General features: G+C 65.6%; 100 protein-coding genes (2 of these 100 running past the window's edge). 65 read left to right on the top strand and 35 right to left on the bottom strand.

Annotated elements, in window-relative coordinates:
• Positions 1-878, top strand: the 3' portion of a protein-coding gene (locus ACEN9O_RS06305) for an enoyl-CoA hydratase/isomerase family protein (protein ID WP_495616772.1). It extends 208 nt beyond the left edge of the window; only the last 878 of its 1,086 coding nucleotides appear in the window; its start codon lies off the left edge, out of view; the stop codon is at positions 876-878.
• On the opposite strand, the gene rapZ is transcribed toward ACEN9O_RS06305, so the two are convergent.
• From rapZ to ilvA, 5 genes are all read right to left on the bottom strand, one after another.
• Positions 875-1,738 carry an RNase adapter RapZ gene (gene rapZ / locus ACEN9O_RS06300; RefSeq protein ID WP_495616771.1) on the bottom strand — a complete coding sequence of 288 codons (864 nt, stop codon included), beginning with the start codon at positions 1,736-1,738 and terminating at the stop codon, positions 875-877. The two genes, ACEN9O_RS06305 and rapZ, sit on opposite strands and share 4 nt — an antisense overlap.
• Before the next feature lie 189 nt (positions 1,739-1,927).
• On the bottom strand, positions 1,928-2,863 hold the full coding sequence (gene hprK, locus ACEN9O_RS06295; protein WP_008444515.1) for an HPr(Ser) kinase/phosphatase: 936 nt from the start codon (positions 2,861-2,863) through the stop codon (positions 1,928-1,930).
• 65 nt (positions 2,864-2,928) lie between these two features.
• On the bottom strand, positions 2,929-3,411 hold the full coding sequence (locus tag ACEN9O_RS06290; RefSeq protein WP_495616770.1) for a PTS sugar transporter subunit IIA: 483 nt from the start codon (positions 3,409-3,411) through the stop codon (positions 2,929-2,931).
• A 340-nt stretch (positions 3,412-3,751) separates the two neighbouring features.
• Complete coding sequence (gene queF / locus ACEN9O_RS06285) at positions 3,752-4,585, bottom strand: NADPH-dependent 7-cyano-7-deazaguanine reductase QueF (protein ID WP_495616769.1); 834 nt, start codon at positions 4,583-4,585, stop codon at positions 3,752-3,754.
• A gap of 129 nt (positions 4,586-4,714) precedes the next feature.
• A complete protein-coding gene (gene ilvA, locus ACEN9O_RS06280) occupies positions 4,715-6,250 on the bottom strand; it encodes a threonine ammonia-lyase, biosynthetic (RefSeq protein ID WP_495616768.1) in 1,536 nt (511 codons plus the stop codon).
• Positions 6,251-6,514: 264 nt separating this feature from the next.
• On the opposite strand from ilvA, the gene ACEN9O_RS06275 reads away from it, so the two are divergent.
• From ACEN9O_RS06275 to ACEN9O_RS06260, 4 genes are all read left to right on the top strand, one after another.
• On the top strand, positions 6,515-7,006 hold the full coding sequence (locus tag ACEN9O_RS06275; RefSeq protein WP_495616767.1) for a YqaA family protein: 492 nt from the start codon (positions 6,515-6,517) through the stop codon (positions 7,004-7,006).
• A gap of 224 nt (positions 7,007-7,230) precedes the next feature.
• Positions 7,231-11,238, top strand: a complete 4,008-nt coding sequence (locus ACEN9O_RS06270; RefSeq protein ID WP_495616766.1) for a DUF3683 domain-containing protein — start codon at positions 7,231-7,233, stop codon at positions 11,236-11,238.
• On the top strand, positions 11,238-11,669 hold the full coding sequence (locus tag ACEN9O_RS06265) for an HIT family protein (RefSeq protein ID WP_495616765.1): 432 nt from the start codon (positions 11,238-11,240) through the stop codon (positions 11,667-11,669). The genes ACEN9O_RS06270 and ACEN9O_RS06265 overlap by 1 nt, the downstream gene beginning before the upstream one ends.
• Before the next feature lie 3 nt (positions 11,670-11,672).
• Complete coding sequence (locus tag ACEN9O_RS06260; protein WP_495616764.1) at positions 11,673-12,098, top strand: gamma-butyrobetaine hydroxylase family protein; 426 nt, start codon at positions 11,673-11,675, stop codon at positions 12,096-12,098.
• 5 nt (positions 12,099-12,103) lie between these two features.
• On the opposite strand, the gene ACEN9O_RS06255 is transcribed toward ACEN9O_RS06260, so the two are convergent.
• The 3 genes from ACEN9O_RS06255 to ACEN9O_RS06245 all read right to left on the bottom strand — a co-directional run bounded on the left by ACEN9O_RS06255 (position 12,104) and on the right by ACEN9O_RS06245 (position 13,389).
• Positions 12,104-12,394, bottom strand: coding sequence for a hypothetical protein (locus ACEN9O_RS06255; protein WP_495616763.1), 291 nt, complete (start codon positions 12,392-12,394; stop codon positions 12,104-12,106).
• Positions 12,381-12,683, bottom strand: coding sequence for a PIN domain-containing protein (locus ACEN9O_RS06250; RefSeq protein ID WP_495616762.1), 303 nt, complete (start codon positions 12,681-12,683; stop codon positions 12,381-12,383). Before ACEN9O_RS06250 ends, ACEN9O_RS06255 begins: the two co-directional genes overlap by 14 nt.
• Positions 12,684-13,011: 328 nt before the next feature.
• A complete protein-coding gene (locus ACEN9O_RS06245) occupies positions 13,012-13,389 on the bottom strand; it encodes a lysozyme inhibitor LprI family protein (protein ID WP_495616761.1) in 378 nt (125 codons plus the stop codon).
• Positions 13,390-13,494: 105 nt separating this feature from the next.
• Between ACEN9O_RS06245 and ubiE the strand changes: the two genes are divergently transcribed.
• From ubiE to ACEN9O_RS06195, 10 genes are all read left to right on the top strand, one after another.
• Positions 13,495-14,229 (top strand): bifunctional demethylmenaquinone methyltransferase/2-methoxy-6-polyprenyl-1,4-benzoquinol methylase UbiE, encoded by a 735-nt coding sequence (ubiE, locus tag ACEN9O_RS06240; RefSeq protein WP_495616760.1) that lies wholly within the window; start codon positions 13,495-13,497, stop codon positions 14,227-14,229.
• 13 nt (positions 14,230-14,242) lie between these two features.
• Positions 14,243-15,151 (top strand): Tim44 domain-containing protein, encoded by a 909-nt coding sequence (locus ACEN9O_RS06235; protein ID WP_495616759.1) that lies wholly within the window; start codon positions 14,243-14,245, stop codon positions 15,149-15,151.
• 140 nt (positions 15,152-15,291) lie between these two features.
• Complete coding sequence (locus ACEN9O_RS06230; RefSeq protein ID WP_495616758.1) at positions 15,292-15,903, top strand: ubiquinone biosynthesis accessory factor UbiJ; 612 nt, start codon at positions 15,292-15,294, stop codon at positions 15,901-15,903.
• A complete protein-coding gene (ubiB, locus tag ACEN9O_RS06225) occupies positions 15,900-17,468 on the top strand; it encodes a ubiquinone biosynthesis regulatory protein kinase UbiB (protein WP_495616757.1) in 1,569 nt (522 codons plus the stop codon). The genes ACEN9O_RS06230 and ubiB overlap by 4 nt, the downstream gene beginning before the upstream one ends.
• 131 nt (positions 17,469-17,599) lie before the next feature.
• A complete protein-coding gene (locus tag ACEN9O_RS06220; protein WP_495616756.1) occupies positions 17,600-18,214 on the top strand; it encodes a methyltransferase domain-containing protein in 615 nt (204 codons plus the stop codon).
• Between the two features lie 56 nt (positions 18,215-18,270).
• Complete coding sequence (locus tag ACEN9O_RS06215; RefSeq protein WP_495616755.1) at positions 18,271-18,552, top strand: FmdB family zinc ribbon protein; 282 nt, start codon at positions 18,271-18,273, stop codon at positions 18,550-18,552.
• Positions 18,553-18,596: 44 nt separating this feature from the next.
• On the top strand, positions 18,597-19,214 hold the full coding sequence (locus tag ACEN9O_RS06210; RefSeq protein ID WP_495616754.1) for a DUF502 domain-containing protein: 618 nt from the start codon (positions 18,597-18,599) through the stop codon (positions 19,212-19,214).
• Between the two features lie 48 nt (positions 19,215-19,262).
• Positions 19,263-21,062 carry an aspartate--tRNA ligase gene (gene aspS, locus ACEN9O_RS06205; protein ID WP_495618431.1) on the top strand — a complete coding sequence of 600 codons (1,800 nt, stop codon included), beginning with the start codon at positions 19,263-19,265 and terminating at the stop codon, positions 21,060-21,062.
• 48 nt (positions 21,063-21,110) lie between these two features.
• Positions 21,111-21,563, top strand: coding sequence for a dihydroneopterin triphosphate diphosphatase (gene nudB / locus ACEN9O_RS06200; RefSeq protein ID WP_495616753.1), 453 nt, complete (start codon positions 21,111-21,113; stop codon positions 21,561-21,563).
• Between the two features lie 62 nt (positions 21,564-21,625).
• Positions 21,626-22,441 (top strand): endonuclease/exonuclease/phosphatase family protein, encoded by an 816-nt coding sequence (locus tag ACEN9O_RS06195; RefSeq protein WP_495616752.1) that lies wholly within the window; start codon positions 21,626-21,628, stop codon positions 22,439-22,441.
• 15 nt (positions 22,442-22,456) lie between these two features.
• Here the strand turns inward: ACEN9O_RS06195 and ACEN9O_RS06190 are convergent, their stop codons facing one another.
• Positions 22,457-23,254, bottom strand: a complete 798-nt coding sequence (locus ACEN9O_RS06190; RefSeq protein ID WP_495616751.1) for a substrate-binding periplasmic protein — start codon at positions 23,252-23,254, stop codon at positions 22,457-22,459.
• A gap of 87 nt (positions 23,255-23,341) precedes the next feature.
• Here ACEN9O_RS06190 and clsB point away from each other — a divergent pair, with 87 nt between their 5' ends.
• Together clsB and ACEN9O_RS06180 are read left to right on the top strand one after the other, a co-directional pair.
• Entirely contained in the window at positions 23,342-24,505 is a 1,164-nt protein-coding gene (clsB, locus tag ACEN9O_RS06185) for a cardiolipin synthase ClsB (RefSeq protein WP_495616750.1), read from the top strand.
• Positions 24,502-24,885: an RNA-binding S4 domain-containing protein gene (locus tag ACEN9O_RS06180; RefSeq protein WP_495616749.1), complete on the top strand. Its 384-nt coding sequence runs from the start codon at positions 24,502-24,504 to the stop codon at positions 24,883-24,885. Before clsB ends, ACEN9O_RS06180 begins: the two co-directional genes overlap by 4 nt.
• 3 nt (positions 24,886-24,888) lie before the next feature.
• Here the strand turns inward: ACEN9O_RS06180 and ACEN9O_RS06175 are convergent, their stop codons facing one another.
• Positions 24,889-26,214, bottom strand: a complete 1,326-nt coding sequence (locus ACEN9O_RS06175) for an MFS transporter (RefSeq protein ID WP_495616748.1) — start codon at positions 26,212-26,214, stop codon at positions 24,889-24,891.
• 11 nt (positions 26,215-26,225) lie between these two features.
• Positions 26,226-27,245 carry a LacI family DNA-binding transcriptional regulator gene (locus ACEN9O_RS06170; protein WP_495616747.1) on the bottom strand — a complete coding sequence of 340 codons (1,020 nt, stop codon included), beginning with the start codon at positions 27,243-27,245 and terminating at the stop codon, positions 26,226-26,228.
• A gap of 189 nt (positions 27,246-27,434) precedes the next feature.
• Between ACEN9O_RS06170 and ACEN9O_RS06165 the strand changes: the two genes are divergently transcribed.
• From ACEN9O_RS06165 to ACEN9O_RS06090, 16 genes are all read left to right on the top strand, one after another.
• On the top strand, positions 27,435-30,293 hold the full coding sequence (locus ACEN9O_RS06165; RefSeq protein ID WP_495616746.1) for a TonB-dependent receptor: 2,859 nt from the start codon (positions 27,435-27,437) through the stop codon (positions 30,291-30,293).
• Positions 30,280-31,581 (top strand): BNR repeat-containing protein, encoded by a 1,302-nt coding sequence (locus ACEN9O_RS06160; protein WP_495616745.1) that lies wholly within the window; start codon positions 30,280-30,282, stop codon positions 31,579-31,581. Before ACEN9O_RS06165 ends, ACEN9O_RS06160 begins: the two co-directional genes overlap by 14 nt.
• A 108-nt stretch (positions 31,582-31,689) precedes the next feature.
• Complete coding sequence (locus tag ACEN9O_RS06155) at positions 31,690-32,841, top strand: glycoside hydrolase family 88/105 protein (protein WP_495616744.1); 1,152 nt, start codon at positions 31,690-31,692, stop codon at positions 32,839-32,841.
• A gap of 9 nt (positions 32,842-32,850) precedes the next feature.
• Complete coding sequence (locus ACEN9O_RS06150; protein WP_495616743.1) at positions 32,851-34,104, top strand: DUF2264 domain-containing protein; 1,254 nt, start codon at positions 32,851-32,853, stop codon at positions 34,102-34,104.
• Between the two features lies 1 nt (position 34,105).
• Positions 34,106-35,329 (top strand): DUF4861 family protein, encoded by a 1,224-nt coding sequence (locus ACEN9O_RS06145; protein ID WP_495616742.1) that lies wholly within the window; start codon positions 34,106-34,108, stop codon positions 35,327-35,329.
• A 322-nt stretch (positions 35,330-35,651) separates the two neighbouring features.
• On the top strand, positions 35,652-36,272 hold the full coding sequence (locus tag ACEN9O_RS06140) for a TetR/AcrR family transcriptional regulator (RefSeq protein WP_495616741.1): 621 nt from the start codon (positions 35,652-35,654) through the stop codon (positions 36,270-36,272).
• A 55-nt stretch (positions 36,273-36,327) separates the two neighbouring features.
• Positions 36,328-38,118 carry an acyl-CoA dehydrogenase C-terminal domain-containing protein gene (locus ACEN9O_RS06135; RefSeq protein ID WP_495616740.1) on the top strand — a complete coding sequence of 597 codons (1,791 nt, stop codon included), beginning with the start codon at positions 36,328-36,330 and terminating at the stop codon, positions 38,116-38,118.
• Positions 38,119-38,136: 18 nt separating this feature from the next.
• Positions 38,137-40,536, top strand: a complete 2,400-nt coding sequence (locus ACEN9O_RS06130; protein WP_495616739.1) for a 3-hydroxyacyl-CoA dehydrogenase/enoyl-CoA hydratase family protein — start codon at positions 38,137-38,139, stop codon at positions 40,534-40,536.
• A gap of 4 nt (positions 40,537-40,540) precedes the next feature.
• Positions 40,541-41,056 (top strand): PaaI family thioesterase, encoded by a 516-nt coding sequence (locus tag ACEN9O_RS06125; RefSeq protein ID WP_495616738.1) that lies wholly within the window; start codon positions 40,541-40,543, stop codon positions 41,054-41,056.
• Between the two features lie 60 nt (positions 41,057-41,116).
• Complete coding sequence (locus ACEN9O_RS06120; protein ID WP_495616737.1) at positions 41,117-42,313, top strand: acetyl-CoA C-acyltransferase; 1,197 nt, start codon at positions 41,117-41,119, stop codon at positions 42,311-42,313.
• Between the two features lie 129 nt (positions 42,314-42,442).
• On the top strand, positions 42,443-43,222 hold the full coding sequence (locus ACEN9O_RS06115; RefSeq protein ID WP_495616736.1) for an enoyl-CoA hydratase: 780 nt from the start codon (positions 42,443-42,445) through the stop codon (positions 43,220-43,222).
• A gap of 37 nt (positions 43,223-43,259) precedes the next feature.
• On the top strand, positions 43,260-43,982 hold the full coding sequence (locus tag ACEN9O_RS06110) for a substrate-binding periplasmic protein (protein ID WP_495616735.1): 723 nt from the start codon (positions 43,260-43,262) through the stop codon (positions 43,980-43,982).
• Between the two features lie 82 nt (positions 43,983-44,064).
• A complete protein-coding gene (locus ACEN9O_RS06105) occupies positions 44,065-45,135 on the top strand; it encodes an SGNH/GDSL hydrolase family protein (protein ID WP_495616734.1) in 1,071 nt (356 codons plus the stop codon).
• Positions 45,136-45,239: 104 nt separating this feature from the next.
• Positions 45,240-47,609: a beta-L-arabinofuranosidase domain-containing protein gene (locus ACEN9O_RS06100; RefSeq protein ID WP_495616733.1), complete on the top strand. Its 2,370-nt coding sequence runs from the start codon at positions 45,240-45,242 to the stop codon at positions 47,607-47,609.
• Positions 47,610-47,709: 100 nt separating this feature from the next.
• Entirely contained in the window at positions 47,710-48,309 is a 600-nt protein-coding gene (locus ACEN9O_RS06095) for a PEP-CTERM sorting domain-containing protein (protein WP_495616732.1), read from the top strand.
• A 137-nt stretch (positions 48,310-48,446) separates the two neighbouring features.
• Positions 48,447-50,561, top strand: coding sequence for a DUF6600 domain-containing protein (locus ACEN9O_RS06090; protein WP_495616731.1), 2,115 nt, complete (start codon positions 48,447-48,449; stop codon positions 50,559-50,561).
• Positions 50,562-50,577: 16 nt separating this feature from the next.
• Here ACEN9O_RS06090 and ACEN9O_RS06085 read toward each other — a convergent pair whose 3' ends face one another.
• On the bottom strand, positions 50,578-51,348 hold the full coding sequence (locus tag ACEN9O_RS06085; RefSeq protein WP_495616730.1) for a substrate-binding periplasmic protein: 771 nt from the start codon (positions 51,346-51,348) through the stop codon (positions 50,578-50,580).
• A 149-nt stretch (positions 51,349-51,497) separates the two neighbouring features.
• Here ACEN9O_RS06085 and ACEN9O_RS06080 point away from each other — a divergent pair, with 149 nt between their 5' ends.
• The 3 genes from ACEN9O_RS06080 (at position 51,498) to ACEN9O_RS06070 (ending at position 55,738) form a co-directional block, all read left to right on the top strand.
• On the top strand, positions 51,498-53,492 hold the full coding sequence (locus tag ACEN9O_RS06080) for a hybrid sensor histidine kinase/response regulator (RefSeq protein WP_495616729.1): 1,995 nt from the start codon (positions 51,498-51,500) through the stop codon (positions 53,490-53,492).
• Between the two features lie 43 nt (positions 53,493-53,535).
• On the top strand, positions 53,536-54,096 hold the full coding sequence (gene pnuC, locus ACEN9O_RS06075) for a nicotinamide riboside transporter PnuC (RefSeq protein ID WP_495616728.1): 561 nt from the start codon (positions 53,536-53,538) through the stop codon (positions 54,094-54,096).
• A 94-nt stretch (positions 54,097-54,190) separates the two neighbouring features.
• On the top strand, positions 54,191-55,738 hold the full coding sequence (locus tag ACEN9O_RS06070) for a methyl-accepting chemotaxis protein (protein WP_495616727.1): 1,548 nt from the start codon (positions 54,191-54,193) through the stop codon (positions 55,736-55,738).
• A 33-nt stretch (positions 55,739-55,771) separates the two neighbouring features.
• Here the strand turns inward: ACEN9O_RS06070 and ACEN9O_RS06065 are convergent, their stop codons facing one another.
• Complete coding sequence (locus ACEN9O_RS06065) at positions 55,772-56,557, bottom strand: response regulator transcription factor (protein WP_495616726.1); 786 nt, start codon at positions 56,555-56,557, stop codon at positions 55,772-55,774.
• A 297-nt stretch (positions 56,558-56,854) separates the two neighbouring features.
• On the opposite strand from ACEN9O_RS06065, the gene ACEN9O_RS06060 reads away from it, so the two are divergent.
• Complete coding sequence (locus tag ACEN9O_RS06060) at positions 56,855-57,346, top strand: winged helix-turn-helix transcriptional regulator (RefSeq protein ID WP_495616725.1); 492 nt, start codon at positions 56,855-56,857, stop codon at positions 57,344-57,346.
• Positions 57,347-57,353: 7 nt separating this feature from the next.
• Here ACEN9O_RS06060 and ACEN9O_RS06055 read toward each other — a convergent pair whose 3' ends face one another.
• Genes ACEN9O_RS06055 through ACEN9O_RS06045 form a run of 3 tightly spaced genes read right to left on the bottom strand, consistent with a single transcriptional unit; the run spans position 57,354 to position 59,089 of the window.
• Positions 57,354-58,211 carry an anti-sigma factor family protein gene (locus tag ACEN9O_RS06055; RefSeq protein WP_495616724.1) on the bottom strand — a complete coding sequence of 286 codons (858 nt, stop codon included), beginning with the start codon at positions 58,209-58,211 and terminating at the stop codon, positions 57,354-57,356.
• The gene (locus ACEN9O_RS06050; RefSeq protein ID WP_495616723.1) at positions 58,208-58,711 is read right to left on the bottom strand and encodes an RNA polymerase sigma factor; all 504 of its coding nucleotides are present in this window, start codon (positions 58,709-58,711) and stop codon (positions 58,208-58,210) included. The genes ACEN9O_RS06055 and ACEN9O_RS06050 overlap by 4 nt, the downstream gene beginning before the upstream one ends.
• Positions 58,712-58,720: 9 nt before the next feature.
• Positions 58,721-59,089, bottom strand: coding sequence for a COG4315 family predicted lipoprotein (locus tag ACEN9O_RS06045; RefSeq protein ID WP_495616722.1), 369 nt, complete (start codon positions 59,087-59,089; stop codon positions 58,721-58,723).
• Between the two features lie 140 nt (positions 59,090-59,229).
• Between ACEN9O_RS06045 and ACEN9O_RS06040 the strand changes: the two genes are divergently transcribed.
• On the top strand, positions 59,230-59,751 hold the full coding sequence (locus tag ACEN9O_RS06040) for a DUF4142 domain-containing protein (RefSeq protein ID WP_495616721.1): 522 nt from the start codon (positions 59,230-59,232) through the stop codon (positions 59,749-59,751).
• Positions 59,752-59,940: 189 nt separating this feature from the next.
• Complete coding sequence (locus ACEN9O_RS06035; RefSeq protein WP_495616720.1) at positions 59,941-62,793, top strand: GGDEF domain-containing protein; 2,853 nt, start codon at positions 59,941-59,943, stop codon at positions 62,791-62,793.
• Positions 62,794-62,870: 77 nt separating this feature from the next.
• Here the strand turns inward: ACEN9O_RS06035 and ACEN9O_RS06030 are convergent, their stop codons facing one another.
• Positions 62,871-63,329, bottom strand: coding sequence for an OsmC family protein (locus ACEN9O_RS06030; protein WP_495616719.1), 459 nt, complete (start codon positions 63,327-63,329; stop codon positions 62,871-62,873).
• 82 nt (positions 63,330-63,411) lie between these two features.
• Here ACEN9O_RS06030 and ACEN9O_RS06025 point away from each other — a divergent pair, with 82 nt between their 5' ends.
• From ACEN9O_RS06025 to ACEN9O_RS06005, 5 genes are all read left to right on the top strand, one after another.
• Positions 63,412-63,969, top strand: a complete 558-nt coding sequence (locus tag ACEN9O_RS06025) for a DNA-3-methyladenine glycosylase I (protein WP_495616718.1) — start codon at positions 63,412-63,414, stop codon at positions 63,967-63,969.
• Positions 63,969-65,684: an FAD-dependent 5-carboxymethylaminomethyl-2-thiouridine(34) oxidoreductase MnmC1 gene (gene mnmC1, locus ACEN9O_RS06020; protein ID WP_495618430.1), complete on the top strand. Its 1,716-nt coding sequence runs from the start codon at positions 63,969-63,971 to the stop codon at positions 65,682-65,684. The genes ACEN9O_RS06025 and mnmC1 overlap by 1 nt, the downstream gene beginning before the upstream one ends.
• Before the next feature lie 197 nt (positions 65,685-65,881).
• A complete protein-coding gene (locus tag ACEN9O_RS06015; RefSeq protein WP_495616717.1) occupies positions 65,882-66,607 on the top strand; it encodes a sensor histidine kinase in 726 nt (241 codons plus the stop codon).
• Positions 66,604-68,331 carry a tetratricopeptide repeat protein gene (locus tag ACEN9O_RS06010; protein WP_495616716.1) on the top strand — a complete coding sequence of 576 codons (1,728 nt, stop codon included), beginning with the start codon at positions 66,604-66,606 and terminating at the stop codon, positions 68,329-68,331. The genes ACEN9O_RS06015 and ACEN9O_RS06010 overlap by 4 nt, the downstream gene beginning before the upstream one ends.
• 165 nt (positions 68,332-68,496) lie before the next feature.
• Complete coding sequence (locus ACEN9O_RS06005) at positions 68,497-68,679, top strand: hypothetical protein (protein WP_495616715.1); 183 nt, start codon at positions 68,497-68,499, stop codon at positions 68,677-68,679.
• Positions 68,680-68,695: 16 nt separating this feature from the next.
• Here the strand turns inward: ACEN9O_RS06005 and ACEN9O_RS06000 are convergent, their stop codons facing one another.
• The gene (locus ACEN9O_RS06000) at positions 68,696-69,451 is read right to left on the bottom strand and encodes a PhaM family polyhydroxyalkanoate granule multifunctional regulatory protein (protein ID WP_495616714.1); all 756 of its coding nucleotides are present in this window, start codon (positions 69,449-69,451) and stop codon (positions 68,696-68,698) included.
• Positions 69,452-69,567: 116 nt separating this feature from the next.
• Here ACEN9O_RS06000 and ACEN9O_RS05995 point away from each other — a divergent pair, with 116 nt between their 5' ends.
• The 5 genes from ACEN9O_RS05995 (at position 69,568) to ACEN9O_RS05975 (ending at position 76,578) form a co-directional block, all read left to right on the top strand.
• Positions 69,568-70,731 carry a DUF3108 domain-containing protein gene (locus ACEN9O_RS05995; RefSeq protein WP_495616713.1) on the top strand — a complete coding sequence of 388 codons (1,164 nt, stop codon included), beginning with the start codon at positions 69,568-69,570 and terminating at the stop codon, positions 70,729-70,731.
• 1 nt (position 70,732) lies between these two features.
• Positions 70,733-71,512: a DUF3108 domain-containing protein gene (locus ACEN9O_RS05990; protein ID WP_495616712.1), complete on the top strand. Its 780-nt coding sequence runs from the start codon at positions 70,733-70,735 to the stop codon at positions 71,510-71,512.
• A 155-nt stretch (positions 71,513-71,667) separates the two neighbouring features.
• A complete protein-coding gene (locus ACEN9O_RS05985; protein ID WP_495616711.1) occupies positions 71,668-73,023 on the top strand; it encodes a hypothetical protein in 1,356 nt (451 codons plus the stop codon).
• On the top strand, positions 73,016-73,744 hold the full coding sequence (locus tag ACEN9O_RS05980) for a hypothetical protein (protein WP_116992674.1): 729 nt from the start codon (positions 73,016-73,018) through the stop codon (positions 73,742-73,744). Before ACEN9O_RS05985 ends, ACEN9O_RS05980 begins: the two co-directional genes overlap by 8 nt.
• 2 nt (positions 73,745-73,746) lie before the next feature.
• Complete coding sequence (locus tag ACEN9O_RS05975; protein ID WP_495616710.1) at positions 73,747-76,578, top strand: ATP-binding protein; 2,832 nt, start codon at positions 73,747-73,749, stop codon at positions 76,576-76,578.
• Positions 76,579-76,600: 22 nt separating this feature from the next.
• On the opposite strand, the gene ACEN9O_RS05970 is transcribed toward ACEN9O_RS05975, so the two are convergent.
• Both ACEN9O_RS05970 and ACEN9O_RS05965 read right to left on the bottom strand, forming a co-directional pair.
• A complete protein-coding gene (locus ACEN9O_RS05970; RefSeq protein ID WP_495616709.1) occupies positions 76,601-77,164 on the bottom strand; it encodes a hypothetical protein in 564 nt (187 codons plus the stop codon).
• A gap of 222 nt (positions 77,165-77,386) precedes the next feature.
• Positions 77,387-77,920: a CcdC protein domain-containing protein gene (locus ACEN9O_RS05965; RefSeq protein WP_495616708.1), complete on the bottom strand. Its 534-nt coding sequence runs from the start codon at positions 77,918-77,920 to the stop codon at positions 77,387-77,389.
• Positions 77,921-78,085: 165 nt separating this feature from the next.
• Between ACEN9O_RS05965 and ACEN9O_RS05960 the strand changes: the two genes are divergently transcribed.
• Positions 78,086-80,545, top strand: a complete 2,460-nt coding sequence (locus tag ACEN9O_RS05960) for an alpha/beta hydrolase family protein (protein WP_495616707.1) — start codon at positions 78,086-78,088, stop codon at positions 80,543-80,545.
• Between the two features lie 118 nt (positions 80,546-80,663).
• Positions 80,664-80,789 (top strand): hypothetical protein, encoded by a 126-nt coding sequence (locus ACEN9O_RS05955; protein ID WP_495616706.1) that lies wholly within the window; start codon positions 80,664-80,666, stop codon positions 80,787-80,789.
• A 68-nt stretch (positions 80,790-80,857) separates the two neighbouring features.
• Here ACEN9O_RS05955 and ACEN9O_RS05950 read toward each other — a convergent pair whose 3' ends face one another.
• Together ACEN9O_RS05950 and ACEN9O_RS05945 are read right to left on the bottom strand one after the other, a co-directional pair.
• On the bottom strand, positions 80,858-85,381 hold the full coding sequence (locus ACEN9O_RS05950; protein WP_495616705.1) for a translocation/assembly module TamB domain-containing protein: 4,524 nt from the start codon (positions 85,379-85,381) through the stop codon (positions 80,858-80,860).
• A complete protein-coding gene (locus tag ACEN9O_RS05945) occupies positions 85,381-87,243 on the bottom strand; it encodes an autotransporter assembly complex protein TamA (protein ID WP_495616704.1) in 1,863 nt (620 codons plus the stop codon). Before ACEN9O_RS05945 ends, ACEN9O_RS05950 begins: the two co-directional genes overlap by 1 nt.
• 106 nt (positions 87,244-87,349) lie before the next feature.
• Here ACEN9O_RS05945 and queC point away from each other — a divergent pair, with 106 nt between their 5' ends.
• Complete coding sequence (gene queC, locus ACEN9O_RS05940; protein WP_495616703.1) at positions 87,350-88,057, top strand: 7-cyano-7-deazaguanine synthase QueC; 708 nt, start codon at positions 87,350-87,352, stop codon at positions 88,055-88,057.
• Positions 88,058-88,141: 84 nt separating this feature from the next.
• Here queC and ACEN9O_RS05935 read toward each other — a convergent pair whose 3' ends face one another.
• Positions 88,142-88,534: a hypothetical protein gene (locus ACEN9O_RS05935; protein ID WP_495616702.1), complete on the bottom strand. Its 393-nt coding sequence runs from the start codon at positions 88,532-88,534 to the stop codon at positions 88,142-88,144.
• Positions 88,535-88,915: 381 nt separating this feature from the next.
• Positions 88,916-89,125 carry a hypothetical protein gene (locus ACEN9O_RS05930; protein ID WP_495616701.1) on the bottom strand — a complete coding sequence of 70 codons (210 nt, stop codon included), beginning with the start codon at positions 89,123-89,125 and terminating at the stop codon, positions 88,916-88,918.
• Between ACEN9O_RS05930 and ACEN9O_RS05925 the strand changes: the two genes are divergently transcribed.
• From ACEN9O_RS05925 to ACEN9O_RS05915, 3 genes are all read left to right on the top strand, one after another.
• Positions 89,124-89,624 carry a hypothetical protein gene (locus ACEN9O_RS05925; protein ID WP_495616700.1) on the top strand — a complete coding sequence of 167 codons (501 nt, stop codon included), beginning with the start codon at positions 89,124-89,126 and terminating at the stop codon, positions 89,622-89,624. The genes ACEN9O_RS05930 and ACEN9O_RS05925 overlap by 2 nt on opposite strands.
• 140 nt (positions 89,625-89,764) lie before the next feature.
• Positions 89,765-90,307 carry an FxDxF family PEP-CTERM protein gene (locus tag ACEN9O_RS05920; RefSeq protein WP_495616699.1) on the top strand — a complete coding sequence of 181 codons (543 nt, stop codon included), beginning with the start codon at positions 89,765-89,767 and terminating at the stop codon, positions 90,305-90,307.
• Positions 90,308-90,432: 125 nt separating this feature from the next.
• On the top strand, positions 90,433-92,376 hold the full coding sequence (locus ACEN9O_RS05915) for a GAF domain-containing sensor histidine kinase (RefSeq protein ID WP_495616698.1): 1,944 nt from the start codon (positions 90,433-90,435) through the stop codon (positions 92,374-92,376).
• Between the two features lie 104 nt (positions 92,377-92,480).
• On the opposite strand, the gene ACEN9O_RS05910 is transcribed toward ACEN9O_RS05915, so the two are convergent.
• The 4 genes from ACEN9O_RS05910 to ACEN9O_RS05895 all read right to left on the bottom strand — a co-directional run bounded on the left by ACEN9O_RS05910 (position 92,481) and on the right by ACEN9O_RS05895 (position 98,012).
• Positions 92,481-93,398 carry an SAM hydrolase/SAM-dependent halogenase family protein gene (locus tag ACEN9O_RS05910; protein ID WP_495616697.1) on the bottom strand — a complete coding sequence of 306 codons (918 nt, stop codon included), beginning with the start codon at positions 93,396-93,398 and terminating at the stop codon, positions 92,481-92,483.
• 12 nt (positions 93,399-93,410) lie between these two features.
• Positions 93,411-95,921: a TonB-dependent receptor plug domain-containing protein gene (locus ACEN9O_RS05905; protein WP_495616696.1), complete on the bottom strand. Its 2,511-nt coding sequence runs from the start codon at positions 95,919-95,921 to the stop codon at positions 93,411-93,413.
• Between the two features lie 89 nt (positions 95,922-96,010).
• Positions 96,011-96,820, bottom strand: a complete 810-nt coding sequence (locus ACEN9O_RS05900) for a LytR/AlgR family response regulator transcription factor (protein ID WP_495616695.1) — start codon at positions 96,818-96,820, stop codon at positions 96,011-96,013.
• Positions 96,780-98,012 (bottom strand): sensor histidine kinase, encoded by a 1,233-nt coding sequence (locus tag ACEN9O_RS05895; RefSeq protein ID WP_495616694.1) that lies wholly within the window; start codon positions 98,010-98,012, stop codon positions 96,780-96,782. The genes ACEN9O_RS05900 and ACEN9O_RS05895 overlap by 41 nt, the downstream gene beginning before the upstream one ends.
• A 75-nt stretch (positions 98,013-98,087) precedes the next feature.
• On the opposite strand from ACEN9O_RS05895, the gene ACEN9O_RS05890 reads away from it, so the two are divergent.
• Positions 98,088-100,067, top strand: coding sequence for a M13-type metalloendopeptidase (locus tag ACEN9O_RS05890; protein WP_495616693.1), 1,980 nt, complete (start codon positions 98,088-98,090; stop codon positions 100,065-100,067).
• Between the two features lie 17 nt (positions 100,068-100,084).
• On the opposite strand, the gene ACEN9O_RS05885 is transcribed toward ACEN9O_RS05890, so the two are convergent.
• The 4 genes from ACEN9O_RS05885 to ACEN9O_RS05870 all read right to left on the bottom strand — a co-directional run bounded on the left by ACEN9O_RS05885 (position 100,085) and on the right by ACEN9O_RS05870 (position 105,156).
• A complete protein-coding gene (locus ACEN9O_RS05885; protein ID WP_495616692.1) occupies positions 100,085-101,590 on the bottom strand; it encodes a DUF3369 domain-containing protein in 1,506 nt (501 codons plus the stop codon).
• 337 nt (positions 101,591-101,927) lie between these two features.
• Complete coding sequence (locus tag ACEN9O_RS05880) at positions 101,928-102,674, bottom strand: DUF1828 domain-containing protein (protein WP_495616691.1); 747 nt, start codon at positions 102,672-102,674, stop codon at positions 101,928-101,930.
• Positions 102,640-103,113 carry a hypothetical protein gene (locus tag ACEN9O_RS05875; RefSeq protein ID WP_495616690.1) on the bottom strand — a complete coding sequence of 158 codons (474 nt, stop codon included), beginning with the start codon at positions 103,111-103,113 and terminating at the stop codon, positions 102,640-102,642. The genes ACEN9O_RS05880 and ACEN9O_RS05875 overlap by 35 nt, the downstream gene beginning before the upstream one ends.
• 120 nt (positions 103,114-103,233) lie before the next feature.
• Positions 103,234-105,156, bottom strand: a complete 1,923-nt coding sequence (locus ACEN9O_RS05870) for a PhoX family protein (protein ID WP_495616689.1) — start codon at positions 105,154-105,156, stop codon at positions 103,234-103,236.
• A gap of 215 nt (positions 105,157-105,371) precedes the next feature.
• On the opposite strand from ACEN9O_RS05870, the gene ACEN9O_RS05865 reads away from it, so the two are divergent.
• Positions 105,372-105,875: a DUF3016 domain-containing protein gene (locus ACEN9O_RS05865; protein ID WP_495616688.1), complete on the top strand. Its 504-nt coding sequence runs from the start codon at positions 105,372-105,374 to the stop codon at positions 105,873-105,875.
• Between the two features lie 9 nt (positions 105,876-105,884).
• On the opposite strand, the gene ACEN9O_RS05860 is transcribed toward ACEN9O_RS05865, so the two are convergent.
• From ACEN9O_RS05860 to ACEN9O_RS05850, 3 genes are all read right to left on the bottom strand, one after another.
• Positions 105,885-106,328 (bottom strand): thioesterase family protein, encoded by a 444-nt coding sequence (locus ACEN9O_RS05860; protein ID WP_495616687.1) that lies wholly within the window; start codon positions 106,326-106,328, stop codon positions 105,885-105,887.
• Positions 106,328-107,026 (bottom strand): dienelactone hydrolase family protein, encoded by a 699-nt coding sequence (locus tag ACEN9O_RS05855; RefSeq protein ID WP_495616686.1) that lies wholly within the window; start codon positions 107,024-107,026, stop codon positions 106,328-106,330. The genes ACEN9O_RS05860 and ACEN9O_RS05855 overlap by 1 nt, the downstream gene beginning before the upstream one ends.
• Before the next feature lie 76 nt (positions 107,027-107,102).
• Positions 107,103-108,731 carry a M28 family peptidase gene (locus ACEN9O_RS05850; RefSeq protein ID WP_495616685.1) on the bottom strand — a complete coding sequence of 543 codons (1,629 nt, stop codon included), beginning with the start codon at positions 108,729-108,731 and terminating at the stop codon, positions 107,103-107,105.
• Between the two features lie 72 nt (positions 108,732-108,803).
• Here ACEN9O_RS05850 and ACEN9O_RS05845 point away from each other — a divergent pair, with 72 nt between their 5' ends.
• The 8 genes from ACEN9O_RS05845 to ACEN9O_RS05810 all read left to right on the top strand — a co-directional run.
• Positions 108,804-109,610, top strand: a complete 807-nt coding sequence (locus tag ACEN9O_RS05845) for an SDR family oxidoreductase (protein WP_495616684.1) — start codon at positions 108,804-108,806, stop codon at positions 109,608-109,610.
• Between the two features lie 143 nt (positions 109,611-109,753).
• On the top strand, positions 109,754-110,062 hold the full coding sequence (locus tag ACEN9O_RS05840; protein WP_495616683.1) for a hypothetical protein: 309 nt from the start codon (positions 109,754-109,756) through the stop codon (positions 110,060-110,062).
• A 49-nt stretch (positions 110,063-110,111) separates the two neighbouring features.
• On the top strand, positions 110,112-110,357 hold the full coding sequence (locus ACEN9O_RS05835) for a hypothetical protein (RefSeq protein ID WP_495616682.1): 246 nt from the start codon (positions 110,112-110,114) through the stop codon (positions 110,355-110,357).
• A 224-nt stretch (positions 110,358-110,581) separates the two neighbouring features.
• On the top strand, positions 110,582-110,890 hold the full coding sequence (locus tag ACEN9O_RS05830) for a hypothetical protein (protein ID WP_495616681.1): 309 nt from the start codon (positions 110,582-110,584) through the stop codon (positions 110,888-110,890).
• 49 nt (positions 110,891-110,939) lie between these two features.
• Entirely contained in the window at positions 110,940-111,185 is a 246-nt protein-coding gene (locus ACEN9O_RS05825; RefSeq protein WP_495616680.1) for a hypothetical protein, read from the top strand.
• A 224-nt stretch (positions 111,186-111,409) separates the two neighbouring features.
• Entirely contained in the window at positions 111,410-111,718 is a 309-nt protein-coding gene (locus ACEN9O_RS05820) for a hypothetical protein (protein WP_495616679.1), read from the top strand.
• A 49-nt stretch (positions 111,719-111,767) separates the two neighbouring features.
• Positions 111,768-112,013 (top strand): hypothetical protein, encoded by a 246-nt coding sequence (locus tag ACEN9O_RS05815; RefSeq protein WP_495616678.1) that lies wholly within the window; start codon positions 111,768-111,770, stop codon positions 112,011-112,013.
• A gap of 223 nt (positions 112,014-112,236) precedes the next feature.
• Positions 112,237-113,237, top strand: partial view of a DEAD/DEAH box helicase gene (locus tag ACEN9O_RS05810; protein WP_495616677.1) — the 5' portion only. The gene runs 1,258 nt beyond the window's last position; the window shows 1,001 of its 2,259 coding nt (coding positions 1-1,001); its start codon is at positions 112,237-112,239; the stop codon falls past the right edge of the window.

Raw genomic sequence — 113,237 nt, 5'->3', positions numbered from 1 at the left:
TCTACGATGCCGGCCGCGCCACGCCGCAGGGCGGCAGCGCGCTGGTGGAGGATTTCTTCACTGAGGAATACGCGCTCAATCACCTGATCCATTTTTATCCCAAGCCCTACATCGCGTTGATGGATGGCGTCGTCATGGGCGGCGGCATGGGCGTGGCGCAGGGCGGTCCCGACTGCCGCGTGCGCATCGTCACCGGGCGGACCAAGATGGCCATGCCGGAAGTGAACATCGGCCTGTTCCCGGACGTGGGCGGCAGCTATTTCCTGGCGCGCGCGCCGGGCAAGCTGGGCTGCTACCTGGGTGTCACCGGCGTCACCATCGGCGCGGCCGATGCGCTGTACGCCGGGCTGGCCGACCATTACGTGCCGGCCGACGCGATGGCGTTGCTGTCGACGATAGTGGAGTCGACCGCGGGCGGCGAATTGGCCGAGGCCATCGCGGCCTTCGCCGAGCCGTTCAAGGCCGCCGCGGGCGAAAGCAAGCTGGCGGCCGAGCGCGCCGCCATCGACCGCCACTTCGGCGCCGGCTCGGTGCCCGCCATCATCGCCTCGCTGAAAACGGACGACAGCGCCTTTGCGCAAAAGACGCTGCAAGTGATGGCCACCCGCTCGCCGCTGATGATGTGCGTGACGCACGAGCTGGTGAAGCGCGGCGCAACACTGGACGTGGCCGGTTGCCTGCGCATGGAACGCACGCTGGTGCGCCACAACTTCGAAGACGGCGAAGTGATCGAGGGCGTGCGCGCGCTGGTCATCGACAAGGACAACGCGCCGCAATGGAAGCCGGCCACGCTGGACGAGGTCGGCGAGGCCATGGTGCAGCGCTTCTTCCGACCGGTGTGGCCGGACTACGCCCACCCGCTGCGCCACCTGGACTAGGATTGTTCGCGGTGGCGCAGGATGACGCGTTCGGATTGCTGGAAGTAGGCCGCCAGTTGTTCGGCCATGTAGACCGAGCGGTGCTGGCCGCCGGTGCAGCCCACCGCCACCGTCAGGTAGCTGCGGTTGTCGGTCTTGAAGGACGGCAGCCATTTCTCGATGAAGACGCGGATGTCGTTCATCAGGTCCAGCGCGCTCGGCTGGGCGTTGAGGTAGTCGATCACCGGCGCGTCGCGGCCGGTCAATGGGCGCAAGGTCAGGTCGTAGTAGGGATTGGGCAGCGCCCGCACGTCGAACACAAAGTCCGCGTCCAGTGGCACGCCCAGCTTGAAGGCGAACGATTCGAAGAACAGGATCAGCGGCGCCCGCTCGACCGCGATCAGGTCCTTGACCCAGGCGCGCAGCTTGTTGGCGCTCAGTTCCGAGGTGTCGATCACATGGCCCAGCTGTTCGATGGCCGACAGCCGCTCACGCTCTTCCGAAATGCATTCGATCAGCGTGCGGCGCGCCGCCGGGTTCTGGCCCGGCCGCAGCTCGTGCGACAGCGGATGGCTGCGCCGCGTTTCCGAGAAGCGCGCCACCAGCGAGTGCGTGTTCGCGGTCAGGAACATGACCTTGACGTCGTGCCCCTTTTCGCGCAGGTGTTCGACGGCGGCCGGCAGTGTGGCCAGCGATTCGGCGCTGCGCGCATCGACCGCCACGGCCAGCGACTCCAGGCCATCGGCGACCAGGGTGTCCACCAGGCTGGAGAGCAGGGCCGGCGGCAGATTGTCGACGCAATAGTGGCCTGTGTCTTCCAGGACGTTCAGGGCCACGGACTTGCCGGAGCCGGAAATACCGGTGATGAGTACGATGCGCATAGGCCCCGATGATACCGCAGGCCGGACTTACTTGCCCAGAATGACCATGTTTAGTTTTTGCAATGATGCGAAAACGCCAATGGATGCTGTGCCGCCCTGTCATTCCCGCGCAGGCGGGAATCCATACGGAGTGGGCCGGCCGATTGTGCATGGGTTCCCGCCTGCGCGGGAACGACTGCGGTGGAGCGCTCAGTCCCCGCTCATGGCTTGGCGTTGGCGCTCCATGAACTCCTGCAGCGTGTCGATGCCGCGCAGTTGCAGGATGGTGTTGCGCACGGCGGCCTCCAGCAGCACCGCGATGTTGCGGCCGGCCGCCACCGGGATCACCACCTTGCGGATCGGCAGGCCCAGCACGTCCTCGGTCGGGAACTGGAACGGCAGGCGCTCCACCTCCTCGTCGGCCGCGCCGCGCCGCACCAGGTGCACGATCAGCTTGAGGCGCATCTTGCGGCGCACGGCGGTCTCGCCGAAGATGGCCTTGATGTCCAGCAGCCCCAGCCCGCGCACTTCCAGCAGGTTCTGCAGCAGCGCCGGGCAGCGGCCCTCAATCATGTTCGGCGCGATGCGCGAGAACTCCACCGCGTCGTCGGCCACCAGGCCGTGCGAGCGCGAGATCAGTTCCAGGCCCAGCTCGCTCTTGCCGAGGCCGGAGTCGCCGGTGATCAGCACGCCCACGCCCAGCACGTCCATGAACACGCCGTGCATGATGATGCGCTGCGCCAGCTTCTTCGACAGGTAGACGCGCAGGAAGTCGATCACCTGCGCGGCCGGCAGCGGCGTGGAGAACAGCGGGATGTTTTTCTCGTCGCAGATGGCGAGGATGTCGGGCGGCGTTTCCAGCCCCTGGGCGATGATCAGCGCCGGCGGCCCGCCTGCGATCAGCTCGCCGATGACGTGGGCGCGCGTCAGCGATTTCAGGCGCTGGTAGTAATTGATTTCCTGGTGCCCGAAGACCTGGATGCGGCCCGGGTGGATGGTGTTCAGGTGGCCGACCTGGTCGGCGGCCGAGGCGACGTCGCCGGAGATCAGGCGCTCGCCGCCGGGGAAGCCGGCGAACCAGCCTAGCTGCAAACTTTCGCGATTGTCGTCGTAGAGGCGTTGTATCGTCAGCGGAGTTTGCAGCATGGGTCGTCTTTACATAAGGATGAACTGAAGCCTAGTTTAACCTAATGTCCGACGACCAAGAAATCTCACCCCGCAGCCTGCAGACTCGGCATCCAGTTGATGATGCGCGTGTGCACCGATTTCGGGTCCGCATCCGTGCTCAACGCGGTGCGGAAGGCGTCGTCGGAGAACATCTCGGCGATCTCGGACAGGATCTCCAGGTGTTGCTGGGTGACGTGGTCCGGAATCAGCAGGAAGAACAGCAGATTGACCGGCTTGCCGTCGGGCGATTCGAACGGGATGGGCTCGGCCAGGCGCACAAAGGCCGCCAGCGGCGATTTCAGGCTCTTCATGCCCTTGATGCGGCCGTGCGGCACGGCGACGCCATGACCCAGCCCGGTCGACCCCAGGCGCTCGCGCGCGAACAGGTTGTCCGACACGGTGGAGCGGGCGATGCCGCAGTTGTTTTCGAAGATCAGGCCGGCTTGCTCGAAAGCGCGCTTCTTGCTGGACACTTCCAGATCCAGCAGCACATTTTCAAGAGAGAGTATTTTGCTCAGGTTATTCATAACGCGACATAGAATGTTGCAACGCACAAAGGTGGCATGCGAGCAGAATTATAGGCTTGTTTCTGCGCCATGTAACAGGAAATCGCTCGCGCCTACCGTTGCGTTTATGTCGGCCAGCCGGCGCGCGGGCTGGACGGTACGTGCATCAAAGAAAGGAATCGCTATTTCTGAATAGAAATCACGGAAAACGCCGGTTTTTCGCCAGGGTCGGGGGCGGATTTCCGATTATTTGCGCGTTTTCAGGCCGATGTGGCCGTATGTCGCGCGGTGGTCAACAACCGCGCGTCATCTGCATATCATACGCCTGATTTTTCCCGTTTGATTGGAAAAAGCGCCAGATTTATTGACGCGCGCCACGAAGGTTGGGCGGTTTTTGAGCGGTGCTGAAGTTGCTGCGCCAGGGGTTGATGTCCAGCCCGCCGCGACGGGTGTAGCGGGCGTAGACCGCCAGCTGCTGCGGCTGGCACTGGCGCAGGATGTCGGTGAAGATGCGCTCGACGCACTGCTCGTGGAACTCGTTGTGCTCGCGGAAGCCGATCAGGTAGCGCAGCAGGCTTTCCTGGTCGATCTGCGGGCCGGCATAGTGGATTTGCACGCTGGCCCAGTCCGGTTGTCCGGTGACCAGGCAGTTCGACTTGAGCAGGTGCGACACCAGTTTTTCCTCCACCGGCTCCTCGTCCAGCGCCGCCTTGAGCAGCTCAGGGGCCGGGCTGTAGTGGTCGATGTCGATGTCGAGGCGGTCCAGCAGCAGGCCGTCGAGCTCGCCCATCTCCACCATGCCGAATTCCTCCGGCTGGGTCAGCGAGATGTGCACGGTGGCGCCGAAGCCGTTCGACAGGTCCTGCTGCAGCAGGTTCTTCAGCGCGACCAGGCTGTCGAGCCGGGTCTGGTTGAACGAGTTCAGGTACAGCTTGAAGGACTTCGATTCGATGATGTTGGGCGAATCGGCCGGCACGGTGATGCGGGCGATCGCCACCTGCGGCTTGCCGCGCGCGTTGAGCCACGAGATTTCGTAGGCGTTCCAGATGTCGACGCCGAAGAAGGGCAGGGTGCCGGTCAGGCCCAGTTCGTCGCGCTTGCCCTGGCGCGCGATCGGGAACAGCAGTTCCGGCGCGTAATCGGTGCGGTAGGCGGAGGTTTTTCCCAGCGGGGACAAGTCGACGGTGTTGGTCATGGCGGTGTGCGATTCGGGTAAAGGTGAAATGGTAGCGCAGTTTCACCCCCAAAGCGTGGCAGGGTCAGACCCCGTGCGGGGTCTGACCCTTAAGTGGCGGCGCGGGCGTGATCGGCGACGGTCGCGGGTTTAGCCCAGGAACAGCTTGTACACCGGGTTGGCGCTCTCATCCCAGTAGCGGTAGCCCAGCGTGGTCAGGAATTGCGCGAACTGTTCCATTTCCTCGGCCGGCACCTGCAGGCCGACCAGGATGCGGCCGACGTCGCCGCCCTGGCTGCGGTAATGGCACAGCGAGATATTCCAGTTCGGCGCCATCGAATTGAGGAAGCGCATCAGCGCGCCCGGACGCTCGGGGAATTCAAAACGGTACAGCAGCTCGTCCCTGGCCAGCGCGCTCTTGCCGCCGACCAGGTGGCGGATGTGGGTCTTGGCCAGCTCGTCGTAGGTCAGGTCGAGCGTCTTGAACTCGTTCTGCTCGAAGGTGCGCGCCAGCGCGCTCGACTCGCCGCGGTCGGCGATCTGCACGCCGCAGAACACATGGGCCTCGTCCTTGTCGCTGATGCGGTAGTTGAACTCGGTCACATTGCGCGGGCCGACCAGCGCGCAGAAGCGCTTGAAGCTGCCGCGCTGTTCGGGCAGCGTGACGGCGAACACCGCCTCGCGCGCCTCGCCCAGCTCGGCGCGTTCGGCAACGAAGCGCAGGCGGTCGAAGTTCATGTTGGCGCCGCTGGCAACGGTGATCAGCGTCTCGTTCCTGACCGGGTCCTTGCTCAGCGCCGCGCGCTCGACATAGGCCTTGGCGCCGGCGATGGCCAGCGCGCCGGACGGCTCGAGGATGGAGCGGGTGTCGCTGAACACGTCCTTGATGGCCGCACTGATGGCGTCGGTGTCGACCAGGATGATATCGTCCACATACTGCTGCACCAGGCGGAAGGTTTCCTCGCCGGCCAGGCGCACCGCCGTGCCGTCGGCAAACAGGCCGACGTCCGACAGCGTGACGCGCTCGCCGGCCTTGACGCTGCGCGCCATGGCGTCGGAGTCCAGGCTCTGCACGCCGATGATCTTGATGTCCGGGCGGATCTGCTTGACGTAGGCGGCGATGCCGGAGATCAGGCCGCCGCCGCCGATCGGCACGAAGATCGCGTGGATGGGGCCGGAATGCTGGCGCAGGATTTCCATGCCGATGGTGCCCTGGCCGGCGATCACGTCGGGATCGTCGAACGGGTGGACGAAGGTCAGCTTCTGTTCCTGCTCCAGCAGCAGCGCGTGGTTGTAGGCGTCGGTATAGGATTCGCCGTGCAGCACCACCTCGACGTCGGCGCCGCCGCGCGCCTTGACCGCCTCCACCTTCACCTGCGGCGTGGTGGTCGGCATCACGATGACCGCGCGGCAGCCCATGCGCGCCGCCGACAGCGCCACGCCCTGGGCGTGGTTGCCGGCCGAAGCGCAGATCACGCCGCGCTTGCGCTGGGCTTCGCTCAGGTGGGCCATCTTGTTGTAGGCGCCACGAATCTTGAAGCTGAACACGCTCTGCATGTCCTCGCGCTTGAAATAAATTCGGTTCTCGAAGCGCTGCGACAGGGTCGGCGCGAGTTCCAGCGGGGTTTCAGTAGCGACGTCATAGACGCGCGCGGTCAGGATTTTCTTCAGATAGTCGATAGTCATGGTCTGCAAACATAGTGATTCCGGGGTGGGGTCAAGTCTGACATTCGGACACGGGCTCTACCGTAGCGTGCGCTACGGTAGAGCCCGTGTCCGAATGTCAGACTTGACCCCCAAGGGCTTTGCTCATTCAGTGCTAACTATCCGGCGTGTGACCGGGTGAAGCAGGGCGCGGGCCGCGCGCGGATGGGTGCGCGGCCGGACTGTTTAATCATGCGGTGTGCGACTCATTATAATGGACACCTTTCCTTCCGCTCAAAGAAACCGATGATCGACTCTGCAATCGCCTGGCTGCTGCACATACTGGCGGCGCCGGAAGTGGGCCTGACTTCGGTCTTTATCATCAGCCTGATCTCCGCCACCTTGCTGCCGCTGGGCTCGGAACCGGCGGTGTTTGCCGTCGTCAAAGCCAACCCGGCCATGTTCTGGAGCGTGATCGCCGTCGCCACCATCGGCAATACGCTGGGCGGCGCCATCGATTACTGGATGGGCTACCAGGCCAAGCAATCCTTCGCCAGTGAGCGCAAGAGCCGCTGGTTCCACTGGCTGGAGCGTTACGGCGCCAAGACCATGCTGCTGGCCTGGCTGCCCGGCATCGGCGATCCGCTGTGCACCCTGGGCGGCTGGCTCAAGCTGCCTTTCTGGCCCAGCATCGCCTACATGGCGATCGGAAAACTGCTGCGTTACCTGGCCATGACCTCGCTGCTGTTGTACGTGCCGGACGGGGTTTGGCACCGGATCGGCCAAATGCTGGGTTAATTTGGTGCAAGCTATCATATTGCCATAAGCGCTTGATCGTGAATTTCGTTCAGTTTTATACGGAGTATTTATCCGTTATTGCCAATAAAATCCGGAATTTGCAAATTTTTGGCGGGTTGTTGCCAGCCGCATAGTCCCTTGGCCGTCTAAGGCTGTTCCGGCGTGGTGCGCCGCAATACGCTAAAATGACCCTCCCGGGTTCAGTCTACAAGTCCAATCTCACAATGAATGCCCCTGCACAAATCCAAGCTTTGCTGGCGGAAACGCCCCACGGTCCCGAGGCCACGCGCCTTCGTGAAATTCCTTACAACTACACGTCGTTTTCCGATCGCGAGATCGTCATCCGGCTGCTGGGCGAGGAATCGTGGAGCTTGCTGGATGCCCTGCGCGGCGCCCGCCAGACCGGCCGCTCGGCGCGCATGCTGTACGAGGTGCTGGGCGACATCTGGGCCGTCCGCCGCAATCCCTACCTGCAGGACGACATGCTGGACAACCCGAAGCGCCGCCAGGAACTGATCGACGCGCTGCATCACCGCCTGGCCGAGGTGGACAAGCGCCGCCTGACCGTCGACGACACCGGCGACGACGCGGCGCGCGAACGCAGCACCAACGTCGCCAAGCTGCTGCGCGCGGCCGGCAAGGCGGTGGCGGACTTTGGCGAGGAATTCAAGCAGGTCTACGATCTGCGCAAGCGCACCAACAAGGTACTGGGCCGCTACACCGACAAGCACAACATCTGCTTCGACGGCATGAAGCGCATCTCGCACGTGACCGACGCCACCGACTGGCGCGTTGAGTATCCGTTCGTGGTGCTGACCCCGGACACCGAGGAAGAAATGGCCGGCCTGGTCAAGGGCTGCATCGAGCTGGGGCTGACCATCATCCCGCGCGGCGGCGGCACCGGCTACACCGGCGGCGCGATCCCGCTGACGCCGATGTCGGCCGTGATCAACACCGAGAAGCTGCTCAACATGGGCGCGGTGGAAATGAAGGTGCTGCCCGGCCTGGACCGCGAATACGCGACCATCTACACCGGCGCCGGCGTCATCACCAACAAGGTGTCGGAAGCGGCCGAGAAGGCCGGCTTCGTGTTCGCGGTCGATCCGACCTCGGCCCACGCCTCCTGCATCGGCGGCAACATCGCGATGAACGCGGGCGGCAAGAAGGCCGTGCTGTGGGGCACGGCGCTGGACAACCTGGCCTCGTGGCGCATGGTCGACCCGAACGGCGACTGGCTGGAGGTCACCCGCCTCGACCACAACCTGTCGAAGATCCACGACACGCCGCTGGCCCGCTTCAAGCTGGAGTGGACCCATCCGACCGCGCGCGGCGAATCGAAAGGCGAGCCGTTCAAGACCGAGCTGCTGGAAATCGAAGGCCGCAAGTTCCGCAAGGAAGGCCTGGGCAAGGACGTCACCGACAAATTCCTGGCTGGCCTGCCGGGCATCCAGAAAGAGGGCTGCGACGGCCTGATCACCTCCGGCCGCTGGATCCTGCACAAGATGCCGAAGTTCGCCCGCACCGTCTGCCTGGAGTTCTTCGGCCAGGCGCGCGACGCGATCCCGTCGATCGTTGAGATCAAGGATTACCTGGACGGCCTGCCGGCCAAGGGCGAGCAGTTCAGCACGCTGCGCCTGGCCGGCCTGGAGCACCTGGACGAGCGCTACCTGCGCGCGGTCGGCTACGCCACCAAGTCGAAGCGCGGCGTGCTGCCGAAGATGGCGCTGTTCGGCGACATCGTCGGCGACGATGAAAACGCCGTCGCCATGGCCGCCTCCGAAGTGGTGCGCATCGCCAACACCCGCGTGGGTGAGGGCTTCGTGGCCGTCAGCCCGGAAGCGCGCAAGAAATTCTGGCTGGACCGCGCCCGCACCGCCGCCATCGCCAAGCACACCAACGCCTTCAAGATCAACGAAGACGTGGTGATCCCGCTCAACCGCATGGGCGAGTACACCGACGGCATCGAGCGCATCAACATCGAGCTGTCGATCAAGAACAAGCTGCAGCTGGCTGCGGAGCTGCAGCAGTTCTTCGCCGCCGGCAATCTGCCGATCGGCAAGAGCGACGACGCCGACGACGCCGTGGGCGACGAAGAAATGCTGGGCGACCGCGAGCAGCAGGCGCAAGCGCTGCTGACCCAGGTGCAGGCGCGCTGGACCTTCCTGCTGGCCGAGCTGGACAAGCCGCTGACCGCCGTCACCGCGCAACTGGCCGAGCTGGGCCTGGAGCGCCTGCTGCCGGTGTTCGAAGAACGCCTGAAGACCCAGCCGGACGCCACGCTGTTTGACGTGGTGCAGGACCGCACCATCCGCATCACGTGGAAGCAGGAAATCCGCGCCCAGCTGCGCCAGATCTTCAACGGTGCCGCCTACAAGCTGATCCTCGACGAAGCGACCGCCATCCACAAACGCGTGCTGCGCGGCCGCGTGTTCGTGGCGCTGCACATGCACGCCGGCGACGGCAATGTGCACACCAACCTGCCGGTCAACTCCGACCACTACGAGATGCTGCAGCTGGCGCACCAGGCCGTCGCGCGCATCATGACCCTGGCCCGTTCGCTCAACGGCGTGATCTCGGGCGAACACGGCATCGGCATCACCAAGCTGGAGTTCCTGACCGAAGAGGAAATCGGTCCGTTCCGCGACTACAAAATGCGGGTCGACCCGGAAGGCCGCTTCAACAAGGGCAAGCTGCTGAACCTGGCTGGCATGGAAGCGGATTTGTCCAATGCTTATACCCCTTCCTTCGGCCTGATGGGCCACGAATCGCTGATCATGCAGCAAAGCGATATCGGCGAGATCGCCAACAGCGTCAAGGACTGCCTGCGCTGCGGCAAGTGCAAGCCTGTCTGCTCTACGCATGTCCCGCGCGCCAACCTGCTGTACTCGCCGCGCGACAAGATCCTGGCGACCTCGTCGCTGATCGAAGCCTTCCTGTACGAAGAGCAGACCCGGCGCGGCATCTCGATCAAGCACTGGGAAGAATTCGAGGACGTGGCCGACCACTGCACGATCTGCCATAAATGCGTGACGCCATGTCCGGTCAACATCGACTTTGGCGATGTGTCGATGAACATGCGCAACCTGCTGCGCAAGATGGACAAGAAGAGCTTCAATCCCGGCAAATCGGCGGCGATGTTCTTCCTCAACGCCACCGATCCGGCCACCATCAACGCCACCCGCGCGGCGATGGTCGGCATCGGCTACAAGGCCCAGCGCCTGGGCAACGACTTGCTGAAGAAGTTCGCCAAGAAGCAGACCAAGGCGCCGCCTCCAACCGTGGGCAAGCCGAAGGTGCGCGAGCAGGTGATCCACTTCATCAACAAGAAGATGCCGGGCGGCCTGCCGAAGAAAACCGCGCGCGCCTTGCTGGACATCGAGGACGACAAGGTCATCCCTATCATCCGCAATCCCAAGGCCACCAATGCCGATACGGAAGCGGTGTTCTACTTCCCTGGCTGCGGCTCGGAGCGCCTGTTCTCGCAGGTGGGCCTGGCCACGCAGGCCATGCTGTGGGAAGTAGGCGTGCAGACCGTGCTGCCGCCGGGCTACCTGTGCTGCGGTTATCCGCAGCGCGGCTCGGGCGAGTACGACAAGGCCGAGAAAATGATGACCGATAACCGCGTGCTGTTCCACCGCATGGCCAACACGCTCAACTATCTGGACATCAAGACCGTGCTGGTCTCCTGCGGCACCTGCTACGACCAGCTGGCGACCTACGAGTTCGACAAGATCTTCCCGGGTTGCCGCATCATGGACATCCATGAGTATCTGATGGAGAAGCAGGTCAAGCTGGAAGGCGTGACCGGCACGCGCTATATGTACCACGAGCCTTGCCACACGCCGATGAAGCTGCAGGAAGCGACCAAGACCGTCAACACGCTGATCCAGACGCACGACAACGTCAAGATCGAGAAGAACGACCGCTGCTGCGGCGATTCGGGCACGCTGATGATCGCGCGTCCCGACATCTCGACGCAGGTGCGCTTCCGCAAGGAAGAGGAAGTCATCAAGGGCGCGGACAAGCTGCGCGCCGACGGCTTCGACGGCGAAGTGAAGATCCTGACCAGCTGCCCGGCCTGCCTGGGTGGCGTGTCGCGCTACGGCGAGGATGCCGGCACGACGGCCGATTACATCGTGGTCGAGATCGCCAAGCACCTGCTGGGCGAGAACTGGATGGCCGACTACGTCAAGCGCGCCAACGACGGCGGCATCGAGCGGGTGCTGGTGTAATGGCCTGCGACCTGTGCACCTTGCTGGCGGCGCCCGCCGCCGGCGCCGTGGTCTGGAGCGATCGCCAGCTGTCGGTGGTCGCCGTGGACGAGGCCGAGTATCCCGGCTTCACGCGCGTGGTGTGGAATGTGCACGTCAAGGAAATGACGGACCTGTCGCCGGCCGAGCGCAGCCGCGTGATGGACGTGGTGTGGGCGGTCGAGTCCGCACAACGCGCGGTGATGGCGCCGGAAAAAATTAATCTGGCCAGCTTTGGCAATATGACGCCGCACGTGCACTGGCATGTGATTCCGCGTTATGTGGACGATGCGCACTTCCCCAATCCGACCTGGGCTGTTGCGCAGCGTTCGTCGGCGCCGGAGGTGCTGGCCGCGCGCCGCGCGCTGCTGCCGGCCCTGCACGCGGCGATCATCGAACGTTTGAAAGCATAAATCATGAGCAAGCAACCCACCGGCCTGACCGTCCACAACAAATCCAAAGTGCTGGACATCGAATTTGACGACGGTGCCTCGTTCTCGATTCCGTTCGAGCTGCTGCGCGTGTATTCGCCGTCGGCCGAGGTGAAGGGGCACGGGGAAGGGCAGGAGGTTCTGCAAGTGGGCAAGCGCGAGGTGGGCATCGCGGCGATGGACCCGGTGGGCAACTATGCGGTGCAGCCGACCTTCACAGACGGCCACAACACGGGTTTGTACACCTGGGATTACTTGTACAAACTGGGCAATGAAAAAGAAGCCTTGTGGGCCAACTACATGGATCGCCTGCACGCTTCAGGCTTCGAGGGCGACAGCGGCCGCGAAACCGGCGTCACGCTGACCGGCCCCGGTGCACAGAACCACAAGGGCTGTGGCCACAAGCACTAAGCTTCTCAGCGCGTGACGTGCTCACGTAGCACGTAGGCGAAGATGGCCCGCACACGCAGAGGTAGCTCGCGCAGTGCCTCGATATTAATGGATGGGGCGGGGCTGGAGGACGGCGGTTCAAAAGCCGGTCTTCGGGTTTCTCCCCAATCCTTGTACGGCGACATTTCTACTTGTCGTTTGCGTTCCGCCCTGTCTCGCGCGATCTCATCATGCAGCGCATCTATCTCGGCTCGTGACTTTTCGTCAAGTTCTGGAATTTCCAAGTCGGGAGGAATTTCCACGTCATATATTCTCATAGCGATTCTCCATCAGTTCAAAGGGTGTTACCAGTTCGGGGAGATGAAGCCTCTGTGCGTTGATCAGTATCCTTAGAAGTCGAAGTTGCCCGGCGTTGGCGATGTCCCGGCAATTCCATGTGAGCAGAATTTCGCTTCGGTTCTGCGCGGCACAGGCGATGTGCTCGGCGGATTTCATGGCTCTTGCGTTTAGACCGCCTCCGCAGATCAAAAGTTCGGCAATCCCTTCCGTTCGACCGCCATCGGGTAGCCGGGGCAAAAATTCAATCTTTCTCAGGCGGCGTGCCATGCTAAGCGGATCGCCGTGCTTTATTTCTGCGATGACGTACTCGGAAACATACGTGTGGGTTGCGTCGCAGCGGGTATCCCACCAAAGCTGGGTCAGCTGCTGACAGGCACGGATGATCGGATTCGGACTGGCGGATCGGTCAGGTGCAAAATGACGGAAGTATCGAGGTAGACGGTGGGCGACATGGGATAACCTCTGATGGCTTCAGCCAGATTAGCCCGTCCATTTGGCGGCGGCTTCGGCTACGGACGGCACCATCAAGCCCGATCCGGGCCTGTGGAAGGGGCTGGAGTGGCGCCACTTGCCGGCGCGGTAAGCGCCGTGGGAATTAGTCCTTCAGCCGGCTGTTCTGGCAGCCCGAGCTGGAGCACTCGCGCAGGCGGTCCTGCAGGAACTGGGCGCGCTTGATCGTGGTGTTGGCAGCGCAATCGAGGTTGACGTAGAAATCGTTGGCCTCGCGCTTGGAGCAGCTCTTGTTGCGCTGTTCGATCCAGCCCAGCTGACCGGCCTTGAGCGCCTTCTTGCCGTCGGCGTCCAGCTTGGCGCTGAGGTTTTTGTAGTTCTCGTTGAGTTCCTTGTCCGCCTCCTGGTACACCTTGTTCAGGCAATACAGATCGTCGAAATCATTCTTCGGCTTGTCGCAGGCGGAGTTGGCGAAGGCTGCGCCCGATGCGCAGAACAGCAATGCAGCAATTACTTTTTTCATCGTGGGTATCCCGGTTTATGTGAGTTGCTGATTTTGCCATAGTTGCGGGCCGCCCTCAATGCGGCCAGCTTGTATAATGCAGGCAAACTAACAGGCCTGCCTACCATGACCAATACCACTCACTTCGGTTACAAAACCGTCGCGGAAGACGACAAAGTCCGCGAAGTCGCCAAGGTTTTCCATTCTGTCGCCGCCAAGTACGACATCATGAACGACGTCATGTCGGCCGGCCTGCACCGCATATGGAAGATGTTCACCATCGCCAACGCCGCCGTGCGCCCCGGTTTCAAGTGCCTGGACATCGCCGGCGGCACCGGCGACCTGGCCAAGGTGTTCGCCAAACAAGCCGGCCCGACCGGCGAAGTCTGGCTCACCGACATCAACGAGTCGATGCTGCGCGTCGGCCGCGACCGTCTCTTGAATCGCGGCCTGCTGACCCCCACCTTGTTGTGCGACGCCGAGAAGCTGCCATTCCCGGACAACTACTTCGACCGCGTCAGCGTCGCCTTCGGCCTGCGCAACATGACCCACAAGGACCAGGCGCTGGCGGAAATGCGCCGTGTGCTCAAGCCGGGCGGCAAGCTGCTGGTGCTGGAATTCTCGAAGGTGGCGGAGCCGCTGCAAAAGCCCTACGACATCTACTCGTTCAAGGTGCTGCCGTGGATGGGCCAGAAGATCGCCGGCGACGCCGAAAGCTATCGCTACCTGGCCGAGTCGATCCGCATGCATCCGGACCAGGAAACGCTGAAGACCATGATGGAAGAGGCGGGCCTGGAACGCGTTACGTATTACAACCTGACGGCAGGTGTGGCCGCTTTACACACCGGTATCAAACTGTAGTCATAGGAACAGCATGTACATCAAGAAAATCCTGATCGGCGCCGTACTGGCCGTCTCCGCGCTGTCGATGCTGGGCGAGGCGACCGCCCGTCCGATGGGCGGCGGACGAACGATCGGACGTCAATCGCAAAACGTCAGCCGCATGCCGCCGGCCACCGCGCCGGCGCCAGCGCCGCGCCAGGCCGCGCCCGCGCCTGCACCGGCTGCTCCGCCGGCCGCGATGCCGCCGAAGCCAGCCAGTCCATGGAAAGGCATCCTGGGCGGTGCGCTGCTGGGCCTGGGCATCGGCGCCTTGTTCTCGCACTTCGGTCTGGGTGGCGCCTTGGGTGGTTTTTTCGGCTCGCTGATCATGCTGGCGCTGCTGGCCGGCGTGGTGCTCTTCGTCATTCGCCTGATCCGCGGCCGCTCGCAGCCTGCGCCGGCTGCATTTGGTGGCAATAATGTGTACGCGATGCCGTCCTCCAGCGGCACGCCGGAGATCGGCTCGCGCCTGCAGCCTGAGCCAGTGCAGCAAGCCGTCGCGCCGGTCGCCCACACGCCATGGGGCGTGCCGGCCGACTTCGACGCGCCGTCCTTCCTGCGCGTGGCCAAGAGCAATTTCATCCGCCTGCAAGCGGCCTGGGACAAGGGCGATTCGGCCGACATCCGCGAATTCACCACGCCCGAGGTGTTTGCCGAACTGAAGATGCAGATCAGCGAGCGCGGCGCGCAAAAGGATTACACCGACGTCGTCACCATCGACGCCGAGCTGCTGGGCATCGAAACCAGCGACAGCGACTACCTGGCCAGCGTCAAGTTCACCGGCACCATCAAGCCCGCGCCGGATGCGCTGGCCGAGCCGTTCAACGAGGTCTGGAACCTGTCCAAGCCGGTTTCCGGTGCCAGCGGCTGGATGCTGGCCGGTATCCAACAGCTGGCGTAAAACCCCGCAGGGCCGAAGAGGGTCAGACCCATAGGGTCTGACCCCGGCGGCGGCGCTGCGGTTTAGGGGTAAAGCCCGGCAAACTGGTAAGATCAAGGCCGCCCGTATTTCCGGGCGGTTTTGTTTTAAACGGCGAAAGTATGATTTTTCTGAATCCAAGCAATTTCACCGCTGCGGCGCCGGCCAGCGCCGCCATCAATCACTTGCTGGCGCAGGAGCCGTGGGCGCGCAAGGAGTTGCTGCGCCACGCCGGCAAGATCGCCGCCATCGACACCGGCGCCGTCGTGCTGCGCCTGCGCGTGACCGCCGACGGCATGCTGGAAGCCGCGCCGCCCGAAGAGCCGGCCCGCGTCACCATCCGTGTCAAGCTGTCCGACCTGCCGCTGATCGCGCAGAACCGCGAGCGCGCCTTTTCCTACGTGCAGATCGAGGGCGACGCCGAATTCGCCAACGCCATCTCCAACCTGAGCAAGTCGCTGCGTTGGGAAGCCGAGCACGACCTGGAAAAAGTGGTGGGCCCGATCGCCGCCGTGCGTGTGGTGTCCGGCGCCAGGTCGGTATTTGAAGCGGTCAGGAACGGCCACCAGAAGCTGGCCGAAAACGTCGCCGAATTCCTGCTCGATGAAAAACCTGTGCTGATCCGCCCGCAAACGGTGGAAGCCTTCTCGGCCGACGTGGTGCGCCTGCGCGACGACGTCGAGCGCGCCGCCAAGCGCCTGGCCAAACTGGAACAGAAACTGGATCCCAAATGATGTTGAAATTCTTACGCCTGCTGAAGATCCTGCGGGTATCGGTGCAATACGGCCTCGACGAAATCGCCATCTCCGGCCTGAAAAAACCGCGCATCGCCAAGCTGATCGACACGGCGTTCTTCTGGCGCGACCTGTCGGCGCCGCGCGGCGTGCGCCTGCGCATGGCGCTGGAAGACCTGGGGCCGATCTTCGTCAAGTTCGGCCAGGTGCTGTCGACCCGGCGCGACCTGATCCCGGCCGACCTGGTCGAGGAACTGTCGCGCCTGCAGGACCGCGTGCCGCCGTTTGATTCCGACCTGGCCATCGCGCAGATCCGCAAGTCGCTGGGCGCCCATCCCGACCAGCTGTTCGCCAGCTTCGAGCGCACGCCGGTGGCGTCGGCCTCGATCGCGCAGGTGCACTTCGCCACGCTCAAGGACGGCAAGCAGGTGGCGGTCAAGGTGCTGCGTCCGGGCATGAAGAAGTCGATCGACGAGGACGTCGCGCTGATGCACATCGCGGCCGAATGGATAGGCCGCATCTGGGCCGACAGCAAGCGCCTGAAGCCGAAGGAAGTGGTCGCCGAGTTCGACAAATACCTGCACGACGAGCTGGACCTGATGCGCGAGGCCGCCAACGCCAGCCAGCTGCGCCGTAACTTCGCCGACTCCAAGCTGCTGCTGGTGCCGGAGATGTACTGGGATTACTGCTCCAGCAGCGTGATCGTGATGGAGCGCATGCACGGCATCCCGGTGTCGCAGATCGATCGCCTGGAAGCGGCCGGCGTCGACCTGAAAAAACTGTCGAGCGACGGCGTCGAGATCTTCTTCACGCAGGTGTTCCGCGACGGCTTCTTCCACGCCGATATGCATCCGGGGAACATCCTGGTGTCGATCGATCCGCAGACCTTCGGTCGCTACATCGCGCTCGACTTCGGCATCGTCGGCACGCTCAACGACTTCGACAAGGATTACCTGTCGCAGAACTTCCTGGCCTTCTTCCGCCGCGACTACAAGCGCGTGGCCGAGGCCCACATCGAGTCCGGCTGGGCGCCCAAGGAAACCCGGGTCGACGAGCTGGAGTCCGCCGTGCGCGCCTGCTGCGAGCCGATCTTCGACCGGCCGCTGAAGGACATCTCCTTCGGCCAGATCCTGCTGCGCCTGTTCCAGACCTCGCGCCGCTTCAACGTCGAAGTGCAGCCGCAACTGGTGCTGCTGCAAAAGACGCTGCTCAATATCGAAGGCCTGGGCCGCCAGCTCGACCCCGACCTGGACTTGTGGAAGACCGCCAAGCCCTACCTGGAAAACTGGATGGGCGAGCAGGTCGGCTGGCAGGGCATGTGGCAGCGCCTGAAGGCGGAAGCGCCGCGCTACACCCACATCCTGCCGCAGCTGCCGCGCCTGTTGCATCGCGCGCTGGAGCAGCAGGGCGAGCGGCCGTCCGACAACACTGAACTGATCAAGGTGCTGATCCACGAACAGCAGCGCACCAACCGCTTGCTGGGCCTGGTGATTTACTTTGCCGGCGCCTTCGGCATCGGCGTGGCGGGCTACCAGCTGTACCTGCGCTGGCATCACTTCGTCTGAGCAAATCCCCGTCGTTCCCGCGAAAGCGGCGGTCCGCCGTCGCGGAATCGATGCTGAGCATGCTGAGCCGGAGCAGTATGGATTCCCGCTTTCGCGGGAATGACGAATTAACACTTATTTGATATATATCTATGGTGGACTTTACGCAACGCGACCCCATGTCGCCTGCCTTCTGGGATGAGCGCTTCGAGCGCCGGTTCACGCCCTGGGACCGGGGCGGCGTGCCGCAGGCGCTGCGCGACTTCACCGCCGCCAGCGCGCCGCTGACCACGCTGATACCGGGCTGCGGCTCGGCCTACGAGCTGGCCTTCCTGGCCGACGCCGGCTGGGACGCGGTGGCCATCGATTTTTCGCCGGCCGCGGTGGCGGCGGGCAAGGCGGCGGTCGGGCCGCACGCGGCGCGCGTGGTCGAGGCGGATTTCTTTACCTGGCAGCCGCAGCGGCCCTTGCAGCTGATCTACGAGCGCGCCTTCCTGTGCGCCTTGCCGCGCGCGATGCGGCCGCAGGTGGCGGCGCGCTGGGCGGCCTTGCTGGCGCCGGGCGCGCTGCTGGCCGGCTACTTCTTCTTCGACGAGGCGCCCAAGGGCCCGCCGTTCGGCATCACCCGTGGCGAGCTGCAAGCCTTGCTGGAGGCCGACTTCGAGTGCATCGCCGACGATGCCGTCAGCGATTCCATCCCCGTGTTCGAGGGCAAGGAACGTTGGATGATCTGGCGCCGCCGGGGCTTGTCCATCGGAAACAGGTAGGCGACCGGGAAAAAGCTTTATAATTCAGGGTTTTGATGATTTTTGCGGAGTAATAGATGCCGATCTACGCCTACCGCTGCGAGGCATGTGGTTTTGCCAAGGATGTCTTGCAGAAGATTTCCGACCCGCAGCTCACCGTTTGCCTGTCGTGCGGCAAGGAAACGTTTAAGAAACAATTGACCGCTGCCGGCTTCCAGTTGAAGGGTTCCGGCTGGTATGTGACCGATTTCCGTGGCGGCACGCCGCCGGCGACCGGCACCGCGCCGGCCGCGCCTGCGCCGACGGAGACGCCGGCCGCCGCGCCAGCAGCGCCAGCGCCCGGCACAAAGTCGGACTGACCCGCGGAAACACGCCGCAGCACCACCCACTCGAAGAGTAATCGATGCGTAAATATTTCATTACCGGCTTGCTGATCCTGGTGCCCCTGGCGATTACCGCCTGGGTGCTGAACCTGGTCATCAGCACCATGGACCAGTCCCTGCTGTTCGTGCCGGAACGCTGGCAGCCGCGTACCCTGATCGGCTTCGATATTCCCGGCCTGGGCACGCTGCTGACGATCCTGATCGTGTTCCTGACCGGCCTGCTGACCAACAACCTGGTCGGCAACTACGTGGTCAAGCTGTGGGAAAAACTGCTGACCCGCATCCCGGTCGTCAGTTCGCTGTATTCCAGCGTCAAGCAGGTGTCCGACACGCTGTTCTCGTCGTCCGGCAATGCCTTCCGCAAGGCGGTGCTGATCCCGTACCCGCACCAGAACTCGTACACCATCGCCTTCCTCACCGGCACCCCCGGCGGCGACGTCAAGAACCACCTGGTCGGCGACTATGTCAGCGTCTACATCCCGACCACGCCGAACCCGACGTCGGGCTTTTTCCTGATGATGGCGCGCAAGGACGTGGTCGAGCTCGACATGTCCGTGGACGCGGCACTGAAGTACATCGTATCGATGGGGGTGGTGGCGCCGGAAGACGCGCCCAAGTCCATCGAGATCGCCAAATAAAGATTAACTGAGTAACTTAACCTGAACCGAGAAATAAACATGTCCTCAATGCGTACTCACTACTGCGGCCTCACCACTGAAGCGCTGCTTGGCCAAACTGTCAGCCTGTGCGGCTGGGTACATCGTCGCCGCGACCACGGTGGCGTGATCTTCATCGACCTGCGCGACCGCGAAGGCCTGGTGCAGATCGTGTGCAATCCGGAGCAGGCTGAGGTATTCAAGGCCGCCGAAGCCGTGCGTAACGAGTTCTGCCTGCGCGTCACCGGTGTGGTCAAGGACCGCCTGGCCGGCACCGTCAACGCCAACCTGGCGTCGGGCAAGATCGAAGTGGTGTGCTCGCAGCTGGAAGTGCTGAACCCTTCCGTTGCCGTGCCGTTCCAGCTGGACGACGACAACCTGTCGGAAACCACCCGCCTGACCCACCGCGTGCTGGACCTGCGTCGTCCACAGATGCAGAACAACCTGCGCCTGCGCTACAAGGTCACGATGGAAGTGCGCAAGTACCTCGACGATCTGGGCTTCATCGATATCGAAACCCCGATGCTGACCAAGTCGACCCCGGAAGGCGCGCGCGACTACCTGGTGCCCTCGCGCGTCAACGCCGGCAACTTCTTCGCGCTGCCGCAATCGCCGCAGCTGTTCAAGCAGCTGCTGATGGTGGCCAACTTCGACCGCTACTACCAGATCACCAAGTGCTTCCGCGACGAAGACCTGCGCGCCGACCGCCAGCCGGAATTCACCCAGATCGACTGCGAGACCTCGTTCCTGACCGAGCAGGAAATCCGCGACCTGTTCGAAGACATGATCCGCAAGGTGTTCCGCAACACCATGAACGTCGAGCTGCCTAACCCGTTCCCGGTGATGGACTTCGCCGAAGCGATGGGCAAGTACGGTTCGGACAAGCCGGACATGCGCGTCAAGCTGGAATTCACCGACCTGACCGAAGTGATGAAGGACGTCGACTTCAAGGTCTTCTCGGGCGCCGCCAACCTGCCTAACGGCCGTGTGGTGGGCCTGCGCGTACCGAAGGGCGGCGACATGCCACGTTCGGAAATCGACGCTTACACCCAGTTCGTCGCCATCTACGGCGCGCGCGGCCTGGCGTACATCAAGGTCAACGAGAAGGCCAAGGGCCGCGACGGTCTGCAATCGCCTATCGTCAAGAACCTGCACGACGCCGCGCTGGCCAAGGTGCTGGAACTGACCGGTGCCGAAGACGGCGACCTGATCTTCTTCGGTGCGGATAAAGCCAAGGTGGTCAACGACGCCATCGGCGCGCTGCGCGTCAAGATCGGCCATTCTGAATTCGGCAAGAAGGCCGGCCTGTTCGACGACGTCTGGGCGCCGCTGTGGGTGATCGACTTCCCGATGTTCGAATACGACGAGGAAGCCGACCGCTGGACCGCGACCCACCATCCGTTCACCGCGCCGAAGGACGGCCACGAAGACTGGCTGGAAACCAATCCGGGCGCCTGCATCGCCAAGGCCTACGACATGGTGCTGAACGGCTGGGAACTGGGTGGCGGTTCGATCCGTATCCACCGCGAGGAAGTGCAGTCGAAAGTGTTCCGCGCATTGAAGATCGACGCCGACGAAGCCCGCCTGAAGTTCGGCTTCCTGCTGGACGCGCTGCAATACGGCGCGCCGCCGCACGGTGGCCTGGCATTCGGCCTGGACCGTATCGTGACGCTGATGACCAAGTCCGATTCGATCCGCGATGTGATCGCCTTCCCGAAAACCCAGCGCGCCCAGGATCTGCTGACTCAGGCGCCGTCGGAAGTGGATGAGAAGCAGTTGAAAGAACTGCACATCCGTCTGCGCGCGGCCGAGCCAAAAGTGGCAAGCTAATTTTTGCAATGGAAAGGGCGCTTCGGCGCCTTTTCTTTTATCCGAACCATGAAGCCTTACAAGATTCCCGAGTCGGTGCTGGTGGTGATCCACACGGCCGACCTGCAAGTGCTGCTGATCGAACGCGCCGACCGTCCCGGCTACTGGCAATCGGTGACCGGCTCGCTGGACGCGCTTGACGAGCCGTTGATGGAGACGGCGCGCCGCGAACTGTTCGAGGAAACCGGCATCGTCGCCGACGGCGAGACCATCGTGCTGCGCGACTGGCGGCTGTCCAACATCTACACGATTTATCCGGTGTGGCGCCACCGCTACGCGCCCGGCGTGACGGAAAATACCGAGCACGTCTTCAGCGTCGAAGTCCCGCGCGACATCGCCATCAAGCTGGCCCCGCGCGAGCACCTGAACCACGTCTGGCTGCCCTACCTGGAGGCCGCCGACAAATGCTTCTCCTCCTCCAACGCCGAAGCCGTACTTCAGCTACCCCAGCAGATCCGCTGAACGCAGGGCGCTATGTGCGGCGGCGTACGCCAAGATCCCGGACTCAGGGTTAGAATAGACGGATGAAAATCCGTGTCGCCACCTACAACATCCACAAGGGCGTATCCGCCATCCGCAGCGAGCCGCGGGTGCTGGCGCTCAAGCAGGCGATCGGCCTGTTCGACGCCGATGTGGTTTTTTTGCAAGAGGTGCAGGGCAAGCATGACCTGAACGCGGCCAAGTACGGCGCCGAACATTTCGGCCACAAGCACTGGCCTGCCGCCGCGCAGCACGAGTATTTTGCCGGCGAGTCGCGCCACGCCCATGCCGCCTATGGCATGAACGCGATCTACGACCACGGCCATCACGGCAACGCGCTGCTGAGCGCCTTCCCGATCGCCAACCAGGCCAACCACGACGTCTCCGACCACGCCTATGAACAGCGTGGCATCCTGCACTGCGTGCTGAACACGCCGCAGGGAGTGGTGCATTGCTATGTGGTGCACCTGGGCCTGTTCGAGGCGGGCCGCCGCCGCCAGACCCAGGCGCTGATCTCGGCCGTGCGCGCGTCCGCGCCCGACGGCGAGCCGGTCATCATCGCCGGCGATTTCAACGACTGGCGCAACACCCTCAGCGGCGAACTGCGCAACGCGCTCGGCGTGGTCGAGGCCTTCGACCAGATCGGCTCCAACTCCGCGCTCGACGAGATCGTGCGTACGCTGCGCGGCAAGCCCAGCGTCAACCCGGCGCGCACCTTTCCTGCGGCGCTGCCGTTCTTCCGGCTGGACCGCATCTACGTGCGCGGCTTCAAGGTCGAGGCGGCCGAGGTGATGCATGGCAGCCTGTGGGCCAAGCTCTCCGACCACGCGCCCATCGTCGCCAGCCTGGCGCTGGCCTGACTTATTGGCGGACCATTATTTGCGGCTCAGCGTCGCGCTGTCCAGCTTGACGTCCAGGCCTTGCAGGCTGGCGTTCAGCATGGCGATATTGGTCTTGTTGGCCACCAGCTCCTTGAGCCGCGCTTCAAACGCGTCGAGATAACGGGTGCAGGGGCTGAACTTGGAGAAGGCGTAGTAGTTCTTGTCCTCCGCCAGGAAGGGGCGCATCGCCACGATCTGCGCGTTGCGGTCGTGACGGGCCAGCCAGGCTTCGCCGGTGAACAGGCCGATGACGAAGTAGTCGATGCGGCCCAGGCCCAGCTTGCGGAAATTGCTGTCCGCGGTGCCCGATTCCTCCAGCCGCAAATGGGTGGCGGCAAACTGCGAAAACTCCTGGCCGAAGGTATTGCCCAGCGCGATGCCGCCCTTGTGGCTGGCCAGGTCTTGCCAGGTGTTGAAGATGAAGGCGCGCTGGCGCGGAACAAACACCGCCACCGGATTGGGGAACGCCGGCGTGCGCACAAAATCCAGATAGCGTTCGCGCTCGGGCTGGATTTTCAGGGTAGCCACCAGGTCGATCTTGCCGACCGCCGCGTTGGCCAGCACGCGCTTCCACGGGCCCACATAGCGCACTTCATAAGGGATTTTCAGGTCGGCCAGGATACGCGTGGCGAGGTCGACGCTGGGGCCGCGCAGGGTCTTGCCGTCGTACCAGTGCAGCGGCGGATAGTCGGGATCGGCGGACACCACTACCTTGGGACAATCGGCCTGGAGCTCGGCGGCGGTGGCCTGGGCCCAGCATACTGCCAGCATCATCACTAGACTACGGGTCATGCATCGTGCTCCGAGGGGGTTGCAATTTATTATAGACTTGTTTCCATGGACGCGCCTTATTTCAGCACTCAAGGGTAGAATCCCGCTATGCGCACCGTAAATTTTATCGCCGATAATGACGTCACCCTGCTCCACACGGGCACCGATTTCTTTCCGGCGCTGATAGCCGCGATCGACGCCGCCCGCTACGAGGTGTATTTCGAGACCTATATCTTTGCCGGCGACGACACCGGCACCGCCGTGCTGGCGGCGCTGGTCGGCGCCGCGCAGCGCGGTGTGCAGGTGCGCATGATCACCGACTGGTGGGGCACCGGCCGCCGCCAGATCAACGCCATGCATGCGAGGCTGGTCGAGGCCGGCGTCGAGCACCGCATCTTCAATCCCTGGTTCAGGCGCGGCGTCACCCGCACCCACCGCAAGATCTGCGTGGTCGACCGCGAGCTGGCCTTCGTCGGCGGCATCAACATCAACGACGATATGTACTGCGATTACAACCACGCGATCAGCCTGTCGGCGCCGCGCTGGGATTTCGCGGTGCAGGTGCGCGGGCCGCTGGTGGCGGCCATCCAGCTGGAGGCGCTGACCCAGTGGCGCCGGCTGGGCAAGCTGGGCATCATCAAGCGGATCGGCCTGTTCCGCGACATGCGCAAGGTGAACAGGATCGCCCGTGAAAATATGGTGCAGGCCGGCTTCGTGGTGCGCGACAATTTCCGCAACCGCCGCACCATCCAGCGCGCCTACATGCAGGCGCTGGGGCGTGCGCGCAAGAGCGTGCTGCTGGCCAATCCGTATTTCGCGCCGGGCGCCAGGTTCCGTCATGCGCTGGCGGCCGCCGCCCAGCGCGGGGTCGAGGTCACGCTGCTGATCGGCGTCGGCGAGATCTGGCTGCAGGACGCGGTCGCGCATTCCTTCTATCCGAAGCTGCTTGCGGCCGGCGTCAAAGTGGTGGAATATCACAAGACCCAGTTGCACGCCAAGGTGGCGGTGATCGACGACGACTGGGCCACCGTGGGTTCGAGCAATGTGGATGGCTTGAGCCTGTTTTTAAACCAGGAAGCGAACGTGGTGATCAAGGATGCGGTCTTCGCGCAGAACCTGCGCCGCTACATCGAGGCCGCCATCGCCGACGGCGTGGTGGTCGACTACGCCGACTTCGAGCATGTCGGCCGCTTCCGCCGCGTCGGCTACGAGATCGCGTTTTTCGCGTACAAGACGGCGATGCGGATATTCGCAGTGGGGAAATACGCTTGAGCGATAGTGTCAGACTGGATAAATGGCTGTGGGCCGCGCGCTTCTTTAAAACCCGCTCGCTGGCCACCGAGGCGGTCGACAGCGGCAAGGTCAAGCTGGGCGGCGACAAGGTCAAGCCGGCGCGCGCGGTGCGCATCGGCGACACGCTGGACATCGACAACGGCTCGGACCGCTGGGAGGTCGACGTGATGAACTTGTCCGACGTGCGGGCCGCCGCGCCCATCGCCCGCAACCTGTACGAAGAGACCGACGCCAGCGTGGCGCGGCGCGCCGCCGTGGCCGAGAACCGCCGCCTGTTCCGCGAACCGGGCGCGGACATCAAGGGCCGTCCCACCAAGCGCGACCGGCGCCAGCTGGGCAAGGCCGGCGGCTACGACTAGAGGCTAGAGGCGCGTCCGCAGGCGCGCCAGGCACAGCAGGCTCAACAGCGCGAACACGGCGCCGCTGAGCAGGGTCAGGCGGTAGTCGTGGCCGGACAGGTCGAGCACCGGCCCCTGCACGCCGCTGACCACGATATTGCCCAGCACGACCATCAAATCCTTGGTCGAGTTGTACTGCACGAACTGGGCCTTCGGAAACAGCGCCATCGGCAGCGACGCCGCCGCCGTGAACCAGGCGCCGGACACCACCACATGCGCCAGGTAAAACCAGGGGAAGCAGGCCGGGTCGCCCAGGCTCAGGTAGCCGAGCGCGGCGGCGACGCCATACGCGCCCATGATCAGGCTGGACACGCGCAGCGCGCCGTAGTGGTCCACCAGCCAGCCGATGCCGAAGGCGGAGGCGATCGAGACCGCGTAGCCATACGCCGTCAGCGTGCCCAGCGTCGCCTTCGGGATGCCGGACAGGTGGGCGTAGTACTGGTAGAAGGTATTGAACGGACTGAACGTGACGCTGGCCAGCATGAAGGCCGCCACCGCCCACAGGAAGGGCCGGTGGGCGAAGCAGGCCAGCACGTGGGCGCGCGGCACGGCCAGCGCGCGCCAGCCGGCCGCGCGCGGCGCGTTGGCGTGGTCGCCTGCGCCGGCACTGCAGGGCGGCTCCCGCACCATCAGGCACACCAGCAGCAGCGACACGCCGAACACCAGGCCGATGGCGACCAGGATCTCACTCAGGTAGTGGTCGGTCAGCGCGAACACCCAGGTGTTGAAGGCGATGCCGACGCCCAGCCCGACGATGCGGAAGGCGGCGTAGAAGCGGCCCAGCAATCCCTGCGGCACGACGTCGTTGACCAGGCCGGTGAACAGCGACACGGCGCTGATGCCGGCGCATTCGAAGATGGTCCAGAACAGGCTGAAGGCGGCCAGGTTGCACAGCCGGCGTCCCGGCGACAGCGCACCCAGCGCGGCGTCGGCCAGCGCCCCCAGCGCCGGCGAGCAGGCCAGGCCCAGCATGGCGGCGCAGCCCACCGGCGCCGCCACCAGCAGGAAGGGGCGGCGCCGCCCCCAGCGGCTGCGCAGGCGGTCCGAGTGGTAGCCGAGCAGCGGCACCAACAGCACGCTCAGCAGCGCTGGCACGGTCGACATCAGCAGCGAGGTGGTGGTGTCGGAGGCGCCGTTGCGGCGCAGCAGTTCCAGTCCGCTGGGCAGCGCGGCCCGTTCGCGGATCGAGATCGCCAGGTCGCCCACCAGCAGCCAGAACAGCACCGCCAGCAGGCCGGCCGAGGCGGCGGCCCAGGCGGCGCGTTTGCCGGCCAGGCCGGACCCGGGCACGGCGCCGTCCATCAGTCGGGCTGGCGCAGCGGCCCGGTGGAACTGCGCAGCACCAGCTGCATCGGGAAGCCGATGCGCCTGGCCTGCGGCTCGTCGCCCTGTATCAGCGCCAGCAGTTCGCTGACGGCGCGCGCCGCCATGTCGGCGTTGGGCTGGCGCATGGTGGTCAACGGCGGATGCACAAAGCTGGATGTCGCGATATCGTCGAAGCCGATCACCGAGATATCGTCTGGCACCTCGAGACCACGGCTGTGGATGGCGTCGATGACGCCGAAGCCGGTCTCGTCGTTGGCGGCAAAGATCGCGGTCGGCGGTACGTCCAACGACAGCAGTTTTTCGGCGGCCGCATAGCCGCCCGTCTGCGAGAAATTGCCGTCCAACGCCAGCGCCGGATCGGGCGTCACGCCGGCCGCCCGCAGCGCATCGTGGTAGCCCTTGAGCCGCTCGGCGCCTTGGCCGGTGCCGGCGGTGCCGCCGATGAAGGCGATGCGGCGGTGGCCCAGCGACAGCAGATGCTCGACCGCGGCGCGGGCGCCGGCGCGGTTTTCCACCACCACCACCGGCAGGCCGACCGGGCGCGCCTCGAAGCCCACAAACACGCAGGGCAGGTGCTGGCGCTCGAGCACGTCGAGGTAGCCGTCGGCCGCGTTCGGCAGCAGCACCACCAGGCCGGCGCACAGCTGGCTCAGCATGGCGCAGGTTTCCGCGCGGCTGGGCAGGTCGAAACGTTCGGCGTTGTACAGCAGGATGTCGTAACCCTGGCGCCGCGCCTCGTCGCTGATGGCCTTGGTGATTTCGTGCAGCACCAACGAGCCGTAGTGGTTGACGAACACGCCGATCAGTTTGCTTTTGTCGCCGCGCATGCGGCGCGCCATCATGTCGGGTGTGTAGTTCAGCTGCGCGGCCGCGGCCAGCACGCGCGTGCGCGCCGCCTCGGACACGTAGCCGTTGCCGCGGATCGCCCGCGAGGCGGTGATCGGCGAGACCCCGGCGATTTTCGCTACTTCACTGAGTTTGCTTGCTTTTGCCATGTGGTTACGATACCACATCCCCGGTGGCCGTTTGAAAATTTAAGTTGTACGATGAGTTTAATGGGTGGTAACGTGACCATATGCTGAAAAATCAGGCAACACGGCGCGCTTTTCGGGAGACACCGGCGCGGCGTGAAAAAAACGACACTGTGAATCTTTAGATTGTTGCAAACAACAACGGGGGAAATAATGCATAAGAAACTACTCGCCACTCTGCTGCCACTGGCGCTGGCTGCGGCCTACGGTGCCGACGCCGCCGCCCAGGAGGCAGCCGCTCCAGCCGCACCGGTCGCGCCGGCGGAGGGCGCCGCCGCCGAACCGACCACGGTGGTGGTCACCGGCTTCCGCTCCAGCCTGCAAAAAGCCTTGAACCTGAAGCAGCAGGCCATCGGCGTGCGCGATTCCATCGTGGCGGAGGACATCGGCAAATTCCCGGAGGCGAACATCGCCGAATCGCTGCAGCGTGTGCCCGGCATCATCCTCAACCGCGACGAAAGCTCGGCCGAAGGCCAGCGCATCTCGATCCGCGGCCTGCCGACCGAATACTCGGTCACCACGCTCAATGGCGCGCCGGTCAACACCACCTCCACCAGCACCATCGGCAGCGCGGCGCGCGGCTTCAACTACGATGTGTTCGCGTCGGAACTGTTCGGCCGGGTCGATTTCTACAAGTCGCCGCTGGCCGAGCTGAGCGAAGGCGGCCTGGGCGGCGTGGTCGACCTGCAGACCCCGCGTCCGTTCGACAATCCCAAGCGCACCATCCGCTACGCCGTGTCCGAGGCGTACAACACCATGTCCAAGAACGCCGACCCGATGGGCTTCGCGCTGTACTCCAACACCTGGGGCCACTGGGGCTTCCTGGCCGGCGTCTCGCATTCGGCCAGCACCAACAACCGCTCCGGCTTCGAGGCCACCGGCGGCTACAACAGCTCGGCGCGCGGCAGCCAGAGCCCGGTCAAGGGCAACTTCGCGATGCAGCTGGACTACGACGATCCGCGCGCCAACCTCGGCGGCTACACCCGCAGCCAGATCGACAACGCGCTGCTGCCGCGCATCTACCGTTTCTACGGCTCGGCCAACGAGCGCACCCGCGACGGCCTGGTGTCGTCGCTGCAATACAAGACGGCCGACCTGAACCTGAGCCTGGACGTGCTCGGCTCCAAGCTGACCAACCACCGCGACGAGATGTACATGGGTCTGCTGATCCGCAACAGCAAGACCACCAACCGCGCCGCGCCGGCCGGTCAGAGCGGCCACAACGGCCTGGTGCCGCTGAACGTGCACATCGATCCCGATTCCGATTTGTTGACCGGCACTTTCGGCAACACCTCGTACAGCAGCGGCGTCACCTACAGCGAGGATGAAACCAAGTTCGGCTACGCCGCCGTGAACGGCCGCTGGGCCGCCACCGACAAGCTGGCGCTGACCGGCCAGCTGAGCGCCAACAACAGCAACGCGCTCACTTACCAGGACACGCTGTCGGGCCAGATCTTCGGCGTCGACTCCACCATCGACTACGGCAGCGACCACGTCTATCCATCGCTGTCGTCGACCACCAGCTACACCGACCTGAACAACTACCAGGGCTTCGGCGTCGGCACCACCTGGACCCGCGAAACCGACAAGGGCAAGCAGGGTCGGCTGGTGGCGGACTGGGACTACGGCCTGCCCGGCGACTGGACCGGCCATCTGAAAACCGGCGTGGTGTACGTGGAAACCACCAAGGGCATCGCCAAGCGCAACGGCACGGCCGCCGCCACCACCAAGCTCAACGGCCTGGGCAACGCCGGCATGCGCGGTCTGATGACCACCTCGCTGCCGATCGACAACCTCGACATGGGCGCCGGCTGGCCGCACGCCTGGGGCACCTTCACCCGCGGCGCCACCTTCTCGGCCTTCGATCCGCTGGCCTACAACACGGAAGCGACGTTCACGCCGGCGCAGAGCTTCAGCGCGACGGAAAAGGTGTCGACCGGTTTCATCCAGTCCGACTTCAAGGGCGAGGTCGGCGGCCACGAGCTGCGCTTCAACGCCGGCGTGCGCTACTCGCGCACCGAAACCGGCATCGACAACTTCAAGCAGCAGGGCGCCAGCCTGACCTACGCCGCCAACCACGAGCAGGGCACCTATAGCAACGTGCTGCCGGCCGTCAGCGCGGCGCTGGACCTGACCGATAACCTGATGTGGCGCGCCTCGTGGGGCAAGACCGTGAGCCGGGCCTCGCTGTCCATCATCGCGGCGCAGACCGTCATCCCGAATCCCTTCGACAACTCGGCCACCGCCGGCAACGCCAGCCTGAAGCCGCAGCAATCGAAGAACCTGGACACCAGCCTGGAGTGGTACTTCCAGCCGGGCAGCCTGCTGTCGGCCGCCGTGTTCAGGAAGCAGCTGACCGACGCCACCGTGGCCAACACCACCAACACCACCTTTGGCGCGCTGGGCTTGCCGGATACGGCGCTGGGCGCGATCTTCCAGGATGCCAACGGCCACGTCGATCCCAACCTGCCGATGACCCTGCGCAGCTACACCAACGCCGGCGAGCAGACGCTGAAGGGTTACGAGCTTGCATACCAACAGGCCTTCACCTTCCTGCCGGAACCGTTCAAGGGCTTCGGCGCGCTGGCCAGCTACACCCACATCGATCCGTTCAACAGCGCCAAGTGGATCACCAACGCCGGCAAGGAGATCGAGGTCAACTCGGTGCCCAAGTATGCCTACAGCACCACCGCCTACTATGAACGGGGACCGCTGGCGCTGCGCATGTCCTACAACTACAAGGGCCGCTCGCTGCATCCGGACAATCCGCGCAACCTCGGCGATGACTTGATCCGCTGGCACGCGGGACGCGGTTACCTGGACGCCAACGTCAGCTACAAGATCAACGAACAGCTGGAGCTGCGCGTCGACGGCATGAACCTGTCCAACACGCTGGCCTACGACTACTTCGAGGACGCCACCGGTCAGTACGGCAGCGGCAAGAAGACACGCATGGACTACGCCAAGTACGACGGCCGCACCATCAAGGTTGGACTGCGTGGCAAGTTCTAAGCATCTGCTGCCACTGCTGCTGGCCTGCATCGCCTGCGCAGCGCAGGCCGGCGCGGCCGGTCCCGTGCGCGTGGTCGATGTGGCGCCGGGCTGGGCGAACAATTCGGTCAACGCCGTGGTGTTCCGCAAGAACTCGCTGGTGTCGGAGGGCGATACGCAGTACATCGCCTTCTACGACAAGGACGCGGCCGTGGTGCTGGGCAAGCGCAAACTGGGCACCGCGCGCTGGACGCTGCAGCGCACGCCGTACCGCGGCAACGCGGCCGACGCGCACAACAGCATCAGCATCATGGTGGACGGCGCCGGTTACCTGCACGTGGCGTGGGACGCGCACAACCAGCGCCTGCGCTATGCGCGCGGCACGCGGCCCGGCGCGCTGGAACTGGGGCAGGAAACGCCGATGCTGGGCAAGGACGAGGACTCGGCCACCTATCCGGAGTTCTTCCGCTGCCCGGACGGCGGCCTGCTGTTTCTCTACCGCGACGGCGGCTCCGGCCACGGCAACCTGGTGATGAACCGCTACGACGTGGCGAGCGCCAGCTGGACCCGGCTGCACAGTAAGCTGATCGACGGAGAAGGGCAGCGCAGCGCCTACTGGCAGGCCTTCGTCGACCGCGCCGGCACCATCCACCTGTCATGGGTGTGGCGCGAATCGCCGGACGTGGCCAGCAACCACGACATGGCCTACGCCCGCTCGCGCGACGGCGGCCTGACGTGGGAACGCAGCAGCGGCGAACCCTACACGCTGCCGATCACCGCCGGCAGCGCCGAGTACGCCGCGCGCATCCCGCAGAACAGCGAGCTGATCAACCAGACCTCGATGACTGCCGGCGCCGACGGCGAGCCGGTGATCGCCAGCTACTGGCGCGTGGCCAGTTCGACGGTGCCGCAGTACCACCTGCTGTACCGCGATGGCGGCGCGTGGCGGCAACTCGATCTGGATTTCCGCCGCACGCCGTTCTCGTTGAGCGGCCTGGGCACCAAGGCGATACCGATATCGCGGCCGCAGATCATGGTGGAGCGCCAGCGGGCCCTGCTGGTGTTCCGCGACGCCGAGCGCGGCAACAAGGTATCGGTGGCCACCATCGCCGACCTGCACCGGCCGCACTGGACCGTGCGTGATCTTGGCGAGACGCCGGTGGGCGCGTGGGAACCGTCGTTCGACACCGAACTGTGGCGCCGGCGTGGCGAGCTGCATCTGTTCGTGCAGAACGTGCAGCAGCTCGACGGAGAAGGCGCGTCCGCCGGCGCGTCGTCGCCGGTGCAGGTGTGGCAGTGGAAGCCTTGATTGATGTTGTGATTGACCGAGCACTCCAGGCCGGAGCCACGTCATGGTTCCGGGTGTTTATGCCGAAGGTGGCGGTCCCGCGCCTTCGGCCCTTTTTTACATGACACTATGAACTTCAAAAAATACGCGCAAGGATTGCTGTTGCTGCTGGTTGTCACGCTGGGCGGCTGTGCCACGCCGGCAAAGGACGGCGCGGCCATCGACGCCAGCAGGGCGGAGGTGGTCGCCATCATCGACCAGGTCAACGGACACTGGCAGCGCAGCACGCCTGCGCAGCAGTGGGCGTTCTGGCACGTGGCGGCCTACCAGACAGGGAATATGGCGGCCTACCAGGTCACGCACAACGAGGCCTACCGGCGCTACGCCGAAGCTTGGGCCGAGCACAACCAGTGGATGGGCGCGCGCTCGCCGGACAAGAGCCGCTGGCAACACACTTACGGCGAGACCGACGAGCACGTCCTGTTCGGCGACTGGCAGATCTGCTTCCAGACCTACGCCGACCTGTACAAGCTGGCGCCCGATCCGCGCAAGATCGCCCGCGCCCGCGAGGTGATGGAATACGAGATGAGCACCGCGCGCAGCGATTACTGGTGGTGGTCAGACGGCCTGTACATGGTGATGCCGGTGATGACCAAGCTGTACGGCGTCACCGGCGACCGCCGCTACCTGGAAAAGCTGCACCAGTATTTCGAGTACGCCAACAGCATCATGTACGACCCGGCGGAACACTTGTACTACCGCGACGCCAAGTATGTCTATCCCGCGCACGCCAGCGTCAACGGCAAGAAGGACTTCTGGTCGCGCGGCGACGGCTGGGTGTTCGCCGCGCTGGCCCGCGTGCTGGATGAACTGCCGGCCGACGATCCGCACCGCACGCACTATGTGGCCCGCTTCCAGGACATGGCGCAGGCGCTCAAGCGCGCCCAGCAACCGGAAGGCTACTGGACCCGCAGCCTGCTCGATCCGCAGCACGCGCCGGGGCCGGAGACCAGCGGCACCGCGTTCTTCACCTACGGCTACCTGTGGGGCATCAACCACGGCGTGCTGGCGCGCGACGAATACCTGCCGGTGGTGCGCAAGAGCTGGCATTACCTGAGCAAGGTGGCGCTGCAGCCGGACGGCCGCGTCGGCTACGTCCAGCCCATCGGCGACCGTGCGATACCGGGCCAGGTGGTGGACCAGAATTCCACCGCCGATTTCGGCGTGGGCGCTTTCCTGCTGGCGTCGGCGGAACTGGTACGCTTGCTCGATCAAAAATAAGGAGACACGATGGAACGTCGCAATTTTATGCAGGCGGTACTGGCCGGAACGGCCGCCACCGGCTTGATGAATGCCGGTGCCGCCGACAGCGCGCCTGTGGCCGGCGGCGAGCGCGCCTACATGGCCGGCCTGTTGCAGCAGATGGCCGAGCCAGTGCTGTCGAATATGGCGCAGGGCAAGCTGAAGAAAAACTTCCCGCTGGAACTCAGCCCGACCTGGGATGGCCGCGATCCCGGCGTCGCCTACCTTGAGTGCTTCGGCCGCCTGATCGCCGGCGCCGCGCCCTGGCTGGCGCTGCCGGACGACGGCACGGCCGAGGGCAAGACGCGCCATCGCCTGCAACAGCTGGCGCTGCAAAGCTACACCAACTCGGTCGACCCGAAGAACCCGGACTATCTGCTGTGGAAAGGGCCGGGCCAGACGCTAGTCGATTCGGCCTATTTCACCAACGCGCTGATGCGCGCGCCGCAAGCGCTGTGGGAGCCGCTGGACCGCGTCACCAAGCAGCGCATCGTTGCCGAGATCAAGAGCCTGCGGCGGATCGAGCCGCCCTACATCAACTGGCTGCTGTTTGCCGCCATGAACGAGGCCTGGCTGCTGTCGATCGGCGAGGAGGCCGATCCGCTGCGCATGAATCTGGCCATCCGCAAGATCAACGAGTGGTATGTGGGCGACGGCTGGATCAAGGACGGCGAGTCCTTCCACTTCGACTACTACTGCTCGTACGTGATGTACCCGATGCTGCTGGAAATCCTCGAAGTGCTGGTGCGCTGCAAGGGACCGTTCTGGAACGCCAAGCCGGAGGAGCTTCTGGCGCAGGCGCTGCAACGCACGCAGCGCTATTGCGAACACCTGGAACGCTTCATCTCGCCGACTGGCACCTACCCGCCCATCGGCCGCTCGCTGACCTACCGCACCGCCGTGTTCCAGCCATTGGGCCTGCTGGCCTGGCGCAGGCAGCTGCCGGCCAGCCTGCCGGCCGGACAGGTGCGCGCCGCGCTGCACGCCGTGCATCAGACGGTGTGGTCGGGGCCGAGCAATTTCACCCGCGACGGCTTCCTCAACATCGGCTTCGTCGGCCACCATCCCGAGCTGGGCGACTGGTACTCCAACAACGGCAGCATGTACATCGCCTCCGAAGGATTCTTGTCGCTGGGCCTGCCGGAGAACGATGCCTACTGGACCGCGCCGGCGCAGGACTGGACCCAGAAGCTGGCCTACTCGGGCCGGCAGTTCCCCAAAGACTATCCGGTGAAATACTGACATGCAGCCACGCTACCTACTGATGCTCGCATTGCTGCCGACCATGGCCGGCGCGTCCGCCGGCGCGGCGGAACGGCTGGTCGTCACGGCCAGCCACGAACTCGACGCGGCGCGGCCGGCCGAAACCATCGCCGTGTCGTGGGCCGAGGTCAACCAGGCCCTGCCGGGCGCGCTGCTGCAGCACCTGACCGTGCGCGACGCGGCCGGCCGCAGCCTGCCGTACCAGGTGACCAATGTGGCGCCGGAGGCCAAGGACCCGCAGGGCAAGGGCATCGCCTACGGCGAGCTGATTTTCCAGCACGACTTCGCCGCCGGCGAGCGCAGCGCCAGCTTCACGGTGGAGAAGAGCGAGGCCGTGGCGCCGCCGTTTCCGGTGCAGGCCTTCGCCCGCTATGTGCCGGAACGGCTGGACGACTTCGCGTGGGAAAACGACCGCATCGCCCACCGCACCTACGGCCAGGCGCTGGCCGCGCCCGACACCCAGGGCAGCGGCAAGGAGGTGCTGGTGACGAGCGGCCTGGACATCTGGTTCAAGCGGGTGCGCTATCCCATCGTTGACCGCTGGTACAACAAGGGCCACGACCATTACCACAAGGACGAGGGCGAGGGGCTGGACATGTACGGCGTCGGCACCACGCGCGGCGCCGGCGGCACCGGCATCTGGGATGGCAAGCAGCTGTACACCAGCCGCAACTACGCCGGCTGGAAGGTCATCGCCAACGGCCCGATCCGCGCCATCTTCGAGCTGCGCTACGACGCCTGGGACGCCGCCGGCATCCGCGTGTCGGAGGTGAAGCGCTTCACCGTCGACGCCGGACACGACTTCGACCAGATCGACAGCACCTTCAGCTTCAGCGGGCCGGCCCAGCTGACCGCCGCCATCGGCCTCAACAAGACCCCCGCCTATGCGCCCCAGCAGCCGACAGTGGCCGTCACGCCGATGCCGGCGGCGCGCGCGCTGACGCAGTGGGTAACGCAGCGCAGCGCCGGCGATTTCGGCGTGGCCATCGTGCTGCCGTCGGCCGAGCCGGCCTACGCGGCCGACGCCGCCAATGCGCTGATCCTGGCGCCGGTGCGGTCCGGCCAGCCGCTGCGCTACTACGTCGGTGCCATCGCCAGCTGGTCCGGCGAGGCGCCCGATGCCCCCACCTGGCAGCGCCGCGTCGCCGCCTTCGCCGCCCGCCTGCGCGCGCCCCTGTCCATCCAGCTCCGCCCTCTGCCGTAAGAGCACTTCGAATAACCAAAATCGTCATTCCCGCGCAGGCGGGAATCCAAGCATGCGGCTTATGGATTCCCGCTTTCGCGGGAATGACGGTTTCCCCGCGCTGTTGCCGCCGGATGTCCCTTCGCGGCAACAGCCATGTTGCGTCTAGATAATAGAACGCCACCTCTAACGGTACTGTTTGACATTTACCCCTCGCTGGATAATAGTACGAGCGTTCGCAATTCTTTTCACACGGAGTAAATTTAACTGGAGCAAAATGCTCTTTTCTCCATGATTAAATTTTACTTTGGGATGCAATATTATTAATACCTCAACTAAATTTATGCGCAAAGGCGAACTGACACGCGCGGCAATCCTGGATGTGGCGCTGGACCTGGCCAGCCGGGATGGTCTGGAAGGCCTGACCATCGGATTGCTGGCGGATAGGATGAACATGAGCAAGTCCGGCGTGTTCGCACACTTCGGCTCGCGTGAAGATTTGCAGTTGGAAGTACTTAAGCTGTACCACCATCGTTTCGAGCAGGAAGTGTTTTTCCCCAGCGTCAAGGAACCGCGCGGCATTCAGCGGCTCAAGTCGATGTTCGCGCGCTGGGTCAAGCGGGTCAGCGTGGAGGTGGCTTCGGGCTGCATCTACATCAGCGGCGCGGTGGAGTATGACGACCGTCCAGGTCCGATCCGCGAAGAGCTGATGGCGATGGTTGGCGCCTGGCAGGGTGCGCTGCTGCGCTGCGTGAAGCAGTGCATCGAATGCGGCGACCTCAAGGCGGACACCGACCCGCAGCAGCTGGTGTACGAGATGTACGGCCTGATCCTGGCACTGCACCACGATGCGCGCTTCCTGCGTATTCCGGGCAGCCTGGGCCGGGCCGGCACCGGCTTCGAACGCTTGATCGAAACGTATCGCAATCCGCAAACGCCGTCCGCGGTGGTGGCACAGCAATAGCGTAAAAAACACTCATTCACATCGTAGTCATTACAAAAGTTATCAGGAGAAAATCATGGGTCAATACGTCGCGCCAATCCGGGATATGCAATTCGTTCTGCACGAATTCCTGAACGTCGGAGAAGAACTGAAGTCGCTGCCGGATTATGCTGAAGTCGACGCCGACATCATCAATCAGGTGCTGGAAGAAGGCGGTAAATTCACCGCCGAAGTGCTGTTCCCGCTGAACCACTCTGGCGACCGCGAAGGCTGCAAGCACGACGCCACGACCCACACCGTGACCACGCCTAAAGGCTTCAAGGAAGCGTACAAGCAGTACGTCGACGGCGGCTGGGCGGCATTGGCCTGCGATCCTGAATACGGCGGCCAGGGCCTGCCGGTGGTACTGAACAACTCGTTCTACGAGATGCTGAACTCGGCCAACCAGGCCTGGACCATGTACCCGGGCCTGTCGCACGGCGCCTACGAGTGCCTGAAGGAACACGGCACCGCCCACCAGAAGGAAGTCTACCTGCCTAAGCTGGTCTCCGGCGAATGGACCGGCACCATGTGCCTGACCGAACCACACTGCGGCACCGACCTGGGTATGCTGCGCTCGAAAGCGCTGCCGCAGGAAGACGGCTCGTGGCTGATCACCGGCAACAAGATCTTCATCTCGGCCGGCGAACACGACATGTCGGAAAACATCCTGCACCTGGTGCTGGCCCGCGTGCCGGACGCACCGGAAGGCTCGAAAGGCATTTCGCTGTTCCTGGTGCCTAAGTACCTGCCGAAAGCAGATGGCTCGATCGGCGAACGCAACCCGATCACCTGCGGCGCCATCGAAGAGAAGATGGGCATCCACGGCAACTCGACCTGCCAGATGAACCTGGACGGCGCCCGTGGCTGGATCATCGGCCAGCCGAACAAGGGCCTGAACGCCATGTTCGTGTTCATGAACGCGGCCCGCCTGGGCGTGGGCATGCAGTCGCTGGGCCTGACCGAGATCGCCTACCAGAACGCGCTGATCTACGCCAAGGACCGCATCCAGATGCGTTCGCTGTCGGGCGTGAAGAACCCTGACCAGCCGGCCGATCCGATCATCGTCCACCCTGACGTGCGCCGCATGCTGTTGACCGGCAAGGCCTACGCCGAAGGCGCGCGCGCCTTCACCTCCTACGTCGCGCTGCAGATCGATCGCGAACTGCACCACCCTGACGAAGAAGTGCGCAAGGAAGCCGCCGACGAAGTCGCGCTGCTGACCCCTATCGTCAAGGCCTTCATCACCGACAACGCCTGGATCGCCACTTCGGAAGCGATGCAAGTGTTCGGTGGCCACGGCTACATCTCCGAATGGGGCATGGAGCAGTACGTGCGCGACGCCCGCATCAACCTGATCTACGAAGGCACCAACACCATCCAGTCGCTGGACCTGCTGGGTCGCAAGATCCTGGGCGACAACGGCGCCAAGCTGCGCAAGTTCGGCGAGAAGATCAAGGCCTTCGTGGAAGAGAACGGCACCGACGAAGCAATGAGCGAATTCGTCACCCCGCTGGGTGACCTGGGCGACAAGGTCACCAAGCTGACCATGGAAATCGGCATGAAAGCCTTCCAGAACCCGGACGAAGTCGGCGCGGCATGCGTACCTTACCTGCGCGTGGTCGGCCACATGGTGTACAGCTACTTCTTCGCACAGATGGCGAAAATCGCCCTGGCCAAAGAAGACAGCGGCGACAATTTCTACAAAGCCAAGCTGGCCACGGCGCGCTTCTACTTCGCCCGCCTGCAGCCAGAAACTGCAACCTTGATTCGCCAGGCACGTTCGGGCTCCGCCAACCTGATGGCTCTCGACGCCGACCTGTTCTAAGAACTTAAAGGAAACGACATGACCAATTTCATCGTTAAAAAAGTAGCCGTGCTGGGCGCCGGCGTGATGGGCGCGCAAATCGCCGCCCATTGCGTCAACGCCAAAGTACCAGTCGTACTGTTCGACCTGCCAGCCAAAGAAGGCCCGAAGAACGGCATCGTGCTGCGCGCCATCGAGAACCTGAAAAAGCTGTCGCCTGCACCACTGGGCAACAAGGACCACGCCGCGCTGATCGAAGTGGCCAACTACGAAGACGACCTGGCCAAGCTGGCCGAGTGCGACCTGATCATCGAAGCCATCGCCGAGCGCATGGACTGGAAGCACGATCTGTACAAGAAGGTCGCTCCGCACATCGGCGCCAACGCGATCTTCGCCTCGAACACCTCGGGCCTGTCGATCACCAAGCTGTCCGAAGGCTTCGACGCCGATCTGAAATCGCGCTACTGCGGCGTGCACTTCTTCAACCCGCCGCGCTATATGCACCTGGTCGAAATCATCCCGACCGAGTTCACCAAGCCAGCCATCAGCGACCAGCTGGAAGGCTTCCTGACCACCACCCTGGGCAAGGGCGTGGTCCGCGCCAAGGATACGCCTAACTTCATCGCCAACCGCGTCGGCGTGTTCGGCATCTTGGCGATCGTGCATGAAGCTGAAAAATTCGGCCTGTCGTGCGACGTGGTCGACGACCTGACCGGCTCCAAGCTGGGCCGCGCCAAGTCGGGCACCTTCCGCACCGCGGACGTGGTCGGCCTGGACACCATGGGCCATGTGATCAAGACCATGCAGGACTACCTGCCGAACGATCCGTTCGCCGCCGTCTACAAGACTCCGGCCGTGCTGGCCGGTCTGGTGGAAAAAGGCGCGCTGGGCCAGAAATCCGGCGCCGGCTTCTATAAAAAAGTGGGCAAGGAAATCCAGCGCCTGGACTTCGCCACCGGTGAATACGTGGCCGGCGGCGGCAAGGCTGCCGACATCGTCGCCCGCATCCTGAAGGAAAAAGATCCGGTCAAGAAGATGAAGGCCCTGCGCGAATCGACCAACCCACAAGGCCAGTTCCTGTGGGCGATCTTCCGCGACGCTTTCCACTACATCGCCATCCACCTGGACACCGTGGCCGACAACGCGCGCGACATCGACTTCGCCATGCGCTGGGGCTTCGGCTGGAACGTCGGCCCGTTCGAAACGTGGCAGGCGGCCGGCTGGTCGCAAGTGGCCCAGTGGGTCAAGGAAGACATCGAAGCCGGTCACGCACTGTGCAACGCACCGCTGCCAGCCTGGGTATTCGAAGGTCCGGTTGCTGAAAAAGGCGGCGTCCACACCGCAGAAGGTTCGTGGTCCGCAGTGTCGAAATCGTTCGTGCCGCGCTCGTCGCTGGCCGTCTACGACCGTCAGGCGTTCCGCGCACCGGTACTGGGTTCGGGCGCCATCGACGGCCGCACCGCCGGCACCACCGTGCACGAAGACGACGACGTGCGTCTGTGGCACTCGGGCGACGACGTCCTGGTGATCTCGCTGAAAACCAAGATGCACGTGATCAGCCCTGGCGTCATCGCCGGCTTCCGTAAAGCGCTGGCCGAAGCCGAGAAGAACTTCAAGGGTCTGGTGATCTGGAGCGCGGACGCAGCCGACGGTGGCGTGTTCTCGGCCGGCGCCGACCTGCAATCGGCACTGCCTGCGTTCATGCAGGGCGGCGCCAAGGCAGTCGACCCGATCATCCGCGAACTGCAAGACACCTTCATGGCGATGAAATATTCGAACGTGCCGGTGGTGGCTGCTGTTGCTGGCCTGGCGCTGGGCGGCGGCTGCGAAATGGCGCTGCACGCATCGAAGCGCGTGGCCTCGATCGAATCGTACATCGGCCTGGTGGAAGTGGGCGTTGGCCTGATCCCTGCGGGCGGCGGCTTGAAAGAAGCGGCAGTGCGCGCGTTCAAGGAAGCCAAGGGCAACGACATCCTGCAATTCCTGAAAGCCGGTTTCACCAACGCCGCTACCGCCAACGTGTCGAAGTCGGCACTGGAAGCGCAGGCCATGGGCTACCTGAAGGAAGACGACGTGATCGTGTTCAACCCTTACGAGCTGCTGCACGCGGCCAAGGTGGAAGCGCGCGCCATGTTCGACAAGGGCTATCGTCCGCCGCTGCAGACCCCTGTGCAGGTGACCGGCCGCTACGGCTACGGCACCATCAAGGCGCAGCTGGTCAATATGCGCGACGGCGGCTTCATCTCCGCGCACGACTTCAAGCTGGGCGAGATGATCGCCGAGATCGTGTCGGGCGGCGATATCGACCAGGGTTCGTTCGTGAACGAGCAGTGGTTCCTGGACATGGAGCGTAAAGCCTTCCTGGAACTGCTGAACCATCCGAAGACCCAGGAACGCATCATGGGCATGATGCAGACCGGTAAGCCAGTCCGCAACTAATGTGATGTCGATCCTGAATCGGGTCGCCGCATCGCTGGCATTCAAAGTTCTACTGCGCGTGAGGCCTAGCATGGTGTATGACCGTATCAAGCAACAAATGATGGACACCTTGCCCTTCGTGCGCCTGTTGGGGATCAGGATCGACGAGATCGGCAGCGGCACTTCGAAAGTGTCGATGCCGGAGGACCCGAAGCTCAATAACCACCTGGGCACGCAGCACGCCGGGGCCTTGTTCACGCTGGCCGAAACGGCCTCCGGCGCGGCCATGGCTGGCGGCTTCGCGGAGCTGATCCTGGGCTTGCGCCCGGTCGCCAAGGAATCGCGCATCCAGTACCAGAAAGTAGCCAAGGGCGCCACCCGCGCCGAAGGCCGCGTTCCTGGCGATCTGGCCGCGCTGAAGGCCGAGCTGAAAGAGCAGGGCAAGGTGGCGTTCCCGGTGGAGGTCGACATCTTCGACGCCGCCGGCACGCTGGCCGCACAGGTTCAAGTGGATTGGTATTTATCCGAGAAGCGGGCGTAACAGGGCGTAATAGCTAATCGTTCCGCATAGTCTTCGATCAAAAATTTTCGAAAGAACAAAATGAGCAAACAAATTCAAGACGCATACATCGTCTCTGCCACCCGCACCCCGATCGGCAAGGCGCCGCGCGGCATGTTCAACAAGACCCGCCCGGACGACCTGCTGGTGCGCGTGCTGCAATCGGCCCTGGCGCAAGCGCCTGGCCTGGATCCGGCGCTGATCACCGACGCCATCATCGGCTGCTCGTTCCCGGAAGCGGAGCAGGGCTTCAACATCGCCCGTCAATCGGTGCTGCTGGCCGGCCTGCCTAAGACCATCGGCGGCGTCACCATCAACCGCTACTGCGCATCGGGCATCACCGCGCTGGCCATGGCGGCCGACCGCATCCGCGTGGGCGAAGCCGATGCGATGATCGCCGGCGGCGTTGAATCGATGTCGATGGTGCCAATGATGGGCCATCACCCATCGATGAACCTGAACATGTTCACCGACGACAACGTCGGCATGGCTTACGGCATGGGCCTGACCGCTGAAAAAGTGGCGACCCAATGGAAAGTGTCGCGCGAAGCGCAGGACGCGTTCGCCGTGGAATCGCACCGCCGCGCCATCGCCGCGCAGCAGGCCGGTTTCTTCAAGGACGAGACCACCCCGGTGGAAATCATCACCCGCACGCCCGACCTGGCGACCGGCGAAATCAAGATCAAGACCCGCACCGTCGACACCGACGAAGGCGCACGTGCCGATTCGACCGTGGAATCGCTGGGCAAGCTGAAGCCTGTGTTCGCTGCCAAGGGCTCGGTCACCGCCGCCAACTCGTCGCAGATGTCCGACGGCGCCGGCGCGCTGCTGGTCGTGTCGGAGAAGTTCCTGCGCGAGCACAACCTGACCCCGCTGGCCAAGTTCTCGTCGTTCGCCGTTAAAGGCGTGCCACCGGAAATCATGGGCATCGGTCCTAAATTCGCGATTCCGGATGCGTGCAAAGCTGCCGGCATTACCCAGGACCAGCTGGACTGGATCGAGCTGAACGAAGCGTTCGCGGCACAGGCACTGGCCGTCATCGGCGACCTGGGCCTGGACCCGGCCAAGGTCAACCCGATGGGTGGCGCGATCGCCCTGGGCCACCCGCTGGGCGCAACCGGCGCGATCCGCGCCGCGACCGTGGTGCACGCACTGCGCCGCAACAACCTGAAGTACGGCATGGTCACCATGTGCGTTGGCGCAGGCATGGGCGCCGCTGGTATTATCGAACGCGTCTAAAACCCCGCATCCCTAAGCGATACGCACGCGTTACCGCTTAGGGGTCTGACCCCGTCGGGGGTCAGACCCCATATGGCAGTGCGGGTTAAAAAAGGGCGCCACGGCGCCCTTTAATCATTTGGAGATCACATGGATATTTTGAGCAGCAAGACCAACGGCGTGCTGACGCTGGAATTCAACCGCCCGGAACGCAAGAACGCGATCACCTCGGCGATGTACCAGAGCATGGCCGACGCCATCAACGACGCGGAGCAGGACGCCGCCGTGCGCGCCATCCTGATCGTCGGCAAGCCGGAGATCTTCACCGCCGGTAACGACCTGGAAGACTTCATGAAGACCGCGCGTCCGGCCGACGGCTCGGGCATCGAAGAGCGTTCGGTCTACAAGTTCATGATGGCGCTGAGCGGTTCGACCAAGCCGGTGGTGGCGGCGGTGGCCGGCGCGGCGGTCGGCATCGGCACCACGCTGCTGATGCATTGCGACCTGGTCTACGCTGCCGACAACGCCAAGTTCTCGATGCCGTTCGTGCAGCTGGGCCTGTGCCCGGAGTTCGCATCGAGCGTGCTGCTGACGCAAATCGCCGGCTACCCGCGCGCCGCCGAGAAGCTGATGCTGGGCGAAGCCTTCCTGGCGCAGGAGGCGCTGGAGATGGGCCTGGTGTCGAAGATCGTGCCGGCCGCCGAACTGCGCGCCTTTGCCGAAGGCCAGGCCGCCAAGCTGGTCGCCCTGCCGGCTAGCTCGATCCGCGCCACCAAGCAGCTGATGAAGGCCGCCCGCAAAGGCCCGGTGACGGAAGCCATCGCCGCTGAAAACAAATTCTTCGGCGCCATGCTGGCCGCGCCGGAAGCCAAGGAAGCCTTCACCGCCTTCTTCGAGAAGCGCAAGCCGGACTTCAGCAAATTCTCGTAAGGTTTCTAAGGTTTCATAAACGGGGTACCATGTACACATGCGTCCCCTTCGTCTTATCTGCCTGATTTGCTGCCTGCTGCCTGCGCTGGCCGTGCCGGCCGCGGAGCTGGTGGTGCTCGTGGACCGCGCCTCGGACATGCCGATGGCGGGCTTCGCGTCCGGCAGCCTGGTCGCCGGCATACACAAAGACCTGGGCGAGGCACTGGCGCGCAACCTGGGCCGAAGCGTGCGCTTTGTCATCCTGCCGCGCAAGCGCATCGCGCGTGCCTTGCTGGCTGGCGAGGCGGACATCCTGTGCGGCTATACGCCGGAGTGGCTGCCGGGCGACTATCTCTGGAGCCAGACCCTGTTCGCCGCCGAGGAAGTGCTGGCGACCGATACCAGCGTGGCGGCTCCGCGTTCGATCGAGGATGTCCGCGGTCAGCCCGTTGGCACCATCCTTGGCTATACCCACCCCGAAATGGAGCAGGTGCTGGGCAAGGACTTTGTGCGCGATGACGCGCCCAACATGGAAATCAATCTCGAAAAGCTCGCGCGCGGACGGGTGCACCACATCCTGATCGCCAAGGGCGTGCTGTATTATCGCCAACGCCTGCGCCCATCCCCGCTGAAGCTGTATCCACCCTTGCCTATCATGTCGTTCTTGGTACGCTGCGCGGTGTCGCGCAAGGCGCACGTCACGCTTGCCGAAATCGATGGTGCGATCAAACAGGCCCATCAGGATGGCACGATCACGGCTATTGTGAACTTCGCGAAATAAGCCTCCCCCGGTTCCCGGACATGCCGATGGTAATATGGATGGTTTAACAAGCCTGATGGCGTATCTGAGGGGGAGGCGTTTGATGAAGTTCAGAGCAGGATTGGTGGCGTTGTTGTTGGCCGGGCAGGCGTTTGCCGGCGTGGCGGTTCAGCCGGATGATGCGCAATTGCGGTACACGGGGCGCATCGATTTTTCCGACCGCGCCCGGCCCATGTTGTCATGGCCCGGCACCAGCATCGAAGGGAACTTCACCGGCGCCAGCCTGGCGGTCAAGCTTGACGACCAGCAGGGCAGGAACTTCTTCAACGTGTTCATCGACGGCGACCTGGCCAGGCCGGTGGTCATCGAGGCCGCGCAGGGCAGCAGGACTTATGCGGTGGCCGGCGGCCTGCCGGCCGGCGCGCACCGCTTCCTGATCACCAAGCGCACCGAGGGCGAGGAGGGCGGCACGGTATTCCAGGGCCTGGAACTGGCCGATGACGGCAAGCTGTTGCCGCCGCCGGCGCCCAAGCAGCGCCGCATCGAATTCTTCGGCGATTCCATCACCACCGGCATGGGCAACGAGTCGCCGGACGACGGACCGGATCATCTGGTGAAGGACAAGAACAACTTCATGTCCTATTCCTCGATCACGGCGCGGGCGCTGGATGCGGAGGCGCACATCATCTCGCAAAGCGGCATCGGCGTGATGATCAGCTGGTTCCCGTTCACCATGCCGGATTTTTACGACCAGCTCAGCGCGGTCGGCAACAACGACACCCACTGGGACTTCCGCTCCTGGACGCCGGATGTGGTGGTCATCAACCTGTTCCAGAACGATAACTGGCTGATCGACCGCGAGAAACGCCTGTCGCCGGCGCCCGACGATGCGCAGCGTGTGCAGGCGTATCGCGCGTTCGTGCAGAAGATACGTGCGCTGTATCCGAAGGCTTACATCGTGTGCGCGCTGGGCAGCATGGACGCGGTGAAGGAAGGCTCCAAATGGCCGGGCTATGTGCGCACGGCGGTGGACCAGATGCGGCAAGGCGGCGATCAGCGCATCGATACCATCGTGTTCCCCTGGACCGGCTTCGGCGGCCATCCGCGCATCAAGCAGCACCAGGCCAACGCGGCGCAGCTGACGGCCTTCATCCGCCAGAAAATGGGGTGGTGAGCGCCGCATTGTGCAGATTTCGTCATCCTTTTAGCGGCGCCGCCACAAGACGGCCGCCGGCCCTGCGCGTACATTAAGGCATAGCCATCTACCATGGGGTAAGTATGCATCGTCGACAGGTATTGCAGGGCGCGGCCGGCCTGGGTTTGATTTCAGGCTGGCCCGCCGCAGCCGGCGCAGCTACTGCCACCACCGCCGCCACCGATTTTCCATCCACCGCCCGGGCGTTGCCGCTGTCGTCGGTCCGGCTGCTGCCCTCCGTCTACGCCGACGCGCTGCAAGCCAACCAGGCCTACCTGCTGCGCCTGAGCGCCGACCGTTTCCTGCACAACTATTACCGCTTTGCCGGCCTGCCGACCAAGGGCGCCATCTACGGCGGCTGGGAATCCGACACCATCGCGGGCGAGGGACTGGGTCACTACCTGTCCGCGCTGTCGCTGATGCTTGCGCAAACCGGCAATGCGGCATTGAAGCCGCGCATCGATTACATCGTGGCCGAACTGGCGCGCGTGCAGCAGGCGCATGGCGATGGCTATGTGGCCGGCTTCATGCGCAAGCGCGCGGACGGCACGGTGGTCGACGGCAAGGAGATCTTCCCCGAGATCGTGCGCGGCGAGATCAAGTCCGCAGGCTTCGACCTGAACGGCTGCTGGGTGCCGCTGTATAACTGGCACAAGGTCTTCGCCGGCCTGTTCGACGCGCAGACCCATGCCGGCAACGATCAGGCGCTGCAAGTGGCGCTGGGCCTGGCGGCTTATATCGACAAGGTGTTCGCCGCGCTCAGCGACGAGCAGGTGCAGCAGGTGCTGGCCTGCGAGCATGGCGGCATCAACGAGAGTTTTGCGGAACTCTATGCGCGCACCAACGACAAGCGCTGGCTGGCGCTGGCGCAGCGGCTGTACCACAGCAAGGTGCTGGTCCCGCTGACGCAAGGCCGCGATGAACTGGCCAACCTGCATTCCAACACGCAGATCCCCAAGCTGATCGGCCTCGCGCGCCTGCGCGAACTGACCGGCCGCCGCAGCGACGCCGACGCCGTGGACTTTTTCTGGAAGCGCGTCACGCGGCATCACAGCTACGTCATCGGCGGCAACGGCGACCGCGAGTACTTCTCGGCGCCAGACAGCATCGCCGCCCACATTACCGAGCAAACCTGCGAAGCCTGCGCCAGCTACAACATGCTGAAGCTGACGCGCCATCTCTACAGCTGGGCGCCGGACGCCGCTTACTTTGACTACTACGAGCGCACGCACCTGAACCACATCCTCGCGCACCAGAACCCGCGCACCGGCATGTTCACGTATATGACGCCGCTGATGTCCGGCATGGCGCGCGAATACTCCAGCGAGGACAACGACTTCTGGTGCTGCGTCCTGTCCGGCATGGAGAGCCACGCCAAGCACGGCGATTCGATCTACTGGGAGAACGGCGACACCTTGTTCGTCAATCTCTACATTCCGTCGACGGTGGAGTGGAAGGCCGCGCGGCTGGAGCTGAACACGCGCTATCCATACGAAGGCGACATCGAGCTCAAGGTGCGCCGCCTGGCGGGACCGCGCCGGTTCACGCTGGCGCTGCGCATTCCGTCGTGGGCCGGCGGCCACACGCTGCTGGTCAATGGAAAACCGCAGACCGCCAGCACGCAAAAGGGCTACTTGCTGATACGCCGGCGCTGGCGCGCGGGCGACAGCGTGCGCCTGTCGCTGCCGCTGGATCTGCGGCTGGAAGCGGCGGCCGGCAATGACCATGTGGTGGCGCTGCTGCGCGGCCCGATGGTGCTGGCGGCGGACCTGGGCGCGGCCGACAAGCCTTTCACCGGATTGGCGCCGGCGCTGGTGGGCGCCAATGTCCTCGCTTCGTTCGCGGAGGCGGACAAGGGCAGGGCGGTGTACCGCAGCGTGGGCACGGGCCGTCCCGGCGACATGAAGTTTACGCCGTTCTTTTCGCAATACGAGCGGCGCGCGGCGGTGTACTTCAACGTCTACACCGAGGCTGAATGGGCGGCGTCCGAAATCGCTTTCCGCAAGGAGGAGGCGCGCCTCAGGGACCTGGCCGGGCGCTCGGTGGATGTGATGCACCTGGGCGAGATGCAGCCGGAGCGCGACCACGACCTGCAGTCCGCCATCTCCTATCCGGTTGCCTACCGCGGCCGCAACGGACGCGATGCGCGCACCGGCGGCTACTTCAGCTTCCGCATGAAGTGCGCCGACGGCCCGCTGCTGCTGCAGGCGAGCTACTGGGGCGAGGAACGCAACCGCGATTTCCACATCAGCGTCGACGGCGAACGGATCGCCCGCGTCCGGCTCGATGGCGGCCAGCCGGGCGTATTTGTCGATCAGGAATATCCGGTGCCCGAGCGCATCACCAGCGGTAAGCGCAGCGTGGTGGTGCGCTTCGATCCCGAGCCGGGCCATACAGCCGGGCCGGTGTTCGGCGTCCGGCTGTTCACGCAGCGCGCGCCCGTGTCTTCCTGAGCGGCGTCGCGCACGCGAGACACGGCGGCCTTGACGATTAGCGAGCTCATGCTATTCTGGTTTTCTGTCTTATCAATTTTACATTGCTTAAGGAGAAAATATGAAGACGCTCGCGATTGCGTTGGCCTGCCTGGCCTGTGTTGGATCCGCCGCAGCCGATACCAATGTCGCCCTGGGCGGCGGCGTGTCGCTGACCGGCAGCGGATTCTGGAACGGCGGCAGCTGGGGATTGGGCGTGCCGGCCTTGCCGTCGTCGGTGACGGACGGCGCCTACCTGCCGATCCAGACGCAGTGGAACCTGGGCACGGTGTTCTGGACCGGCGACTACGGCGCCGACACGGTGACCATCACCCTCAACCAGGCCGCGCTGGTGAACCAGCTCAACATCCAGGCCGACAACGACAACCTCTACCGCGTCCAATACCGCGACCAGGCCAACACCTGGCACGACCTGGCGGTGATGGCGCCGCACCTCTCGTGGGGCATGGACAACGGCAGCACGGTGCTGGGCACGCCGGTGGTGGCCACCGCCTTTATGATCAGCGGCGCCGCCGGCCGCGGCGACGACCACTTCGCCGTGTCGGAATTCGAAGCCATCGGCCACGTCGTTCCGGTGCCGGAGCCCGCAACCTATGCCATGCTGGGCGCCGGCCTGGCCTTGCTCGGCCTGGTGGCGCGCCGCAAGCAGCGACGTTCGTGAGTATCTGCCTTCCGGCACAGGCGCCGGCCGGCCATGATTAAGGGCTAAGGGCACGTTGCCGCGAGCGTGCGGCAACGAACAGTGGCGGCGCCGCCGATCGGCTATGTTGGGCTCACGTTTATTCTACGAGTCCCATCATGGCAGTACGATTCCGATTCCGATTCTTGCTGGCGCTGGGTGGTGCCGCTTTGTTGTACAGCGGCGCGGCGCTGGCCGATCCGCCGGCGCGCGTGGCGCGCCTGGCCTATGTGGGCGGCGCCGTGAGCTACGCCGCCAACGGTACCGACGACTGGCTGGCTGCGGGCATCAACCGCCCGCTGGTGGCCGGCGACCGCCTGTGGACCGCGGCCGGCGCGCGCGATGAGGTGCAGGCCGGCCCCGCCACTGTGCGCATGGGCGGCGAGACGCTGGTCACGCTGCTCAACGCCAACGACAACACCACCCAGCTGCAATTGTCGCAGGGGCGCCTGAACCTGCGCGTGCGCCAACTGCGGCCCGATGAAGTGCTGGAGATCGATACGCCCAACCTGGCGTTCAGCATCCGCAAGCCGGGCCACTACCGGCTGCAGGTGGATGCCTCCGGCAACGCCACCGAGGTCGCCGTGATCGACGGCCAGGGCGAGGCGTATGGCGACAACACATCCTACCTGGTCGATCCGGGGCAGTCATACCGCTTCACCGGCACCGGCCTGCAGGATTTCAGCGTCGGCCAGTTGCCGCCGGCCGACGATTTCGACCACTGGTCGGCACAGCGCGACCGCCGCCTGGAGCATCCGGTGTCGGCGCGCTATGTGTCGAGCGACGTGGTCGGCTACGAGGATCTGGACGACAACGGCAGCTGGCGCGACGTGCCGGGCTACGGCAACGTCTGGATGCCGGCCCACGTGGCGCCGGACTGGGCGCCGTATCGCGACGGTCATTGGTCCTGGGTCGAGCCTTGGGGCTGGACCTGGGTCGATGATGCGCCGTGGGGCTTCGCGGTGACGCACTACGGCCGCTGGGCGCAGACGCCGGCCGGCTGGGGCTGGGTGCCGGGGCCGGTGGTGCAGCAGCCGGTGTACGCACCGGCGCTGGTGGTGTTCGTGGGCGCGGCGTTGCTGCTGGGCGACCGGCCGCATGATCATGGCGTGGCCTGGTTCCCGCTGGGACCGCGCGAGGTGTACCGGCCGTCGTACCAGGCCAGCCCGACTTATGTCACCAACATCAATACCAGCAATACGGTCATCAACAAGACGCAGATCACCAACGTCTACAACAACGTCAATATCACCAACGTGCGCTATGTGAACCGGCAGGCTGTGACGGCGGTGCCGGCCACGGCGTTTGCGCAGGCGCAGCCGGTGCGCAAGAACGTGGTGCGTGTGTCGCCGCAGGCCTTGGCTGCCGCACCGCTGGCGGCCGCGCCGTCGGTGCAGCCGCAGCGTCCGGCACGGCTTGAAGCACATGGCGGAGCGCGCCCGGCGCCAGCCATCCTGGCGCGGCCGGTGGTGGCGAAGACGCCGCCGGCCGTCGTGCCGTCGCCGGTGGCCCACGCGGGCGCGCCGGCGCAGCGGGCTGTGCCGGCGGCGCCCCATATCCATCTGGTGCAGGCGGCGCGGCCGGTGAAGCCGGTGCCCGTGGCCGCTGCGCAACAGCTGGCGCAGAAGGGCGGGGCGCATGGTCCGTCGTCGCCTGCGGCAGTTACGCCGACGGTGCCGTTGACGGCGCATCCGGCGAAACAGCCGGAGATACCTCCGCAAGCGGCATTGCATCCGCAGCCGGCGCCGCATCCGCAGGCGGAATCGCGGCCGCCGGCCGCTGCCGCGACGCCGTCGCCAGTGCCGCCGCAAGCTGCGGCGCATCCACCGCCAGCGCCGCATCCGCCAACGGAGACGCATCCTGCTGTCGCGCAGCATCCACCGGCTGAGACGCGTCCTGCGATGGCGCCGCCGCATCAGTCAGCGGAAATGCATCCTCCTGTCGCGCCACACCCGCCAGCGGAGACCCATCCTGCGGTAGCGCAGCATCCGCCTGCGGAAACGCATCCTGCGGTAGTGCCGCATCCGCCAGCGGCTGCGCATCCTCCGGTCGCCCAGCACGCCCAGGCGGAAACGCATCCGCCGCCGGCGCCGCATCCGCCGCCCGCGCCCAAACCGCAGCCACCGGAGCAGGCGCATGTGCCACCGCATCCTCCGGTCGAGGCACACGCTCATCCCGAAGTGCATCGCGAGGCCCAGCGCAAGGATCAGAAGCATGAGCCCACGCGCGAATAGCCGCTAGCCGCGTCGTTCAGGACTCGCCGTAGCGGCTGCGGATTTCCGCCAGCACGCCTTGCTTCTCCAGCCGCTGGATGGCGGCGTTCAGCAGGTCGAGATCGGCCTGGGTGGTGCTGCTCTTGTTGAGCATCAGATGCACCGGCGCCCGCAGCACGACGAACGGCAGCGGCGTGATGGCGATTCCCTGTTCCCTGGCCGCGTGGCGCAGGGCGGCGGTGTCGCCGAGGATCAGGTCGGCGCGTCCGGCGTCCAGCATGCGCAGGCCCTGCTGGAAGCTAAGGAAGGTGCTCAGCTGGCCGGCCTGCCGCAGCTGCGGCTGTACGCGCGCATAGGCCGCGCCGTACCAGCCCAGCTTGGGCGCCAGCAGCGACAGGTTTTTCCCGGCCAGCGCCTCGACGCTGCGGACGTTGTGGTAGCGCGGCAGGTTGACGGTGCGGGTGAAGACGCTCACCGATTCATAGCGGTAGGCCAGGCTGAAGCGCGCGTATTTGCGGCGCTCGGCGGTGTTGGAGGCGGCCAGCAGCAAGTCCAGGTCGCCCAGCTCGAACTGGCGCTGGCGGCGCGCGGTCGGCAGCTCGGGCAGCAGTTGCAGCGCGCAGCCGGCTTCCTTGAAGATCGCCTGCGCCAGCTCCAGGTCCAGCCCGGATGGCGGGCCGTCGGGCCTGGAGTACACATAGGGCGGCCATTGCTCCAGCGCCATCTTCATCCGGCATGGCGCAGCCAGCGCCGGCAGCGCGGACGCGACCATGAACGCCATGACGTAACCGACGCACCCCGCTTGCATGGCGGAATCCTTTCTAGTTCTATGGCTACAATTTGCCAGATGTGGCGGGAAAGTCAAGGGTGGTATTGCCATGCCGGCGGCGCTCGCCCAATTGTGCGCCCCTGTCCGGCACAGTTGCTACACTTTGACTTTCTGCCTCTGGAAACTCTATGTCGGCGCAATTGTCCTCCGCCCTGTCTGCCGTTGTGTGCGAACCCGCCTGGCGTTTTATCGGCGCCGGAACGCCCATGCGCGACATGGTGCGGCGCCACGCATGGGAGCACACGCCGCTGGGCGCGGTCGCGGAATGGCCGGCCTCGCTGCGCACCGCCGTCGGCCTGGTCATGCACTCGGCGCATCCGATGTTCCTGTGGTGGGGCGAGCAGCTGGTGCAGGTGTATAACGACGCTTACGTCCCCTGTTTCGGCGAGGGCAAGCATCCGGCCGCGCTGGGCCAGGCCGGGCGCGCCTGCTGGCCGGAGATCTGGACCATCATCGGTCCGCAGATCGAGAGCGTGCGCAGCGGCGGCGAGCCGCAGTGGTACGCCGACAACCTGGTGCCGATCTGGCGCAACGGCCGCATCGAGGACGTCTACTGGAGCTATACCTACACCCCGGTGTTTGACGAGAGCGACCAGGTGGGCGGCGTACTGGTGGTGTGCACCGAGACCACCGCCCGGGTGCTGGCCGAGCGGCGCCGCCACGCGCTGGACCTGCTGGCGCGCAGCCTGCTGAACTGCCGCGACCAAGCCCAGGTGCGGGCCGGCCTTGCCGAGTGCGTGGCCGCCAATCCGGGCGATCTGCTCGGCGCCGGCCTGCGGCGCGGCGCGGCTGAGCAAGCCGCCGATGTGGCGGCCGGCATGGTGGTCATCCACGGCGCCGAGCTGCAGCTGTGCGACGACCTGACGCTGGTGTTCCAGGTGTCGCCACGCCTGCCGCTGGACCAGGCCTACCGCCAGTTCCTGGAACAGATCGCCGCCGCCGTGTGCGCCACGCTGAGCCGGATCGAGAGCGACCGCGCGCTGGCGCAGGCGATGGCCGAAAGCAAGCGCCTGAACGTCGACCTCAACCTGTCGGCGCGCATCAAGGATGAGTTCCTGGCCATGCTGGGGCACGAGCTGCGCAACCCGCTGGCGCCCATCGTCACCGCGCTCAAGCTGATGAAGCTGCGCGGCGCCGACACCGCGCACGAGCAGGCCGTGATCCAGCGCCAGGTCGACCACCTGGTGCGGCTGGTCGACGACCTGCTCGACGTCTCGCGCATCGCCAGCGGCAAGGTCGAGCTGCGCAAGGAGACCGTGCAGCTGTCCGACGTGCTCTACAAGGCGATCGACATGGCCAGCCCGCTGCTGGAGCAAAAGCAGCACCGCCTGATGGTCGAGGTGACCAGCGCGCGCTGGCATGGCGATCCGGCGCGGCTGGCGCAGGTGGTGTCCAACCTGCTCAACAACGCGGCGCGCTACACGCCGGCCGGCGGCCACATCACGCTGTGCACGCGGCTGCGCCAGCAGACCGTCGAGATCGAGGTGAAGGATGACGGCTGCGGCATCGTGCCGTCGCTGCTGCCGCATGTGTTCGACCTGTTCGTGCAGGGCCACCGCCAGCTGGACCGTGCGCGGGGTGGGCTGGGCGTCGGGCTGGCGCTGGTGCGCAACCTGGTGCAGATGCATGGCGGCGAGGTCTGCGCCGCCAGCGCCGGCGAGGGCTGCGGCAGCACCTTCACCATCACGCTGCCGGGCGGGCTGACGGAGGACGCCCCGGCGCCGCTGCCGGACGCGGCCGCGCCGCAGCCGGCCGCCGCCAGCGGCGCCAGCGTGCTGGTGGTGGATGACAACCGCGACGCCGCCGACGCGCTGGTCGAGCTGCTGGGCGTGCTGGGCTACAGCGCCTGCGCCGCCTACGATCCGGCCGAGGCCCTCGCCGCCGCCGCCGGCGCCATGCCGCAGGTGGCCATCCTCGATATCGGCCTGCCCGGCATGGACGGCTACGAGCTGGCCGGCCATCTGCGCCGGCTGCCCGGCGCCGCGCAGCTGAAGCTGGTGGCGCTGTCCGGCTACAGCCAGGAGGGCGACAAGGCGCGCAGCAGGGAGGCCGGCTTCGCGGTCCACCTGGTCAAGCCGATCGACATCGGCGTGCTGCAAGCCGTGTTACAGTTGGAGCCCTAGCGCCCCGCCGCCATCGGAACTGTACGCCGGATTGGAACCTCTGTTGATCGCTCCCCTGGAAATCGCCGCCAACGTCGTCATGACGGTCTCCATCGTCCTGGCTGGACGCAACAATGTGCACTCGTGGTGGCTGGGCGTGGTCGGCTGCGCGATGTTTGCCGCCTTGTTCTACAGCGTCAAGCTGTACGCCGACGTCGCGCTGCAACTGTTCTTCATCGTCACCTGTTTGATCGGCTGGCTGCGCTGGCTGCGCGGCGACGCCGGCAGCGCGCTGCCGATCAGCCGCGTCCGGCCGGCCGCGCTGGGCTGGATGGTCGGCATCGGCATCGTCGCCACCGCCGTCTACGGGCTGATGCTGCAAGCCTATACCAATGCCTACGCGCCGTTCATCGATTCGGCGGTGCTGATGTTCAGCATCGTGGCGCAGTTGCTGCTGATGGGGCGGCGCCTCGACACCTGGCCGTTCTGGCTGCTGGTCAACACCATCTCGGTGCCGCTGTACGCCAGCCGCGGCCTGCACCTGACCGCCTTGCTGTACGCGGCGTACTGGATCAACGCGCTGGTGTCCTGGTTCTTCTGGCAGCGCAAGATGGTCGCGCTTTAGCATCACCCGGCCTATCCCGCACCGGGATTGGGTGACATTCAGCGCCACCCGCTCTATGATGACATTTCCATATGGAATTGCCTGAGGAGATACCATGCAATGGTTTTACGACTTAAGAATTGGCAAAAAGCTGATCGTGGCGTTTGGCGTGGTGATCGCGTTGACCTGCTGCCTGGGCCTGTTCTCGCTGAGCCAATTGGCCAGGGTGAACCAGGCCTCGACCGACATCGCCACCAACTGGTTGCCGGCGGTGCGCTACCTGGGGCAGATGCAGACGTCGTTGTCGCGCTACCGCATTTCCGAAGCCACTCATATCCTGCTGGCCGAAGATGCCGAGATGACCGCCACCGACAAGTCGATGGCGACCCGGCTGGAAACATTTCACAAGCAGCAAGCCTTGTATGCGGCGCTGGTGTCGGAGCCGGACGAGAAACGCATCTACGCCGAGCTGCAAAAATCGCTGGACGATTACATGGCCAGCAGCGCCAAGCTGACGGCGCTGTCGCACGAAGGCAAGAAGGACGAGGCGCGCGCGCTGTTCCGCGGCGGCTCCAACAAGCTGTTCCGCCAGGTCAATGAGCAGCTCGACGCGCTGGTCAAGATCAACGACGCCGGCAGCGGCGCCGCCGACAAGTCGGCCACCGACACCTATGCGATGTCGCGCAAGATGATACTGGGCACCCTGCTGCTGCTGATCGTGGTCAGCATGGTGCTGGCGACGCTGGTGGCGCGCATCGTCGCCGGGCCGCTGGAAGAGGCGGTGGGCATCGCCGGCCGCGTGGCCGACGGCGACCTGACCGCCCACATCGTCAGCCACGGCAACGATGAGGCCGGCCAGCTGATGCATTCGCTCAAGGCCATGAATGACAGCCTGCTGCGGGTGGTGGGCGAGGTGCGCGGCGGCACCGACACCATCGCCACCGCCTCGGCGGAGATCGCCAGCGGCAACCTCGACCTGTCGGCCCGCACCGAGGGCCAGGCCAGCTCGCTGGAGGAGACCGCGTCGGCGATGGAGGAGCTGACCTCGACCGTCAGGCAGAACGCCGACAACGCGCGCCAGGCCAACCAGCTGGCGCAGTCGGCGTCCGGCACCGCGGCCGACGGCGGCAAGGTGGTGGGCGAGGTGATCGCCACCATGGAGTCGATCAGCGCCTCGTCGCGCAAGATCGTCGACATCATTTCCGTCATCGACGGCATCGCTTTCCAGACCAACATCCTGGCGCTGAACGCGGCGGTGGAGGCGGCCCGGGCCGGCGAGCAGGGCCGTGGTTTCGCGGTGGTGGCCAGCGAGGTGCGCAACCTGGCCCAGCGCTCGGCGGCGGCGGCCAAGGAAATCAAGGGCTTGATCGACGATTCGGTGCAGCAGGTGGACCGGGGCACGGCGCTGGTGCAGCAGGCCGGCGGCACGATGGAGCAGGTGGTGTCGAGCGTGCGCCGGGTCAGCGACGTGGTGGCTGAGATTTCCGCCGCCAGCAGCGAGCAGAGCACCGGCATCGAGGAAGTCAACAAGGCCATCGTGCGGATGGACGAGGTGACGCAGCAGAACGCTGCGCTGGTCGAGCAGGCGGCCGCGGCAGCCGGTTCGCTGCAGGTGCAGGCCGCCAACCTGGCCGCGGTGGTGGCCGTGTTCCGCCTGCGCTGAGGCGGCCGGCTCCCCGGACCAACGCCGCCGGCTTCAGCCGTGCGGCGTTTTTTTATGCTGGATCGACTGGCGGAAGGCGCTGGGGGTGATGCCCAGGCGTTCGCGGAAGGCGGTGGCGAAGTTGCCGGCGTTGTTAAAGCCGATCATCAGGGCGATGTCCTGGACGTCGATGTCGGTGTCCTTGAGCAGTTCCTCGCCGCGCCGGATGCGGGTCTCGCGGATGAAGGCGAACACCGTCATGCCGGTCTGTTCGCGGAACACATGCGACAGCTTCTCGCGGTAGGTGCCGACGCTGCGGGCGATCTCGGCCAGGCCGGGCAGGGTGGCCAGGTTGTCGGCGATCAGGCGCTTGGCGGCGTTGACGATGACCGCGTCCGGATCGGCCTCGTGCGTGGCGCCGGGCGGCGGCGCCGCGCGCGGCCGGGTGGCGCGCCGCGCCAGCTTCAGGTGGACCTGGATGCGCGCGGCCAGCTCGCCCGGCGAAAACGGCTTGGCGACGAAATCCACGCCGCCGATCGACAGGCCCATGATGCGCTCCTCGTCGGCGTCGGCGCCGCTGAGGAAAATGATGGGGATGTCCTCGGTGACCGGATTGGCCTTGAGCAGGCGGCAGGCGGTGTAGCCGTCCATATTGGGCATGCGCACGTCGAGCAGGATCAGGTCGGGATGCTGGGCCAGCGCCAGCTGGTAGCCCTGCAGCCCGTTGACGGCCACCGAGACTTTATACGGCAGCTCGCTCAGCAGATCGACCAGCATGCGCTGCTCGAACGCGGAGTCGTCCACGATCAGGATGCTGGGTTGTTTGTCGCTGGCAGTCATGGTCGACCTTTGATACCTGGTTGATAAGGTTGTCTCACGCCAGTCGCTATTATGCCTATATTTTAGAACTATTATTCAGATTTAGCCGGCGCGGCCGTTTTTTACCCTCGGCTTGCAAGACTGTTGCAAATTATGCCTATGCGCAAAATATTTTTAATAGATTTCTACGCAATCAAAACCGTGGTCTCCTGTGGCAAAAGCACATGTTTCTTGGATAGATAATAATCAAATCACCCGGCTGACGAAGGCAAAAACAAGCCGCTGTGATGTCCTAACCCTGGAACCGAGGAGTCAAAAATGAAACATACCGATTTTGGCCGTATGCCTTGCCCCATCGCCCGCAGCCTGGGCAAGGTCGGGGAGTGGTGGAGTATCCTGATCCTGCGTGATGCGTTCTACGGTCTGTCGCGTTTCGACGAATTTGAAAAAAGCCTGAAAATCGCCCCCAACATGCTGACCCGCCGCCTGGCCGGTCTGGTCGAGGGCGGCCTGATGGAGCGCCGCCAGTACAGCGCCCGTCCGCCGCGCTATGAATACGTGCTGACCAAGTCCGGCCGCGCCTTCAAGCCCGTGCTGCTGGCTTTTATCGCCTGGGGCAACGACCACCTGGCACCGGAGGGCGCCAGCCTGCTGGTGGTCAGCCGCGAGACCGGCAAGCCGGCCGACCAGGTGCTGGTCGACGCCAACAGCGGCCTGGCCATCAACGACGAGGACTATATGTTCGCGCCGGGACCGGCCGCCACCGACGTCATGCGCTCGCGCCTGATCGAAATCAGCAAGCACGCCTAGTCAGCGATCACAAAGCCGGTTCCAGCTGGGCGTAGACGGCGTTGGCCACGGTGGCCAGCGCCGCCTTGTCCAGGTTGCCGGACAGGGCATAGCCGAAGCGCCCGTCTATCCAGTAGAACACGCTGACCTGGCCTTCCTGCGCAAAGCGGAAGCCGGTTTCATCGTGATGGTGCTGTTCGGTCGACACGTACAGCGTCAGGCGCGCGCCGCCGGCGTCGCGGTACATGAATTGCGCCACCGGTCCGCTCTGGCCGGGCAGCAGCCTGCCGCCCTCCAGCGCATAACCCTGCGCCGCCAGTTGCGGCGGCTTCAATTGCGCCCCCAGCCGTTTCGACAGCCAGGCCACCAGGTGGGCCTGCTGGTCGGCGCCCACTTCGACCGGGTGCCGCACTTCCGGCGTGTACACCGCGTGCGCCAGCGCGGCCCGGCGCGGCAGCGCGGCCAGGCTGAGGCCGCCGCCTGCGTCGGCGTCCCGACGGACGCCGGCATCGTCGGCGGCGCCGTGCAGCAGCCAGCCGGCGGCACCGGCGGACACCGTCAACGCCAGCATGGCGGCCGCGCGCAGCGCCGGCGGCCAACGGTGGCCGGCGCCGGGACGGGGCAGCCAGTCGCGCCAGCCGTGGTGGCCGGCGGGCGCGGGCACGCGGGCGCTGGCGGACAGGCTGGCCAGGGCGGCCGGCAGCGGCTGCTCCAGCACCGGCCGGTACAGCGCGCGCAGCGCCGCCTCCTGGTCGCGGTAGGCTTGCAGCCGCGCCGCCACGGCCGGATGCAGCGCCAGGTGGGCGTCGACCGCGCCGCGCCGTTCGGGCGGCAGGCGGCCGTCGACCCAGGCTTGCAGTTCGGCTTCGGTAACAGGGGTATTCATTTCACGACCTTTAAGGGGGCGGGCAGGGGCTGGCCCTGCAGGATCAGGCGCAAGCCTTCCCTGGCGCGGGACAGGCGCGACATCACCGTGCCGAGCGGGATGTCGAGGGCGGCGGCCACTTCGTCGTAGCGCATCTCTTCCAGCGCCACCATCAGCAGCACCTCGCGCTGCGCCGGCGGCAGTTGCTGCAGGGCCTGGTCCATATCGCGCAGCGCCAGGCCGTCGCCGCTGGTGTCGGCCGCGGCCAGCGGCAGCTCGTCGTCGAGCGGCTCGGTGGCCAGGGCGGGGCGGCGCTGCTGGTCCACGTGCAGATTGTGCATGATGCCGAACAGCCAGGCGCGCATATCGCTGCCGCGCCGCCAGCTGGCCAGCTTGTCCCAGCCGCGTTCGACGGTGTCCTGCACCAGGTCGTCGGCGTCGGCGCGCCCGCCCAGCAGCGCCCGCGCGTAGCGGCGCAGGCGCGGGATGCAGGCGATCAGGCGCTCGTGCTCGTCTTGCATGGGCGGTGCTTAGTCCTTGACCACGTGCCAGATGTCCTTGAAGTTGTCGCCGTTGCGGTCGCCCGGCTTGGTGTCCTTCTTGAACAGGTACAGCGGCTTGCCCTTGTAGGCCAGCTGCTTGGCGCCGTCCTCGCGGGTGATGGCGGAATACGGCGCGGCCACATTGGCGGCCGGCACCACGGCCGGCCAGTTCTCGCTGCACGGACCGTTGCAGGCGCTGGTGCCGCTGCCGGCCGCGTCCTTGTCGAAGGTGTACACGGTCATGCCGGCGGCATTGACCAGGATGCCGTCCTTCTTGGCGACGGTGTCGGCGTGGGCGGCGCCGGCCAGCAGCAGCGCGGCGGCGAGGAGGGAAGAGCGGCGGGCGACAGTATTCATGGCATGGGTCCTTTACGAGTGGTGGAACGACGGACGACGGCGCGAGCCGGCGTTGTAATTGCGTATACGTAAGGTACGACCGGATTATTCCCTCGACCGTAAAATAAATTTTCCGATCGTTGAACACGGGGAGTCACCACATGAAAAAGCAACTCACCATGATCGCCGGCCTGGCTATGGCAGCCATGTCGTCATCCTACGCGCAAAACCTGAGCAAGGGCGATCAGCACATCCTGGAACAGCTGGCGCAGGCCAATATGGCGGAAGTGGCGGCCGGCAAGATCGCGCTGGAAAAGGCCAGCAAGCCGGAAGTGAAGAATTTCGCCCAGCAGATGGTGGACGACCACACCAAGGGCTTGCAGGCGGTGCAGGACGTGGCGCGCAGCAAGAACGTCACGCTGCCGACCGAGCCGGACGCCAAGCACCGCAAAATGGCCGAGCGCCTGAATGGCCTGAGCGGCGAGGCCTTCGACCGCGCTTACCTGAACAACGCCGGCCTGCACGACCATAGCGCCGCGCACAAGCTGGTCGTTCAGGCCCAGAACAAGGCCAGCGACGCCGACGTCAAGGCGCTGGCCGCCAAGTTGCAGCCGACCGTGGACCAGCACTTGCAATCCGTGCAAGCCATGACGGGCGGCAAAAACAAGACGTCGAAACAATAAGTCCCGCATTGAATAATTTCCATGAGGAACTAAAATCTCTTTGATTTCAGGGACTTAACAAGGGCCGGCGGATCGGCCCGTAAACTGTGGAATAATGCTGCAACGGCGCATACATGCGCTGAGGCAATGGCGCCTGCCGCTCCGACCGGGAGCGGGTAGCACACAGTAAAGGGAAGTTATTTGGTGAATATGTTTGCGCTCGATGAAGAGCTGGTGCACTGGCAGTCGGAATTGTCGGAAATGCACGGTTCGTCGCGCCTGCCGCTGTTGACGGTGCTTGCCTGGCATCTGCGCCAGCGCGACCCGCTACGCGCGCAAACCCTGTCCGCCGAGATCGCCCCGCTGCTGGCCACGCTGCCCGAAGCCGAGTCGGCCCTGCAGCGCGCCCGCCTGCTGCTGATCGGCGCCGAGGCGGCCTGGCTGAGCGGTCAGCTCGACACCGCCCAATACCAGGCCGAACAAGCCTTGCGGCAGCTGGAACTGGCGTCCGCCCCGCCGGCCAGGGTCCAGCGCGCACGCGCCGACGCCTGCTGGGTGCTGGCCTGGGTGTCCAACGACCGCGGCGACAGCGGCGCCGGCGACCGCTGGCTGGAGCAGGCCGCGCTGGCCGCTCGCGCTGCCGGCGACCCGGTGCGCATCGACGTCATCGACGCCGCCTCCGGCATCTGCGACACCTTCAGCGACTGGAAGCTGGCGCAGCAGCGCTGGAGCGGGCGCTTCGCCACCGACTTGGCCGACCTTGCGCCGGTCGCGGCCGGCTGGATCAGCGATTTCTTCGGCACCTGCGCCTTCCAGCGCAGCGACTACGGCCGCGCCATCGGCCACCTCATGCTGAGCTACGAAACCGCGCTGGCGACCGGGCAGGTACGCCGCGCCATCATCGTCGCCACCAACATCGGCAACGGCTTCACCAGCCTGAACGCGCACGAGGCGGCGCTGGACTGGATGCAGCGCGGCCTGGACCTGGCGCGCCCGACCGGCTGGCCGCTGAGCATCGGCATGTGCCTGATGCAGACGGCGGAAACCCTGCGCCAGCTAGGCCAGCGCGAGGCGGCGCAAGCGCTGCTGCGCGAAGCCCTGAACACGCTGGCGCCGCTGTCCGGCTCGCGCGCCTACGCGGTGGCGCTGGAATACCAGGGCGACCTGGCGCTGGACCTGGGCAACCACGCGGCCGCGCTGGACAGCTTCACCCGCCTGGCCGCGCGCGGCGACGCGCTGGGCCAGACCGACTTCCAGAGCAGCGCGCGGCGCGGCCGGGCGCACGCGCTGTCGCACCTGGCGCGCCCCGAGGAAGCGCTGGCCGCCGCGCAAGGCGCGCTGGCGCTGGCGCACGAGCATGCGGACGCCTCCAGCCAGATCGCCGCGCTTAACGTGCTGGCCGACATCCACGCGCGCCACCGGCTGCCGCCGCCGGCCGACATGCAGGCGGCCAATCCGGTGCTGCACTACCTGCAGCTGGCGCTGGAAATCGCCGCCACCATCGAAGGCTATACGGTGCCTGGCGCGCTGCTCGACGCCACCGCGCGCGAGTACGCGGCCATCGGCGATCACGCGCGCGCCTACGCGATCGCGCTGCAGGCCAGCGCCGCGCGCGACCAGACCCACAGCCAGCAGGCCACCAACCGCGCCATCGCGATGCAGGTGCAGTACCAGACCGAGCGCGCGCAGACCGAAGGCGAGCATCACCGCCAGCTGGCCGCGGCCGAGGCGCAGCGCGCCGAAGTGCTGCAGCAGACCAGCGCCACGCTGGAGCACCTGAGCGCCATCGGCCAGGAGATCACCGCGCACCTGGACGCGGCGGCGGTGTTCCGCGCGCTGGACCGCCACGTGCACGGCCTGCTCGACGCCACGCATTTCTCGGTGTTCCTGCTGGAGCCTGGCGGCGAATGGCTGTCCTGCGCCTTCGGCGTGGAGGCCGGCAATCCGGTGCCGCCGGTGCGGATGTCCTTGTCGGACCCGAACGCCAACTCGGCGCGCTGCGTGCGCGAGCGGCGCGAGATCCTGATCGAGCTGGGCGAGGCCGATGTCACGCCCAACCTGATCCCCGGCACCTTGCCGACCATGAGCCTGATCTTCGCGCCGCTGCGGGTGGGCGAGCGCGTGCTGGGCGCGATGACGGTACAGTCGCTGCATGCGCATGCCTACGGCGAGCGCGAACGGCTGATCTTCCGCACCTTGTGCGCCTACGGTGCCATCGCGCTCGACAACGCCAGCGCCTACCGCCAGGTGGCGGCGACCCTGAAGACGCTGAGCGCGACGCAGGAGCAGCTGCTGGAAAAGAACCTGGAACTGGAGCGGGCCTACAAGGCGCTGGAGGAAGTGAGCCTGACCGACCAGCTGACCGGCTTGCGCAACCGCCGCTTCTTCCTGCAGAACGTCGACGCCGATGTCGCCATGAGCCTGCGCGGCTATGACGCCGGCCAGCACCGCGAGCTGACCGAGTGCGACCTGATCGCGCCCAACGACCTGGTGTTCTTCATGGTCGACCTGGACCACTTCAAGGAAGTCAACGACCGTTACGGCCACGCGGCCGGCGATTCCATCCTGGTGCAGATGCAGGAGCGCCTGCGCGAAGTGTTCCGCGAATCGGATTATGTGATCCGCTGGGGCGGCGAGGAATTCCTGGTGCTGGCGCGCGCCACCCATCGCGACGAGGCGCACGCGGTGGCGGAGCGCATGCGCCGCGCCGTGGCCGACCGCGCTTTTGTGCTGCCGGACGGCGTGCTGTTGGCGAAGACCTGCTCGATCGGTTTTGCCTGCTTCCCCTTCCTGCCGCAGCAACCGCGTTTGCTGTCATGGTCGCAGGTGGTGGAGTTGGCCGACCAGGGTTTGTATGTGGCCAAGCGTTCCGGCCGCAATGCCTGGGCGGCCTTGTACAGCACCGCCGCCACGCGCCCGGACGGCGTGTTCCCGCGCCTGATGCAGCAGCTGGACCAGGCGGTGGCGGACGGCGAGGTGCGGCTGGTCAGCAATCTGGCCGGTCCGCTGGTGCTGGGCGGCGAACGACGCCGCGTCGGCCTGTCGAGCGACCTCGAAACCTAAGCCACCGTCGTCCCCGCGCAGGCGGGGACCCATGCTGAGCATGCGGATTATGGACTCCCGCCTGCGCGGGAGCGACGTTACGGGGCCTCGACCACCACGTCGCAATTGAGCGTATTGGCGATGTAGCACTTGTCGTGCGCCTCGTGGTGGATCGCTTCCAGCTCCTCGGCACTTGGCGGCGCGGTGCCGGCGAAAACGATCGCCGGCCGCAGCGCGATGCGCGTCATCGCCATCTTCCCCGCAGCGTTCTTGCCCAACTCACCGACGGCGTGGTCGCGATAGCTGTCGACCGTGTGGCCGCGTTTGGCGGCGATCGACAGGAAGAACAGCATATGGCAGCTGGACGCGGCGGCCACCAGCGCCTCCTCCGGATCGACGGCGGCGGCGTCCGACATCGGCAGCGGCACCGACAGCGGCGACGACGAGGCGGGCACCGTGGCGCCGCCGTCGAACTGCCATGCGTGGGCGCGGCTGTAGCGCTGCCCCAGGAAATCCTGCCCGTTGCGCGTCCATTCAATCTTTGCTTCGAATTGCATGCGATGCTCCATCGATGAGTGGGGCCTGTATGATACCCCGCTGCTTGTTATACTGTCGGCTTCTCCCCGATCCCACCGAGCCATGACCAAGACGCGCTGTAGCTGGGCCAATCCAGCCAATCCTCTCTACCTTGAATACCACGACAAGGAATGGGGCGTGCCTTGCCACGACGAGCGCCGTTTGTTCGAGATGCTGAACCTGGAGGGCGCGCAGGCGGGCCTGAGCTGGGAGACGATACTCAACAAGCGCGAGAACTACCGCGCCGCCTTCGACCAGTGGGACCCGGAAAAAATCGCCGCCTACGACGCCGACAAGGTCGCTGCGCTGCTGGCCGACGCCGGCATCGTCCGCAACCGCCTGAAGGTGGCGGCGGCGATCACCAATGCGCAGGCCTACCTGCGCCTGCGCGCCAGCGGCACCACGCTGGACCAGTGGCTGTGGGCCTACGTCGGCGGCAAGCCGCTGGTCGCCGGCAAAGGGCCGCGCCCGGCCAAGACCGAGCTGTCGGACCGCATCTCCAAGGACCTGGCCAAGCTGGGTTTCAAGTTTGTCGGCTCGACCATCATCTACGCCTACATGCAGGGCATCGGCATGGTGAACGACCACGCGCCGGACTGCTTCTGCCGGGCGCGCAAGTGATGACGCGGCGGGTGGTGCTGGACACGGAGTTCGGCCACGGCGAGCGCTTCATGGCCGCGTGCCACGCGCTGCCGCGGCAGGGCATGCTGCACTATCTGGCGGCGACCCCGCAGGCGCCATCGGCCGACACGCTGGCCGACCCGCAGCTGCGCGCCCTGTGGCCGCTGAACGTGCCGGGCTTCCATCGCATCCTGCTCGACGACGGCCGCGTCACGCTGGACCTGTTGGTCGGCGCCTTGGACGCGGTGCTGCCGCAGATCGCCGCACGGGTGGATGCCTTCCATGTTGCGCCATCGTTCCCCGCATCGCTGGCGCGCAGCCTGGCGAAGCTGGCCGTGCTGGGCGCCAGCCTGGATGCGCGGGCGCCGGACGAAGCGCTGGTCTGGGCGCTGACGGCGGCGGGCTTTGCCTGCCAGGCCGTCGACGGCACGCCGGACGTCAGCGCGGTCTACCAGAGCCGCAGGCCGCAGCCGGAAGCGCCGCCGGCGCCGGTGCGCAGGGCGATCGTGATCGGCGCCGGATTGGCCGGTTCCTCGGCCAGCCATCGCCTGTGCGCCAACGGCTGGCAGGTCACGCTGATCGAACGCCACGCGGCGCCAGCGCAGGAAGCGTCCGGCAACCTGGCCGGCATCTTCATGCCGCTGCTGTCGAAGGATGACAACATCCCCACGCGCCTGAGCCGCGCCGCCTACACCTTCGCGCTGCGCGAATGGCGCCGGCTCGGCGGGGTCGGCCAGGCATTTGAAGGCGCCAGCTGCGGCGTGCTGCAACTGGCGCGCGACGCGGAACATGCGACGGTGCAGCAGGACGTGGTCGCGGCATGGAATTATCCGCAGGAGTACGTGCGCTGGCTGGACGCCGGCGCCGCCGGAGAGCTGCTGGGTGGCCCGACTCCGCACGGCGGCTGGCTGTTCGAGCAGGGCGGCTGGGTGCGTCCTGCGTCGCTGTGTGAGGCGATGCTGGATGCCTGCGGCGAACGCCTGCATCGCGTGTTCGCGGCCGAGGCGCTGGACCTGCGACGCATGGACGGCGAGTGGCAGGTGCGCGCCGCCGACGGCACGCTGATCGCGCAGGCGCCGACCGTGGTGCTGGCCAACGGCGCCAGCGCCGTCAACATCGCGCAGGCGGCCGAGCTGCCGCTGTCGCGCCTGCGCGGGCAGGTCACGCACCTGGCCGTGCCCGACCCCGCGCAGGACGTGCACACCGCGCACGATGCGCGCGCGCCGTCGCCGCCGCAGCTGCCGCTGGTGGTCTGCCGCGAGGCCTACGTCACGCCGCCGTTCAACGGCATCGTCTGCGCCGGTGCCACCTACGACAACGACAACGACCCCGAACTGCGCGCAGCCAGCCAGCTGGAAAACCTGAGCCGCCTCGCCGAGATCGTGCCCGGCGCCAGCGTCGCCGCGCTGGCCGCCAGCGCGCCGTTGGCGGGCCGGGTCGGCTTCCGCTGCGCCGCGCCGGACCGCCTGCCGCTGGCGGGTGCGCTGCCCGACTATCCTTCTGCCGGCCGGCTCGAACGCCTGCGCGACGTGCCGCGCCATCCCGGCCTGTATGGTTTGCTGGGCTACGCCTCGCGCGGCTTGATCTGGGCGCCGCTGATGGCGGAGCTGCTGGTGGCGCAGCTGGAAAACGCGCCGCCTCCGCTGGAAGCGATGCTGGTCGACGCGCTCGATCCCGGCCGCTTCCTGCTCAAACAGCGCCGCCGCAGCCAATAGGCATGGCGGCAGGCTATAATGCAGCAGCAATCCCAACTCGCGCCTGGCGCCGTCCATGGAGAACCGAACAATGGGGCAGTTCGAAAAACCAGACAACCACGTCATTCCCGCGAAGGCGGGAATCCATACTGCATACGATGAATTGGCGTCGTATAGGTTCCCGCCTGCGCGGGAACGACGGTTTTTCGAGGTGTCAAATGGATGAAGAAGATGCGCAGCACCACCAAGGTTCGCCGGAGCTGTTCATGTTCCTGGCGTCGACTGTGCACGACATGAAGAATTCGATCGGCGTCCTCAATGGCACGCTGGAGAACCTGCTGGCGACGGCGCCCGCCACACCGCAGCAGCCGGGCTACGAGCAGCTGGGCCAGATGCTGTACCAGACCAAGCGCCTCAACGACAACCTGATCCAGCTGCTGGCGCTGTACAAGGACGTCGGCAAGCCTGGCTATCCGTTCGACCCGGCCGCCTGCCGCGTCAGCGAGTTGGTCGAGCAGGTGGCGGGGCAGGCGCGCACGCTGCTGCAGTCGCGCGGCATCACGCTCGATCTCGACTTTCCGCCGGACGCCATCTGGACCATGGACGAAGACCTGATCATCGGTGTGCTGGTCCACGCCATCAACAACGCCATCCGCTACACGCGCGACCGCCTGCGCCTGGCGATCCGGGTGGACGGCGATTACCTCGAACTGCGCGTCGAGGACAACGGCTCCGGCTTCCCGCCGTCGCTGCTGGAGGCCGGCGCCAGCGCCATGAACGCCCAGCGCAACGCGGTCAACTTCCTCAACAACAGCAGCGGCCTCGGTCTCTACTTCTCCAGCGAAGTGGCGAAGATGCACAAGTACCGCCAACGCAGCGGCGGCATCGCGCTGGAAAACGGCGGCGCCCTGGGCGGCGGCTGCTTCGTCCTGCGGCTGCCATGAGCGTCGAAGCGATGAGCGCCGCCGCCGGAGGCGATGTCGATTGGGCCGAGAAGCACTACCTGCTGGTCGACGATTTTGTCGGCATCCGCCAGCTGCTGCGCGAGTCGCTGCGCAACCTCGGCGCCAAGCATATCGACCAGGCGGCCAGCGGCGGCGAGGCCATGATGCTGCTGTCGAAGACCCGCTACGACGTGGTGCTGTGCGATTACAACCTCGGCGACGGCAAGAACGGCCAGCAGGTGCTGGAGGAAGCGCGCATCCGCAACCTGATGCTGCCCAGTAGCGTGTGGCTGATGGTCTCCGCCGAAAAAAGCGTGGAGTCGGTGATGGGCGCGGCCGAGCACCAGCCGGACGCTTACATCATCAAGCCAATCACCGAGGGCGTGCTGCTGACGCGCCTGAACCGCGTGTGGAACAAGAAGCAGATCTTCCGCGAAATCGACCAGGCCTTCGCCGACAAGGATTACCTGCGCGCGGCGCGCCTGTGCGACGAGCAGGTGGCCCACAATCCGCTGCACGAAATCGACCTGCTGCGCATGAAGGCCACGCTGCTGCTCAAGAGCGGCGAGCCGGAACAGGCGCGCAAGGTGTACGAGCATGTGCTGGAAGAACGCGACTACAACTGGGCGCGCTGCGGCCTGGCCAAGATCCTGATGAACAACGGCGAGCTCGATGCGGCGTTGACGATGTTCCAGGCCGTGATCACCGACAACCGCTTTTACATCGACGCCTTCGACCAGCTGGCCAAGACCTTCCAGTTGCAGGGCAAGACCGAGGAAGCCTTCGGCGTGCTGGAAAAGGCGGCCAAGCTGTCGCCCAATTCGGTGCCGCGCCAGCGCGCCTTGGGCCAGACCGCGCTCAAGCTGGGCAATATCCCGGTGGCGGAGAAGGCCTTCCGCAAATGCATAGAGATCGGCGAGTACTCGGTGATGAAGACGGTGGACGCCTTTTTCGGCCTGGCGCGCGTGTGCGCGCAGAAGAACGACACCAAGGAAGCCATACGCCTGCTGAACGCGGCGGTGCACCAGTTCGGCGGCGACATGGTCGAGCTGCGCGCCAAGATCACAGAGGGCCTGGTGTACCACGAGACGGGCGACTACCGGCGCGCGCGCAAATCCGGCGACGAGCTGGAAGCGATGCTGGCCGACGAATCCAAGCAGCGGCCGGACACCGAGACCTGCCTTGACATGGCGACGCTGCTGTTCGCGGTCGGCGTCAAGGAGGCGCCGGTGGGGCTGCTGTGCTACGTCACCCGCAACAACCACGACAACGTGCCGCTGCTGGAGGACGTGCAGAAGATCTTCGACAAGGCGCGCATGACCGACGAGGGCATGGAGCTGATCAAGGCCTCGCGCAAGGAAGCGGCGGACATGATGAACAAGGGCGTGCTGCTGTGGAAGACCGGCAAGCTGGTCGAGGCGGTGGAGTGGATGCGGGTGGCGCGCAAGGCGCTGCCGCACAATATGCGCATCCTGTTCAACTCCGCGCAGATCCTGATCTCGCAGCTGCAGCAGACCGGCTATGTGCGCGCGCTGGCCGACGAGGCGATCGAGGTGCTGATGCATGTCGACGCCATCGCGCCGGGACAGCAGCGCTTTGCGCAGCTGATGGAGCAGCTGGCGTTGCTGGCGCCGATGTCGGGCGTGGTGGCGGCGGCCGCCGCCAGCGAATACGTGGCGGCCAACGGCGCGATAGTGGACAAGCACGCGGATGCCCATGAGTGACGGTTGGGCGCAACAGCGGGGCCGGTGGCGGCCTTGTTTCCGGGGCAGCAAATGATTACACTGAATTTCGGCGCGGCGGGTCCGCGCCTTGATTCGCTGTCAATATTGAGGGCAAATAAAGGGCACTAAAATATGCGCGATATCGCAAAAGAAGTTTATACAAAAATGAAAGTCGGCAGCGTGGCCTGGATACGTCCGGTCGCCGCCAAGGGCGACACCGTGGACAGTTTTCAGGCCGCCCACGACAGCGCCAAACAGCTCGAAGAGGAAGGCCTGATCGATATCGAGAAGGTGCAGCGCCAGGCCGATGGCCTGATTGACGCCATCCGCATCCAGCGGCTGGCGTAATCAGCACGGCGGGCCGTCAGGCCTTGACGGCGGGCGGCTTGGCCTTGGCTGGCGCGCGCTTGCGGGCTGGCGCTTTCTTCGGCGCGGCCGCTGCCGCGCCAGTGGCTGTGCCGGCGGCGCTGCTTGCCTCCGGCTTGGCCTTGGCGGCCGGCGCCGTGGCTGCGGCGGCGAACTTGGCCGCCGTGTCGGTGGCGCGCGCGGCGGCGGTGGCCATCATCGATTCGGACGCCATGGCCGTCGACACGGCCTGCTTGAACTGATCCTGCAGCATATTCCACCAGATCGCCGGGTTGGCCATCGGCGCGGGGGCCGGCTTGTCCGTCGCTGCGGCTTCCGGCTTCGGGGCCGTCTGGGCGGGAGGCGGCGTCGGCGCCGCGGCTTTGGGTTGGTCCTTGTCCTTGTCCTTGTCGGCCTCGCGGGCGTGGTGGAAGAAGGCCGAGGCGTAAGGGTTGGCGTCGAAGATGGATTTCTGGTCCTTGCTCTGCGGCTGGTTGACCGCCGCCGCCAGGCTGGCGCCGACCGATTTAAGCGTGGCGATGGTCCCGCGCTGCACTTCCAGCGCCTGGATACTGCCGCGCAGCATGCTCATGTTGAGGTTGAGCCAGGTCTCGACGGCCTTCAGGTCGTTGATCTTCTTGTCCAGCTCTTCCACCGACAAGGTGGGAGCGGTCAGGCCGGGCACGCTCATGCTGCCCCACAGGTTTTTGACGAAATCCAGCGTATCCGTCATCACTGCTGCACCTGGTATGTTCGGCATTTGCGTATGAGCCATGGAAGTCTCCTATAGGAATAAGGTCCAGCGTAGCAGATAAAGGGCCATGCTTCAAAAGATTTTGACAACATTTCTGCTTGGGCGCGGACTCGGTCCGAACACGTTAAACTAGCGGCATGAGCTTAAGCACCCATCTATCCCGTCACCGCCGCCTGCTGATCTTGTGCGCAGCCACGCTGGCGCTGCATTATGTGGCGATCGATTGGGTGGGCGACCGCCTGGCGACGCAGTCGCACCGGCCATCGCCGCTGCCGTCGTCGCTGATGACGGCGCAACTGCGCCTGGCGCTGCCCAAGCATGTGGAAACGCCGCCCGCGGCCGAGATCCAGCCTTTGCCTCCGGCCGCCAAGCCGCCCCGTAAACGCAAGCCTGCCCCTGTGCCGGCGCCAGAGCCTGCGCCCGAACCGGCCGCGCCGCCGCCCGTGGCCGACAACGCGCCGCCGGCTGAGGCGTCCCCGCCCGCGCCTGCGGCCGACGCCGGCGCCGGCGCGCAAGCCGGCGCCGCGCAGGCGCAGACCGGCACGCCGTCGCTACCCGACACCACCGGCGCCACGCCGGTCGCCGCGGTGCCGGTGGACGCGCCGCCGCCGCAGGGCATGCGGCGCTACAAGGTCAACCTGCCGCCGTCGGCCAAACTTGACATGGACGTGGCCCGGGTCGACGCCGACGGCACCAAATGGACCGGCTCGGCCGTGATGACCTGGCAGACCGACGGCAGCAGCTACCAGGCCTCGGCCGAAGCGGGCATCAGCCTGCTGATCACGCGCCTCAACGCGCTGGTGATGCGCAGCGCCGGCACCATCGACGATTACGGCATCGCCCCGGCCAGCAGCACGCAGAAGCGCGGCCGCCGCGCCGAGACGGCCACCCATTTCAACCGCGACGCCGGCACCATCACCTTCTCGGCCAGCGAGCGCAGCTTCCCGCTGATGGTGGGCGCGCAGGACATGGCGACGGTGCCGTTCCAGCTGGGCGGCATCGGCCGCGCCGACGTCAACCAGTTCGGCAGCGATATCGAGATGCAGGTCGGCGATGAGCGCGAAGCGACCTTGTTCCGCTTCCAGCTGGTGGGCGAGGAAGAGCTGGACACCAAGATGGGCAAGGTGGTGGCCTGGCACCTGAGCCGGCCGCCGCGCCCCGGCAGCTACTCGTCGCGGCTGGACATCTGGCTGGCGCCGGGCCTGAACTGGTACCCGGTCCAGCTGCGCAACACCGAGGCAAGCGGCGCGCTGACGACGCAGACCGTCTCCAAAATCACGATGACAGAATCCGGAAAATAATATGCATACTATTTACACCAATCGCCTGCTGGCCCTGGGCACCGCCGTCCTGCTGAGCTGCGGCGTCTGCGCTGCCCACGCCGCCGGCGCCGACGCCCCGGCCGGCGAACACCCGAGCGTCAAGCGTCCGCACAGCCTGCCGCCCTCGGCCGACCTCAGCTACACCATCAAGGCCAGGCAGCACGGCTTGAGCCTCGGCGGCACCGCCACCGTGCAATGGCGCGCCGTCGACGGCAAGTACTCGGTCGCGACTGAGAGCCGCGCCGCGCTGTTTGGCAAGATCCTGGAAAACCGCAGCGAAGGCACGATCGACGAATTCGGCCTGGCGCCTGCCACCTTCTACGAAAAGCGCTTCCGCAAGGACCCCAGCACCACCACCTTCCAGCGCGACGCCAGGACCATCACCTTCAGCGAAGGCGACGAGAGCTACCCGATCAAGGGCGGCGAGCAGGATCGCACCAGCATCCAGTGGCAGCTGGCGGCGCAGGCGCGCGCCGCGCCGGACAAGTTCAAGCCGGGCAGCGAATGGAAGTATTTCGTGGCCGGCCGCCGCGACGCCGAGGTGTGGAGCTTCAAGGTGATGAAAAATGAGGCAGTGCAGATCGGCACCGGCGAGGTCAACGCCGTCCACCTGGTCAAGGCGCCGCCGCCGGACGCGCAGGGCCAGCAGGTCGACCTGTGGCTGGCACCGTCGATGGACTGGTACCCGGTGCGTGTGCGCTTCAACGACAACGACGGCGACTTCGTCGACCAGACGCTAGAAAAGGCCGTAAAAAAATAAAGCGGGGGTCAAGTCTGACATTCGGACACGAGCTCCGCTGTAGGCGTCGCCTACAGCGGAGCTCGTGTCCGAATGTCAGACTTGACCCCCGCTTTTGCCTGTTATACTGACGCCCCCGCAATCTAGTCGTTGCGATGCGTACAGAATGGCAAAGAATGATAGAAATTATAACAAGTGAGCTGGATCAGCAACAGCAGCAGGACAGCCTGCAAGCCCACTTCCAGCCGAATTTTTCGGCCGACGAGATCGAGCAGGTCTACCACCTGAAACGCGCGCAGCCGCTGCTGCAGGTGTTCACGGCGCTGTTCCACGGCGGCTTCGACGGCGTGCTGGTGCGCCTGCTGGTGCTGCGCGAGCTGGCCTCCGACGCCGCTTCGTCCACCTTCTCGCGCGCCGACATCAACACCCGCCTGGCCTACCTGCTGCCCGAGTCGCTGGAGACGGTGCTGATGCGCCTGCGCACCAACCAGCTGCTGGCCTGGGACGCGCAGCAAGCCGTCTACCGCGTCACGCCGATGGCGCGCAACGTGCTGTCGGCCATCGACGGCCTGCTCGCGCTGGGCAAGGACGAGGACAACGCCGACATGGGCTTCCTGTTGTCGCAGGTGGCCGGCGCCCAGGTGATGGGCGGCGTCACCGTCGAGCAGCTGAACCACCTGCTGGGCCGCCTGGTCGACCTGACCGAGGAATTCTCGGACGCCATCGCCTCCGGCTCCGAGTTCCGCCTGCGCGCTTCGCAGGCCAAGTGGCACACCGCCTGCGACTGGGTCGAGAAGGGCTCCGAGATCCTGCGCGCCATCCTGTCCGACGAAAACGCCGACGGCGCCACCCACAAGGCGGCGCAGGCCATCGGCCGCGCGCAATCGGCGCTGCTCAATATGCAGGGCATGTTCTCGCGCGCGCTGAACCAGATCGAACGCCAGCGCGTGCACCTGGGGCAGTCCGGCCTGTCCACCACCGACATCAAGCGCTGGCTGCTGCTGCATGAAGACCTGGCATCGCTGGCCGAAGGCGCCATCGACCAGCCGGTGGTGCCGCTGTTTATCACCCCGGCCGAGATGATCGACGTCGCCGAGACCGAGCTGCTGCAGGACCGCGCCGTCAGCGCCGTCTCCAGCGGCCTGCCCACCGGCACCGACGCCCCGACCACCATCAGCGACGGCCCGCAGATGCAGCGCGAGCTCGATGACTGGCTGGCGCGCCTGTCCGACTTCGCCGCGCTGGGTAACTTCCCCAGCATCGCCGACGAAGGTCCGAAATCGATCCCGGTGCAGGATTCGCTGCTGCCGGCGACGTTCGCCGTGGCCTCGTACCGCGCCTCGCTGCTGCCGCTGCTGGGCGACGCCGACGAGGCCCGCCTGCAAGGCGCCACCGCCGAACTGGCGCGCCTGCCGGTGAAGTTTGCCCCGACCGATGAAATGATACAGCTGCCCGATTTGCACGTGGCGGCGATGTCCCTGGCCTCCCTCTCACTGTCTTTGAATACGGAAGGCGACAAGTCAGATGAATGACGATTCCCAAATCCTGATCGCGCGCCTGCTGACGCATCAAACCCTGCGTCGCGACGACAAACTGGTCAAGCGCGTGCTGTCGGACGAGTTGTTCCGCGCCGAAGTGGACGCGCGCCTGCTGGCCACCGGCCTCAAACTGCTGGACAACGTCTATGCCGACCACGTGACGATCGCGCTGCACCGCGCCATCGAGCCGAAGATCTTCGGCGCCCGCGACGTCTGGCAAAACAATAACTTCGGCTTGTCGCGCGATGGCGTGGCGCTGCTGGTGGTGCTGTGGGCGCAGATCATCCTGCCCAAGCGCGAACGCCAGGAGACCCACCAGCACGCGGACGACGACCAGAACGATATGTTCGGCGTGGAGAAGCCGTTGCCGCGCGCGGAAGACACCTCGATCGGCATCGCCTACAAGGCGCTGCTGGCCGACTTCGGCGACAAGCTGGGCAAGAAGACCCGCCTGGACATGAACCTCGGCATCCTGGCCAAGCTGGGCTTCATCGAGCGCCGCGGCGACATCATCGTCGAAGGCCCGCTGCTGGACCTGATGATGGATACCGACCAGCTGAAAGAGCGCATCATCAACGGCGCGCTGGCCGACGTGTTCAAGCGCTCGCCGGCGCAGATCATCCCGGTGCCGCGCAGCGCGCCGCCGATCGCCGCCAACGACGAGGAGGTGGCTGAAGATGCCGCCCCCGACTCCGAACTTCCAGCCGAGGACTAAACGTGTTTCACATTAAATCATTAGAACTGGTCCACTGGGATTACTGGCAGCGCATCAAGAACATCCCGCTGGACGCCAAGATCATCACCATCGCGGGCCAGAACGGCTCCGGCAAGACCACCTTGCTGGACGCCCTGCGCACGCTGTTCGGCCTCGATTGCTCGATGGGCCGCACCTACAAGCACTATGCCCGCCACAGCGGCCAGCAGACCGCCTGGCTGCGCGCCGTGGTGGACAACAAGAACGTCGGCAAGCAGCTGTCCAACCGTCCGTTCCGCAGCTCCGGCTTCTTCAGCGACGACGAGGTCACGCTGTTCTGCCAGATCCAGAAGAACGGCGGCGACTGGAAGCGCCAGTATCTTATGCGTCCCGGTAACGTGCAGATCGAAGACATCGGCGAAGCCGGCAACGACTGGCTCGGCGTCGAGAACTACCGCAAGCGCCTCGCCAACGCCGGCCTGTCGCCGGCGATGGCGAAAGTGCTGGCGCTGGAGCAGGGCGAAACCGACAAGCTGTGCGAATACGCGCCGCGCCAGTTGCTGGACCTGGTGTTCCAGGTCTTCGGCGACAAGGAAGTGCTGGACGCCTACGACGAAGCCAAGCGCCACCAGCGCGATACCGAAGTCGAACTGAAACGCTTCGAGAGCGAGCTGGAAGCCTCCAAGACCAACCTGGAGGGCCTGCGCCTGCGCGTGGCCAACTACCACCAGTGGGAAGACCTGAACAAGGAACGCCGCAATCTGCAGGAAGAAGTGCTGCCGACGCTGGAGTACCACGAGGCGCGCGAGAAGCACGCCAACATCAGCCGCCAGCTGCGCGATGCCCGCAAGCCGCTAATGCAGGCCGACCAGCAGCTGACCGACAAGCGCAACGCGCTGGCCGCCCAGGCCAAGGCGCTCTCCGACGCGCAGCAGCACGAGACGGTGCTGGAGCAGGAGTCGACCGCGCTGCAAAGCCGCCTGAATCAGATCAACGGCAAACTCAAGCCGCTCGACAGCCTGCTGGAACAGAAGGCCCGCCTGCAGAAGCTGGCCGCCGACGCCGGCGCGGACCTGGCCGAAGTGGCGCAGCAGCTGCAGGAAAAAGAAATCGAACTGGCGCGCCAGCGCATGGCGCGCGACGCCGTCGCCGCCAAGATCGCCGGCGAGCTGTCGACCATCGCCGCCCTGCAGGGCAAGACCGCGATGCCGGAACCGGAAGCGCAGCGCACCATGCGCCGCGCGCTGAACGACGCCGGCATCGGCCACGCCATGCTGTCCGATATCGTCGAGGTGACGGATGCGCGCTGGCAGGGCGCGATCGAAGGCGTGCTGGGTGGCTATGCCTCCGTGGTGCTGCTGGATAAATCGTCCGACGCTTCGGCCGCGTACCGCCTGGCGGAGAAGGAGCGCTATCGCCACTTCATCGTGCCGGACCTGGTGCATGCGCCGACGGTCAAGGACGACTCGCTGATGTCGGTGGTGAAGTTCTCGGCCAAGGTGCCTTCGTGGCTGGTGGAGCAGCTCTCGCGCATCACCCGCGTGGACACCGTGGACGCCGGCGCCAAGCTGGGTAGCCACGACGAGTGGATCACGCCGGACGCCTACCATCGCGAACGCCGCGGCGGACGCTCGCTGTTCGTGGAAGCTTCGCGCTACCGCTTCGGTTCCGCCGGCCGCACCCAGCGTATGGAAGCGATTCAGAAGTCGCTGCCGGCGCTGGAGGCGCAGGAAGATGGACTGACCTTGATCGTGTCCAGGCTGGCGACCGAAATCAGCTCGCTGAAATCGCGCCTGGCCGGCGTGGACGCCGCCAAGGAACTGGCCGCGCGCCAGGAGGAGTTCGACGAGGCGGCACGCAACGCCGTGCCGCTGAAGGAAGAGCGCACCGAAGTCGGCACCCGCCTGGGCGAACTGCAAACGCTGATCAAGAACGCCGTCGTCACGCGCACCCGCGCCGACACGACGTGGCAGAACGCGCGCTTTGCCTTGTCCGAATCGGAAGCCGGTCTGCGCCTGAACAACAAGCGCCAGATCGAGCAGCGCGCCGACCACGCGCGCGCCTTGCTCACGCTGCGCAAGAACTGGCGTCACCTGCCGAAGAGCTGGCGCCGTCCGGCGCGCCGCGCGGCGCTGGTCAGCGAGCACCAGAACTCGCACCAGGTGGTGTTGCGCGTGCACTCGCTGGAGGCCAGCCTGGCCCGCAGCGATTGGGAACTGGACGCCACCGTGATCGACCAGTACCAGCGCCTGAACGAGCAGCTGCACGGCCGCCAGTCGGAAACCGAGGAGCGCCGCTACCAGAACAACCGCGCCATCGAGGCCACCGGCAACGCGCGCGGCGCCTACATGGAGCGGCTGCGCTACACCATCAAGACCTACTCCAAGAACATCAAGGAGCTGGGCGAGCTGGCGGGTATCGAGGTGCATTCCGATCCGGTGCGGCTGGAGAACGACGATACGCTGCTGTCGCAGGCGGGCCTGCACGTGCGCTTCAAGTTCGACGGCAAGGGCATCATCGGCATGAACGACGGCGAAGCGTCCGGCGGCCAGCAGGTGATGAAATCGCTGGTGCTGCTGATTGGTCTGCTGAAGTCGGAAGATGGTTCCGGCGGCTTCGTGTTCATCGACGAACCGTTTGCCCACCTGGATATTCGTAACATCCAGCTGGTCGGCGAGTTCCTGAAGAACACCGAGGCGCAGTACCTGATGACGACGCCGCTGACGCACAATACCGACGTCTACGATCCTTCGGAGCTGACGCTCATCACGAGCAAAAAGAAGAAGGACACGGAGTGGGCGCAGCCGATCTTTGTGCTGCAGCGCCGTCCGGCCGAAGCGGCCAAGGTGGCCTGACCCGAAGCCCGGGCCTGGGCGTTCAGGCCTGGGCCGGGCGGTCGTCGAGCAGCTGGTCCAGTTGTTCGGCGAGGGAGGCGGCGGCGAAGTTGCCCTTGGCTCTTTGCACCGCGTCCAGATAAGGCATGCGCAGTTCGCGCAGTTCCTCCACAGAGCTGGCTTTCTCCACCTTCAGCTGCAAGGTGAAGCCGCGCAGGCCTATCGTGCTTTTGATGGTCTTATTGTAAAACTCGTACAGCGCCTGGAATTGACTGGTCCGCGCGGCCGCCGCCGCCGGGGCTGCGGGCGCTGGTACTGGCGCTGGCATGGTAGCCGGCGTGGTCGGTGCGGACGGCGCGCGTTCCGCGACCGGCGCTACGGCCATCGTTGCATAGCTGGTTGATAGCACGATGAATTCCCCCTCCAGCAGCTCGCTCAGGGCAGCGATGGTCAGTCCCAATCCCGCCACATTGCGCAGCAATTCTTCTTCCGTACGACGACCGTCGATCAACACCAGCAGACTTCGAAGGCGCGGCGCGAGCTGGTACTTGCGCGTCGCGATCTCGTCCCGGCCCTTGGCGGTCTTGTCATAAATTGAAGTATTCATGGAAGTGCAAATTAGTTGCCTGGTGGATATTCTCAGAATACCACCAAACCTTCCCTGCACCACAGGAAATACGATAGCACTGTCGCGAAAAAGACGTCGCCTTATAGAAAATGTCCGGCGTCGGCGCCGGTTTTTGCATCCAGGTCAGCCTCAAGAAAAATATCGTTTTACGATAATATTTAACTGTTTTACGCGAATAAAGACGACTGCAGGCTAAATAGTTTATTTGATATCGAAGATGTCGATCGGGCGCGGCACCGGCTTGGTGGCGCGGCGCCAGCGCAGCAGCAGCACGCTGTAGCAGGCGTAGAAGCCGGCCAGCAAACCAAACAGCACGGAGGTCAGCGGATTGCCGATAAAGTCAGGGTCCAGCGGCAGCCGGTCGTGCATGTGCAGGTAGGCCTCGAACAGGCGGTAGATCAGGCGGCTGATGAACAGCATCGCCACCAGCAGGCCGAGACGGCGGTTGGGCGTGTAGAAGAAACCTTCGGCCGTGTTTTCCAAACGGGTCAGTTGCATATTGCGGTAGCCCAGCGCGACGCCGACCGCTGCGCCGACCACCAGCGCGCCGAATGCTGCCCACTTGCCCAGCAGCGTAGCGGCCAGCACGCCCAGCACGGCGGACATCGCCACGGCGGCCAGGTAATGGCGCCACAGTTCCGACCGGGTGCGGCCCATCAGGCGCTTCAGGCGCGTGTAGATGCGCCAGATGGCCAGCGGCACCAGCAGCAACAAGACGATAGTCGGCATATCCATAAGCGATTCCAGGGGCGTGATTCGAAGAACCGCGATTGTACGCCAAGCTGCAGTGGCGCCACAGCGTTACAGATTGTCACGCATTATCCGGCAGTGATTGACAATCCCGGATAGCATAAGCAAACTGAACTGCAGCAGCCTCGCTTCTGGACCGAAAGGATATCCATGAACAAACCGTTAACCATGCTGCCCCTGAATCTAGGGTTGATGGCCGCCTCTCCGCAGGCCGGCGCACAGGAGGGCGGCTACCGCCTTCCGCCCTCCGCCTTGCTGGACATCGTCGACGCGCCGCGCGCGCCGGCGCTCAGCCTGAGCCCCCAGCGCAACCTGGTCGCCGTGGTGCAAACGCCGCCGCTGCCGGGCATCGCCGAAGTGGCGCAGCCGGAGCTCAAGCTGGCCGGCCTGCGCATCAATCCGCGCACCTGTTCCTCCTCCCGCTTCTCGTTCGGCACCGACCTGGGCCTGCTCGACATCGCCACGCAAAAGGAAAGCCGCATCCGCGGGCTGCCGCGCGCGCTGCGTCTGGCGGACCTGGCCTGGTCGCCGGACCAGCGCTACCTGGCGTTCTCGCACGTGGCCTACAAGGGCGAGCGCGGCGCGGTGGAGCTGTGGCTGGTCGATATCGCCGCGCGCAAGGCCACGCGCCTGTCGGCGCAGCCCTTGTCGGCGGTGCTCACGCGCGGCTTCAACTGGCTGCCGGACAGCAGCGGCCTGCTGGTGCACTGGCGTCCGGCCGGCATCGGCAAGGCGCCGCAGTCGGACGGCGTGCCCACCGGCCCGATCCAGCAGGACAGCGAACCCGGTGGCGCCCTGCGCCAGCTGCGCACCTATCAGGACCTGCTGAAGAACGAGGACGACGCGCGCCTGTTCGAGTACTACATCACGGTGCAGATGGTGCTGCTGGACCTGCACGGCAAGCCGCGCATGATAGGCGCGCCGGGGCAGTTCTCGCGCACCTCGGTCGCGCCGGGCGGCCAGTACCTGCTGACCCAGAGCGTGACGCGGCCGTACTCCTACATCGTGCCGGCGTCCAGCTTCGGCGAGCGGATCGAAGTGCGCGACCTGAATGGCGATGTGCTGCACACGGTGGCCACGCTGCCGCTGGAAGAAGGTCTGCCGCAGGGGAACGACGCGGTCTCCGAAGGCGTGCGCCACGTGTCGTGGCGGGCCGACGTGCCGGCCACGCTGGTGTGGACCGAGGCGCAGGATGGCGGCGATCCTGCGCGCCCGGTGATCGACAATATCCGCGACGTGGTCTACCTGCACGCGGCGCCGTTCCGCGAACCGCCACTGGTGCTGGCGCGGCTGACGATGCGCTACGCCGGCGTCGCCTGGGGGCGCGGCGACGTCGCGCTGATCAACGAACGCTGGCACAAGACGCGCGACTACAGGCAGTGGATGATCGAGCCCGAACACCTGTCCACGCCGCCGGAGCTGATCTACGCCGGCTCGTACGAGGACCGCTACAACAGTCCCGGCTCGCCGGTGATGCGGGCCGACGCCAGCGGCTTCCCGCGCCTGCTGATCGGCCCCGGCACCACGGTGCTGCTGGACGGCGCCGGCGCCACGCCGGAAGGCGACCGTCCCTTCATCGACCGTCTGAGCCTGACCACCAAACAGAAGGTGCGGCTGTTCCAGAGCGCCGCGCCGTATTTCGAGAACGTGGCGGCAGTGCTGAACGACGAAGGCACGCTGCTGCTGACGACGCGCGAATCGCCGACCGAGCGGCCCAACTACTATCTGCGCGACCTGACCAAGCCTGAGGACCAGCAGCTGACGGCGCTGACCAATTATCCGCATCCGACCCCCCAGCTGAAGGATGTGCACAAGGAGCAGATCCGCTACCCGCGCAACGACGGCGTCGAGCTGACTGCCACGCTGATGCTGCCGTCCGGTTACGACGCCGGTCGCGATGGCCCCTTGCCGCTGCTGATGTGGGCCTATCCGCAGGAATTCAAATCGGCCGGCGCGGCCAGCCAGACCACCGGTTCGCCCTACCGTTTCAACGCGGTCAGCTACTGGGGGCCGGCGGCCTTCCTGGCGATGGGTTACGCGGTGCTGGACAATCCATCCTTCCCCATCATCGGCGCCGGCGACGAGGAGCCGAACGACAGCTATCTGCCGCAGCTGGTGGCGGACGCGCAGGCGGCGGTGGACGAGGTGGTGCGTCGCGGCGTGGCCGACCGCCACCGCATCGCCATCGGCGGCCACTCGTATGGCGCTTTCATGACCGGCAACCTGCTGGCGCACACGCGCCTGTTCCGCGCGGGGATAGCGCGCAGCGGCGCCTACAACCGCACGCTGACGCCGTTCGGCTTCCAGTCCGAGGAGCGGCCGTTCTGGCAGGCGCAGGAGGTGTACCAGGCCATGTCGCCGTTCAATAACGCCGACAAGATCAAGGATGCGATGCTGCTGATCCACGGCGCCGAGGACAGCAACACCGGCACCTTCCCCTTGCAGAGCGAGCGCATGTTCCAGGCCATCAAAGGACTGGGCGGCACGGCGCGGCTGGTGATGCTGCCGAACGAATCGCACGCCTACCGCGCGCGCGAGTCGATCCTGCACATGCTGTACGAAACCAATGCGTGGCTGGATAAATACGTCAAGCATGCGAAACCCGGGTAAACCGGGGTCTGACCCCGTAGGGGGTCAGACCCCATGCCGGAGCCCGTACGGGGTCAGACCCCATGCCGGAGCCGCCGGGGTAGAATGGCGATACGTGTCAGCTCAAGGAGTACCGACCATGCACAACGCTCACCGTGCCCCCGATCCCGTACCGGTGGATGATCCGGCGCCGCCGGCCATCCCTCATCCCGTGCCGCAGGATGACCCGGTGCCGGACCATAATCCCAGCGTCGTTCCCGCGTAGGCGGGAACCCATGCTTCCCGTGCTCATAGGCGTTGCATGGATTCCCGCCTGCGCGGGAATGACTACCCTTAGTCGAAGGCCCAGGTGTAGAGCACGTCCAGCGCGTTGTTGGTGCCGGTCTGGAACTGCAGCGAGATGCGCGGGTTCAGCTTGTATTTGAGCTTGACCAGGCTGGTCGCCGTGCCCGCGCCCTGTTCAAAGCTCAGGTAGGCGCGCGACGACAGGCGCTTGCCCACCGTGACCACCGTGGTCTGCAAACCGGTCGCCGCGCCGGCCGCAGTGCCGGCGGCCTGGCTCACGCCCAGTTCATCCACGCCCAATGCATTGGCCAGCTTGCCCTGGCCGCCGCCGAACAGCGCGCCCGCCGCGGCGCTGAGCAGCGCCATGTCGTTGCCGCCGGTGTTGTCGATGCCGTGACCCAGCACCAGCCAGGCCAGCTTGTCGCTGTCCGACACGACCGGCGTCGACACCAGCTTGGCCACCGGCGCCAGCGCCGTGCCGCGCACTTCCACGCCCGCTTCCACATTGGTCTCGCTGAGCGCCTCGCCTTCGGGGCCGCGCCGCACGGCCAGGATGTTCAGGCCGGGGTTGTCGTAGGCGCCGGTGAAGTTGATCACGCCGCGGTCGATCGCCAGCTTTTGCCCATAGGCCGCGTAGGTGCCGCTGACCACGCGGATGCTGCCGGTGACGCGCGGCGGCCGGCGGTCGGCCACGCGGATGCGCACCACGCCTGCCAGCTGGGCGTCCAGGCCTTTGCCTTTGAGCTTGAAGTCGTCGCCCAGGTCGGCCTCCAGGTCGATGTTGAGCGGCTGGCCCTGCGGCGCCTTGACCGGCGCCGCGCCCTTGCCGATGATGACCACGTCGTCGCTGAGCGTCGGCGTGTTCTCGCCGGCCAGCTCGATGCCGGCGCGGTCGGCCCGGAATTTGCCGTCCAGCTGGAAGCGTTTGGCGTCGCGCACCAGCGTGCTCTGGCCGCTGATGACCAGGATACGGTCGGGCCGCGCCAGCACTTCCAGCTTGTCGGCGCTGAGCTGGAGGTTCATGGTGGCCTCGTTGCCGGCGTAGCGTATCCAGCCTCCTGCCAGGGCGTGGCCCTCGGCGCCGTCGAAGGCCAGCTTTTGCAGCTGCAGCTGGTCGCCGCTCAGGCGCGCCTGCAACTGGCCGTTGCGCAGCTTGATGCCCTGGTCCACCCAGTTCAGCACCAGCTTGTCGCCGCTGATGTCGCCGTTCAGTTGCGGCGCGCCGATGGTGCCGTTGCCGGTGACGGCCAGCTTCAGCGAGCCGTCGATTTCCAGCCCTGGCTGGCCGGCCAGCGGCGCCAGCCAGGCCAGCGATCCCATATTGGCGTTGCCGTTCAGTGTGATGGCGCTGCTCTCGGCCAGGCGGCCTTCCTGCAATCGGGCGGTGGCGTCGAAGCGGGCCTGGCCGGCGCGGGTGCCGTCCAGGTTCAGTTGCAGGTGCAGCGTGCCGTCGTTGACGTCGACGCGGCCGTCCAGCGTGCGCAGGCCGAGCGGCTGCGGCAGGTCGGCGCCGACGATGGTCAGGTCGCCCTGTTCGCGGTAGACGTGCAGCATGCCGCCCAGGACCGGCGGGTTGCCCTTGCTGGCCGCTTGCAGGTTCAAGCTCCATTCCGCACCGACGGTCATGCTGCTGCGGACGTTGTCGCGCCAGGCATCGGAGAGCTGCGCCAGGTAGTTGACCGGCACCCCGGCCGCCAACCCCTTGCTGCGCCAGGCGGGGCCGGTTTTTTCCAGGCTGTCGATGCGGATGCTGCCGTCGGGGAGCTTGATGGTGGCGCTGCCCAGGGCGATCTGCTCCGGATGCAGCAGGCCGGCCACGCCGCTGCCTGCCGGCGCGGTCAGCTTCAACGGCGCCGGCGCGGCCAGCGTGAGGGCGAAGCGGCCGCGGTTTTGCAGCGTGTCGATGGCGCCGGTCCAGCTGTCGTTGGCCCAGCCGCCCTTGACGCGCACGGCGGCGTCGAAGTCGGCGTTGCTGGCGCTGACTTGCAGCGTGTGGTTGCTGCGCGTGCCGCTGGTTTGCAGGCGCGCCTTGTCCAGCGTCAGGGAAGGGGAGGCGTAGCGGGTGATCTCGATGTCGCTGACCAGCGGGACATCGGCGTAGATATCGGCTTCGGCGCGGCCGCGTGCCTGCGTGGCGCGCGCGTTGGCGGCGGCCCGCGTTGCACTCGACGGGGAGGGCAGGGCCGCGCCGGCAGCCGGACCGGCCGCCATCGCGACGGTACTGCCCAGCGTGGCGCTACCGCGTATCGTACCGATCTGCTGCTGGCCCGGTGCGCGCAGGTTGGCGCCGTCCAGCGTGAGCACCAGCGCCGGCTTGGCGCTGGTGCCGGACAGGCTGCCGCTGGCGCGCAGCGAGCCGGCGAACTGCGGACCCAGTGCGGCCAGTTGCGGTGCGTTGAGCTTCCAATCCAGCTTGTCGAGCGCACTGCCGAAGCTGCCCTTCGCTTGCAGGCTGTTGGTGGCCAGTCGCAGGTCGATGTCGGCGTTGTCGATGCTGTTCTTGTCGGCGTTCAGTTTCGCGTAGCCGCTCAAGGGCGCGTTGGCGAAGGTCGACGGTTGCAGCGTCAGGTTCAGGCCCGCGCGCCAGTCGCTCGCCAGCCGTGCGTCGGCCGTGAAGCTGGCGTTGACGGAGCCTGCCTGCGCCGCGCCGAATGCGGCGGGATTCAAGCGCTGTATGGCGCCGTTCATTTTCAGTTCGGGCGTTTTCTTCGGCCCGGCCAGCGCGATGTCGCCGGCGGCGTGGATCAGGCTATCGGGCGCCGGGCGTTTGGAGGAGGCCAGGCCCAGGCCCCTGGCATCGGCCTCGAAGCTGGTGCGCGGCGCTTCCATGCTGCCGCTGACGATGCCGCTGGCACTGACGGCGCCAATCAGATCGCTGGCCACCGCCGACAATTGGCGGGCGTCGATTTTCCAGCGCAGTTGTTCGCCGGGGGCGCCGAAGCTACCGTTGATGTCGGCGCTGTTCTGCGCCATCGCCAGGTGTGCGTCGACGCCGCTGATGTGCTTTGCGTCGGCATTCAGCTTGCCGTTGCCGGACAGGGTCTGGCCCGCGAGCTTGCTGGCCTTGAGGTCGAAGCCTGCCGCTACCTGCCACGCGGGCGCGACGTGGCCGCTGGCGTTGATGTCAGCATTGATGTCGGCCACCGGATAGCCGGCGCCCAGCGCGGACGGGTCGAAATGCTCGGCGCGCAGTTTGGCGCTGAATTCCTGCTTGTCTTTCAGGCTGGCCTGGCCGGTGGCGCTGATGCTGCCTTTCTTCGCCAGCAGGCGCGCCTGGTGCAGCTGCAGCATGGCGTCCGCCAGCGAGGCTTGCAGGTCGAGGCGCAGGCCATCCTGCGACAGCCTGGCGTCCAGTGTCTGTTTGGTCGGCGTGCTAGTGAGCGCGATGTCGCCGGCGACTGCGGTCTTGTTGATGCTGCTGTGGATGTTCTTCAGGTCGAGGCGGTCGGTGTGCAGCGTGAATTGCGCGGCGTCGATGCCGGCTTCCGGGCCGCTGCGCTTGACCTGGCCGCCGCCGGTGAAGCGTCCCGCCGCGCCCAGGTCGAGCAGCACGTTTTCCAGTGTGGAGGCGGTCAGCGTGCCGGCCAGTTTGCCGCTGAAGGTTTGCAGCGGCAGGCCTTGCTGGTCGAGCGGGGCGGCCTTGTCTTGGTTCTGCAGCGCGAACTGGCCGGACAGCTTCTGGTCCGCCGCGATGGCGGCGCTGACCTTGAGGCTGAACTTGGCCTGCGGCCAGCCGGGATTGAAGCCGGCCGGATCGAGGTCGCGGCCGTTCAGGTCCAGCGCGCGCAGGATGATGGGATCGAACGGCGCCAGCGCCGCATTGGCGTTGCCGCTCGCGCCGCTGGCGCTGCCCTGCGCCTTCAGCGTCACCAGCGCCAGGTTGCCGCCGGCTTCCAGCGACAATTGCGCAGCGCCCGCCTTGGCGGGAACCTGCGCCAGCGATGCCTTGCCTTGCAGCGCGAACGGCTTGTCGGCGCCGATGGTCAGGTCGGCCCTGGCGTCGCCGAAGGCCGTGTGCGCGCTGGCCTCTTCCAGGTGCCAGCTGCTCTTGTCGCCGTACAGTTTGAAGCGCAGGCGTTCGATCACGTTGCTGCCGGTGGCGCTGGTCAGCGTCAGCTTGTCGAGCCGGGCGTCGGACAGGTTGAGGCGGAACGGCGCCGACAACGACTCCGGCATCTTGGCCGGCTCCGACGGCCCCAGGCTCTGCACCGTCAGCGCGGCCACATGCAGCTCGCTGATGGACAGGCCTTCCGAAAAATACTGCAATGGCGACCAGTTGATGTCGATGCTATCCGCCGTGATGACGCTGTCCTTGCTGCGGTAGACCAGCCGTCCGATGTGCATGCGGTGGTACAGCGATCCGCTCACGCCGGACACGGCGACCTGTCCGCCGCTGGCGTTGGCGATGCGCTGCACCAGCTGCTGCAAGGTCGACTCGCGGCCCAGCAGCCAGAAGGCGCCGGCCAGCAGGGCCACCAGCACCGCCAGCGAAATCAGCACGCGTCGCGGCCAGCGGCGGCGCGGCGGCGCGGCGACGGTGTCCGGTGTTTGCTTGTCTTGGTTGTCGGCCATCAGAAAGTGAATCCCAGCGAGAAGTGCAATCGATATTTTCGAACCGCGTGGCCGTAGGCGACGTCCACGTTGATCGGCCCGACGGGGCTCTTCCAGCGCCCGCCGATGCCGTAGCCGGATTTCGGATGCAGCGCGTTGAAGGTGTCGCCCGCGTTGCCGGCGTCGTAGAACACCGCCGCGCCATAGGTGGGCTTGAACCAGTACTGGAACTCGGCGCTGCCGGTGGCCAGGTAGCGGCCGCCGGTGACGGCGTCGCCTTCGTGCACGCCCAGCTCCTGGAAGGCGTAGCCGCGCACCGACTGGTCGCCGCCGGCGCGGAACAGGTACACGGCCGGCACGCCGTTCTTGTCGCGCGAGGCCAGCGCGCCGAGTTCTCCGCGCAGTATCAGGTTGGTGCTGGCGGTCAGTGGCCGGTACCACACGGCGCGCGTGTAGCCGCGCACGAAGGCCTCGTCGGTCAGGATGGGCAGCAGCGCGCCGCCCAGCTGCGCGTTGAGCGCGTAGCCCTTGGTCGGGAACAGCAGGTTGTCCAGCTTGCGCCAGGTGACGCCGTAGGTCAGCGGCAAACTCTTGCTGGTGCTGGACGGGATGCCGTCGAGGGTCTTGGTCTCGGTCAGCAGTTCCAGCGACAGGCTGCGCTCCAGCAGCGGCGTGCCCCAGGCGCGCTTGCCGGCCACGCTGGCCACGCTGGTGACCTCGCCCGCAATGTCGCTGCGCTCGAACGAGGCGCCGACGCTGTCGTTGTAGCCGTCCGCCGTGGTGGGGAAGTAGAAGTCGCTGCGCGCGGTCTGCTTCTTGGTCTCCAGGGTCAGCGCGCTTTTCATGCGCAGGCCGAACACCGACAAATCGTCATAGCTCAGCGAGGCGCGGTTGCCGGTGTTGGTGCTGAAACCCAGGCCGGCGCTGACGTTGCGGCGCTTGTTCTCGGTCACGCGCACCAGCAGCGGCAGCGGCGCCATGGCGGCGTCGGCGTTCTGCGCCGGGGTGGCGGCGGCCGCGTCCAGCTGCTCGTTGAGGACCGCGCTCATGTCGGCGCTCACTTCCACGCTGCTGAAGTAGCCGGTGTCCTGCAGGCGCGATTGGTAGGACTGCAGCGCCGCTTCGCTGTAGTAGTCGCCGGGGTGGATCTGGTTCAGGTTGCGGACGATGGCCTCCGGATAGCGCTTCAGGCCTTCGATGCGCAGCTCGCCGAAGCGCAGCTCCGGGCCGCTGTCGAGCACCACGCGCAGCGCGGCCAGGTGGTTGTCCGGGTCCACCGTGGCCTGGGTGTCGGTCAGCTGCGCGCGCGGGTAGCGCGTCTGCACCACCTGGCGCAGCAGGCCGCGCTTGGCTTGTTCCCAGTCGGTCTGGCGGAACACCTGGCCCGGCTTGAGCGTCCAGCCGGCCTTCAGCGCGGTGGCGTCGAACTGTTTTTCTGGCGGCAGGCCGGGCACGGGCGCGAAGCCTTGCAGCACCAGGTCGACCGAGCCGACCCGCACCGGCTCGCCCGGCTGCACGCTGATCTCGACCTTGGGGGTGTCGCCGTCGCGGTCGAGGCGGGCGCTGACCTCCGGCGAGTAGTAGCCGTCGGTGGCGACCAGCGTCTTGACCTGCTCCGGCGCGGCGCGCACCAGCCGCAGCAGCTGCTCGCGGTCCATGCGCGCGTTGCCGCGAAAGCGCACCAGGTCGAGGTTTTGCTGCAGCAGTGTTTCCAGCGGGCCGGGGGCGTCGATGTGGACGTCGTATTTCAGGCCTTGCGCGGCGGCCGGCAGCGTGAGGACGGTCAAGACCCCGGCTGCGGCGAGGCGGCCGGATACTTTTGCCACAACTTGTGCCAAAATTCGTGATCCTGCCAATTTTTTTGCTGGCGATGCCGGTAACATGAGACTCCATCGGGGTGTGCGCTGCCCGCCATGTTACCGGATTGCCCTAAAAGATGGCGTACTTATAACGTTGCAACGCCTTGCAAGTCCTTGAAAGAACAAAGTAATGCTGCCTACCGATTCCGCCCTGGTCCTGTTTAGCGGTGGCCAAGATTCCACCACCTGCCTGGCCTGGGCGCTGAAGCACTACGCGCGCGTGGAAACCATCGGCTTCGACTACGGCCAGCGCCACGCCGTCGAGCTGACCGTGCGTCCGTCCGTGATCGCCAGCCTGCGCGCCCACTCGCCGGTCTGGAACGCCAAGCTGGGCGAGGACCACATGATCGACCTGTCGCTGATCTCCAAGATCTCGCAGACCGCGATGACGCACGACATCGCCATCGAGACCCAGGCCAACGGCTTGCCGAACACCTTCGTCCCCGGCCGCAACCTGCTGTTCATGACGGTGGCCGCCACGGTGGCCTACCGCCGCGGCCTGACGGTGCTGGTGGGCGGCATGTGCGAGACCGATTTCTCCGGCTACCCGGACTGCCGCGACGACACCATGAAGGCGCTGCAGGTGGCGCTCAACCTGGGCATGGACACCCGCATGAAGCTGGAAACCCCGCTGATGTGGCGCGACAAGCGCCAGACCTGGGAGCTGGCGCAGGAACTGGGCGGCCAGGCGCTGGTCGACCTGATCCGCGACGGCACCCACACCTGCTACCTGGGCGAGCGCGGCGCGCTGCACGACTGGGGTTATGGTTGCGGCACCTGCCCGGCGTGCGCCTTGCGCGCGCGCGGCTACCGGCAGTTCGCGGGCACCGAAGTGTAGGGATGGTTTGCGTCAGCGGGGGAAGAGGCGGATCGGCCGGGAGTTCAGGTCCCGGCCGCTTCCGATTTAAACGGTGGGCTCTGCTTAGACCGCGTGTTCCAGCGCGGCGCGCTGTTGCTGTTTGCGGGAGCGCGAGCGGAAGATCATGTAGATGCCGACCGGGATCAGCAGTGGCAGTAACAGGGGCGAGACCGCAGCCGCCACCACCACCGCCAGCAGCACCATGCCGCTGATCATCAGGATGCCGAGGCCGGCGAACAGCACGCCCACAAACACGGCCGCGCAGGTGATGGCCACGGTGGCGATCAGCACGCCGCCGCCGGCGAACAGGGTGCCGAGCAGGAAGCCGAGGGGGCCGTCGATCTCGTCGCCGTCGATGTTGACCTGCATGCCGTCGCCGAAGACCGACTGCCATGCGGACACGGCCAGCAGCAGGATGAAGGCGGCGAATACCAGTTTTTTAGCGGTGATTTTCATGGCGGACCTCGGTGGTTGGGTTATTCCGTACTTCTTGTGCCGTTTGGCATGGTTGAACTTTACCGAGCGCGCCCGGCAGCGGCCAGCGGATTGCGACAGACCGGCAGATTTGCGGGATGGAATGCGGATCAGGCGCGACGAGCGGCTCCGGCGCGGGGAATGTTCCTTGATTTAAAGTTATCGCCGCCTATACTGATAACCTGACTAGTGCAGGGAGGGCTTTAACATGGCTTGGCTAGAATTGAGCGAGGGTCAATCGATATCCTCGATTTGTAAGCGGACTCGGCGCCAGCGTAGCGCTCAGAAGCTTTCCGGCGGGGGACCCAAGGGCCCGCCCTCGGCGCCGCCGACGATACCGCCCATCATCATCACGCCGTTCAGTTACCACATGCCGGAACCGGCCATCGATCCGCGCATCACGCCATTGCGGCCGCCGATCACACCGCCGCCGCGGCCGTGCATCTCGTGTTTCTCGTGCTGACCGCCTGCGGCTGACCGCCAGCCGCCAGCAGATGTAAAAAAAGCCCGCTCAACGCGGGCTTTCGCGCTTATCATTTCACCCCATCCATTTTTCCAGACGAGCACCAGCATGAGCGCAGACTACCCCGATACCGACGAGCACCAGGACGATGACGCCCCGATCCAGGAGGCGCGCGTGTGGCAGGGCAACGGCTGGACCGCGCGCGTCATCAAGAACGATGACGACGAGGGCTGGGCGGTGGCGATGATCAAGGACGGCGAACCGGAACCGGCGCTGGTCGGTCCGTGGACCATGGGCCGCGACAAGAAGAACCCCAAGCCGCTGGACGTCAACGCCTTCAACACCCTGGTCAAGACCGCCAACGAGGTGATCCGCCGCCACGAGCAGCAGCTGCACGCCCAGTTGCACAAGAATGTGTTTGTCAACGGCGCCGACGGCCAGGTCAAGGTCAACCTGGACATCGTGCCCGACGAGGACGATCCCTACGCCACGCTGAGCGCCTTCGATCAGTACGGCGAGGAGCTGGCGCGGGTGCGGGTGGCGCCGACCTTCAAACTGAGCGTGGTCAGCGCCTCGGCGTGGATGGAAAGTGGCTATCGTAAACCGTAGTTACTCACATCATTAATTCTTTATTAGAATTAAGATTTCGTTAAATAAACGTGTAAGTGGATGTAACATCCTATCGTGCGCGGCCGGTTCGGAATGCCGGGGCTGCTACATTTTGATCTCCCATTTTTAAGGAGTTCAACATGATAAAAGTCAAAGTTTTGGCAAGTGCTATCGCGCTGGCTGGCGCCGCGTTCGTGTCGCAAAGCGCGTTTGCTGCGGATATCAGCAATCCCGACACCGCGCTCAATCTGAGCAGCGGTGCGGACTTCGTCGGTCACTTGATTAGCGGCAACAACGAAGGTAACACCTTCTCCGACAAGTACACCTTCACCCTGAGCGGCTTGTCCACCATTTCGGCTGACGTCTACTCGCATACGGGCAACGCCAAGAACGGTCTCGACATCAGCAGCCTGGCGCTGTACAACGCTGGCGGTCTGGTACTGGCGGGCACCCAGCTGTCGACCGGCGCCACCGACCAGTGGCAGCTGGACTCGGCCGCCCTGAGCGCCGGCAACTACTACCTGCTGGTGAGCGGCAGCGCCATCTCCAAGTCGGCCGGTTCGTATTCGTCCGGCGTGTCGGTGACGGCGGTGCCGGAACCGGAAACCTACGCCATGCTGCTCGGTGGCCTGGGCCTGGTCGGCGCGATGGTTCGTCGCCGCAAGCAAGCCGGCAACGCGTAAGCTGTAGCCGCGCACGCGGGCAGCCAGGCCGTCCTAGGACGGCCTGGCTGTTTTTGTTTCTATGGCCGGGGCGGGCTGGACCTGCTAGTATTTCCTATGCGCATTACCTCTCAATAGGAAAATCGATGGAAAGTCGTCTCACCCGCCTGGAAGCCGTGCAAACCATGCTGCTGGAAATCGGGCAGAAGTCGAGCAGCTGCACCGATATCAGCGAGTTCCTGCAGGCCGTGCATGCGGCGCTGGGACGCATCATGTATGCCGCCAACTTCTTCGTGGCCTTGAGCGACCGCGACGGTCCGGTCAACCAGGTGCGCTTCGTGTATTTCGTCGACGAGGTGGACGATCCGCCCAGCCGCGACGCGCTGTTCGAGCTGGTCGAGGGCGAGTCGCCGACCGCCACCGTGATCAGCACCCGCGAGCGCATGGTGATGACGGCGGCCGAGCACCTGTCCCGGCGCGAGGCCAACGCCGGCTTCGGCATCGGCACCATCGCCGAGCACTGGATGGGCTGCCCGCTGCTGGACCAGAACCACCAGGCGCTGGGCGCCATCGTGATCCAGAGCTACGACAAGCAACACACCTTCAGCGAGGAAGACCAGGCGCTGTTCGGGCTGATCGCCAACCAGGTGTCGAGCGCGCTGCAAGGCTTGCAGAGCATGGACCGGCTCGAGCGCGCGGTGCAGGAGCGCACCGCCCTGCTGGCGCACGAGGTGGCCGAGCGCCGCCGCGCCGAGAACATCCAGCGCGCGCTGTACGAGCTGGCCAACCTGTCGGCCACGGCCACCGGCGGCAGCCGCCTGAACATGCGGCTGCACCAGATCATCAGCGAGCTGGTGCCGGCGCAGAATTTCCTGATGGCGCTGTACCACGCGGACACCAAGGAAATCAGCATCCCCTATTTCGTCGACGAGAAGGATGAGCATGCGCCGGTCAAGCGCTTCGACTACGGCGTCGGCATGTCCTCGTACGTCCTGCAGCGCAAGCAGGCCATGCTGCTGGACCGCGAAGGCTTCCGCGCGCTGGCCGACAGCGGCGAGATGGAGCACCCGCTGGGCAATACCGACATCGCCAGCTGGATGGGCGCGCCGATGCTGCTGGGCGACGTGGCCTACGGCGTCATCATCGTGCAGAGCTATGACGAGTCGGTGGTGTACACCCAGGCCGACCTCGACATCCTGGCCTTCATGGCCAGCCACGTGGCGGTGGCGATCGCGCGCATGCAGGCCGACCGCGAGATCCGCCGCGCCAAGGAGGCGCTGGAGGAACAGAACGCCGCGCTGGAGACCGCGCTGACCTCGCTGAAGGATGCGCAGGGCGAGCTGGTGCGGCAGGAGAAGCTGGCCTCGCTGGGCCGGCTGGTGGCCGGCGTGGCGCACGAGATCAACACGCCGCTGGGCATCTGCGTCACGGCCACCAGCCATCTGGTGGAGGAGCTCAAGCTGACGCGCGAGGACATGGCGGCCGGCACCCTGGACGAGGACGGCCTGAACCAGTTTTTCGACATCATCGCGCAATCGCTGCGCATCATGACCACCAATACGCAGCGGGCGGCGGCGCTGGTGCGCAGCTTCAAGCAGGTGGCGGTGGACCAGTCGTCCGACGATATCCGCAGCTTCAACCTGCGCAAATACCTGGACGAGGTGCTGCTGTCGCTGCAACCCAAGCTGAAAGGCAAGCCGATCGCCGTCGAGATCGATTGCGACGAGCACATCCACATGGCCAGCTTCCCCGGCGCGGTGTCGCAGATACTCACCAATATGGTGGTCAACTCGCTGGTGCACGGCTTCGAGGAGGGGCAGTCCGGCAAGATCCGGATCGCCGGCAAGGTGGACGGCGATTTCGTCAACTTCGAGTACAGCGACGACGGCGCCGGCATGGACAGCAGCACGCTGGCGCAGCTGTTCGATCCCTTCTTCACCACCAAGCGCGGCTCCGGCGGCAGCGGCCTGGGCGCGCACATCCTGTACAACCTGGTGACCGGTGCGCTGGGCGGCACCATCAAGGTGGTCAGCGCGCCGGGCATGGGCTTGCACTACAAGCTGCGCTTCCCCAAGGTCAAGCGCAAGTAGGGCTTACCCCGCACGGCGATGAACCGCTGGGGTCTGGGGAGGGCTGCGCCCGCATCTCGCAGTGCGAGATGCCCCCGTACGGGGTCAGACCCCGCTGTGCCGGGTTACTTTGAGGCCTTGCTGATCTCGACTTCCCAGTCCACGCCGGAATCGATGTGGTGCTGCTTGGCGTAGTTGCCCTGGCTGACGGCGACCGCCACGTCCAGCAGGCTGTTCAGGTAGACCAGCGGCTTGCCCTGTGCGACGCCGCCGAAGGTGTGCTCGAACGGCGCAACTACCTTGTCCACTTGCTTGCCCTTGTGCAGGATGCGCACCTGCACGCGGTCGTGCACGCCGATGCCCAGCTCGTCGAACAGCGCTTTCGGGATGTTGGTCCAGACGTTGCCGTATTTGATGTCCAGCACAGGGATGATGCCGCGCACCACGTTGCCCTGGCGGACCGCCTTCTGGTAGGGAATCTTCACCACCGACGCGCTGTCGAGCACCGGGCCGACCTGCTCAAAATTGATCGCGCCCGAGGCCAGCCGCGCACCGACGTAGGCGTACACATCGCGGCCGTGGAAGGTGTAGGACTCGCCGGAGCCGGCCAGGCGGTTGACCTTCTCGTCGATCTCACGCAGCTCGGCCACGCCGTCGCGCTCGGCGATCAGCGTGAACAGGCCGTTGTCGGGGCCGACGAAGTAGCGGCCCTCTTTGGTTTTCAACACCACTGATTTGCGCGTGGTGCCCACGCCCGGATCGACCACGGCCACGAACACGCTGCCCTGCGGCCAGTAGTTGGCGGTCTGGTACAGGCGGTAGGCGCCCAGCCAGATGTCGTAGTCGGGGATGTTGTGGGTCAGGTCGGAGACGTTTAGTTTCGGGTCGACGCCGTAGGCCACGCCGTGCATGGCGGAGACGGCGCCGTCGGAGGTGCCGAAGTCGGTCAGCAGCACCAGGGCGTTGCTGGCGTGGACTTGCGCGGCCATCAAAGTGCTGAGGCAGGCGGCGGCGAACAGGGCGGAGATGCGGGTGAGCTTCATAAAGTCCTCAGGTTAGAAAGTGTAGCGCAGGCGGCCGTAGAAATACGCGCCGTTGACGCCGATGGGGTTGATGAAGTTGTACGGCAGCGCGCCGCCGTAGGTGGCGTTGTTGGTCTGGCGCACGCGCTCCGGATAGCGGTCGAGGATGTTGTCGCCGCCGACGGCCAGCGTCAATTGCTTGCTCAGCTTGACCTGCGCTTCCAGGTCGACCGACCAGACCGCGCCAAACGATTGCGCGTGCACGCCGTCGTCGAGCGGCGCGTCGCTGTCGTACGAGAAGTCCTTGAGCGCGCCGAAGCGGGTGGCGCGTGCCAGCAGGCTCCAGCGGGCGGCCTGCCAGTCGGCGCTCAGCACCAGCTTGCTGGTGGGCGAGGCGTGGCGGATGCGGTACAGGCTGGTGTCGGTCAGCAAGGTCAACGACGGATCGATGACGGCCAGCGCGGCCGAGCCCTGGCGCACGTGGTCGATGCGGGTCTTGTTCAGGTTGAGCGCGGCGTTCAGGTCCAGCTTGCCGCCGGCGAAGAGCAGGTCGTGGTTCAGCACCGCGTCCAGGCCGGTGGTGCTGGTGTCGAGCAGGTTGGCCAGGTAGGCCACCGACTGGATGTCGCTGCGGCCGATCGACGCCAGGTAGGCGGTGGCGGCGTCGCTCTGCAGGTCGCTGGTGCGGGTGATGCGGTCGCGGATCTTGATGCGGTAGGCATCCAAGGTGACGCTGGTCTGGCGTTGCGGCCGCCACGCCAGACCCAGCGACAGGTTGGTCGATTTCTCGGGCTTGAGCGCCTCGGCGCCGAAGCTGCGCGCCAGCGGATCGCTGGCCGGCAGCAGCGAGGCGGTCTGCAGGCCGCTGCCGTCGCTGTTGAAGTTGAGCGTGGAGAAGCGGAAGCCGGTCTGCACCAGCGCCGGCGCGCGGAAGCTGTTGGACAGGGAGCCGCGCAGCAGGAAGGTCTCGCTCAGCTTGTAGCGCGCGGACAGCTTGCCGGTGCTGGCGCTGCCGAAGTCGCTGTAGTCGGAGTAGCGGGCGGCCGCGCCCAGCAGTAGGCGGCTGGTGACGTCGCTTTCGAGGTCGGCGTACACCGAGTGGATCGAGCGGCTGCCGTCGAAGGCGTCCTGCGGGCGCAGGCCGGGGCCGGCCTGCGCGCCCGGCGGCGCGTCGACGATGGGGCCGGCCGCGTAGGAGGCGGCGTCGCCCGGCGAGCTGCGGTAGGTCTCGTGCATGTATTCGGCGCCCAGCGCGACGTTGAGCGGCGCGCCCAGGCCCAGGCCGAGCTCGCGCGTGAGGTCGGCGTTGAGCGCGTTCTGGCGGAAGTCGAAGCCGGCCAGGTGGAAGCTGGTCGGGCTCTGCGCGCCCAGCGAGGCGTTGGCCGAATGGTCGAGGTCGTAGCGGAACAGGTTGCCGCCGTGGCGCGCGCTCAGGTCCCAGTTCCAGCCGGCAGCGGCAAAGCGCGCGCCGGCCACGATGCTGGTGTCGCTCATGTCGCCCTTGGTCACCGGACGGTAGCCGGCAGGGTACAGCGCCGGCACGTTGGACGGGTCGCCCGGGTAGCGGAAGTAGGCGCTGCCGTCGGACTTGCGCTGGTTGACGGTGGCGAAGGAATACGCATCGACGCCGTTCGCCAACGGCAGCAGGGCGTTGTAGAACAGGTAGTTGTTGTTCTGGTGCGAGTCGCCGGATTTGAACACCACCTTGCCGTCCAGCGCCAGGTCGGCCGGGGTGGCATTCCACGAGGTCCAGCCGGCGTCGCTGAAGCCGGCGCGCTGGGTTGGCGCGCGGCTGCGGGTGTCGAAGCCGAAGCGCAGGAAGCCGGCGCCGCCCAGCGGCACGCCGTAGTCGGCGCTGGCGGTCTTGGTCTGGCCGTCGGTCTTGGTCTCGTGGGTAGGCTGGAAGTCGGTGTGGTTGGCGCCGTAGCCGAGCGCGGCCGAGCCGCCGCTGCGGGCGTTCTTCAGCACGATGTTGATGACGCCGGCCACGGCGTCGCTGCCGTACTGGGCGCCGGCGCCGTCGCGCAGGATTTCAATGTGGTCGATGGCGCCGGGCGGGATGGCGTTGACGTCGACCGGCACGGTGCCGGCAAAGCTGCTCTCGGTGTCGAGCACGGCGCTGGTGTGGCGGCGCTTGCCGTTGATCAGCACCAGCACCTGGTCCGGCGCCAGGCCGCGCAGCTGGATGCCGCGCACCGAGTCCGAGGCGCCGCTCGATTCGATGCGCGGGAAGTTGATCGATGGCGCCAGGTTCTGCAAGGCCGCGCCCAGTTCGCCGCTGGACAGGGCGTTCTCCACCTCGCGCTGGCCGAAGCGGTCGATCGGCACGGCGCTGTCGTACACGGTGCGGTTGCGCGCGCGCGAGCCGACCACGGTGACCTGGTCGATGGCGGGGGAGGCGGAGGCGGGGCTTGCGGCATCGGCGCCCCCCTGCTGGGCCAGGGCCGGCGGCAGCGCGGCCAGCAGCATGGCGGCGGCCAGCGCGCCGCGGCGTGGCGGTGGAAGGCGGCGGGGGAGGGCGTGCGGGGACTGGCTGCGTGGCATCGTGTATTCCTTGCGTGGGACCGGACTATGATCTTACTGGCAGATAATTCAGTTTACCAAGGACCTATTGCACATATGCTTATGCGGGCTCAGCCGCAGTGGGCGCGTACTTGCTGCACATAGCGTTCGCTGACGGCCACCTGGTCGCCGCAGCGCAGCGTCAGCACATAACTGCCGTCGCCCACCACGGCCAGCGATTGCAGCTGGTCGATGCGCACCACCGCGCAGCGGTGCACGCGCGCGTACACCAGCGGGTCGAGCCGCTCGGCCAGCCGGGCCAGCGCCATGCGGTGCAGGATGGTGCGGCCGGCCGTATGCAGTTCGACATAGTTGTCGGCGCTGCCGATCCACCAGACGTCGTCGAGCGCGATGCATTCGAGCTGGCCGACCGAGCGCACCGTCAGCTGCCGCAGGTAGCTCGGCTGGCCGGCGTCGCCGGCGTCCAGATAGGCCCGCACCGCGCGTCCGTACGGGCCGCGCTGGCGCAGCGCCAGCAGTTGCGCGGCGCGCGCCAGCGCCTGGCCAAGGCGGCGTTCGCTGCAGGGCTTGAGCAGATAGTCGAGCGCGTGCACGTCGAACGCTTCGATGGCGTGGCGGTCGTAGGCCGTCACGAACAGCACCAGCGGCGGCTCCGGCTGGCGGCACAGGTCGCGCGCCAGCGCCAGGCCCGACTCGCCGGGCATCTGTATGTCCAGCAGCAGCACGTCGACCGCGGTGGCGGCCAGCACGCTGCGTGCCTGGCGGGCGTTGGCGCATTCGCCGACCAGGCGCCAGCCAGGGTGCGCGGCCAGCGCGTGGCGCAGGTTGGCGCGCGCGCCGTCCTCGTCGTCGACGATCAGCGCGCGCAACGGTTGCGGCTCAGGCGGGTGCATGGTCGGGCAAGCGCAGGTGGACTTCAAAGCGGTCGCCCGCCGCGCCGGCCCGCATGGTGGCGGCGCCGCCGTAGGCCAGGCGCAGGCGGTCGGCGATGTTGCGCAGGCCGAGGCCGGCGCCGGGGTTGACGGCCGCGCCGGCGTGCATGCGGTTGCTGATCGCGATGGCGACGTGGCCGTCGGCGCGGGTGAAGGCGAGGTGGATGTCGCTGCCGCGTTCGTGCAGGTCGAGGTCGTGGCGCAGCGCGTTTTCCACCAGCGGTTGCAGCAGCAGCGGTGGACAGTCGCAGCCCAGCAGGCCGGCGTCGACGCCGGTGATGCGCAGCTGCAGGCGGGCGCCGTAGCGCAGCCGCTGCAGGTCCAGGTAGTCCTGCACGAAGCGCAGCTCGTCGTCGAAGCCCACCCATGCCACCTCGCCGGCGTTGAGCGCGTAGCGCAGCAGGTCGCTCAGGCTGTGCAGGCCTTCAAGCGCCACCTGCCTGTCGTCGTCGCGCACCAGCGCGACGATGGCGCCCAGCGCGTTGAACATGAAGTGCGGCTCCAGCTGGGCGCGCAGCGCCAGGCCGCGCTGCTGCTCCAGCGCCAGCCGCAGCGCCAGGCTGTCCGCCCGCGCCTGCGCGGCCTCGCGTACCCGCGCGCGGTTCTGCTGCCAGATCTTCAGCGCCACCACCGCGATGTAGACCGCCGTCACCGACGACACGCGCAGCGGCGACGCCACCTGGTCGATCGCGCCGAACAGGTCGGCGCCGCCGGCCGTGGCGGCCTCCTCGTCCCGTAGGTACAGCCGCGCCAGGAACATCAGCTGCAGCGGCAGGAACAGCAACAGCATCAGGCCGTAGCAGGCGGCGATGCCGGCCGGGCCGGCGATCAGGCGCGGCCAGCGGCTGAAGCAGGTGTACAGCACAAAGCTCAGCGCGGCCAGCACGGTCGAGCCCTTGCACGAGGTGACAAAGATCAGCCAGTAGCTGCCGTGCACGCCGTGCCGCAGGTCGTCGTTGAGCGAGGTCAGCGCGCCCAGCGCGCTGAGCGCGACCCACACCGCGAGGTTCAACGCGAACACCGCCAGCCCGCGCAGCCACCACGGGGCGGCGGCAAGGCCGGCAAGGCCGGCGGGGGGAGCGGTGAGGGGAGCGTTCATGGCGGCAAAGTATAGCAGCGCGGCGGCGGGGCCCGGCCGGCCCCGGCGGCCGTTGGCCACACGGCGCCGGCGTTTCGCCACAAGGGCTGCGGCACCGCGCGCCGCGCTGGGCATAATCGCCGGCGCTGTCCCCTCCATCACTACCAAGGATCTCGCATGAAACTGCCGTTCCCCACCGCGTTGCTGCTGGCCCTGGCCGCCGCCGGCGCGCACGCCGCCAGCCAGCCCGGCGACGATTTCTACCGCTACGTCAACGACGGCTGGAGCGCCGCCACCGCGCTGCCCGCCGGCGCCGGCGCCTGGACCGCCTATACCCAGCTGAACGCCGACAACGAGGCGCGCATGGCGGCCTTGTACACGGCGGCGCGGGACGCCGCCGATCCGGCCGTGCGGCGCGTCGGCGTCTACTACGCGGCGCAGATGGACGTGGCCGGCATCGAGGCGCGCGGCCTGGCGCCGCTGCGGCCGCTGCTGCGCCAGATCGCCGCGCTGGACGATGCCGCGGCGCTGGCCCGGTTCCTGGGCGCGCAGCTGCGCACCGACGTCGATCCGCTCAACCTGGGCAGGAGCGCCAGCGAAAACCTGTTCGGGCTGTGGGTCGGGCCCGGCCTGCACGACACCACGCACTACATGCCCTACCTGCTGCAGGGCGGCCTGGGACTGCCGGACCGCGGCTTCTATCTGGCCGACAACCCCGGCCAGAAGGCGGTGCTGGCGGCCTACCGCGACTACGTGGCCGCCATGCTGGAGCAGGCCGGCTTTGCCGACGCCGCCGCCAAGGCGGAGCGCATCGTCGCGCTGGAAACCCGCATCGCCGCCGTGCAGGCCACGCCGCAGGCATCGGCCGACCTGGCGCAGGCCGACCAGCAGTGGCGGCGCGACGAATTCGGGCGCAAGGCGCCGGGCCTGGACTGGCAGGCGTATTTCGACGCCGCCGGGCTGGCGGCGCAGCAGCGCTTCGGGGTCTGGCAGCCCGGCGCGGTGAGCGGCATCGCGGCGCTGGTGCCGGCCACGCCGCTGCACGTTTGGCGCGACTACCTGCGCTTCCATGCACTCAACCAGTCGGCGCGGTTTTTACCGAAGGCGCTGGCGGAGCGTTATTTCGCGTTCTACGATCCGCTGTTCCTGGGTCCGGGCGAGCACCTGCCGCGCTGGCGCCACGCGGTCAACCAGACCAACACGGTGGTGCCGGGCGCCGGACGGCTGTACAGCGAGCGGTTCTTCAGCGCGCCGGCGCAGGCCAGGGCGCGCGAGATCGCCGTCAACGTGGCGGCCGCGTTCGACCGCCGCATCGACCAGCTCAGCTGGATGACGCCGGCCGCGCGGGCCGAGGCGCACGCCAAGCTGCGCGATCTGCGCATCGGCGTGGCCTATCCCGCGCACTGGCGCGGCAGCGACGGCCTGGCGCTGCGCCTGGACGACGCGGCCGGCAACGCGCAGCGCGCCGAGGCCTACAACTACCGCTATGAACTGGGCAGGCTGGGGCGCCCGGTCGACCGCGACGACTGGATACTGGGCGGCGAACTGTTCGGCTATAACCGTATGCCGCTGCAGAACGCGCTGACGATACCGGTGGTGGCGCTGCAGCAGCCGTTCTTCGACGCCGACGGCGACGACGCCGCCAACTACGCAGCGATCGGCGCCAAGATCGGCTACTTCATCAGCCTGGCGCTGAACGACAAGGGCAGCCGCTTCGACGCGCAGGGCCGCGCGCGCAGCTGGTGGAGCGCGGCCGACAAGGCTGGCTACGACGGCGCGGCGGCGGCCCTGGCGCCGCAGTACGGCGCGTATCAGGCGCTGCCGGGGCTGCCGTTGAACGGGCAGCTGACGCTCGCTTCCAACGTGGCCGACCTGGCCGGCGTGCAGGCCGCCTACGATGCGTGGCGCGCGTCGCTCAAGGCGCCGCCGGCCGACGGCAAGGCGGCCGACCAGCGCTTCTTCAGCGCGTACGCGCGCAGCCTGCGGGCGCGCTACAGCGAGGAGGGCTTGCGGGACCTGGTCCAGGGCAGTCCGGTGCCGCCGTCCATGTACCGGGCGGCCGTGCTGCGCAACCTGGACGCCTGGCATGCGGCGTACGACGTCGCGCCGGACCAGGGCTGGTACCTGGCGCCGGCGCAACGGGTGCGGGTGTGGTGAGGTAGCGCCGCCGGCGCCTAGTCCGGGAAGCGCTCGTTGATGGCGACTGCCTTGTCGATGTTCTGGCACAACAGGTCGACATACACCGGATCGAGATGATGGCCGGCCACTTCGCGCAGATGGGCCACCACCTGGTCGATCGGCCAGGCTTCCTTGTAGCAGCGCTTGTGCATCAGCGCGTCGAACACGTCGGCCACAGCGACGATGCGCGCGTACAGGTGGATGTCGTGGCCCTTGAGGCCCTGCGGGTAGCCGCTGCCGTCGAACTTCTCGTGGTGCTGGTGGGCGATCACGGCGGCCGCCTTGAGGATCGGGCGCTGCGAGCCGTCGAGGATGGACAGGCCCACGGTCGGGTGCTGCTTCATGATTTCCCACTCGGCCGCGTCCAGCTTGCCCGGCTTGAGCAGCACGGCGTCCGGCGTGGCGATCTTGCCGATGTCGTGCATCGGCGCGGCATGGCGCAGCACGGCGGTCTCGTCTTCCGGCAGGCCGGCGGCCAGGGCCAGCAGGTGGCACACCTCGGACATGCGGCGCACGTGGTTGCCCGCCTCGTTGGAGCGCGATTCGACCACGTCGCCGAGGCGCAGGATCAGCTCGGCCTGGGTGTCGGTGATCTCCTGGGTCAGGAGGATGTTGTCGAAGGCGATGGCGACGCCGGAGCAGAACACTTCGAGCAGCTTGGTGTCGATCTCGGAGATTTCCTCGACGCCCTTGAGCACCAGCAGCGAGGCCTTGCCGCTGCTGTTGGGGAAGTAGCCGATGTAGGTGTCGCCTTCGACGCGCGAGATCTTGTTGCTCTTGGCGGCGTCGAGCTGGGCCAGCACGTCGGCGCTGAGCAGGGTGCCGTCCTCGTCGCCGATCTGGGCCAGGATTTCATAGTCGTTCTCGCCGCTGATGGCGGTGGCGCCGCGCAGGCGCAGCAGCATGCTGTGTTCCAGGCGCAGCAGCGCCACCACCTGCTGCAGTAGGCCGTTGGCGAAGTCCTTCAGGTTACGCTGCTGGAAGATGTGAGCCGAGGCGGCGATCACGCGCTCCAGGCCTTCGCGGTAGTTGAGTTGCTGGCGGCGGGCTTCCTCGACCTTCATGATGTCGCGGTAGGCGCGCAGCGCGGCGAAGGTGGTGGTGAACAGCTTGGTGCGGTCGAGCTCGGTCTTTTCCTTGTAGTCGTTGATGTCGTAGTTGACGATCACGCGCTCCTCGGGGGCCTGGCCGGGCTGGCCGGTGCGCAGCACGATGCGGGTGAACTGGTTGTCGAGGTCCTCGCGCATCCAGCGCGCCACTTCCAGGCCGCTGTCTTCCTTCTCCATCACCACGTCGAGGAACACCAGGGCCACGTCGGCCTCGCGCGCCAGCACTTCCTTGGCTTCGGCGCCGCTGTAGGCGTGCACGAAACTGAGGGCGCGGCCGTCCAGGCGGAAGCGGCTCAGCGTCAGTTTTGTGATGTCATGGATGTCCGGTTCGTCGTCGACCAACAGGACTTTCCAAGGCGCTAGCTTAGGCGAGGCAGAAGACAAAAAAGACATAGGGACGAGTTCCGCAAAATGGCACTGCTGACTGAATTTTTCGATTGTAGTCTTAACCACTGCTATTAACAACAGGCAACAAAAATTCCTGTTGCCTTGCACAACACTCCCGAGAGGTTTCCGGGCGTTCTGATTGTACGGCGCGTTCGACCGCGACGGCGCAGCGTTAGTCTTCTGTAACGCCTCTGTGCAGCCGAAACAATACTTCGTTTTTAGCAATATTGCTATCTTTGGGAGAAATATTTTGGTGGGATGTGCAACAAAGCGATTTCCTCTCCTTGGGCGGCGAAATTCTCCAGACGGTGTCTGGAGAATTTGGTCGGGATGGGAGAGCGGGTTAGTGAAGGGGAGTCATCAGGCCTGAAAATGCTTGCGTGCGCGCGATGGATGACAGTATTGCCATCTCGCTCTGAGCTCGGTGCGCGTCGCTGCGGTCGTCAACGATAATGAGTGTCGATACTTGATCGGCGAAAGGACCGTTAACGACATCGCCCACTTTCCTCATGACAGCACCGGTCGCCTGCGGGCTGGGTGAAATAATGTCGATGAGCTCAGTACCCTGCTGAAAATCGAATATGTGGTCCGTCATGGAGGCGCCGCGCACATGGACATGGCGGCGCAGTTGTATCCCCGGGCTGCGAGCGACAATATACGGCTCTGCCTCGGCAACCAGATCGTGTTCCTTGGGATGGTCTTTTAGTTGTTCACGTGCCCACTGGGCCACGGCCAACAGTCCCGTTATGCTCCTTGCAAACCCCCATGCGGCCTTTTGTTGTAACGCTAGCATAGTGAGGTCGCCCTTTTCGCTTAGTGTGATCCCATGCCCACAGACGACGTCGCGCAGTGCGCGCATTCTGGAATGATGAGCAAGGTCGATTCCCAGCGCCGACAAATGCGCCAACGTGTCGCCGTTATCGCTGATGAGGATGTGTTTTTCCCCTGCCTCCATGAGGTAGATATTAATTGCTGAACCGTCCGGGAGACTAAAAGGCGTTCCAATTCTCAGACCGTGGCTCCCGGTAATTCCGCGGACGGTTTTACAGTCATATCTAGTGAGCGTCTGGGCCCATTCGCAAGTCAGCATGGCTGCTCCAAAACGAAAGATTCAATATTGGTTCTCGATAAAAACCAGGACAAACTTGCCAATTATCGCAGTCTACGCTTGTCTCAGAGACCGCGTAAACTTCATCGTTTGGCAGGTGTTCGTGCGGGCCATAGATTGCGGTATCGCCGTTATGGCTGCGTTTATCACGCGGGCAGACTTCTAGTTGATAAATCCGCTGTCGACGGGAGCCCATTCGTTGAAAAATGGAGAATGTCATCAAGCAATCGCCCACTACGGTGGCGATGCGCAGCTCGATCTGGAGTGTCAAGCCGACGATGTAAATGCCCGCTGCGTCAGCAAGCAACGCAGTGCCCATGATCAGGCCACGATGATTTTCCTTCGGCCGAAAGCCCGACCAATTACGCGCGAGCTTCCTCTGCTGGAGTATTTGATTCACTTTGTCTGGTTCAAAGCGCATTGGGCATCAGATCAAGGTGGGGGATGGTGTGAGTTTAGCTCAGCGGGGACCTTTTTAGTGGAAATGAAAAAGCCCGCAAGGCGCTTGACGCGCGTTGCGGGCCGGGACAGCTGGGGTGACTTAGCTCAGGGTCGGCAGGCCGGTCAGGTAGCCGACGGCGGCGCCGAAGCGGTCGCGGTAGTTGGCGCGGATCAGCGGGTCCAGCGTCGGCTGCACCTTGCTGTGCAGCGCCGCCTCCCAGTCGCCCGGATGCTGGAAGTTGCTCATAATGTAGGCGAAGCCGTTCATGTCATCGACCGCGTGCAGGCCGGTCGACTCGGCGCCGGCCGGGGTCGACAGCACGCGCGTCAGCGTCTTGCTGTCGACGTTGTAGGCCCACAGGAAGTTGTTGACGTGCAGGCCGCTGTCCTCGCCGATGAACAGCGTGCGCAGTTTTTCGGAGAACTTGATGTTGTCCGGATTGGCGATCTTGTCCGGGTTGGCCAGGTTGCCCAGCGCGTCCGGCGCGGCCAGGTCCTCGCCCACCAGCGCCGGCACGGCGGCCATGTCGACCGGCACCCATTCGCTGTTGATGGCGGCGCCGGTGTCGTCCACCTGGCCGGCCTTCAGGTTCAGCGCGTACACGATGCCGGCGCTCGGGCCCTTGATCGCGATGCCGCCGGAGCCGTCCTTCATGGCGCCGTTGATGTAGCTCATCGCCGAATAGGCGATCTTGTCCTTGGCGTTGACGGTCGTGCCTTCCATCTTGGTGAAGCCCATGCTGCCGCCCTTGAGCGCGGCGTAGCGGTGGGTCTCCAGGAAGGCCGCGGCCTTCTCCTTGCCCGGCACGATCTTGATCCAGTTGGTCTTGCCGCTGAACGGGATCCTGGTGTACGTGGCGTCGGCCGGGTCGCTGGTCTTGGCGCTGAGGATGTCGGCCGCCTTGAGCGTGTCGGCCAGGGACTTGATCTCGGCGCTGGTGGCGCTGCCCAGCTTGATCCACGACAGCGAGGCCGAGCCGCCGTTGTCGGCGGTCTTCTGCGCCCACTTGGCCACGTACAGGGTGCCGCTCGAGAGGTCCTGTGCCTTGTCGGCGACGAACATGAACAGGCCGCCGTTGGTGGCGTCGTCGCCCATCAGCGCGGTGCGCTCGTCCGGCATCACCTGCACCAGCTCGTGCGAGATGCGGCCCATGCAGTAGTGCTTCTTGATGCTGCCGGTGCCGTCCGGGTTGACGGTGATCTCCGGCAGGTGGCCGTAGTGGTAGGGGTTGGCCCTGGTGGCGTCGCCGAACAGGTTGGTGCTGAAGCTGGCGAACTGGGTGTTGCTGGCGATGGTGGTCGCGTCCGGCTCGTACTCCTCGCTCGACAGGTGGGTGTTCCACGGCGAGCGGCTGGCGCCGCAGGTGATCCACAGGCCGTTGACGCCGGCCGTGTTGACGTTGTGGTACTTGACCAGCGACAGCGCGCCGGTGGCCGTGTCCTGGTCCAGGGTCAGCACCGCGATCGGCGAGGGCAGCATGCCGTACATCGAGTCGCCCTTGACGTTGCGGGTGGTGTATTCGAACTGCACCACGGCGAACACGGTGTTGCCCTTGACGCCGGCCACGGTGGGCGCGGCCAGCTTGAGCAGCGAGGTGCCGTCCGGGCAGTCGGAGAAGAACTGGCGCTGGGCGGCGTCGGTCTTGTCGACGATGGGCTGGTTGTTGATGTCGTAGTAGCCGCCGGCCAGTACGGTGCCGCCGCTGCCGTTGGGCACGTTGGCGCCGGTGATGAAGAAGGTCTGGTAGGCCAGCGAGTAGGGCTGGGTCTTGCCGTCGGAGTAGCTCAGGTTCAGCGTCGAGCCGACCGTGGTGGTGGCCATGGCGGCGGCATTGGCCAGCGACGGCGCGGCCATGCCGGTGAAGGTCACGGACAGCAGCTGCGGCGCCGGTGCGGCGCTGTCGCCGCCACCGCAGGCGGCCAGCAGGGCGGCGCTGGCGCTGCCGCCGGCCAGCGGCAACAACGGCGAGCTGGACAAGAATTTGAGGAGGCTGCGGCGGGACAGATCGAGAGACTCGGTCATGGGATAAATCCTGTTGTGAGTGGCCGTTCCATGTGCCGCGCCGGGCGCGGCATCATGCGAGGTGGTGGCTGCACCTCGACGGGCGCAATATTAATGATTTGATATGACAGGGGCGTGACATCGGGCCTGGGTAATTCGGTAACAAAGCGTCTCAAAGCGGGCCCGCGCCGGCGAAACGGGCTATATTGAAAGCATCCACCGTGAAGGAGAAGCAAATGCGCGTACTTACCCGTACCCTCACCCGTACCATGCTGGCCGCCGCCCTGGCGCTGCTGGCCGGCGCCGCCTGGGCCGACGTCAGCGTCAGCTACGTCAAGCCGGACGACTACACCGACGTGCCGCGCAACGCCATCGACCGCGAGCGCGTGCTGAAGGATTTCAGCGACTATTTCGCCAGCTGGAACAAGAAGCTGCCGGCCGGGCAGAACCTGAAGATCGAAGTGCTGGACATCGACTTGGCGGGCCGCATGTGGCCGCGCCGTCACGGCGGCGAGGACATCCGCGTGCTCAACGGCGGTGCCGACTGGCCGCGCATGCACCTGCGCTACTCGCTGGAGCAGGACGGCCAGGTGCTGCGCAGCGGCGACGAGCAGCTGTCGAACATGAACTACATGCAAACCCTCAGCCGCTACAACGACAGCGACACGCTGCGCTACGAGAAGCAGATGCTGGACGACTGGTTCAACAAGGCCATCGTGCCGAAGATGGCGAAGCGCTGAGGCGCGGCCTCAGCTGATTCGGTTGACCTTGGGGAATTTGGCCAGGAAGTCCGGCGCCATCGGCGTCACCTGGCCGGTCTGGTAGTTGAAGAAGACGAAGCCCGACTTGGCCATCGCCACCAGCTTGCCGTCCTTGGGGCGGGTCACGCGGAAGGTGATGTCGCCGCCGTAGGCGTTGAAGTCCATCACGCCGATCTCGAACAGCAGCTGGTCGCGCGCGTGGGCCTCGGCCTTGTAGGTGGTGGCCAGGTCGGTGACGATGATGCCGACGCCGTCGCTGCCGGTCTCCTGCACGCCGAAGTCGTACAGGAAGCGGGCGCGCGCCTCGGAGATCATCGAGATCATCGAGTCGTTGCCCAGGTGGTTGGCGCCGTTGATGTCGGTCACGCGCACCGTCAGCTGGGTGGAGAAATAATATTGGTCCTCCGGGAAGGCCAGCGTCAGGCGCGCCATTACAGCTGCTCGCCGACGAACAGCAGCGTGTTGCCGTGCGCCTGGGCGGCGGCGCGCTGGTGGTAGGACGAGCGGTGGTTGCAGTTGAAGCCGTGCTCGGCCCCCGGGTAGATGTGGATCTCGACCTGGTCGTTGTCCTCGAAGCGCTCGGCGATGCTTTTCACGGCGGCCGGCGGGATGTGGCTGTCGGCGCCGCCGAAGTGCATCAGCATCGGCACCGTGATCTGGCCGGCGCGCTCGAGCGCGTTGTGGATGCCGCCGCCGTAGTAGCACACCGCCGCGTCCACCAGGCCGTTGGCGGCCGTGTGGTAGGACAGCTTGCCGCCGTAGCAGAAACCGATCGAGACGATCTTGTCGCCCACGCCGTCCATGGCCCGCAGCGCCCTGGCGGTGGCGGCGATGTCGGATTGCGCCAGCGCGAAGTCGTTGGCGTTCATCAGTTCGACGGCGCGCTTCCAGCCGGCGTCGTCGTAACCGAGCTCGATGCGCGCGCCGTGGCGCCAGAACAGGTCCGGCGCGATCACCACGTAGCCGTCGGCCGCGTACTGGTCGGCGACGTTGCGGATATGCTGGTTGACGCCGAAGATCTCCTGCAGCAGAACGATGCCCGGTCCCTTGCCGCCGCGCGGCAGCGAGACGTAGGCGCCGAAGCTGCCGTCGGCGGTGGCGATGTCGATCCAGTGGCTGTTGGTTTCCATGGTGTTCCTTGTGCGATGGTTCGGGGAGCGGCCATCCTACCTTGTTTTGCGCGGCGCCGCAGCGCCGCACCACTGCCTAACGTTTGACCTTGCCGAAAGCGTCGCCGGCCTTCCAGCTCTGCATGGCCGGCGCGTTGCCGACCGCGTAGCCGAGGTTGAGCGTGAACTGGGCCTGTTGCACCATGCCCGACAAATCCCAGTCGGCGTGGTATTCGTCGCTGACCTGGTGGTAGTCCTGCTTGAAGGCGACCAGGCGCGCGCTGGACTTGGCCGGGTCCTTGACGAACTCGAAGTGGCCGTCGCCGGAGAACACCGCCGAGCCGACGTTAAACGCCGGCACGCCGGCCTTGGCGAAGTTGAAGTGGTCGGCGCGGAAGTAGGCGCCCGACAGGTCGGGGATGGACGGCGCCAGCTTCAGGCCCATCTTGCGCGCCACCGCGCCGGCCGCCTCGTACAGGCTGCTGCGCTCGGCCCCGGCCACGCCGATGTCGCGCGTCAGGCCGACAAAGTTCATGCTGTCCAGATTGAGGTCGGCCGTGGTCTGCGCCAGCGGCCAGGCCGGGTTCTGCACGTAGGCGGCGCTGCCCAGCAGGCCCTGTTCCTCGGCGGCCGGCCACAGGAAGACCTGGCTGCGTTTGGCCGGATGCTTGACCGCTTCGGCCGCCATCGCCAGCAGCGCGGCGGCGCCGGAGGCGTTGTCGATGGCGCCGTTCCAGATATGGTCGCTGCGGTCGTCGCGGCGCACGCCTTCGTCCATGCCCAGGTGGTCCCAGTGGGCCGAATACACCACCGCCTGCGCCTTCAGTTTGGCGTCGGTGCCGGGCACGATGCCGGCCACGTTGAATTGTTCGATCTGGCGGATCGCGCTGTGGACTTCGGCGTGCACGCTGGTCTTCAGGTCGACCGGGCGGAACTCGCGGGTCTCGGCCTGGGCGCGCAGCGCGTCGAGGTCGAAGCCGGCGGCGGAGAAGAGAGCGCGCGCGGTGTCCTCCTGCAGCCAGCCTTCGACCGGATTGCCGGCGCCGGCCAGGTGGAAGCGCTCGTGACTGAAACCGTTGGCGGGCACGCTCCACGGATAGGAGGCGGACGGCGTGGTGTGGATCAGCAGCACGCCGGCCGCGCCCTGGCGCACTGCCTCCTCATATTTGTACAGCCAGCGGCCGTAGTAGGTGTAGGCCTTGCCGGCGAAGCGGTTCGGCTCCTCGGCGGTGGGCTGCGGATCGTTGACCATCATGACCAGGATCTTGCCCTTCATGTCGAGGCCCTTGTAGTCGTCCCAGTTTTCCTCTGGCGCGACGGCGCCGTAGCCGACGAACACCAGTGGCGCGTCGATGGTGACGTCGGTCTTGCCGCCGGCGGTGCCGAACACGATCTCGCTGCCGTTTTGCGGCGTGATGCTTTTGCCGTTGGCGTCGAATCGCAGGTAGCTGTTGGCCAGCAGCTTCGTGCCCTCGATCCTGACTGGCATGCGGTAGCCGCCGCCGGCCAGCGGCTTGAGGCCGATGATGGCAGCCTGCGTTTCCAGATAGCGCACCGCCAGGTCGCCGCCGCGCTGGCCGGTGCCGCGGCCTTCGAACAGGTCGTCGGCCAGGAAGGACAGGTGGGCGCGCAGCGGCGCTTCCGTCACCACCGGCGCCTGCTGGGCGGCGGCGTGGAGGGAGGCCAAGGCGAGACTGGTGGCGATGGCGAGGGCTGGAAGGCGCATATTTACTCCGTAATGTGTGATTCGGTGCAGAAGCGGGATATCTTACTGTACTTGCCCAAATAAAGGAGAGCTATGAAAGTCATCATCATCACCGGCAGTTCGGACGGCATCGGCGCCGAGATGGCGCGGCAGCTGGCGCGCAGCCTTGGCGGCGGCGTGGCACTGGTGCTGGCGGCGCGCAACGCGGCCGCGCTGGAGCTGGTGGCCGCCGATTGCACGGCGGCCGGCGCGCAGACGCTGGTGGTGCCGACCGACGTATCGGTGCAGGCGCAGTGCACGGCGCTGGTGGCGGCCTGCGTGGCGCGCTTCGGCCGCATCGATGCGCTGATCAACAACGCCGGCCGCTCGGCGCACGCGCTGTTCGAGGAGGTGGCCGACCTGGCGTGGTACGAGGAGCTCATGAAGATCAACCTGTGGGGCAGCGTGTGGTGCACCCATGCGGCGCTGCCTTACCTGAAGCAGTCGCGCGGCAGCGTCGTCGCGGTGTCGTCGCTGGCGGGGCTGGTCGGCGTGCCGGGGCGCACCGCCTACGGCGCCACCAAGTTCGCCATGGGCGGCTTCTTCGAGGCCTTGCGCGTTGAACTGAAGCCCGCCGGGGTGAGCGTGACGATCGCCTATCCGGGCGTGGTGGCGACGCAGATCCGCTATCGCGGTTTCAACGCGGCCGGCGGAGCGCTGGGCAGCAGCAGCCTGAAAGAGGACAAGGCGATGCCGGTGGAGGAGTGCGCGCGGCTGATCGTCGACGGCATGCAGGCGCGCCGGCGCGAGGTGGTGATGTCGGCCAAGGGCAAGCTGGGGCGCTGGATGAAACTGATCGCGCCCGGTCTGGTGGAGCGCATAGCGCTGGCGGCGCTGAAGGACGAGGTGAAACCGCGTTGAGGGTGTTTGCGGCGAGTTGTAAGCGAGTGTAAGAGTCGGTAAGGGGTTGTAATGTGCGTCAACTGATCGGTGGGCTGCGCCGTTTTTTGCTCATGCGACACGGGATAGTCCCGATGCCGAAACCCAGAAAAAGGAAATACATCATGACCAAAATTATCGCTTCCCTGATCGCCGGCCTGTTCGCAACCGCAGCATTCGCACAAGCGCCAGCCGCCACCACCGCCGCTCCATCCGCCAAGCCAGCCGTGGTGAAAACCGAAGCGAAGACTGAGGTAAAAACCGCAGAAGTCAAAGCAGAAGCCAAGCCTGAAGTGAAAACCGAAGCCAAGGCCGAAGCGAAGACCGCGAAAACCAAAGTCCATCACAAGGCCAAAGAATCCAAAGTCGCAGCGCCAGTCGCCGATGCGAAAGTAGAAGCCAAAGCAGACGCCAAAGTCGCAGCGGCCAAGTAATTCAAAATAACTAAATAAACTATATAAACCATTTTTAAGGAATCGCATCATGAAAAAAGTCATCGCTACCCTGATCGCCACCCTGTTCGCAGGCGCCGCATTCGCTCAAGCTCCAGCCCCTTCGGCTTCCGCAACCGCCGCCGCATCGGCACCGGCTCCAGCCGCGTCGGCGCCAGCATCCAGCGCACCGGCCAAGAAAGTGCATCACAAGAAGGCCAAGACCATGAAGGCCGCCAGCGCACCGGCAGCTTCGACCCCGGCGCCGGCAGCGTCGGCTCCAGCAGCCAGCAAGTAATTCGCTGCCATCGCAGGACGCAGCATGGCTTCGGCCTGAATGCCGCCCAGTTCACACTGGGCGGCATTTTTTATTTCAACGGCCGTCATGCGGCGAGTTGTAAGCGAGTGTAAGAGTCGGTAAGGGGTTGTAATGTGCGTCAACTGATCGATGGCCTGCGCCGTTTTTTGCTCATGCGACACGGGATAGTCCCGATGCCGAAACCCAGAAAAAGGAAATACATCATGACCAAAATTATCGCTTCCCTGATCGCCGGCCTGTTCGCAACCGCAGCATTCGCACAAGCGCCAGCCGCCACCACCGCCGCTCCAGCCGCCAAGCCTGCCGTGGTGAAAACCGAAGCGAAGACTGAGGTAAAAACCGCAGAAGTCAAGGCAGAAGCCAAGCCTGAAGTGAAAACCGAAGCCAAAGCCGATGCGAAGACCGCGAAAACCAAAGTCCATCACAAGGCCAAAGAATCCAAAGTCGCAGCGCCAGTCGCCGCTGCGAAAGTAGACGCCAAAGCAGACACCAAAGTCGCAGCGGCCAAGTAATTCAAAATAACTAAATAAACTAAATAAACCATTTTAAAGGAATCGCATCATGAAAAAAGTCATCGCTACCCTGATCGCCACCCTGTTCGCAGGTGCCGCATTCGCTCAAGCTCCGGCCCCTTCGGCCTCCGCAACCGCCGCCGCATCGGCCCCGGCTCCAGCAGCATCGACGCCAGCATCCAGCGCACCGGCCAAGAAAGTGCATCACAAGAAGGCCAAGACCACGAAGGCCGCCAGCGCACCGGCAGCTTCGACCCCGGCGCCGGCAGCGTCGGCTCCAGCAGCCAGCAAGTAATTCGCTGCCATCGCAGAACGCAGCATGGCTTCGGCCTGAATGCCGCCCAGTTCACACTGGGCGGTATTTTTTATTTCAACGGCCGTCATGCGGCGAGTTGTAAGCGAGTGTAAGAGTCGGTAAGGGGTTGTAATGTGCGTCAACTGATCGATGGCCTGCGCCGTTTTTTGCTCATGCGACACGGGATAGTCCCGATGCCGAAACCCAGAAAAAGGAAATACATCATGACCAAAATTATCGCTTCCCTGATCGCCGGCCTGTTCGCAACCGCAGCATTCGCACAAGCGCCAGCCGCCACCACCGCCGCTCCAGCCGCCAAGCCAGCCGTGGTGAAAACCGAAGCGAAGACTGAGGTGAAAACCGCAGAAGTCAAAGCAGAAGCCAAGCCTGAAGTGAAAACCGAAGCCAAGGCCGATGCGAAGACCGCGAAAACCAAAGTCCATCACAAGGCCAAAGAATCCAAAGTCGCAGCGCCAGTCGCCGATGCGAAAGTAGAAGCCAAAGCAGACACCAAAGTCGCAGCGGCCAAGTAATTCAAAATAACTAAATAAACTATATAAACCATTTTTAAGGAATCGCATCATGAAAAAAGTCATCGCTACCCTGATCGCCACCCTGTTTGCAGGCGCCGCATTCGCTCAAGCTCCAGCCCCTTCGGCCTCCGCAACCGCAGCCGCATCGGCCCCGGCTCCAGCCGCATCGGCGCCAGCATCCAGCGCACCGGCCAAGAAAGTGCATCACAAGAAGGCCAAGACCACCAAAGCCGCCAGCGCACCGGCAGCTTCGACCCCGGCGCCGGCAGCATCGGCTCCGGCAGCCAGCAAGTAATCCGCATCCGCTAGCGCAGGACGTGCCGCCCCGGACCTCTGGCCTGGGCGGCGCAAGAAAAAAGGACAGGCTTAGGCCTGTCCTTTTTTGGCTTGGAACGTCGTGCTTTTGCCTGCAAATGGCCGTTTTTGCCCAAAATTCGGTCCCAAGCGTCGATAGAGAGTAAACTACGCACAAATTTCTTTCGCAATTAGGCGATTCGAACATACTTGTGAGTGACGCCATGTCTGAAACCCCCGCATCCCCGATTACCCTTTTCTCCGATCTGAACCTCAGCGCCCCTCTGATCAAAGCGCTGAAAGAAGTCGGCTACGAGTCGCCGTCGCCTATCCAGGCCGCGACCATCCCGCTGCTGCTCGATAACCTGGACGTGCTGGGCCAGGCGCAGACCGGGACGGGTAAAACCGCCGCCTTCGCGCTGCCCATCCTGTCGCGCATCGATATCAAACAGACCACGCCGCAGGCGCTGGTGCTGGCGCCGACCCGCGAACTGGCGATCCAGGTCGCCGAAGCCTTCCAGACCTACGCCGGTCATATCCCCGGCTTCCACGTGCTGCCGATCTACGGCGGCCAAAGCTACGGCCCGCAGTTGTCGGCGCTGCGCCGCGGCGTGCACATCGTCGTCGGCACGCCGGGCCGCGTCATCGATCACCTGGACAAGGGTTCGCTCGACCTGTCCAAACTGAAAACGCTGGTGCTGGACGAAGCCGACGAAATGCTGCGCATGGGCTTTATCGACGACGTCGAACGCATCCTGCAGGAGACCCCGGAAACGCGCCAGACCGCGCTGTTCTCGGCGACCATGCCGTCGGCCATCCGCCGCATCGCCAATACCTACCTGCGCAATCCGAAGGAAATCACGGTCGCCGCCAAGACCGGCACCAATGAAAACATCCGCCAGCGCTACTGGCTGGTGTCCGGCATGCACAAGCTGGACGCGCTGACCCGCATCCTGGAAGCCGAGAATTTCGACGGCATGATCATCTTCTCGCGCACCAAGCTCGGTACCGAGGAACTGGCGCAGAAGCTGCAGGCGCGCGGCTTCTCGGCCGCCGCCATCAACGGCGACATCCAGCAGGCGCAGCGCGAGCGCACCATCCAGCAGCTCAAGGACGGCAAGATCGACATCCTGGTGGCGACCGACGTCGCCGCGCGCGGCCTGGACGTGGAGCGTATCAGCCACGTGGTCAACTACGACGTGCCGCACGATCCGGAAAGCTACAC

The sequence above is a fragment of the Duganella sp. Dugasp78 genome, from assembly GCF_059491455.1.
This window is presented reverse-complemented; position numbering and strand designations above follow the sequence as displayed.

Coding starts and splice junctions, on each gene's coding strand:
- ACEN9O_RS06005 (WP_495616715.1), top strand. CDS start 68,497: ATGAAAGTCGGCAGCGTGGCCTGGATACGTCCGGTCGCCGCCAAGGGC.
- ACEN9O_RS06070 (WP_495616727.1), top strand. CDS start 54,191: ATGCAATGGTTTTACGACTTAAGAATTGGCAAAAAGCTGATCGTGGCG.
- ACEN9O_RS06155 (WP_495616744.1), top strand. CDS start 31,690: ATGAACTTCAAAAAATACGCGCAAGGATTGCTGTTGCTGCTGGTTGTC.
- ACEN9O_RS06105 (WP_495616734.1), top strand. CDS start 44,065: ATGAAGTTCAGAGCAGGATTGGTGGCGTTGTTGTTGGCCGGGCAGGCG.
- ACEN9O_RS06035 (WP_495616720.1), top strand. CDS start 59,941: ATGTTTGCGCTCGATGAAGAGCTGGTGCACTGGCAGTCGGAATTGTCG.
- ACEN9O_RS06000 (WP_495616714.1), bottom strand. CDS start 69,451: ATGGCTCATACGCAAATGCCGAACATACCAGGTGCAGCAGTGATGACG.
- ACEN9O_RS06085 (WP_495616730.1), bottom strand. CDS start 51,348: ATGCAAGCGGGGTGCGTCGGTTACGTCATGGCGTTCATGGTCGCGTCC.
- ACEN9O_RS06110 (WP_495616735.1), top strand. CDS start 43,260: ATGCGTCCCCTTCGTCTTATCTGCCTGATTTGCTGCCTGCTGCCTGCG.
- ACEN9O_RS05925 (WP_495616700.1), top strand. CDS start 89,124: ATGAGCGCAGACTACCCCGATACCGACGAGCACCAGGACGATGACGCC.
- ACEN9O_RS05965 (WP_495616708.1), bottom strand. CDS start 77,920: ATGGATATGCCGACTATCGTCTTGTTGCTGCTGGTGCCGCTGGCCATC.
- ACEN9O_RS06010 (WP_495616716.1), top strand. CDS start 66,604: ATGAGCGTCGAAGCGATGAGCGCCGCCGCCGGAGGCGATGTCGATTGG.
- ilvA (WP_495616768.1), bottom strand. CDS start 6,250: ATGACTATCGACTATCTGAAGAAAATCCTGACCGCGCGCGTCTATGAC.
- ACEN9O_RS05935 (WP_495616702.1), bottom strand. CDS start 88,534: ATGAAAATCACCGCTAAAAAACTGGTATTCGCCGCCTTCATCCTGCTG.
- ACEN9O_RS05865 (WP_495616688.1), top strand. CDS start 105,372: ATGCGCGTACTTACCCGTACCCTCACCCGTACCATGCTGGCCGCCGCC.
- ACEN9O_RS06150 (WP_495616743.1), top strand. CDS start 32,851: ATGGAACGTCGCAATTTTATGCAGGCGGTACTGGCCGGAACGGCCGCC.
- ACEN9O_RS06030 (WP_495616719.1), bottom strand. CDS start 63,329: ATGCAATTCGAAGCAAAGATTGAATGGACGCGCAACGGGCAGGATTTC.
- ACEN9O_RS06245 (WP_495616761.1), bottom strand. CDS start 13,389: ATGAAAAAAGTAATTGCTGCATTGCTGTTCTGCGCATCGGGCGCAGCC.
- hprK (WP_008444515.1), bottom strand. CDS start 2,863: ATGCTGCAAACTCCGCTGACGATACAACGCCTCTACGACGACAATCGC.
- aspS (WP_495618431.1), top strand. CDS start 19,263: ATGCGTACTCACTACTGCGGCCTCACCACTGAAGCGCTGCTTGGCCAA.
- ACEN9O_RS06255 (WP_495616763.1), bottom strand. CDS start 12,394: ATGAGAATATATGACGTGGAAATTCCTCCCGACTTGGAAATTCCAGAA.
- ACEN9O_RS05870 (WP_495616689.1), bottom strand. CDS start 105,156: ATGACCGAGTCTCTCGATCTGTCCCGCCGCAGCCTCCTCAAATTCTTG.
- ACEN9O_RS05855 (WP_495616686.1), bottom strand. CDS start 107,026: ATGGAAACCAACAGCCACTGGATCGACATCGCCACCGCCGACGGCAGC.
- ACEN9O_RS06120 (WP_495616737.1), top strand. CDS start 41,117: ATGAGCAAACAAATTCAAGACGCATACATCGTCTCTGCCACCCGCACC.
- ACEN9O_RS05880 (WP_495616691.1), bottom strand. CDS start 102,674: ATGCTGACTTGCGAATGGGCCCAGACGCTCACTAGATATGACTGTAAA.
- ACEN9O_RS06040 (WP_495616721.1), top strand. CDS start 59,230: ATGAAAAAGCAACTCACCATGATCGCCGGCCTGGCTATGGCAGCCATG.
- ACEN9O_RS06100 (WP_495616733.1), top strand. CDS start 45,240: ATGCATCGTCGACAGGTATTGCAGGGCGCGGCCGGCCTGGGTTTGATT.
- rapZ (WP_495616771.1), bottom strand. CDS start 1,738: ATGCGCATCGTACTCATCACCGGTATTTCCGGCTCCGGCAAGTCCGTG.
- ACEN9O_RS06165 (WP_495616746.1), top strand. CDS start 27,435: ATGCATAAGAAACTACTCGCCACTCTGCTGCCACTGGCGCTGGCTGCG.
- ACEN9O_RS06065 (WP_495616726.1), bottom strand. CDS start 56,557: ATGACTGCCAGCGACAAACAACCCAGCATCCTGATCGTGGACGACTCC.
- ACEN9O_RS06260 (WP_495616764.1), top strand. CDS start 11,673: ATGAGCAAGCAACCCACCGGCCTGACCGTCCACAACAAATCCAAAGTG.
- nudB (WP_495616753.1), top strand. CDS start 21,111: ATGAAGCCTTACAAGATTCCCGAGTCGGTGCTGGTGGTGATCCACACG.
- ubiB (WP_495616757.1), top strand. CDS start 15,900: ATGATGTTGAAATTCTTACGCCTGCTGAAGATCCTGCGGGTATCGGTG.
- ACEN9O_RS06290 (WP_495616770.1), bottom strand. CDS start 3,411: ATGAATAACCTGAGCAAAATACTCTCTCTTGAAAATGTGCTGCTGGAT.
- ACEN9O_RS05950 (WP_495616705.1), bottom strand. CDS start 85,381: ATGGCCGACAACCAAGACAAGCAAACACCGGACACCGTCGCCGCGCCG.
- ACEN9O_RS05890 (WP_495616693.1), top strand. CDS start 98,088: ATGAAACTGCCGTTCCCCACCGCGTTGCTGCTGGCCCTGGCCGCCGCC.
- ACEN9O_RS05970 (WP_495616709.1), bottom strand. CDS start 77,164: ATGAATACTTCAATTTATGACAAGACCGCCAAGGGCCGGGACGAGATC.
- ACEN9O_RS06055 (WP_495616724.1), bottom strand. CDS start 58,211: ATGAATACCCCTGTTACCGAAGCCGAACTGCAAGCCTGGGTCGACGGC.
- ACEN9O_RS06095 (WP_495616732.1), top strand. CDS start 47,710: ATGAAGACGCTCGCGATTGCGTTGGCCTGCCTGGCCTGTGTTGGATCC.
- ACEN9O_RS06250 (WP_495616762.1), bottom strand. CDS start 12,683: ATGGCACGCCGCCTGAGAAAGATTGAATTTTTGCCCCGGCTACCCGAT.
- ACEN9O_RS05945 (WP_495616704.1), bottom strand. CDS start 87,243: ATGTTACCGGCATCGCCAGCAAAAAAATTGGCAGGATCACGAATTTTG.
- ACEN9O_RS05835 (WP_495616682.1), top strand. CDS start 110,112: ATGAAAAAAGTCATCGCTACCCTGATCGCCACCCTGTTCGCAGGCGCC.
- ACEN9O_RS06195 (WP_495616752.1), top strand. CDS start 21,626: ATGAAAATCCGTGTCGCCACCTACAACATCCACAAGGGCGTATCCGCC.
- ACEN9O_RS06060 (WP_495616725.1), top strand. CDS start 56,855: ATGAAACATACCGATTTTGGCCGTATGCCTTGCCCCATCGCCCGCAGC.
- ACEN9O_RS05820 (WP_495616679.1), top strand. CDS start 111,410: ATGACCAAAATTATCGCTTCCCTGATCGCCGGCCTGTTCGCAACCGCA.
- ACEN9O_RS05830 (WP_495616681.1), top strand. CDS start 110,582: ATGACCAAAATTATCGCTTCCCTGATCGCCGGCCTGTTCGCAACCGCA.
- ACEN9O_RS05915 (WP_495616698.1), top strand. CDS start 90,433: ATGGAAAGTCGTCTCACCCGCCTGGAAGCCGTGCAAACCATGCTGCTG.
- ACEN9O_RS06135 (WP_495616740.1), top strand. CDS start 36,328: ATGGGTCAATACGTCGCGCCAATCCGGGATATGCAATTCGTTCTGCAC.
- ACEN9O_RS06080 (WP_495616729.1), top strand. CDS start 51,498: ATGTCGGCGCAATTGTCCTCCGCCCTGTCTGCCGTTGTGTGCGAACCC.
- clsB (WP_495616750.1), top strand. CDS start 23,342: ATGCGCACCGTAAATTTTATCGCCGATAATGACGTCACCCTGCTCCAC.
- ACEN9O_RS06145 (WP_495616742.1), top strand. CDS start 34,106: ATGCAGCCACGCTACCTACTGATGCTCGCATTGCTGCCGACCATGGCC.
- ACEN9O_RS06265 (WP_495616765.1), top strand. CDS start 11,238: ATGGCCTGCGACCTGTGCACCTTGCTGGCGGCGCCCGCCGCCGGCGCC.
- ACEN9O_RS05875 (WP_495616690.1), bottom strand. CDS start 103,113: ATGCGCTTTGAACCAGACAAAGTGAATCAAATACTCCAGCAGAGGAAG.
- ACEN9O_RS05840 (WP_495616683.1), top strand. CDS start 109,754: ATGACCAAAATTATCGCTTCCCTGATCGCCGGCCTGTTCGCAACCGCA.
- ACEN9O_RS06275 (WP_495616767.1), top strand. CDS start 6,515: ATGATCGACTCTGCAATCGCCTGGCTGCTGCACATACTGGCGGCGCCG.
- ACEN9O_RS06090 (WP_495616731.1), top strand. CDS start 48,447: ATGGCAGTACGATTCCGATTCCGATTCTTGCTGGCGCTGGGTGGTGCC.
- ACEN9O_RS05850 (WP_495616685.1), bottom strand. CDS start 108,731: ATGCGCCTTCCAGCCCTCGCCATCGCCACCAGTCTCGCCTTGGCCTCC.
- mnmC1 (WP_495618430.1), top strand. CDS start 63,969: ATGACGCGGCGGGTGGTGCTGGACACGGAGTTCGGCCACGGCGAGCGC.
- ACEN9O_RS06130 (WP_495616739.1), top strand. CDS start 38,137: ATGACCAATTTCATCGTTAAAAAAGTAGCCGTGCTGGGCGCCGGCGTG.
- ACEN9O_RS05955 (WP_495616706.1), top strand. CDS start 80,664: ATGCACAACGCTCACCGTGCCCCCGATCCCGTACCGGTGGATGATCCG.
- ACEN9O_RS05845 (WP_495616684.1), top strand. CDS start 108,804: ATGAAAGTCATCATCATCACCGGCAGTTCGGACGGCATCGGCGCCGAG.
- ACEN9O_RS05985 (WP_495616711.1), top strand. CDS start 71,668: ATGATAGAAATTATAACAAGTGAGCTGGATCAGCAACAGCAGCAGGAC.
- ACEN9O_RS05920 (WP_495616699.1), top strand. CDS start 89,765: ATGATAAAAGTCAAAGTTTTGGCAAGTGCTATCGCGCTGGCTGGCGCC.
- ACEN9O_RS06050 (WP_495616723.1), bottom strand. CDS start 58,711: ATGCAAGACGAGCACGAGCGCCTGATCGCCTGCATCCCGCGCCTGCGC.
- ACEN9O_RS05930 (WP_495616701.1), bottom strand. CDS start 89,125: ATGCTGGTGCTCGTCTGGAAAAATGGATGGGGTGAAATGATAAGCGCG.
- ACEN9O_RS06045 (WP_495616722.1), bottom strand. CDS start 59,089: ATGAATACTGTCGCCCGCCGCTCTTCCCTCCTCGCCGCCGCGCTGCTG.
- ACEN9O_RS05860 (WP_495616687.1), bottom strand. CDS start 106,328: ATGGCGCGCCTGACGCTGGCCTTCCCGGAGGACCAATATTATTTCTCC.
- ACEN9O_RS06015 (WP_495616717.1), top strand. CDS start 65,882: ATGGATGAAGAAGATGCGCAGCACCACCAAGGTTCGCCGGAGCTGTTC.
- ACEN9O_RS05995 (WP_495616713.1), top strand. CDS start 69,568: ATGAGCTTAAGCACCCATCTATCCCGTCACCGCCGCCTGCTGATCTTG.
- ACEN9O_RS06125 (WP_495616738.1), top strand. CDS start 40,541: ATGTCGATCCTGAATCGGGTCGCCGCATCGCTGGCATTCAAAGTTCTA.
- ACEN9O_RS06215 (WP_495616755.1), top strand. CDS start 18,271: ATGCCGATCTACGCCTACCGCTGCGAGGCATGTGGTTTTGCCAAGGAT.
- ACEN9O_RS06190 (WP_495616751.1), bottom strand. CDS start 23,254: ATGACCCGTAGTCTAGTGATGATGCTGGCAGTATGCTGGGCCCAGGCC.
- ACEN9O_RS05980 (WP_116992674.1), top strand. CDS start 73,016: ATGAATGACGATTCCCAAATCCTGATCGCGCGCCTGCTGACGCATCAA.
- ACEN9O_RS05815 (WP_495616678.1), top strand. CDS start 111,768: ATGAAAAAAGTCATCGCTACCCTGATCGCCACCCTGTTTGCAGGCGCC.
- ACEN9O_RS06230 (WP_495616758.1), top strand. CDS start 15,292: ATGATTTTTCTGAATCCAAGCAATTTCACCGCTGCGGCGCCGGCCAGC.
- ubiE (WP_495616760.1), top strand. CDS start 13,495: ATGACCAATACCACTCACTTCGGTTACAAAACCGTCGCGGAAGACGAC.
- ACEN9O_RS05905 (WP_495616696.1), bottom strand. CDS start 95,921: ATGCCACGCAGCCAGTCCCCGCACGCCCTCCCCCGCCGCCTTCCACCG.
- ACEN9O_RS06025 (WP_495616718.1), top strand. CDS start 63,412: ATGACCAAGACGCGCTGTAGCTGGGCCAATCCAGCCAATCCTCTCTAC.
- ACEN9O_RS06210 (WP_495616754.1), top strand. CDS start 18,597: ATGCGTAAATATTTCATTACCGGCTTGCTGATCCTGGTGCCCCTGGCG.
- ACEN9O_RS06220 (WP_495616756.1), top strand. CDS start 17,600: ATGGTGGACTTTACGCAACGCGACCCCATGTCGCCTGCCTTCTGGGAT.
- ACEN9O_RS05825 (WP_495616680.1), top strand. CDS start 110,940: ATGAAAAAAGTCATCGCTACCCTGATCGCCACCCTGTTCGCAGGTGCC.
- ACEN9O_RS05885 (WP_495616692.1), bottom strand. CDS start 101,590: ATGTCTTTTTTGTCTTCTGCCTCGCCTAAGCTAGCGCCTTGGAAAGTC.
- ACEN9O_RS05910 (WP_495616697.1), bottom strand. CDS start 93,398: ATGAAGCTCACCCGCATCTCCGCCCTGTTCGCCGCCGCCTGCCTCAGC.
- ACEN9O_RS06140 (WP_495616741.1), top strand. CDS start 35,652: ATGCGCAAAGGCGAACTGACACGCGCGGCAATCCTGGATGTGGCGCTG.
- ACEN9O_RS05960 (WP_495616707.1), top strand. CDS start 78,086: ATGAACAAACCGTTAACCATGCTGCCCCTGAATCTAGGGTTGATGGCC.
- ACEN9O_RS06115 (WP_495616736.1), top strand. CDS start 42,443: ATGGATATTTTGAGCAGCAAGACCAACGGCGTGCTGACGCTGGAATTC.
- ACEN9O_RS06270 (WP_495616766.1), top strand. CDS start 7,231: ATGAATGCCCCTGCACAAATCCAAGCTTTGCTGGCGGAAACGCCCCAC.
- queC (WP_495616703.1), top strand. CDS start 87,350: ATGCTGCCTACCGATTCCGCCCTGGTCCTGTTTAGCGGTGGCCAAGAT.
- ACEN9O_RS05990 (WP_495616712.1), top strand. CDS start 70,733: ATGCATACTATTTACACCAATCGCCTGCTGGCCCTGGGCACCGCCGTC.
- ACEN9O_RS06170 (WP_495616747.1), bottom strand. CDS start 27,245: ATGGCAAAAGCAAGCAAACTCAGTGAAGTAGCGAAAATCGCCGGGGTC.
- ACEN9O_RS06235 (WP_495616759.1), top strand. CDS start 14,243: ATGTACATCAAGAAAATCCTGATCGGCGCCGTACTGGCCGTCTCCGCG.
- queF (WP_495616769.1), bottom strand. CDS start 4,585: ATGACCAACACCGTCGACTTGTCCCCGCTGGGAAAAACCTCCGCCTAC.